The sequence below is a fragment of the Cryobacterium suzukii genome (assembly GCF_004403185.1).
Lineage (GTDB): Bacteria > Actinomycetota > Actinomycetes > Actinomycetales > Microbacteriaceae > Cryobacterium > Cryobacterium suzukii.
On the sequence record NZ_SOHJ01000011.1, the window covers coordinates 285210 to 400552 of the forward strand.

The 115343-nt window shown below is 63.8% G+C and carries 97 protein-coding genes and 1 pseudogene (2 of these 98 cut by a window edge); 46 read left to right on the top strand and 52 right to left on the bottom strand.

Features of this window, described 5'->3' with window-relative positions:
* On the top strand, nucleotides 1–436 hold the 3' portion of the coding sequence (locus E3T39_RS11110) for an ice-binding family protein (protein ID WP_134515261.1). It extends 338 nt beyond the left edge of the window; only the last 436 of its 774 coding nucleotides appear in the window; its start codon lies beyond the left edge, outside the window; it ends in the stop codon at nucleotides 434–436.
* A gap of 76 nt (nucleotides 437–512) precedes the next feature.
* Here the strand turns inward: E3T39_RS11110 and E3T39_RS11115 are convergent, their stop codons facing one another.
* On the bottom strand, nucleotides 513–803 hold the full coding sequence (locus E3T39_RS11115) for a hypothetical protein (protein ID WP_134515263.1): 291 nt from the start codon (nucleotides 801–803) through the stop codon (nucleotides 513–515).
* A 104-nt stretch (nucleotides 804–907) separates the two neighbouring features.
* On the opposite strand from E3T39_RS11115, the gene E3T39_RS11120 reads away from it, so the two are divergent.
* Together E3T39_RS11120 and E3T39_RS11125 are read left to right on the top strand one after the other, a co-directional pair.
* Nucleotides 908–1180 carry a glutaredoxin family protein gene (locus E3T39_RS11120; RefSeq protein WP_134515265.1) on the top strand — a complete coding sequence of 91 codons (273 nt, stop codon included), beginning with the start codon at nucleotides 908–910 and terminating at the stop codon, nucleotides 1178–1180.
* Nucleotides 1181–1236: 56 nt separating this feature from the next.
* The gene (locus E3T39_RS11125) at nucleotides 1237–1560 is read left to right on the top strand and encodes a hypothetical protein (RefSeq protein WP_134515266.1); all 324 of its coding nucleotides are present in this window, start codon (nucleotides 1237–1239) and stop codon (nucleotides 1558–1560) included.
* Between the two features lie 391 nt (nucleotides 1561–1951).
* Here E3T39_RS11125 and E3T39_RS11130 read toward each other — a convergent pair whose 3' ends face one another.
* The 3 genes from E3T39_RS11130 to E3T39_RS11140 form a co-directional block, all read right to left on the bottom strand.
* Nucleotides 1952–2971, bottom strand: coding sequence for an LLM class flavin-dependent oxidoreductase (locus E3T39_RS11130; protein WP_134515268.1), 1020 nt, complete (start codon nucleotides 2969–2971; stop codon nucleotides 1952–1954).
* A gap of 50 nt (nucleotides 2972–3021) precedes the next feature.
* The gene (locus E3T39_RS11135; RefSeq protein WP_134515270.1) at nucleotides 3022–7893 is read right to left on the bottom strand and encodes an NAD-glutamate dehydrogenase; all 4872 of its coding nucleotides are present in this window, start codon (nucleotides 7891–7893) and stop codon (nucleotides 3022–3024) included.
* A gap of 273 nt (nucleotides 7894–8166) precedes the next feature.
* Complete coding sequence (locus E3T39_RS11140; RefSeq protein WP_134515272.1) at nucleotides 8167–9066, bottom strand: aggregation-promoting factor C-terminal-like domain-containing protein; 900 nt, start codon at nucleotides 9064–9066, stop codon at nucleotides 8167–8169.
* 460 nt (nucleotides 9067–9526) lie between these two features.
* Here E3T39_RS11140 and E3T39_RS11145 point away from each other — a divergent pair, with 460 nt between their 5' ends.
* From E3T39_RS11145 to E3T39_RS11175, 7 genes are all read left to right on the top strand, one after another.
* Entirely contained in the window at nucleotides 9527–10417 is an 891-nt protein-coding gene (locus E3T39_RS11145; protein ID WP_255455926.1) for an amidohydrolase family protein, read from the top strand.
* Nucleotides 10414–11247, top strand: a complete 834-nt coding sequence (locus E3T39_RS11150; RefSeq protein WP_134515276.1) for an IclR family transcriptional regulator — start codon at nucleotides 10414–10416, stop codon at nucleotides 11245–11247. Before E3T39_RS11145 ends, E3T39_RS11150 begins: the two co-directional genes overlap by 4 nt.
* Before the next feature lie 83 nt (nucleotides 11248–11330).
* Entirely contained in the window at nucleotides 11331–12263 is a 933-nt protein-coding gene (locus E3T39_RS11155; protein ID WP_134515278.1) for a type 2 periplasmic-binding domain-containing protein, read from the top strand.
* A gap of 2 nt (nucleotides 12264–12265) precedes the next feature.
* Complete coding sequence (locus tag E3T39_RS11160) at nucleotides 12266–13228, top strand: amino acid ABC transporter permease (RefSeq protein ID WP_134515279.1); 963 nt, start codon at nucleotides 12266–12268, stop codon at nucleotides 13226–13228.
* The gene (locus E3T39_RS11165) at nucleotides 13225–13995 is read left to right on the top strand and encodes an amino acid ABC transporter ATP-binding protein (RefSeq protein ID WP_134515281.1); all 771 of its coding nucleotides are present in this window, start codon (nucleotides 13225–13227) and stop codon (nucleotides 13993–13995) included. The genes E3T39_RS11160 and E3T39_RS11165 overlap by 4 nt, the downstream gene beginning before the upstream one ends.
* Nucleotides 13996–14056: 61 nt before the next feature.
* Entirely contained in the window at nucleotides 14057–15268 is a 1212-nt protein-coding gene (locus E3T39_RS11170; RefSeq protein WP_134515283.1) for a M20 metallopeptidase family protein, read from the top strand.
* A 306-nt stretch (nucleotides 15269–15574) separates the two neighbouring features.
* On the top strand, nucleotides 15575–16120 hold the full coding sequence (locus E3T39_RS11175; protein WP_134515285.1) for an HAD domain-containing protein: 546 nt from the start codon (nucleotides 15575–15577) through the stop codon (nucleotides 16118–16120).
* A 184-nt stretch (nucleotides 16121–16304) separates the two neighbouring features.
* Here the strand turns inward: E3T39_RS11175 and E3T39_RS11180 are convergent, their stop codons facing one another.
* The 3 genes from E3T39_RS11180 to E3T39_RS11190 form a co-directional block, all read right to left on the bottom strand.
* On the bottom strand, nucleotides 16305–17843 hold the full coding sequence (locus E3T39_RS11180; protein WP_134515287.1) for an HNH endonuclease signature motif containing protein: 1539 nt from the start codon (nucleotides 17841–17843) through the stop codon (nucleotides 16305–16307).
* Nucleotides 17844–18083: 240 nt separating this feature from the next.
* Nucleotides 18084–19739 carry an ABC1 kinase family protein gene (locus E3T39_RS11185; protein ID WP_134515789.1) on the bottom strand — a complete coding sequence of 552 codons (1656 nt, stop codon included), beginning with the start codon at nucleotides 19737–19739 and terminating at the stop codon, nucleotides 18084–18086.
* Nucleotides 19740–19793: 54 nt separating this feature from the next.
* Nucleotides 19794–20336 (bottom strand): PadR family transcriptional regulator, encoded by a 543-nt coding sequence (locus E3T39_RS11190; RefSeq protein ID WP_134515289.1) that lies wholly within the window; start codon nucleotides 20334–20336, stop codon nucleotides 19794–19796.
* Nucleotides 20337–20505: 169 nt separating this feature from the next.
* Here E3T39_RS11190 and E3T39_RS11195 point away from each other — a divergent pair, with 169 nt between their 5' ends.
* The gene (locus tag E3T39_RS11195) at nucleotides 20506–20832 is read left to right on the top strand and encodes a cupin domain-containing protein (protein WP_134515291.1); all 327 of its coding nucleotides are present in this window, start codon (nucleotides 20506–20508) and stop codon (nucleotides 20830–20832) included.
* A 34-nt stretch (nucleotides 20833–20866) separates the two neighbouring features.
* Here E3T39_RS11195 and E3T39_RS11200 read toward each other — a convergent pair whose 3' ends face one another.
* Genes E3T39_RS11200 through E3T39_RS11220 form a run of 5 tightly spaced genes read right to left on the bottom strand, consistent with a single transcriptional unit; the run spans nucleotide 20867 to nucleotide 25814 of the window.
* Nucleotides 20867–21790: a beta/alpha barrel domain-containing protein gene (locus E3T39_RS11200; protein ID WP_134515293.1), complete on the bottom strand. Its 924-nt coding sequence runs from the start codon at nucleotides 21788–21790 to the stop codon at nucleotides 20867–20869.
* Entirely contained in the window at nucleotides 21790–23028 is a 1239-nt protein-coding gene (locus E3T39_RS11205; protein WP_134515295.1) for a CaiB/BaiF CoA transferase family protein, read from the bottom strand. The genes E3T39_RS11200 and E3T39_RS11205 overlap by 1 nt, the downstream gene beginning before the upstream one ends.
* Nucleotides 23029–23068: 40 nt before the next feature.
* Complete coding sequence (locus E3T39_RS11210) at nucleotides 23069–24109, bottom strand: ABC transporter substrate-binding protein (protein WP_134515297.1); 1041 nt, start codon at nucleotides 24107–24109, stop codon at nucleotides 23069–23071.
* A 30-nt stretch (nucleotides 24110–24139) separates the two neighbouring features.
* Nucleotides 24140–24994: an ABC transporter permease gene (locus E3T39_RS11215; protein WP_198416119.1), complete on the bottom strand. Its 855-nt coding sequence runs from the start codon at nucleotides 24992–24994 to the stop codon at nucleotides 24140–24142.
* Between the two features lies 1 nt (nucleotide 24995).
* Nucleotides 24996–25814, bottom strand: a complete 819-nt coding sequence (locus E3T39_RS11220; RefSeq protein ID WP_134515298.1) for an ABC transporter ATP-binding protein — start codon at nucleotides 25812–25814, stop codon at nucleotides 24996–24998.
* Between the two features lie 169 nt (nucleotides 25815–25983).
* On the opposite strand from E3T39_RS11220, the gene E3T39_RS11225 reads away from it, so the two are divergent.
* Both E3T39_RS11225 and E3T39_RS11230 read left to right on the top strand, forming a co-directional pair.
* The gene (locus E3T39_RS11225) at nucleotides 25984–26733 is read left to right on the top strand and encodes an IclR family transcriptional regulator (protein WP_134515300.1); all 750 of its coding nucleotides are present in this window, start codon (nucleotides 25984–25986) and stop codon (nucleotides 26731–26733) included.
* Nucleotides 26730–27104: a YccF domain-containing protein gene (locus E3T39_RS11230; RefSeq protein WP_134515302.1), complete on the top strand. Its 375-nt coding sequence runs from the start codon at nucleotides 26730–26732 to the stop codon at nucleotides 27102–27104. Before E3T39_RS11225 ends, E3T39_RS11230 begins: the two co-directional genes overlap by 4 nt.
* A gap of 26 nt (nucleotides 27105–27130) precedes the next feature.
* Here E3T39_RS11230 and E3T39_RS16285 read toward each other — a convergent pair whose 3' ends face one another.
* The 4 genes from E3T39_RS16285 to E3T39_RS11250 all read right to left on the bottom strand — a co-directional run bounded on the left by E3T39_RS16285 (nucleotide 27131) and on the right by E3T39_RS11250 (nucleotide 29262).
* On the bottom strand, nucleotides 27131–27571 hold the full coding sequence (locus E3T39_RS16285; protein WP_198416120.1) for a hypothetical protein: 441 nt from the start codon (nucleotides 27569–27571) through the stop codon (nucleotides 27131–27133).
* Nucleotides 27572–27653: 82 nt separating this feature from the next.
* Nucleotides 27654–28244: a dihydrofolate reductase family protein gene (locus E3T39_RS11240; protein ID WP_134515304.1), complete on the bottom strand. Its 591-nt coding sequence runs from the start codon at nucleotides 28242–28244 to the stop codon at nucleotides 27654–27656.
* An 88-nt stretch (nucleotides 28245–28332) separates the two neighbouring features.
* Nucleotides 28333–28743 (bottom strand): DUF2256 and DUF3253 domain-containing protein, encoded by a 411-nt coding sequence (locus E3T39_RS11245; RefSeq protein ID WP_134515306.1) that lies wholly within the window; start codon nucleotides 28741–28743, stop codon nucleotides 28333–28335.
* 75 nt (nucleotides 28744–28818) lie between these two features.
* Nucleotides 28819–29262, bottom strand: a complete 444-nt coding sequence (locus tag E3T39_RS11250) for a hypothetical protein (RefSeq protein ID WP_134515308.1) — start codon at nucleotides 29260–29262, stop codon at nucleotides 28819–28821.
* A gap of 92 nt (nucleotides 29263–29354) precedes the next feature.
* On the opposite strand from E3T39_RS11250, the gene E3T39_RS11255 reads away from it, so the two are divergent.
* Nucleotides 29355–29597 (top strand): hypothetical protein, encoded by a 243-nt coding sequence (locus E3T39_RS11255; RefSeq protein ID WP_134515310.1) that lies wholly within the window; start codon nucleotides 29355–29357, stop codon nucleotides 29595–29597.
* Here E3T39_RS11255 and E3T39_RS11260 read toward each other — a convergent pair.
* The 5 genes and pseudogenes from E3T39_RS11260 to E3T39_RS11275 form a co-directional block, all read right to left on the bottom strand.
* Complete coding sequence (locus tag E3T39_RS11260) at nucleotides 29594–29929, bottom strand: hypothetical protein (RefSeq protein ID WP_134515312.1); 336 nt, start codon at nucleotides 29927–29929, stop codon at nucleotides 29594–29596. The genes E3T39_RS11255 and E3T39_RS11260 overlap by 4 nt on opposite strands.
* Nucleotides 29930–30171: 242 nt before the next feature.
* Nucleotides 30172–30528, bottom strand: coding sequence for a BRCT domain-containing protein (locus E3T39_RS16465; protein ID WP_241979658.1), 357 nt, complete (start codon nucleotides 30526–30528; stop codon nucleotides 30172–30174).
* Nucleotides 30529–30639: 111 nt separating this feature from the next.
* Nucleotides 30640–31392 carry a 3'-5' exonuclease gene (locus E3T39_RS16470; protein ID WP_241979659.1) on the bottom strand — a complete coding sequence of 251 codons (753 nt, stop codon included), beginning with the start codon at nucleotides 31390–31392 and terminating at the stop codon, nucleotides 30640–30642.
* Between the two features lie 510 nt (nucleotides 31393–31902).
* Nucleotides 31903–32435: pseudogene (locus E3T39_RS11270) on the bottom strand (alcohol dehydrogenase catalytic domain-containing protein); the annotation flags it as partial.
* A gap of 46 nt (nucleotides 32436–32481) precedes the next feature.
* Nucleotides 32482–32742 (bottom strand): hypothetical protein, encoded by a 261-nt coding sequence (locus E3T39_RS11275; protein WP_134515314.1) that lies wholly within the window; start codon nucleotides 32740–32742, stop codon nucleotides 32482–32484.
* Nucleotides 32743–33580: 838 nt separating this feature from the next.
* Between E3T39_RS11275 and E3T39_RS11280 the strand changes: the two genes are divergently transcribed.
* Nucleotides 33581–38263 carry a sacsin N-terminal ATP-binding-like domain-containing protein gene (locus E3T39_RS11280; RefSeq protein ID WP_166784105.1) on the top strand — a complete coding sequence of 1561 codons (4683 nt, stop codon included), beginning with the start codon at nucleotides 33581–33583 and terminating at the stop codon, nucleotides 38261–38263.
* 813 nt (nucleotides 38264–39076) lie between these two features.
* On the opposite strand, the gene E3T39_RS11285 is transcribed toward E3T39_RS11280, so the two are convergent.
* Complete coding sequence (locus E3T39_RS11285; RefSeq protein WP_241979660.1) at nucleotides 39077–39529, bottom strand: very short patch repair endonuclease; 453 nt, start codon at nucleotides 39527–39529, stop codon at nucleotides 39077–39079.
* On the bottom strand, nucleotides 39526–39726 hold the full coding sequence (locus E3T39_RS11290; protein ID WP_134515318.1) for a hypothetical protein: 201 nt from the start codon (nucleotides 39724–39726) through the stop codon (nucleotides 39526–39528). The genes E3T39_RS11285 and E3T39_RS11290 overlap by 4 nt, the downstream gene beginning before the upstream one ends.
* Nucleotides 39727–39932: 206 nt before the next feature.
* Here E3T39_RS11290 and E3T39_RS11295 point away from each other — a divergent pair, with 206 nt between their 5' ends.
* The gene (locus tag E3T39_RS11295) at nucleotides 39933–40334 is read left to right on the top strand and encodes a hypothetical protein (protein ID WP_134515320.1); all 402 of its coding nucleotides are present in this window, start codon (nucleotides 39933–39935) and stop codon (nucleotides 40332–40334) included.
* 131 nt (nucleotides 40335–40465) lie between these two features.
* Here E3T39_RS11295 and E3T39_RS11300 read toward each other — a convergent pair whose 3' ends face one another.
* From E3T39_RS11300 to E3T39_RS11315, 4 genes are read right to left on the bottom strand one after another with little or no spacing between them, the layout of a single operon-like run.
* Nucleotides 40466–42691, bottom strand: a complete 2226-nt coding sequence (locus E3T39_RS11300) for a UvrD-helicase domain-containing protein (RefSeq protein ID WP_166784106.1) — start codon at nucleotides 42689–42691, stop codon at nucleotides 40466–40468.
* 16 nt (nucleotides 42692–42707) lie between these two features.
* A complete protein-coding gene (locus E3T39_RS11305) occupies nucleotides 42708–49103 on the bottom strand; it encodes a DEAD/DEAH box helicase (protein WP_134515324.1) in 6396 nt (2131 codons plus the stop codon).
* Nucleotides 49100–53782 carry an Eco57I restriction-modification methylase domain-containing protein gene (locus E3T39_RS11310; protein WP_134515326.1) on the bottom strand — a complete coding sequence of 1561 codons (4683 nt, stop codon included), beginning with the start codon at nucleotides 53780–53782 and terminating at the stop codon, nucleotides 49100–49102. The genes E3T39_RS11305 and E3T39_RS11310 overlap by 4 nt, the downstream gene beginning before the upstream one ends.
* Nucleotides 53783–53785: 3 nt before the next feature.
* The gene (locus tag E3T39_RS11315) at nucleotides 53786–56626 is read right to left on the bottom strand and encodes a helicase-related protein (protein WP_241979661.1); all 2841 of its coding nucleotides are present in this window, start codon (nucleotides 56624–56626) and stop codon (nucleotides 53786–53788) included.
* A gap of 362 nt (nucleotides 56627–56988) precedes the next feature.
* On the opposite strand from E3T39_RS11315, the gene E3T39_RS16240 reads away from it, so the two are divergent.
* From E3T39_RS16240 to E3T39_RS11335, 4 genes are all read left to right on the top strand, one after another.
* Complete coding sequence (locus tag E3T39_RS16240; RefSeq protein ID WP_174845119.1) at nucleotides 56989–57441, top strand: hypothetical protein; 453 nt, start codon at nucleotides 56989–56991, stop codon at nucleotides 57439–57441.
* Nucleotides 57441–60707 (top strand): helicase-related protein, encoded by a 3267-nt coding sequence (locus E3T39_RS11325; protein ID WP_134515328.1) that lies wholly within the window; start codon nucleotides 57441–57443, stop codon nucleotides 60705–60707. Before E3T39_RS16240 ends, E3T39_RS11325 begins: the two co-directional genes overlap by 1 nt.
* Nucleotides 60707–62494, top strand: a complete 1788-nt coding sequence (drmB, locus tag E3T39_RS11330; RefSeq protein WP_166784107.1) for a DUF1998 domain-containing protein — start codon at nucleotides 60707–60709, stop codon at nucleotides 62492–62494. Before E3T39_RS11325 ends, drmB begins: the two co-directional genes overlap by 1 nt.
* 200 nt (nucleotides 62495–62694) lie before the next feature.
* Entirely contained in the window at nucleotides 62695–63774 is a 1080-nt protein-coding gene (locus E3T39_RS11335) for a DNA cytosine methyltransferase (protein WP_134515332.1), read from the top strand.
* A 200-nt stretch (nucleotides 63775–63974) separates the two neighbouring features.
* On the opposite strand, the gene E3T39_RS11340 is transcribed toward E3T39_RS11335, so the two are convergent.
* The 3 genes from E3T39_RS11340 to E3T39_RS16720 all read right to left on the bottom strand — a co-directional run bounded on the left by E3T39_RS11340 (nucleotide 63975) and on the right by E3T39_RS16720 (nucleotide 66936).
* Nucleotides 63975–64700 (bottom strand): Hsp70 family protein, encoded by a 726-nt coding sequence (locus E3T39_RS11340; protein WP_134515333.1) that lies wholly within the window; start codon nucleotides 64698–64700, stop codon nucleotides 63975–63977.
* Nucleotides 64684–65415 (bottom strand): vWA domain-containing protein, encoded by a 732-nt coding sequence (locus E3T39_RS11345; protein WP_134515335.1) that lies wholly within the window; start codon nucleotides 65413–65415, stop codon nucleotides 64684–64686. Before E3T39_RS11345 ends, E3T39_RS11340 begins: the two co-directional genes overlap by 17 nt.
* A 567-nt stretch (nucleotides 65416–65982) precedes the next feature.
* A complete protein-coding gene (locus tag E3T39_RS16720; RefSeq protein WP_134515337.1) occupies nucleotides 65983–66936 on the bottom strand; it encodes a DarT ssDNA thymidine ADP-ribosyltransferase family protein in 954 nt (317 codons plus the stop codon).
* Between the two features lie 672 nt (nucleotides 66937–67608).
* Here E3T39_RS16720 and E3T39_RS11355 point away from each other — a divergent pair.
* Nucleotides 67609–68289 carry an N-formylglutamate amidohydrolase gene (locus E3T39_RS11355; RefSeq protein ID WP_134515339.1) on the top strand — a complete coding sequence of 227 codons (681 nt, stop codon included), beginning with the start codon at nucleotides 67609–67611 and terminating at the stop codon, nucleotides 68287–68289.
* A 48-nt stretch (nucleotides 68290–68337) separates the two neighbouring features.
* On the top strand, nucleotides 68338–68520 hold the full coding sequence (locus E3T39_RS11360; RefSeq protein WP_134515341.1) for a hypothetical protein: 183 nt from the start codon (nucleotides 68338–68340) through the stop codon (nucleotides 68518–68520).
* A gap of 6 nt (nucleotides 68521–68526) precedes the next feature.
* Here E3T39_RS11360 and E3T39_RS16600 read toward each other — a convergent pair whose 3' ends face one another.
* The 3 genes from E3T39_RS16600 to E3T39_RS11375 are packed head-to-tail and all read right to left on the bottom strand — an operon-like array spanning nucleotide 68527 to nucleotide 71725.
* Nucleotides 68527–69462, bottom strand: a complete 936-nt coding sequence (locus E3T39_RS16600) for a 5' nucleotidase, NT5C type (protein WP_198416121.1) — start codon at nucleotides 69460–69462, stop codon at nucleotides 68527–68529.
* 26 nt (nucleotides 69463–69488) lie between these two features.
* Entirely contained in the window at nucleotides 69489–70271 is a 783-nt protein-coding gene (locus E3T39_RS11370; RefSeq protein WP_134515343.1) for a TY-Chap2 family putative peptide chaperone, read from the bottom strand.
* A complete protein-coding gene (locus tag E3T39_RS11375) occupies nucleotides 70268–71725 on the bottom strand; it encodes an ADP-ribosylglycohydrolase family protein (protein WP_134515345.1) in 1458 nt (485 codons plus the stop codon). Before E3T39_RS11375 ends, E3T39_RS11370 begins: the two co-directional genes overlap by 4 nt.
* 91 nt (nucleotides 71726–71816) lie before the next feature.
* Between E3T39_RS11375 and E3T39_RS11380 the strand changes: the two genes are divergently transcribed.
* The 3 genes from E3T39_RS11380 (at nucleotide 71817) to E3T39_RS11390 (ending at nucleotide 75407) form a co-directional block, all read left to right on the top strand.
* Nucleotides 71817–72443, top strand: a complete 627-nt coding sequence (locus E3T39_RS11380) for an NUDIX hydrolase (RefSeq protein ID WP_134515347.1) — start codon at nucleotides 71817–71819, stop codon at nucleotides 72441–72443.
* A gap of 422 nt (nucleotides 72444–72865) precedes the next feature.
* Nucleotides 72866–74707 carry a DUF262 domain-containing protein gene (locus E3T39_RS11385; protein WP_134515349.1) on the top strand — a complete coding sequence of 614 codons (1842 nt, stop codon included), beginning with the start codon at nucleotides 72866–72868 and terminating at the stop codon, nucleotides 74705–74707.
* A 76-nt stretch (nucleotides 74708–74783) separates the two neighbouring features.
* Nucleotides 74784–75407, top strand: a complete 624-nt coding sequence (locus E3T39_RS11390; RefSeq protein ID WP_134515351.1) for a LysE family transporter — start codon at nucleotides 74784–74786, stop codon at nucleotides 75405–75407.
* Nucleotides 75408–75411: 4 nt separating this feature from the next.
* Here E3T39_RS11390 and E3T39_RS11395 read toward each other — a convergent pair whose 3' ends face one another.
* Entirely contained in the window at nucleotides 75412–76020 is a 609-nt protein-coding gene (locus E3T39_RS11395) for a TetR/AcrR family transcriptional regulator (RefSeq protein WP_134515353.1), read from the bottom strand.
* Nucleotides 76021–76145: 125 nt separating this feature from the next.
* Between E3T39_RS11395 and E3T39_RS11400 the strand changes: the two genes are divergently transcribed.
* A complete protein-coding gene (locus tag E3T39_RS11400; RefSeq protein ID WP_134515355.1) occupies nucleotides 76146–77885 on the top strand; it encodes a CocE/NonD family hydrolase in 1740 nt (579 codons plus the stop codon).
* Here the strand turns inward: E3T39_RS11400 and E3T39_RS16725 are convergent.
* A complete protein-coding gene (locus E3T39_RS16725; RefSeq protein ID WP_134515357.1) occupies nucleotides 77855–78289 on the bottom strand; it encodes a DUF2316 family protein in 435 nt (144 codons plus the stop codon). The two genes, E3T39_RS11400 and E3T39_RS16725, sit on opposite strands and share 31 nt — an antisense overlap.
* A gap of 109 nt (nucleotides 78290–78398) precedes the next feature.
* Nucleotides 78399–79607, bottom strand: coding sequence for a PucR family transcriptional regulator (locus E3T39_RS11410; protein WP_134515359.1), 1209 nt, complete (start codon nucleotides 79605–79607; stop codon nucleotides 78399–78401).
* Nucleotides 79608–79910: 303 nt separating this feature from the next.
* Between E3T39_RS11410 and cycA the strand changes: the two genes are divergently transcribed.
* The 3 genes from cycA (at nucleotide 79911) to E3T39_RS11425 (ending at nucleotide 82930) form a co-directional block, all read left to right on the top strand.
* Nucleotides 79911–81377, top strand: a complete 1467-nt coding sequence (gene cycA, locus E3T39_RS11415) for a D-serine/D-alanine/glycine transporter (RefSeq protein ID WP_134515361.1) — start codon at nucleotides 79911–79913, stop codon at nucleotides 81375–81377.
* Between the two features lie 71 nt (nucleotides 81378–81448).
* Entirely contained in the window at nucleotides 81449–81943 is a 495-nt protein-coding gene (locus tag E3T39_RS11420) for a DNA alkylation repair protein (protein WP_134515363.1), read from the top strand.
* A gap of 9 nt (nucleotides 81944–81952) precedes the next feature.
* A complete protein-coding gene (locus E3T39_RS11425; RefSeq protein ID WP_134515365.1) occupies nucleotides 81953–82930 on the top strand; it encodes an NAD(P)H-quinone oxidoreductase in 978 nt (325 codons plus the stop codon).
* Between the two features lie 84 nt (nucleotides 82931–83014).
* Here E3T39_RS11425 and E3T39_RS11430 read toward each other — a convergent pair whose 3' ends face one another.
* Nucleotides 83015–84805, bottom strand: coding sequence for an NAD(P)/FAD-dependent oxidoreductase (locus E3T39_RS11430; protein ID WP_134515367.1), 1791 nt, complete (start codon nucleotides 84803–84805; stop codon nucleotides 83015–83017).
* Between the two features lie 145 nt (nucleotides 84806–84950).
* Here E3T39_RS11430 and E3T39_RS11435 point away from each other — a divergent pair, with 145 nt between their 5' ends.
* Nucleotides 84951–86267 carry a sigma-54-dependent transcriptional regulator family protein gene (locus E3T39_RS11435; RefSeq protein ID WP_134515369.1) on the top strand — a complete coding sequence of 439 codons (1317 nt, stop codon included), beginning with the start codon at nucleotides 84951–84953 and terminating at the stop codon, nucleotides 86265–86267.
* 58 nt (nucleotides 86268–86325) lie between these two features.
* On the opposite strand, the gene E3T39_RS11440 is transcribed toward E3T39_RS11435, so the two are convergent.
* A complete protein-coding gene (locus E3T39_RS11440) occupies nucleotides 86326–87087 on the bottom strand; it encodes an IclR family transcriptional regulator (RefSeq protein ID WP_134515371.1) in 762 nt (253 codons plus the stop codon).
* A 192-nt stretch (nucleotides 87088–87279) separates the two neighbouring features.
* Between E3T39_RS11440 and E3T39_RS11445 the strand changes: the two genes are divergently transcribed.
* Genes E3T39_RS11445 through E3T39_RS16640 form a run of 5 tightly spaced genes read left to right on the top strand, consistent with a single transcriptional unit; the run spans nucleotide 87280 to nucleotide 93790 of the window.
* A complete protein-coding gene (locus E3T39_RS11445; protein ID WP_134515373.1) occupies nucleotides 87280–88068 on the top strand; it encodes a hydroxypyruvate isomerase family protein in 789 nt (262 codons plus the stop codon).
* 43 nt (nucleotides 88069–88111) lie between these two features.
* Nucleotides 88112–89011: a 2-hydroxy-3-oxopropionate reductase gene (locus tag E3T39_RS11450; protein ID WP_134515375.1), complete on the top strand. Its 900-nt coding sequence runs from the start codon at nucleotides 88112–88114 to the stop codon at nucleotides 89009–89011.
* Nucleotides 89012–89027: 16 nt separating this feature from the next.
* Nucleotides 89028–90806, top strand: a complete 1779-nt coding sequence (gene gcl / locus E3T39_RS11455) for a glyoxylate carboligase (RefSeq protein ID WP_134515377.1) — start codon at nucleotides 89028–89030, stop codon at nucleotides 90804–90806.
* 49 nt (nucleotides 90807–90855) lie between these two features.
* Nucleotides 90856–93030 carry an FAD-binding and (Fe-S)-binding domain-containing protein gene (locus E3T39_RS11460; RefSeq protein ID WP_338145275.1) on the top strand — a complete coding sequence of 725 codons (2175 nt, stop codon included), beginning with the start codon at nucleotides 90856–90858 and terminating at the stop codon, nucleotides 93028–93030.
* A complete protein-coding gene (locus tag E3T39_RS16640) occupies nucleotides 93023–93790 on the top strand; it encodes a (Fe-S)-binding protein (protein WP_338145276.1) in 768 nt (255 codons plus the stop codon). The genes E3T39_RS11460 and E3T39_RS16640 overlap by 8 nt, the downstream gene beginning before the upstream one ends.
* Nucleotides 93791–93794: 4 nt before the next feature.
* Here the strand turns inward: E3T39_RS16640 and E3T39_RS11465 are convergent, their stop codons facing one another.
* Nucleotides 93795–95504 carry an alkaline phosphatase D family protein gene (locus tag E3T39_RS11465; RefSeq protein WP_134515379.1) on the bottom strand — a complete coding sequence of 570 codons (1710 nt, stop codon included), beginning with the start codon at nucleotides 95502–95504 and terminating at the stop codon, nucleotides 93795–93797.
* Nucleotides 95505–95576: 72 nt separating this feature from the next.
* Here E3T39_RS11465 and E3T39_RS11470 point away from each other — a divergent pair, with 72 nt between their 5' ends.
* Both E3T39_RS11470 and E3T39_RS11475 read left to right on the top strand, forming a co-directional pair.
* Nucleotides 95577–96074, top strand: a complete 498-nt coding sequence (locus tag E3T39_RS11470) for a 2'-5' RNA ligase family protein (protein ID WP_134515381.1) — start codon at nucleotides 95577–95579, stop codon at nucleotides 96072–96074.
* A gap of 72 nt (nucleotides 96075–96146) precedes the next feature.
* The gene (locus tag E3T39_RS11475; RefSeq protein ID WP_166784110.1) at nucleotides 96147–96809 is read left to right on the top strand and encodes a DUF7002 family protein; all 663 of its coding nucleotides are present in this window, start codon (nucleotides 96147–96149) and stop codon (nucleotides 96807–96809) included.
* Nucleotides 96810–96818: 9 nt separating this feature from the next.
* Here E3T39_RS11475 and E3T39_RS11480 read toward each other — a convergent pair whose 3' ends face one another.
* Nucleotides 96819–97697: a nuclease-related domain-containing protein gene (locus tag E3T39_RS11480; RefSeq protein ID WP_241979689.1), complete on the bottom strand. Its 879-nt coding sequence runs from the start codon at nucleotides 97695–97697 to the stop codon at nucleotides 96819–96821.
* 263 nt (nucleotides 97698–97960) lie between these two features.
* Here E3T39_RS11480 and E3T39_RS11485 point away from each other — a divergent pair, with 263 nt between their 5' ends.
* Nucleotides 97961–98170: a hypothetical protein gene (locus tag E3T39_RS11485; protein ID WP_134515386.1), complete on the top strand. Its 210-nt coding sequence runs from the start codon at nucleotides 97961–97963 to the stop codon at nucleotides 98168–98170.
* 4 nt (nucleotides 98171–98174) lie between these two features.
* Here E3T39_RS11485 and E3T39_RS11490 read toward each other — a convergent pair whose 3' ends face one another.
* Together E3T39_RS11490 and E3T39_RS11495 are read right to left on the bottom strand one after the other, a co-directional pair.
* Entirely contained in the window at nucleotides 98175–98648 is a 474-nt protein-coding gene (locus E3T39_RS11490; protein ID WP_134515388.1) for a heme-degrading domain-containing protein, read from the bottom strand.
* Nucleotides 98649–98705: 57 nt separating this feature from the next.
* Complete coding sequence (locus E3T39_RS11495; RefSeq protein ID WP_134515390.1) at nucleotides 98706–99389, bottom strand: hypothetical protein; 684 nt, start codon at nucleotides 99387–99389, stop codon at nucleotides 98706–98708.
* A gap of 159 nt (nucleotides 99390–99548) precedes the next feature.
* On the opposite strand from E3T39_RS11495, the gene E3T39_RS11500 reads away from it, so the two are divergent.
* Nucleotides 99549–100499, top strand: coding sequence for a GmrSD restriction endonuclease domain-containing protein (locus E3T39_RS11500; protein ID WP_134515392.1), 951 nt, complete (start codon nucleotides 99549–99551; stop codon nucleotides 100497–100499).
* Nucleotides 100500–100559: 60 nt separating this feature from the next.
* On the opposite strand, the gene E3T39_RS11505 is transcribed toward E3T39_RS11500, so the two are convergent.
* Nucleotides 100560–101360, bottom strand: coding sequence for a nuclease-related domain-containing protein (locus E3T39_RS11505; RefSeq protein WP_134515394.1), 801 nt, complete (start codon nucleotides 101358–101360; stop codon nucleotides 100560–100562).
* 264 nt (nucleotides 101361–101624) lie between these two features.
* Between E3T39_RS11505 and E3T39_RS11510 the strand changes: the two genes are divergently transcribed.
* Together E3T39_RS11510 and E3T39_RS16570 are read left to right on the top strand one after the other, a co-directional pair.
* Nucleotides 101625–102503, top strand: coding sequence for a hypothetical protein (locus tag E3T39_RS11510; RefSeq protein WP_134515396.1), 879 nt, complete (start codon nucleotides 101625–101627; stop codon nucleotides 102501–102503).
* Between the two features lie 79 nt (nucleotides 102504–102582).
* Nucleotides 102583–102717 (top strand): hypothetical protein, encoded by a 135-nt coding sequence (locus tag E3T39_RS16570; protein WP_255455928.1) that lies wholly within the window; start codon nucleotides 102583–102585, stop codon nucleotides 102715–102717.
* A 60-nt stretch (nucleotides 102718–102777) separates the two neighbouring features.
* On the opposite strand, the gene rraA is transcribed toward E3T39_RS16570, so the two are convergent.
* From rraA to E3T39_RS11540, 6 genes are read right to left on the bottom strand one after another with little or no spacing between them, the layout of a single operon-like run.
* On the bottom strand, nucleotides 102778–103245 hold the full coding sequence (gene rraA, locus E3T39_RS11515) for a ribonuclease E activity regulator RraA (RefSeq protein ID WP_134515398.1): 468 nt from the start codon (nucleotides 103243–103245) through the stop codon (nucleotides 102778–102780).
* Between the two features lie 47 nt (nucleotides 103246–103292).
* Entirely contained in the window at nucleotides 103293–104096 is an 804-nt protein-coding gene (locus E3T39_RS11520; protein ID WP_277612823.1) for an amino acid ABC transporter ATP-binding protein, read from the bottom strand.
* Nucleotides 104093–105064 carry an amino acid ABC transporter permease gene (locus E3T39_RS11525; RefSeq protein ID WP_134515400.1) on the bottom strand — a complete coding sequence of 324 codons (972 nt, stop codon included), beginning with the start codon at nucleotides 105062–105064 and terminating at the stop codon, nucleotides 104093–104095. The genes E3T39_RS11520 and E3T39_RS11525 overlap by 4 nt, the downstream gene beginning before the upstream one ends.
* Nucleotides 105064–105993 carry an ABC transporter substrate-binding protein gene (locus tag E3T39_RS11530; RefSeq protein ID WP_134515402.1) on the bottom strand — a complete coding sequence of 310 codons (930 nt, stop codon included), beginning with the start codon at nucleotides 105991–105993 and terminating at the stop codon, nucleotides 105064–105066. The genes E3T39_RS11525 and E3T39_RS11530 overlap by 1 nt, the downstream gene beginning before the upstream one ends.
* Nucleotides 105994–106022: 29 nt before the next feature.
* Nucleotides 106023–107132 carry an o-succinylbenzoate synthase gene (gene menC / locus E3T39_RS11535; RefSeq protein ID WP_134515404.1) on the bottom strand — a complete coding sequence of 370 codons (1110 nt, stop codon included), beginning with the start codon at nucleotides 107130–107132 and terminating at the stop codon, nucleotides 106023–106025.
* Nucleotides 107129–108031, bottom strand: coding sequence for a hypothetical protein (locus E3T39_RS11540; protein WP_134515406.1), 903 nt, complete (start codon nucleotides 108029–108031; stop codon nucleotides 107129–107131). The genes menC and E3T39_RS11540 overlap by 4 nt, the downstream gene beginning before the upstream one ends.
* A 102-nt stretch (nucleotides 108032–108133) precedes the next feature.
* On the opposite strand from E3T39_RS11540, the gene E3T39_RS11545 reads away from it, so the two are divergent.
* The 4 genes from E3T39_RS11545 to E3T39_RS11560 all read left to right on the top strand — a co-directional run bounded on the left by E3T39_RS11545 (nucleotide 108134) and on the right by E3T39_RS11560 (nucleotide 112641).
* Complete coding sequence (locus E3T39_RS11545) at nucleotides 108134–109723, top strand: PucR family transcriptional regulator (protein ID WP_134515408.1); 1590 nt, start codon at nucleotides 108134–108136, stop codon at nucleotides 109721–109723.
* A gap of 131 nt (nucleotides 109724–109854) precedes the next feature.
* Nucleotides 109855–111588 carry an HNH endonuclease signature motif containing protein gene (locus E3T39_RS11550; RefSeq protein ID WP_134515410.1) on the top strand — a complete coding sequence of 578 codons (1734 nt, stop codon included), beginning with the start codon at nucleotides 109855–109857 and terminating at the stop codon, nucleotides 111586–111588.
* Nucleotides 111589–111639: 51 nt separating this feature from the next.
* A complete protein-coding gene (locus E3T39_RS11555; RefSeq protein ID WP_134515412.1) occupies nucleotides 111640–111909 on the top strand; it encodes an acylphosphatase in 270 nt (89 codons plus the stop codon).
* A 72-nt stretch (nucleotides 111910–111981) separates the two neighbouring features.
* The gene (locus tag E3T39_RS11560) at nucleotides 111982–112641 is read left to right on the top strand and encodes a Pr6Pr family membrane protein (RefSeq protein WP_134515414.1); all 660 of its coding nucleotides are present in this window, start codon (nucleotides 111982–111984) and stop codon (nucleotides 112639–112641) included.
* A gap of 3 nt (nucleotides 112642–112644) precedes the next feature.
* Here E3T39_RS11560 and E3T39_RS11565 read toward each other — a convergent pair whose 3' ends face one another.
* A complete protein-coding gene (locus tag E3T39_RS11565; RefSeq protein WP_338145279.1) occupies nucleotides 112645–113991 on the bottom strand; it encodes a flavin monoamine oxidase family protein in 1347 nt (448 codons plus the stop codon).
* Here E3T39_RS11565 and E3T39_RS16170 point away from each other — a divergent pair.
* Nucleotides 113948–114103: a hypothetical protein gene (locus tag E3T39_RS16170; protein WP_166784111.1), complete on the top strand. Its 156-nt coding sequence runs from the start codon at nucleotides 113948–113950 to the stop codon at nucleotides 114101–114103. The genes E3T39_RS11565 and E3T39_RS16170 overlap by 44 nt on opposite strands.
* 127 nt (nucleotides 114104–114230) lie before the next feature.
* Here the strand turns inward: E3T39_RS16170 and E3T39_RS11570 are convergent, their stop codons facing one another.
* A complete protein-coding gene (locus E3T39_RS11570) occupies nucleotides 114231–115034 on the bottom strand; it encodes an SDR family oxidoreductase (protein WP_134515418.1) in 804 nt (267 codons plus the stop codon).
* A 28-nt stretch (nucleotides 115035–115062) separates the two neighbouring features.
* Nucleotides 115063–115343: the final stretch of a DUF7059 domain-containing protein gene (locus E3T39_RS11575; RefSeq protein ID WP_134515420.1), read on the bottom strand. 1276 nt of this gene lie beyond the right edge of the window; the window shows 281 of its 1557 coding nt (coding positions 1277–1557); the start codon falls outside the window, past its right edge; the stop codon is at nucleotides 115063–115065.

A 115343-nucleotide genomic window follows, 5' to 3' on the forward strand; every position in this document is an offset into this window, starting at 1 on the left:
CGAGGCCGTCAGCGACCTCGAAATCGCCTACACCGATGCCGCCGGGCGCACCACTCCCGACTTCATCAACCTGGGCGCCGGCGAAATCGGTGGCCTGACCCTCACCCAGGGCCTCTACAAGTGGGGCACCGACGTGAACATCTCCACCGATGTCGTCCTCACCGGCACCGCGGATGACGTCTTCATCTTCCAGATCTCCAAGGACCTGGAACAGGCCTCCGCCCAGAACGTGATCCTGGCCGGCGACGTGCAGGCGAAGAACGTGTTCTGGCAGGTTGCCGGATCCGTCGCCATCGGCACGACCGCTCACTTCGAAGGCACCATCCTCAGCCAGACGATGATCGCCATGAAGACCGGAGCGACCATCAACGGCCGTCTTCTGGCCCAGACGGCCGTCACACTGCAGAGCAACACGGTCACCGCGCCCGTCGAGTAACTCCGCAAGAAAGCACACAGGCGCGGGTGACTTCTTGTCACCCGCGCCTGTGTGTGTTAACGCACGAACATCGAGTTCAGTGCACCGGTATCCAGGTTCCTTTGACTCGCTCGGTGACCAGCGACGCCCGCAGCTCGGCGACGACCCGCAGATCTGCCACAACGTGGGCGCCGATCTGCAGGGCCGACGCCGCGTCATCCGCTGTGAAACGCACGATGACTCGGGCCGCGCCGGCGACGATCGTGAGATCGGAGGCTTCGACCGTGGTCAATTCGGCCGCGGCCGCGGCTGCCCTTGGCACGACCGAGGCGGGCGCGGTTCCCGAGTGCAGGGATTCGATACTCATGGTGACGCGATAAGAAGGCATGGATTCAGGGTACGGGTACTGCCCTGCTGTACGAGTCCTCAACGTGAGCGACGAAAACGGATGCCCCACCGAGACACTCAGGTGCGCCGCTTAGGATCATAGTTATGACTGAAACGACTGCCGCTGCGCCGCGCATCACGATGTATGGAGCGGAGTGGTGCGGCGATTGCCGTCGTTCCAAGTCACTGCTCGACCGCCTCGAGGTGGACTATGACTACGTCGATCTGCTGCTGGTCGAGGACGGCGCCGACCGCGCCCGCGCGATCAGTGGGCGCACCAACATTCCCGTCATCGTGTTTCCCGACAACACGCACCTGGTCGAGCCGAGCGACGCCGAGGTACGCACCAGGCTCACCCAACTCGGCTGCATCGGCTGACCCAGCCTCCCCCGTGCTACTGTCAGAAATCGAAAGGCACTAACGGGGGTCGCATCATGCACGCAACAATCACGACGTCGACGCGGCGCATACCCGTTTCGCTCTGGATCAGCGCGGCACTGTTCGTCGTCTACTGCGTGCCAGGCGTGGCAGTGAGTTTGTCTGTGCGCGACAACGCGCTCAACGTTTTCGTGCTCCTCATGGCCTCTCCGCTCATGTTCGTCGGCATGGTCATCTCGGTGGTCGACATCGTGCGCACCCGCAATCGCGGAGACGCCAATCAGCCGTACGCGCGGCTGCAGTGGGTCGGCCTTGGGCTCATGGTCCTGGCGATGCCGCTCTGGATGGCAGTCGCCATCGTGATTGCCTCCCTGCCTTAGCCGCACCCGGCTCGCTTTCGAACAGAGAGTCACTGGCTTTATTTCGGAGAATTTTTCCACCCTTAACGCAGAACTATTGATGTTTGGTCACCGTTGCGCGTAGCGTCGAAGTGTTACCCCGGACCCTGGTAGCGGTTTCGCCCGCATCGAGTAAGGGGTTCTGATGTTTCACACGTTCCTACATCCGATAAACAGGCTTTCCGGCGAGGCATCGACCTCCGTTGGCATAGCTCTTCCACCGATGACTGCGACCATCACTCCGGTCCTCAGTGTCGACCAGCAATCATCGCCTCGTGTGCCCCCAGCGCACGGAACCCCGCGCAGCAGCTCGACCCCGCTCGAAGACTGGCTCGACAGTATCCCGGCGCGCGGCTGGGATGCTTGAGCGGTGCTACCGCCAGCCGAGGCCAGGCGCGATTTGCTGCACGATGGTCTCGAGCAGGTGTGCGTTGTAATCAACGCCAAGCTGGTTCGGGATGGTCACGAGTACCGTATCGGCGTCAAGCACGGCGGCATCGGTGTGCAGTTGCTGAACAATCTCTGCGGGCTCGCCGACATAGCTCTTGCCAAAGCGGGCAAGGCCGCCGTCGAGGTGTCCAACCTGGTCGTGGCTGCCGGCCGCCGCTTCGCGCCCAAAGTAGGCACGGTCGAGATCGTTGACGATCGGCAGGATGCTGCGGCTCACCGACACGCGCGGCGTGCCTTCATGCCCGGCGTCGGTAAAGGCCTGCCGGTAGATCGCAATTTGTTCGGCCTGTAGGTCGCCGAACGGCACGCCGGTGTCCTCGGTCAGCAGAGTCGAACTCATGAGGTTCATACCCTGCTCCCCCACCCACTTGGCCGTCTTGCGCGTTCCGGCGCCCCACCAGATGCGCTCGCTGAGCCCGGGCGACTGCGGCGCGATGGCCAGAAGTCCGCTGCGCCCGGTCATCTGCGGGTTGGCCTCGGCCAGGCCCACACCGCTGATCGCGGCCCGAAAGATGGCGGTGCGCGCCCGCGCATCGTCGGCGTCCGAGCTGCCCTCGGCCGGAACGTAGCCGAACGCCTCGTAACCGCGCAACGCGGTTTCGGGCGAACCCCGGCTGATGCCCAGCTGCAGGCGTCCGTTACTGATCAGGTCGGTGATCGCTGCTTCCTCGGCCATGTACAGCGGGTTCTCGTACCGCATGTCGATGACCCCGGTGCCGAGTTCGATCCGGCTGGTACGGGCGGCCATCGCTGCGAGCAGGGGAAATGGCGACGCGAACTGCGGGGCGAAGTGGTGCACCCGCACGTAGGCGCCGTCAATTCCGAGATCCTCGGCAGCCTGGGCCAGGTCGATCGTCTGCAGCAGGGCGTCACCGGCCGTGCGCGCCTGCGATCCTGGTACCGGTTGATAGTGGCCAAACGAGAGAAATCCGATGCGTTTCATACTCGGTGCAGCGTCAGCAACGCGTGAGCTATTCCCCCGTCTGCCGATGCTCAGCGGCGCACGATGGAACGCAGCAGGCGCACGGCGACCGAAAGCGACGCCATGTCGTCTTGCGCGAGCGAGTTGACCTCGTCGAACACACTGCGGGCCCGGCCGAGCTGTTCGGCGTTGAGTTCTTCCCAGGCGTGGAGGCGCTCGTCGGCAGCACCGGCATCCGTTTCGTCGAGCACGGACCTGGTCATGTCTGCGACGGTGGAGTAGAGGTCGTCGCGCAGGGCTGCGCGGGCCAGGGCCTGCCAGCGATCCTTGCGCGGCAGTTTGGTGATGCGCTCGAGCAGATTGTCGATGCCGAACCGGTTGTAGATCGTGTAATAGATTTCGGCAACCTGGGTGACCTGCACATTCGCCCTGGCCGCGATCTTGGCCACGTCGAGCAGCGCATACGCCTCAAACAATTCCGACCAGCGGCGACCGAGGTCGTCGGGCAGACCCCATTCTCTGGCCTTCTCTTCCTGCACTTCGAGGCGCTTCCGATCGGTGCCTTGCAGATAGTCGCCGAGGTGCGCGCGCACGAGCGCGATCTGCGGCTTGTACTTGGCAATCACCGCGCCGACGGGCATGTTGGTGCCGTGATTGACCTGCCAACGCACGGCACGGTCGAGCAGACGGCGAATGTCCAGATGGATCGCCGTCCACTTCTCGGTCGGGAACGACGACGGCAGTGCGTTGAGTTCGTCGACCATCGAATCGAGGTCGAAAATTTCGCGCAGAGCCACGAAAGCTCGCGCGATCGTCGCCGAGTTAGCCGAGGTCTCCTCCATCGCGCGAAAAGCGAAGGTGATGCCGCCGAGGTTGATCATGTCGTTCGCGACGACCGTCGCGATAATCTCCCGGCGAAGCGGATGCGTGTCCAGCTCGGCATCGAAACGTTCGGAGAGATGCGTCGGGAAGTAGCGGCGCAGGGTACTGCCGAACCACGGGTCATCGGCCAGATCGCTGTCGCGCAGCGCGGTGGCCAGCTCGATCTTGGCGTAGGCGGCGAGCACGCTCAACTCGGGGCTGGTCAGTCCCTGCCCGCGGTCCAGACGCTCCCGCAGAGTGACCGTCGTCGGCAGGGCCTCCAGCTCGCGCCGCAGATCTCCCGATTCTTCAAGCCAGTTCATGAGGCGCTCGTAGCTCGGGCTCCAGTTATTCACGAGTACGCGGTCGTTGAGCAGCAGAATATTCTGGTCGACGTTGTCCACCAACACCAGCCGGCCGACCTCGTCGGTCATCTCGGCGAGGAACCCGGCCCGCTCGGCCGGGTCGAGCTTGCCTGCCGCGACCATTCGGTCCACAAAGATCTTGATGTTCACTTCGTGGTCGGAGCAGTCCACCCCGGCCGAGTTGTCGATCGCGTCGGTGTTGAGAATGACCCCGGCGAGCGCGGCTTCGATGCGGCCGAGTTGAGTGAACCCGAGGTTGCCGCCCTCCCCGACGACCTTGACCCGCAGGTCCTTGCCGTCGACCCGAATGCTGTCGTTGGCTTTATCGCCCACCTGCGCGGCCGATTCGCTGCTCGCTTTGACATAGGTGCCGATGCCGCCGTTGTAGAGCAGGTCGGTGGGCGCCAGCAGGATCGCCCGCAGCACTTCAGGCGGGCTCAGCTGAGTGGTCCCCTCTGGCAGTCCGAGCACGACCTGCACCTCAGCCGAGATCGGAACGACCTTGGCCTGGCGCGGGAAGACGCCGCCACCGGCGCTGATCAGGTCGGTTGAATAGTCGGCCCAGGATGAGCGCGGCAGTTCGAACAACCGGGCACGTTCGACGAAGGAAAGCGCTGGGTCAGGGTTGGGGTCGAGAAAAATGTGCCGGTGGTCGAAGGCCGCGACGAGTTTGGTGTGCTTGGACAGCAGCATGCCGTTGCCGAACACGTCACCAGACATATCGCCGACGCCGACGACCGTGAAGTCTTCGGTTTGTGTGTCAACACCGAGTTCGCTGAAGTGGCGCTTGACCGACTCCCAGGCTCCCTTGGCGGTGATGCCCATCTCCTTGTGGTCGTAGCCGACCGATCCACCGGAGGCGAAAGCATCGCCGAGCCAGAAACCGTACTCGGCGGCCAGCCCATTGGCGATGTCGGAGAAGGATGCCGTGCCCTTGTCAGCGGCGACCACAAGATAGCTGTCGTCATCGTCATGCCGCACCACCCGGCGCGGTGCAACGACGTGCTCGCCATCGGCCTCGGCCACCAGATTGTCGGTCAGGTCGAGCAGTCCACGAATGAAGGTCTTGTAGCTGTCGATACCCTCGGCCATCCAGGCCGCACGGTCAAGACCGGGGTCGGGTAGCTTCTTGGCGAAGAATCCGCCCTTGGCGCCGGTGGGCACGATGACGGCATTCTTTACCGTCTGTGCCTTGACCAGGCCGAGCACCTCGGTACGAAAATCTTCACGGCGGTCTGACCAGCGCAGCCCACCGCGGGCTACCTTGCCGAAGCGCAGGTGCACACCCTCCACCCGTGGCGAGTACACCCAGATTTCGTACATGGGCTTGGGTGATGGCATCTGCGCGATCTGTGACGGGTCGAGCTTGATGCTGAGGTACGACTTGTACTGAAAGAAGTTCGTGCGCAGCGACGCTTCGATCAGAGTGATGAACGTGCGCAGCACACGGTCGGCGTCGAGGGTGGCAACCTGCTCCATCCCGACCCGCAGCTCTTCGCGTACGTCGGCGACGCGGAGCATCCGCTCGTCGTCGGTGAGGTCGGGGTCGAAACGGGCCTCAAACAGGGCAACGAGGCCGCTGGTGACGGCGGGGTTGGCGAGAAGAACGTTGGCGACGAAGCCGTAGGAGTTGGTGTTACCGATCTGCCGCAGGTACTTGGCGTAACTGCGCAGGATGACGACGCGGTGCCAGGGCATGCCGTCTTGCAGTACGAGGCGGTCGAGACTGTCGGATTCGATGGCTCCGCTGATGGCTGCGCCGAAAGAGTCGGCGAGCAACTTTCCGGTCGCGACCGGGTCAACTCCGGCCGGGTAGTGCAGGCCGAGGTCGTAGAGATAGAAGCGGCGCCCGTCAGCGGTCTGAATGTCGAACGGCACCTCATCGAGCACCTCGATGCCGAGGTTCTGCAGAAACGGCAGAATCTGGCTGAGGCTTTTCGGTTCGGTCATGTAGAGCTTGATGCGGGCGTCTTCGCCCGGGTCACCAGCCGTTCTGGGCAGGTAGACGTGCAGCCCGGGGCGGGTGCGCGCCTGCTCGGATGCCCCCACCTCCGCGGCACGGGCCTCGAATCGCCCAATGTCTTCCAGCGCGTCAGTAATTTCGTAGTCGACCCGGTAGCTGTCGGGAAAAGCGTCGGCCCACACGGCGGCCAACCGCTCCGCCTCTTCAACCGAGTGGGTCTCGCACAGTTCATCGCTGATTCCCTCGGACCAGGATCGGACGGCTCTGGCCAGGCGTTGCTCCAGCGCGGCGACATCGACGGAGTCCGCCGGGACATTTTTGGGCAAGCGGATGCGATAGAACAAGCGCGCGAGCGCGGATTCGGTCATACGCGCTTCAAAATCGAGCGACTCCGCGTTGAACGTCTCTTGTAGTTCTTTCTCGATGCGCAGTCGTACGCCGGTGTTATAGCGGTCACGCGGAAGGTAGACCAGCGCCGACATGAACCGGCCGTAAATGTCTGGTCGCAAAAACAGGCGGGTACGGCGACGCTCCTGCAGACGCTGGATAGCGAGCGACGCCGTGACGAGGGCGGGCACCTCGATCTGGAACAGCTCGTCACGAGGATAGGTTTCCATGATGCCGAGCAAGTCTTTTCCGCTGTGCGACTCGGGCGGAAAACCGACCTCGGTCATGACTGCCTTGACCTTCTCGCGCAGCACCGGAACGGCGGTGACCGAGCTGGTGTACGCGCTCGCGGCGAAGAGGCCGATGAAACGCTGCTCACCGTCGACCTGGCCGGCGGCATCGAAACTCTTGATTCCGATGTAGTCGAAGTAGGCCGGACGGTGCACGGTGGACCGAGAGTTGGCCTTGGTGATCACCAGGGCGGTGCGCTCGCGCGCCTTTTGACGGCCCGCATCTGTCAGGTGCTGAATCTGGTGACGGTCGTCGGCGGAACGCAGCAGGCCGAGGCCGCTGCCCTGGATAAGAGTGAGCACGTCCTCGCCATCAAGCGTTTCGAGGTTGTATTCGCGGTAACCGAGAAAAGTGAAATTGCCCTCGTCGAGCCACTGCAAAAGCTGCTGGGTCTGGTGAAGGTCTTTGATGTGCTCGGCACCAACGATTGTGTCGAGCGCTTTGGCGATCTGCATGGCCTTGGTGCGCATGAGCGGCCAGTCTTCGACCGCGGATCGCACGTCTTTGAGCACAGCGGTCAACCCGGCGATGAGGCTGGCCTGTTCGTCCTCGCTCGCGCTGTCGATCTCGATGGCGATCCAGGACTCGAGGTGTGAGGCATCATCACCGGTCGCGATGAGGTGGGCAATATTGGGCATGGCAGAGGTGTCACCGCTGGAGACGCCGGCGCTCGAAACGCCGACGCTGGCCGGGATGCGGTTGATACCTACGAGGTCGTTCGTGGACTTGCTGCGAGCGACGATGAGCAGGGGGTGCACGACCAGGTGGATGGCGGAATGCTGGCGCACCAGCTCGGCCGTGACCGAGTCAACGAGAAAAGGCATGTCGTCGGTGACGATATAGACGACACTGCGACCGGATTCGTTGTGAATCTCGACGGTCGCGGTCTTCGGCACCCGCTGCTGCGCGACCTGCCAATGGGCACGCGCCCGAGCTTCCAGAAGCTCAGGGGTATAGTTCGCCGCATCTTCGTCTGTTAGATGCTCGTAGTAGTCAACTATGAACGTTTCGAGCGTTGGGCCTGAGGGGAATAGACCTGCCGGGGACAGACCCGTTCGGGTGAAACCAGACGACATTGAAAAAACGCCTCCATCAAATTCATCGCCGTGCGGGTGCGGCTTGCTTACGCTCACAAGTGACACAAACGAACTACGTGTGCGGGCTCCTGCGACGGGCACGTCGGTGTGCCTCGCCGAACTCAATCATGGAGATCCCTTGCTCGCCCATCGTAGCGCCGGGCCCTGCACTCTCGCTGGTCGCCGCAGAACCTGCGGCCTGCCACCCGGAAATAGTCTGCTGCTCGTCGATTCGTTCGTGACCGGGTCATAAACCGCCACCACCCGCCGCTTTTAGTACCAGCCGACAGACTGCGAGTGCGACCAGGCTGCGCACGGCGTTCCGTAGGACGAGGCCTTGATGTAGCCGAGGCCCCAGCTGATCTGCGTGGTGGCGTTGGTGGCCCAGTCGTTGCCAGCCGACGCCATCTTGCTACCGGGGAGTGCCTGGGGAATTCCGGTCGCACCACTGCTGGAATTCACGGCCGCGTAGTTCCAGCGTGATTCCTTCTGCCACAACCGATCAAGGCAGCTGAACTGGTCCTCACCCCAGCCGTACTGCGAGGCGGCCATCGAACGAGCTGTGGCGCGCGCACCGTCGACGGAATTGCCGCCAGCGAGGGATTGCATGCGAGCGGCTTCGGCAGCTGCTTGCGCCGCGGCTATAGCCGCTGCTTCAGCGGCCGCAGCGGCAGCAGCCTCGGCGGCGACGCGGTCGACCTCAGCCGTGGCGGCCGCGACCGACGCGGTCTCCGCCTTAGCCTCGGCCGTGAGCGATTCCACCCGCTCGATCGGCAGGATCGCGTAGCTGGCAAGCGAACTGACTACCGAGGTGAGGGTGGCGGCATCCACCTTGCTTTGGCTGGCAGCAATGACGACGTGGGCCGCGCTCAGGGCAGCGGATGCGCTACCGCGCGTGATCGTCTCACCACGCTGCACGTAGACGTCGAGCTGATCGCTCTGCAGGCCCCTGCTGTCGGCGAGTACGGTCGTGGCAGCGATGCTGTCCTGCGTGGCGTCGGCCGATTGGGCGACGAATCCGCTGCTGGCGACCAGGCCGGCAATGACGAGTACGGTACCGGTCGCGGCGGCAATCTCGTGTCGGCTGGTTCGTGGTTTGCGAGGCTTACGGTGAATTTGAGTGCCGGGGAGGGCAACGTGGGCATGGGGCGTTTCCGTGGGTTTTGGGCGCATGTCCTTCATCTGGCGCGAATGATGGACGCTAGGTACGCCCGTTCGCTGGGTTTTTGGCCCGTGCACTTCGGGGTGGCGCGGGCGAAGCCGCCAGCATGCCCGGCCTTTTTGAAAAAAACCTCACGATTTTCTCCGAAACCCCTGATTTTCGGTCACGCGCGTTCTGTCGTGGCATACTTTGCGACTGCTGACCGGTCATTCACCGGCGCGACGGGGTGTTTAGCCTGATCATCGTCGTATCGGTCCGCAGGAGGACCGCTTAGAGCGCGGCCTTCAGGCCAAAAAATATCGAGCATGGTGGCAAGAATTCTCATCGCGTTCGTCCAGCGCTGCGGCAAATCCGGCATCAATGTGGAGCATCACCGGCCATTTCTGTTCATCATATAAATCCACTGTTTATGCAGCGATACAATTTGAGAAAATCCCCTGTCCCACGATCTTCCGCGACGAATCTGGCACGATGCGGCGGTCGGCGCTGGCGAGTGCGCGAAATCAGGCCCGCGCATCCGCCCTTCTTTCAACTCCCCGAAACGAGCCGAGTCATGACCAGATCTGGCCCGGTCTGCCCGAACCCTGGTGCGACGGCCCGGTGGCTGCTCGGGCCAAGGTCCGAGAGGTTATTCGCATGGGCGCCGACGTCATCAAGGTTGCGATGACGGGCAGCATGACGTTTGCCGCACGACGGCCGCACCGCCCGCTGTTCACCGAGGAGGAGCTCGCAGCCATCGTGGACGAGGCGCACGTCGAGGGGATCCCCGTGTGTGCACACGCCCACGGCGACCCTGGCGCGATCCTGGCCGTGCGGGCTGGCGTCGATACCATTGAGCACGGAACCTATCTCACCGAGGAGTGCGCGCGCGAAATGGCTGATCGCGGCACATGGTATGTTCCAACAATGTGCATCTCCAACTGGCACAGCACCCTGTCCCAGGCAAGCGTGCGCGCCCACACGGCCGACATGCCTGCGCGGCATCGAGAGAGCATTGCTCGGGCCGTAAGGCTCGGCGTGCGCATCGCTGCGGGCACAGATACCAACCCGTCCCACGGATTCGGGCGCACCGGGATGGAGCTGGAACTGCTGGTCGAGGCCGGCCTGACCGAAGCGATCGCGATCGCGGTCGCCACTGACCAATCCAGCCAATGCCTGGGCATGTCAGCCGATGTCGGTACCGTCGCGGCGGGCAAGTTCGCCGACCTGCTCATCGTGGACGGCGACCCGCAGCGGGACATCCGCTTGTTGCAGGATGCGAGCCGCCGCACGGCCGTGCTGAAAGGCGGCCAGTTCATGAGCGGGTCGCCTCTTTCTATAGCGGATGCGCGCAGTCGCCGATCGATCGCGGTCACCGCATGACGACCGACACCGCAGACACCGCAGACACCACGGAGACGTCGACGGCACCGCCCGTCGCAACGGGCCCGACCACCGACTACATGATCGGGCCGGTCGCCGCGGCCCTCGATATCATGCTCGAGTTCGAGAATGGACAAAGGGAACTGCGCGTTGCCGACATCGCCCGGCGAATTGGCGTGACCCGAAACAAGGCGTTCCGCCTGATCAAAACCCTCGAATCGCGCGGTTTTCTACAACGCATAGGCGACCACTACCGGGTGGGCAGTCGATTGCTCACCCTCGGCGAAGTGGCGGCCCAACCGATCGAGGCATTGCGGGCCGCCGCGCAGCCCGAGCTGGAGGCTCTGCAGGCGCAGACCAATGAAACGGTCTATCTGCTGGCTCCGTTGGGCATGGAGGCGATCTGCATCTCCCGCATTGAGAGCACCCATTCCCTGCGTATTTCGGTCAATGTCGGCCAGAAACGACCACTTATTGCGGGGGCTGGGCAGAAGATGCTGCTCTCCGGCCAGGACGAGCAACGCCTGACCCAGGTACTCAGGCATCGGGGGCCGGCGTTCACCGAACACACCATCACCGACGAAGGCGAGTTGCGCCGACAATTGGAGGAGATTCGCCATCGCGGTTACAGCCTCAGTCTCGGCGAGGTCGATGCCGGAGCCGGGGCCGTCGCCGCGCCTGTCTACGACTATTCTGGTGACATGATCGCGGCCCTGGTAATTGGGGGTGCCATGTCGCGGGTGTCGGGCAATGTCGAGGGTGCGTGGAGAGATTCGGTCGTCAGCGCCGCCCACCGCATTTCTGCAACGCTCGGCCACCACCAAAAGTAGCGGCGCTTCTACCGAGCCACTCCGCAGCGAAACAAAGGCGCGTTGAGTTCAGCCCAATCAACTACAGCAATGGAGCACCGTCAATGAAGCGTTTTCAGGTCGCGAAAACCCTCTGTTTGGCCCTCGCGGTCTCGCTCTTAGCCGGTTGTAGCGCAGCGGTCGAACCGGCGGAACCCGCAGTGTCCACTCTCATGGACCAAGCCATTCACGACGCTTTACCCCAAAACGTTCAGGACGCCGGCGAGCTCACTGTCGTCACGAGCGGTGCAAACCCACCGTGGTGGGTCACAACGCCCGGAAAAACCGGCGAGTACACCGGTGCCGGTGCCGAGCTGATGGAGGCCATCGCCGAGGTGATGGGCGTGGATGTCAAGGTCGCCACAGTGCCGGACATTTCCGGCGCGTTCGCCGCGATCAGCGCCGAACGTTACGCCTTCGGTTTCTTCCCATACGCCGACTCGGTCGGCGGACCGAAAGAGCGCCCAGGCGCCGAATTCGTTGACGTTCTGCAGGAGGTCGTTCCTTTTCTGGTCGAGAAAGGCAACCCCAAGAACGTCACCAACATGGACGAACTGTGTGACGTCACCGTGGCAGCACTCGCCAACGCTGCCACTTACAGAGTCGCCGAGGCTCAGGCAGTGAAGTGCCAGGAGCAGGGTAAGGACCTCACGGTGCTGAGCGTCGCGAGCGTTCCCGACGGCGTGCTGGCCTTGCGATCAGGGCGAACGGATGCCTTCTTCACCGGCGGTGCCTCGCTGTTCTACGCGGCCCGGGAATCCAATGGCGAGTTGGAAGTCGTCGGCGACGAGTTCTCCAACGGGTTCGCCGGTCAGTTCATGGGAGCTCTGCTTTCGAAAGATTCTGAGCTCTCCGACCCCCTGCTCGCGAGCTTTCAAGTGCTCTTCGACAATGGTGACTACAAGACGATCATGACCACGTACGGTCTCGATCGAGAGATTATCGAACAGCCCGGTATCAACCTGTACGCCGACTGGCTCGCTGCGAACCCGCAATAGTCATGGCAAACCTGCCGAGCAACCAGACCGAGATCGAATTGCCTCTCACGCAACGCCCCGTGGACGTCGCACGGGCCTTGGCTCCCCGGCGGCCCGCTACCTGGGTGCTCTCCATCGTCACCGTGCTCGTCGCCGCACAAATCGTGCACCTTTTGCTGACGAACGCCAACTTTGAATGGGACGTCGTCGGGCAATACCTCAACAGCGAAACCGTGCTCCAGGGCGTTGTCATGACTCTCTTTCTCACGGTGACGGCGATGACGATCGGTCTGATTCTCGGCGGCGTTCTGGCGGTATGCCGGCTGTCAGACAACACCCTGTTGCGCGCGCTCGCCTCCTCGTACATCTGGTTCTTTCGGGGTACACCACAGCTCGTGCAACTGATCTTTTGGTTCAACATCGGCCTGCTCGTTCCGGTCTTGAGCATAGGGATTCCGTTTGGTCCGACGTTTGCCTCCATCGAGTCCAACACCCTGGTGACGCCGCTGTTGGCGGCCATAGTCGGTCTTGGTCTGCACGATGCCGCCTATCAGGCCGAGATCTATCGCGCCGGGCTGATCTCGGTTGACGAGGGGCAGCTCGAGGCGGCACAAGCCCTGGGCATGAAGCCGGTTCGGGTTTTCTTTCGAATCCAGCTACCCCAGGCCATGCGGTTCATCGTTCCGCCCACTTTCAACTCCATCATCGCGCTGGTGAAGGGGACTTCGCTGGTGAGCGTTATCGGCGGAGCCGAGTTGTTGTTCTCGGTCAAGGAGATCTACAGCCAGACCTATCAAACCGTGCCACTGCTGATCGTCGCGAGTATCTGGTATCTGTTCATCACGACCGTGCTCAACGGCGTGCAGTTCTTCATTGAGCGTCACTATGGCCGCGGGTCCAGCCGCACTGGCAGCTCGTCTATTGTTGCCAGGTTTTTCGATCGGCGGGCCGCCGAGCGCACCCTGAATCGAGGTATGGAATCGTGACTCAGCCCATTCTGCGCATCAGCGGATTGCGCAAGCAATTCTCCGGCGTCGAGGTACTCAAGGGCATAGATCTCGAGGTGCACGTCGGCGAGACTGTCGCGATCCTCGGTTCGTCAGGGTCGGGCAAATCCACCCTGCTGCGCTGCGTGAACTGCCTCGAGGTTGCCAGCGGCGGTTCGATCTGGGTAGGCGACGAGCTGATGGGCTATCGGCAAGAGTCTGGAGATACCGTGCGCCGGCTCACCGAAAGCCAGATCGCCGTGCAGCGTCGCAACGTGGGAATGGTTTTCCAGAATTTCAACCTGTTTCCGCACTGGACCGTGCTGCAGAACATTGCCGATGGCCCCCGCTCCATTCTCAAACTGAGCAAGGCCGACGCGATCGAGCGCAGCATGGCCCTGCTGACCCGGGTTGGGTTGGCTGATCGGGCGACTGCCTACCCGCGCCAGCTCTCCGGCGGGCAGCAGCAGCGCGTCGCCATCGCCCGGGCCCTGGCCCTTGAACCCGGTCTGCTTTTGTTTGACGAACCGACGTCGGCCCTCGATCCGGAAAATGTCAGCGAGGTCACCGATGTGATGGCCGCGTTGGCGGCCGGCGGCGCCACCATGCTCGTGGTCACCCACGAGCTGGGCTTCGCTCGGGCAGCCGCCGATCGGGTTGTCTTCATGGACGGTGGCGTCATCCTTGAGCAGGGTTCGCCGGCCGAGGTGTTCGACCATTCGCAGCAGCCGCGCACCCGGGAGTTTCTGCGCAAGTCTCTGGTGTGATTCGACAACTTGCCCGCTGCGGCTCACACTGGAACCACCAGTCGCCTTCAAAGGAGAAACCGTGACCGTACTCTCAGATGCCCGTGAACTTGCCGGAGACATCACCGACCTGCGCCACCGACTGCACCAGGAACCCGAAATCGGGCTGCAGCTGCCTCGCACGCAGGAGAAGGTACTCGAGGCCCTCCAGGGCCTTCCGTTCGAGATCAGTCTTGGTACCGACACCACCTCGGTGACGGCGGTGCTGCGCGGAACCGGCGCCGGGGCATCCGCTTCACGGCCCGTGGTGTTGCTGCGCGGCGACATGGACGCGCTTCCACTTCAGGAACGTACCGGACTGGAGTTCAGCTCGCGCATTGACGGCGCCATGCACGCCTGCGGTCACGACCTGCACACGTCCATGCTCGTGGGCGCGGCAACCCTGCTCGCCCACCACCGTGACCAGCTCGCCGGAGACGTCGTGCTCATGTTTCAGCCGGGCGAAGAGGGCTACGACGGGGCGGGAGTGATGATTCGCGAGGGTGTGCTCGACGCTGCCGGTCGTCGCGCTGACGCTGCCTACGGTATTCACGTGATGTCGGCCGGCGCATCCAACGGGCAGTTCGCCAGCCGCACCGGAACCCTGATGTCGGCCAGCGATGGCCTCACGGTGACGGTGCACGGGGCCGGCGGGCACGGTTCTGCCCCGCACCAGGCGCAGGATCCAGTGACGGTGATTGCCGAGATGGTCACCGCCCTGCAGGTGATGGTCACCCGCCAGTTCGACATGTTCGACCCGGTGGTGCTCTCGGTCGGGGTTCTGCAGGCTGGCACGAAGCGCAATATCATCCCCGATTCCGCGCGAATGGAGGCGACTGTGCGGTCATACACGCCCGAGTCGCGGGCCAAGCTGGCACGCGTGGTGCCCCGGCTGCTCGAGGGAATCGCGGCAGCGCACGGCGTTGAAGTAACGGTGGATTACGTCACCGAATATCCGCCGACCGTCACAGACGAGGGCGAAACCGGTCGGGCCGAGCGCGTCGTCGGCGAACTCTTCGGCGAAAAGCGGTTTACACGCATGGTCAACCCCCTCGGCGGCTCCGAGGACTTCTCGCGAGTGTTGCAACAGGTACCGGGAACCTTTGTATTTCTCTCGGCCGCGCCGCGTCAAGCGGATGCCCCCGCCGCCTATAACCACTCCCCCGCGGCAACCTTTGACGACGGTGTCCTGGCCGACGGCACGGCCCTGTACACGCAGCTGGCGCTGTCGCGCATGGCCGAACTGGCAGGTTGAGGCCCGGACCAGCTTCGGTGTGCTCACTCCGTTGTCGGGTTCGCGCAAGTCGTCGGTGCGCGCACGAAAGCGGATGCTTGTCATGCACACATGCCACGAATAGGGCGCGCGACACGACACTAAAGTTCACCCAGTTCGCGGGGAGGCGCATCTCTCTCGTGCGTGCTTAGCTGGATTCAGAAGCTTTTTTGGGAGTCTGATAATTTACAATTTCACGCTGAGCAGCGATACCACTATGTCCAATATGGCAGATCGAGCACGCATCGTCGATGTGGGCAGCGCCACCCGTCATGATGGGCAGGCAGAATGACCGTTCCAAGACTCTACCTTTCCGTCAATGGGTGCCTGTGCCCCCGTTCCGAGCCAGACCCGGCTTGGGGCGACGTGGCCAAGGCATCGATCAACATCGAGTACGGCGACGGTCACGCTTCCACCCGTGACGTGCACTGGGCTCCCCGCCTGATTACGGCACTCGACTCTCTGCTGATGCAATACGGAGTAGAACTGGTCTGGCTAACCTCCTGGAACGAGTTCGATGCCACCCGGCAGTTGCTCGTACCCGAGCTGCACGGACTGGCCGGCGGGCGCATGCTCGACGTGACGACCCCGCCGAAACACCCCGGCCAAACCGATGGCGAGACGGGACTGTGGAAGTCCCAGCGCATCGAAGAGGATCAGAACGTGCCGGCACCGTTCATCTGGATAGACGATGCCGACGTGCAACTTCACGGGGAGAAGGTGCTCAACGCCACGCTGGAGACTCCGTCGCTGCTTATTCCGCCGCACTCCGCAGTAGGCATCACCGTCGACGACATTGCCCGGATGCGCATCTGGCTGGAGCAGCTGCCCTAATTTAGTTCGAGCACTCGCCTTGCCGCTCTTGCCGCGACTGAACACGGTGCGGCCACGTTCGACTAGCTGCGCAGGTTCGACTGGTTCGACTACTTGCGCCAAGTTCAACTAGGTGCGCCCAGTTCAACTAACTACGCCAAGTTCAACTAGGTGCGCCAAGTTCGACTAACTACGCCAGGTTCGACTAGGTGCGCCAGGGTGGTTCGGGGCTGGGGGTGTTGGCCCGGTGAGTCCGGGCGGGGCGCCAGGTTTGGGTGGGGTCCCATAGGACTGGCCCGCGTATTTGGGGTCTGCCGTTGATCATGCGGATGTTCCATCCGCTGGTGTCGATGGTGTGGTGGTGGAACCAGCACAACAGGGTGCCATTGGTGATGGTTGTCGGTCCGCCCTGGTGGTGGGGTTGTATGTGGTGGACTTCGCACCAGCGGGCGGGGATGATGCAGCCGGGGATGATGCAGCCTTCGTCGCGGGCACTGATGGCGGCTCGTTGCTTCGGGCTGAAGCAGCGCATTTTGTCGCCGAGGTAGAGGATGTCGCCGTTGGTGCCGACGATGATTTTTTGGGTGCCGCCAGCGCAGATGGCTTCTTTCACCCGGCGCAACGACACGGGCGCTTCGATGCCGTCGATCCAGCCGACGCCGCGGCCCTGGTCAAGGTCGGCGGCATTGACGTGAATCATCACCGTCGGCGCCGCGCCGCCCATCGTCGGGGTTTTCGGATCGCGGGCGGCAGCTTCGAAGACCGAGCGGAGGATGTCGGCGCGTTTTTCGCCGGCGGTGCGGCGGTCGCCGTCGTAGCGGGTGTCCCCGGTGAACGGGTCCGCGCTGAAACGCTCGGTGTCGGCGTCGGCCTCATCCAGGCCGTCCAGCCCCGTACCGCGGTCGAGGGATTCGGTGGGCACGAATATGGGGGTGCGGGACCTGGCGGACAGGTAGGTGTCGAAGAGGGTGTCCATGATGCCGCGCAGCTCGGGAGTGACGTCGGCGCGCAGCGGATAGAGGCCGTTGCGCAGCAGCCCGAACGTGAGCGTGCTTGTGGCCTCCGTCACGTCGTCGGTGGGGGCGGTGCCGTCGGGGTCGAGGCGGCCCTGCCATTCCAGGGCTTGCGCCCGCAGCAGGTCGGGCGCGAAGCGGATGCCCGCCCCGGGCAGTCCGGCTGTTTCCGGGGTAACGGCGCCGGTGGCGGTGGCGACGAGGGCACGTTCGACGTGGTCGAGGTCGTCCTGCAGGACTTTCCCGTGCAGCGCGGTGAGGGTGGTGGCGATGATCTCGGCCGATTCCACCCCGAGCTCCCCGCTGCTGAGGCCGGCGGCGATGACCGAGTATCGGGCTGGCACCGGCAGGCCCATCGGCGTGCGTTCCACGACGGTCTCGCCGAGTTTCAGACGGCGTTTGGCTTCACGGCCGGAGATACCGGCGAGCTGGGTGATGAATTCGACCCGGTTACGGCATCCGTTTCTGTAGGCGAGCGACCCGCTGCCCAGATCGGTCTCGGCACGAACGCCAATGTCGGTGGTGGCTCGTAGTCTTGCACCATCAACCCTGCGACCCAGCTCTTCCAACGCCGTCAGCACGGCGACGGCCTCAGCATCATCGAGGTGCCCAAACCGTGTTCCGTCTAAGACAGAGCCCAGCAAAGCACCAGCCTGATCAATGACCGCAACCCGGGAACCCTCGGGTTCCGGCATCGAGCCGGCTGCAGCGGGCGGGGCGGTGAGGGTCATGGCGTCGGTGCCTCCTTCACCCACAATTATAGCTCAAATCACCCTTAAAGGCGAGGCAAACTCAGTAAAATAGTGACGTGTGTTCAGAAGTTTCTTCTCATCTGCGAGAGCGGGTAAATGTCGCTACAACCACGCTGAAGCAGCCACTCACCCGCCCTTGGGGGCAGTTGCTACAGCCCGCCCGCAGCGAAACGCCGAGGGCGGTGCCCGCCTCCGCGGCGAAGGCCACCACGCCCTCGTTCAGAGCCCGCGGCGACCCGCAAACAGGGCGTGCAGCAAGGGGGCGACCGACGCGACCATGAGTACGGTGCCGAGCACCGCGTCATCCGCTCGCAGCAGCACGCCGGCGAAAAGCAGTGCGCCGAAGAGAACAGCCGAGACCGCCTGTCGCACGGTGCGTTCGAGGCGTGCAACTCGTTTCTCGAGGCCCGGGCTGCCGAACGCCACGCTGCCGTCTTCGATTCGGGTGATCAACCCGTCGAGCCGCTTCGGCAGGCGAAACGCGAGTCCGGCGGTCTCCACCGCCTGTTTGGCAAAGTCCTGCACCAGGTTGCCGCTTTCATCGCGGAGCAGCTGCGCAGCGTAGGGCTCGACCGAGTCCCAGAGGTTGAACGCGGGGTTGAGCGCGCTCGAGACTCCGGAGGTGAGGGACATGGCTCGAATGATGAGCAAAAAGTTCTCGGGGAGCTGAAATGGCAACGAGCGCACGACGTCGCCGAATTGCACGGCGAACTCGCGGAATTCGCGCGGGTCGACCTCGCGCAGTTCGGCAAATCCCATTCCGCCGAATCGGGCGAACAGCTGCGTCATTGCGCGCTCGAGTTCGGTCGTTTCGGCCGAGGGCAGAAGCACTCCCACGTCGTTCATGGCGTTGACCAGCCCGCGTCCGTCGCGCGAGGCTGCGGCGATCAGCATTTTGCGCAGCCCGGTGCGCGTGCTCGTGGGGACCTCACCCATCATGCCGAAGTCGATGAATGTCAGCTTCCAGCCACGCTCGCTGTCCGCGTGCGGGGTGACGAAGATGTTGCCGGGGTGCGGGTCAGCGTGGAAAAAGCCCATCGTGAACATCTGGTCGAACATGACTTCAGCGAAGACGGGCGCCACCTGGGTGGGGTCAATGCCGGCCTTGACCAGGGCGTCAACGTCGGTGATCTTTATGGCCGTCACGTCTTCGAGGGTGAGTACGCGGCGGGTGGTGCGTTCCCAGACGATACTGGGCACGCTCACCCGGTCGTCATCGGGAAAGGCCGCCGCGAAGCGTTCAGAGCTGGCTGCCTCGTGCAGGTAGTCGATTTCCTCAAGGCTGGTCTGGGCGAATTCCTCGACCAGCGCGGGCATGTCGACCCGGTTGTACACCAGCCGAATATGGCTGAGCCAGCCGCCCACCTTGCGCAGGGCGGCCAGGTCGACATCGATGATCTCGTCGATGCCCGGTCGCTGCACCTTGATGATGACTCCGTCGAGCCCCGTGTCAGCGGCATCGAGCGCGGTCAGTCGCGCCCGGTGCGCCTGACCGAGGGATGCCGCGGCCACCGGCGTCTCGTCGACCGACGTGAAGGCCCGTTCGAGCGGCATGCCCAGCTCTGCCTCGACGGCCGCGCGAATAGCCGCGAACGACACCGGGGCAACCTCGTCCTGCAGCCCCTCGAGTTCTTTGGTGATCTCGGGCGGTAACACGTCGAGGCGCGATGACATGAACTGCCCGACCTTGATCATCAGGCCGCCGAGGTCGGCCGCGAGCACGTGAAAATTCGTGGCGAAGCGTTGCATCCGCTTCGAGCGAGTGCGCTCGGCGATTTTCACCAGCCCGATGCGAGGCAGGAACAACTCGAACCACCACGTTATAGCGAGATACCAGCTGGCAAAACGCAGAATGCGGCGGTAGCGGGCGCGCATGTTTCCCGCGACCGAATTCGAATCGTAGCTACCTCGTCGAGCTGATGGCACCCGTCAGTCCTGGGCGAGGATCGAGTAAAGCTTGCGACGTGCGTCGTCGAGCACCGTGATGGCTTCTTTCACCTGCGCCGGCGAACCGGTGCGGCCGACCTGGGCTGCAGCCTGGGCAAGCTCGATGCCGGCTTTCGGCAGGGCCGTGTGGCTGTGGCTCGACGTCGACGCTGCGGCTTCCCACGGGGCGCTCGTGTCGGTGTCAGCGACAGCGGCGCGACCTTCGTCGGTCAGGGAGTAGATCTTGCGACCGTTGGACTCCTCGGCGCTGATGAGGCCCTCGTCGGCCAGCAACTGCAGCGTTGGGTAGACAGAGCCGGCGCTGGGCTTCCAGCTGCCACTGCTGCGCTCTTCGATTTCGTGAATGATCTGGTAGCCATGCATCGGCTGCTCGGCGAGCAGCGCGAGCACCGCCGTGCGCACCTCGCCGCGACCGGCGCGGGTGCCTGTCTGCTTTTCAAACCGCGAGCGAAACTGCTCCATCGCCTGCCAGATGCCGTCGATGTTGCCAGCGTTGAACCCGCCTGTTGGAAATGAATTGCCCATGATTGCCTCCTGTAGAAACTGCGAACGATATACAGCGATACTCAACGATATCCAGCGACGGGTTCGAGCGATACACCCAAGTCGGATGCTCAGGGTTAGCTCCCAGACGACTCCGATTTTAGCAATCCGACTCGACGAGAGTCGATGGTCACGGGTCTAGCGTTGAATCATGGAACATACAACGCTTCCCGTCACCCACATCGCGAACGTTCGAGCTGCGGCCACGGTTGAACCCGGACGGCTCGGTCACAGCACCGTTCTCGCCTCCCCCGGAGTGCGCGTGGTCGTGCTCACCTTCGAGGCCGGTTTCACGCTCAAGAAGCACTCAGTGGCCAAGATTCTGGTGATGCAGGCCCTCGATGGATGCCTGCGAGTCACCGCCGGCGGACAGGTCACCGACCTCGTGCCTGGCGCCCTTCTGAGGCTCGATGCCAGCGTGGAGCACGAGGTCGAAGCGCGCGAAGAATCACGACTGATGCTCACCCTGATCGGCTAGATGCCACGGATTTTCGAGCCAGGTCTTAGACGAACTACAGCACCCAGTCGAACGCCTTCGCGGGTGAGCGGGCGCCCTGGGCGGCTTTCGAACGATTCGGCTCGTCGAGCTCCATCAGCAACGCTTCCGAAACGCGCACGAGTGACCCGAACACGTCGGGTGTCAACCATGGCGGGCGTGTGGCGAAGAGGATGTCCTCGCTCGCGGTGTTGCCGCTGGCTCCCGGAGCGAAGGGGCATCCGCCCAGACCCCCGAGCGCTCCGTCCACCATGGTGGCCCCGGCGGAAATAGCCGCGAGCGTGTTCGCCACGCCCAGCCCCCACGTGTCGTGCCCGTGAAATACGATCTCACGGGCCGGTGTCTCGAGGCGCACACGCGTTATGAGGGACGACACCTGAGCCGGAACCGCCTGCCCGAGCGTGTCACAGATCACCACGTGCGAGGCCCCGACCGCGCGTTCGTCTTGCGCAATCTGCACGACCCGCGACGGGTCGACCTGTCCGTCGAACGGGCACGTGAACGAGGTCGCTATGCACAGCTGGATCTGCCCATCGACGTCACGGCTGATCTCCACGGCCGCCGGCATCGCGGAAAGGCTCGCCTCGGTCGTGCGGCCAATGTTGGCCTGGTTATGGGCATCCGTTGCGGAGAAGCAGTACTGAAAGTTACGGGCGCCCGCGGCGGCGGCACGCTCCACATGGCGCGGCGTGGCGACCCACACCCAGCACCGCGCAAGCTCAGCGGGCGTGAGCTCGGCGAGCACCTCGAGGGTGTTCGCCATCGATGGCACGAGATCGGGCCGGGCCATCGACCCGACCTCCAGCGACTCCACCCCAAGCGCGAGCAATGACCGAATGGTCGCCAGCTTGCGCTCGGTGGAGAGCATGCCGCCGGTCAGTTGCAGGCCATCGCGCAGGGTGACGTCCCGCAGCACCGCAGCAGGTTCGAAAGTAAACATCAGGCGAGCTGCAATTCGCTCATGATGTGGTCTATCTCGGCAGAGCTCTTGCCCAGAACCCCAGCCAGCACCTCCCGGGTGTGCTCCCCGAGGTCTGGCCCGAGGGTCTTGATATCGAGCGAACGTTCGCCGATCACCGGCACAATGCCAGGGAAACCCACGCCAGGCAAGACCTGTGACCCGTCGGAGACATCGAAGCGCTGGATCATGTTGCGCGCCTCGTACTGAGAGTCCGCGCAAATATCGGCGGCCGTATATATAGGACCAGACGGAACCCCCGCGTCCTCCAACACGGCCAAAGCCGCGGCCGCCGAAAGCCCCAACGTCCACGCCCCGATCGCGGTGTCGAGCTCATCCCGCCGCAGCCACCGCGCCGCGTTGTTCTGCAGCCCTGGGTCGCGCCCGAGGTCATCGCGGCCGATCACGTGCATGTAACGCTGGTAAATAGCATCCGCGTTGCCGGCGATCACGATACTCGCGCCGTCACCGCAGAGGTAGGCATTGGTAGGAGCGATGCCGTCCATCCGCCCGCCGACACGCTCCCGCGCCACGCCGTAGGCCGAGTAGTCGGGTATGAGCGATTCCATCATTGACAGCATCGATTCGTTGAGCGCCACGTCGATGACGCGTTCGTGCAACTCGAGCGCAGCATCCGTTCGGCCCTGACGCACCTCGCGCTGAAACAGTGCCATCACCGAGCCGAAGGCCGCGTAGAGTCCGGCGATCGAATCGCCGATCGACACGCCGACGCGCACGGGAGGGCGATCGGGGTCGCCCACGAGGTCGCGAAAGCCGCCCATCGCCTCGGCGACCGCGGCGAATCCAGGGCGCTGCGAGAGCGGCCCGGTCTGCCCAAACGCTGACACCCGGGTGAGAATGAGGTCGGGGTTCACCGCGTTCAACTCGGCGGGCCCGAGTCCCCACTTCTCCAGCGTGCCCGGCCGAAAGTTCTCGAGCACCACGTCGCAGTGCGCTACGAGTTCAAGCACGATGTCACGCCCCAGCTCGGTCTTGAGGTCGAGCACGATCGACTTCTTGTTGCGGTTGATCGTGCGAAACAGCATCGACGTGCTGCCGGCGTGCAGCCGCCAGTTGCGCAGCTCGTCTCCGGTTCCGGGGCGCTCCACCTTGATCACCTCGGCGCCGAAATCGGCCAGCATACGCCCGGCCGTTGGCGCGGCGATGAAGTTGCCGAGTTCGAGCACACGCACGCCGGCGAGCGGGGCCACGTTGGTCATATCAAGTCCTTTCCAGCGGATGCTGCGGTGCCAAGCGTGGCTATTTTCCGCCGACGAACTTGTTGGTGTAGGTAGCGGCGAGGTCGATCTCGGCGTCACCGACCTCCGGGTTGGCGATGCGCTGGGTGTCGAGCACGGCCTCGGCACCGGCCTCGCTGTTGCGTCCGTCTTCGGTGAGCTGCGGCTTGAGCTCTTCGATGAGCGCGGCGTAGCGTTCGAGGTTTCCGCCGCTGAAGGTCTCGGGCATCTCGGCAGCGATCTCGGTGCCAGTGTGCTCGGCAATGTACGCGAGCGTCTTGGTGAGCACGTTCGCGAGCTTCTGCGCGGTCTCGGGGTTCTTCTCGAGCCAGTCGCTCTGCGCGTAGAACGATGACGACGGCCACATGTCGGTGTCGTAGTGCTCCTCCACGCCCTCCGGCGAGCGCAGGTCGGCGAGGCTCACGGTCTCGGCACCGGTGCGTTCAGCGAGCACCGACACGTCGGGCTCGAGCATCACGCCGGCCACGACTCCACCCGATTCCATGGCGGCCACAGCGGATGCCCCGGCCCCCATCGCGACGACACTGACGCCATCGGGATTCAATCCAGCCTCCTCGAGCAGAAAGCGAAGCATGGTGTGGGTGGAGGAGCCCGGCGCGGTGACGCCAACGCTCTTGCCGATGAGGTCGTCGAGGGACTTGATCTCGGAGGTTGATCCCGGAGCCACGACGAGGGCGATGGCCGGCGACTTGCCCATCTGCACGAACGAGGTGATGCTCTGGTTCTTGGCCTGCATCTGAATGGTGTGCTCGTAGTAGCCGCTCACGACATCAACGCTGCCGCCGACCAGCGCGGTGAGAGCCTTTGATCCGCCCTGCAGGTCTTGCAGGTCTACGTCGAGCCCCTCCTCCTCGTAGTAGCCGAGCTGTTCGGCGAGGGTGGTGGGCAGGTAGGTGAGCAGGGTCTGACCGCCGATACCGATGGCGACCTTGGGGGTGGCTGCGGCATCCGCTCCCTCGCTTGCGGTACTGCTGCAGCCGGCGAACAGGGTGGCGGTGAGCAACGCTGCGGCGACCACGGTGAACTTTTTGGGCAGGGACACGGTGTTCTCTTTCTCTAGGAGGATCAGTAGTTACGCGCCGGGAACCGGGCGCCAGCGCAGCAGGTAGCGTTCGAGCCGGTTCACGCCGAGGTCGACGAAGAGCACCACGATCATGAGGATGAACATGCCCGCGAACACGCCCTCGGTGTCGAACACGCCTTGGGCCTGAGCAATGACGTAGCCCACGCCGGCGGCGGCGCCGAGGTATTCGCCCACGACCGCGCCCACAATGGCGAAGCCCACGCTGATGTGCAGGCTCGAGAAGATCCAGGTGAGCGCGCTCGGCAGCACGACGTGCTGAATGAGGTGGCGCTCGGTGGCTCCGAGCATGCGGGCGTTGTCAAGCAACACCTTGTCGACGCTTTTCACGCCCTGCAGCACATTGAAGAACACGATGAAGAACACCAGGGTGACGCCGAAAGCCACCTTCGACTCGATGCCGAGCCCGAACCACAAGAGAAAGATGGGCGCGAGCACCACCCGGGGCAGGGCATTGAACATCTGCACGAACGGTTCGAACAGCCGCTCGAGAAACCGCACCCTGGCCAGCAGAAAGCCGAGAATGAGGCCGAGCCCGGTACCAATGATGAAGGCGTAGAGGGCTTCTTGCAGGGTGATCCAGAGGTGCGGAAAGATGAAACCGGAGGCGATCCAGTCCCACACGGCCACGCCGATGGCGCTCGGCAGCGAGAAGAAGAACGTGTCGATCACGCCGGCCCGGCCGAGAATCTCCCAGGCACCGAGCACCAGCGCGGTGAGCAGCAGCTGATAGAAACGCATCAGCATCGCAGGCGTTTCGCTGCGGGGGCGGGCTCGGCTGCTGCGGGGCGGGCGCACAGCGGATGCGGCGGGCGCGGCATCCGCTCGAATCGTCGTCGTTGACATGTCAGGCTGCCTTTGCCGCATAGGTCTTGGCCACTTCGTCGCGCAGCTTGCCCCAAATTTCGCGGTGCAGTTCGACGAACTGCGGGTCGTCACGAATCTCGAGCAGGTTGCGCGGGCGTGGCAGGGTGATGTCGTAGCGGGCCACCACGTGGCTCGCGGGGCCGGCGCTGAGCAGCACGACCTCATCGCTGAGGGCAATGGCTTCGTCGAGGTCATGGGTGATGAAGATCACGGCCTTGCCCGACTCCTGCCAGATGTCGAGCAACTCGTTCTCCATGATCTGGCGGGTCTGTACGTCGAGAGCGGAAAAAGGTTCATCCATGAGCAGAATGTCGGGGTTCACGATCCAGGCCTGCGCGATGGAGGTACGCTTGCGCATTCCGCCACTGAGCTGGTGCGGGTAACGGTCTTCGAAATTCGACAGGCCCACCTTGGCAAGCCAGCGGCGCGCCTCGGCGGCCGCTTCCTTCTTGCCAACGCCGCGCATGATGAGGCCGAGCGACACATTGTCGAGCACGGTCTTCCACGGCAGCAGGGCGTCTTGCTGAAACATGTACGAGGCGCGGCGGTTGACGCCCACCACCGGGGCGCCGAAGCTGCGCGCCTCGCCCTCGCTCGGCGCCATGAGCCCAGCGGCCATGTTGAGCACCGTGGACTTGCCGCAGCCTGTCGGGCCCACGATCGACACAAACTTGCCCGGCATCACCGTGAGATCGATGCCCTTCACCGCGAAATACGAGCCGCCCTGGGGCGTCACAAACTCCTTGGTGCAGGCATCGAGCTGAACCGCCGGTACGTGCGCTGTTTCTGTTGACGTCATCGTCATGCATTCCTTACAGGCCGGGTGTCGAGATTCTCACTCACATTGCGAGTGAACCACTCGCGATGTGGTTACATGAACCCTAGTGGCGCTTTGCACCCGAACGCAATGAATAATGGCTCTGTGACAAACGGATGCTTCGCTCGCCCAGCGCAGACAAGGACACCTCGTGATTGAAACAGCTGGTAACCGCATTCTGGTGCTGGGCAAGATTCGCCAGATCATGGACTGCTTCACCGTGGAGGAGCCCACCCTGTCGCTGAGCGCGATTCGCCAGCGCGCCGGACTGCCCGAGAGCACCACGCAGCGCCTCGTACAGAACCTGGTGTCGGAGGGCTTTCTCGACCGCGACGGCAGCGGCTACCGCATCGGACTGGGCGTGGCGCGCTGGGCTATCAATGCCACGCAGGGCCTCGACGTGATCCAAGCCTCCCGCCCGATGCTGCAGACCCTGCGTGAACAGACCCAGGAGTCGTCGGTGCTCTATGTGCGCTGGCGGCAGTACCGAACCGTGGTGGCCACGGCCCGCTCGCCGCGCGCCATCTCCCGAGTGCTTGAGGTAGGCACCGTGATGCCGCTGCACCTGGGTTCGGCCGGCAAGGTGTTTCTGGCCTTCGATGAATTCGCCCGGCAGGAGCTACTGACCGTTGCGCCGGAGGAAGCCCTCCCTGCCGAGCTGCTGGATCAGATTCGCATCCAGGGCTGGGCGTCATCGTTCGAGGAGCGCGAACCCGAGGTCGCTTCGGTGAGCTCCCCCGTATTCGACCACCACGGCAATGTGGTGGCCGTGGTGGGCATCGTGGCCCCGTTCTCGAGGCTCAACGAGGCGACCGCGGTTCCGGGGTACACCGTGCCTGTCGTGGAGGCCGCGGCGCTGATCTCGGCGGCGTTGGGGTTTGAGAGAATAGGACAATCATGAAGACCCTTCTCAATATCATCTGGCTCGTACTCTCAGGCTTCTGGCTATTTCTCGGCTACATGGTGGCCGCGCTCATCATGTGCGTGCTCATCGTCACCATCCCCTGGGGAATCGCGGCCGCGCGCATCGGCGTCTACGCCCTCTGGCCGTTCGGCAAGACAGTGGTTGAGACGCCGAACGCCGGCGTCGCGTCGCTCCTCGGCAACGTCGTCTGGGTCATTCTGGCCGGCTGGTGGATCGCCCTTGAACATTTGATCTCGGGCATCGCTCTCTGCATCACCATTATTGGTATCCCATTCGGAATCGCCAACTTCAAGCTGATCCCGGTGGCCCTCATGCCGCTCGGCAAGCAGATCGTCGACACGCCCTAACGCGCACCGATGCATGCCGTCGGCGCTCAGGAGCTGAGTGCGTGCGCGCGTGCCGCCATCCGCTTTTGGCGTGCACGTCGAAAAAGTACGAGAAAGACCACGACCACCGCAGCACCGACACCGGCGACCATCCACATATATCCGGTACTCCCGACCGCCCCTAAGAGCAGCGCACCGGCCGTCAGCACGAAGGCCAAAAAGGCGAGGGTGAGGTAGCGGTCATCGGCCCTCGCAAACGGATTCCGTAGCTCGAGTGGCGGCTCGGTCACGGGCTCCCAGACCACGATGAGGAACGTGGCGACTGGCCCAAGAAACAGCGAGACCACGAACCAGTTCCAGCGAGAACGGTTCTTCTGTTCGGCCAGGCCCGCATTGACGAGGGCCAGCACAAACCAGCCGCCGCCGTTGAGCCACCAGCCGTTCTGCTGCGGTGCCTGATTGACGATCTCGCTCACGAAGTTGTGCATGCGTCATGCTCCCACAAATGGCACCCCGCGCGATGCGTCACGAACATTGAGCTGATGGGTCATGTCAGCCGCGAGGACTCGTTCAGTGCGCAACCCGGTACGTGACATGTGTGACTAGTTGCCGCTCCACCGAGCGGAGCTTCTCAAGCTTGAGATCATTTAGTCCCGCCAGCAGCGGCTCGCCGGCGACGAGCACCGCCGTCGCGATGTGCAGCCGTAGTTCGTCGATCAGCCCGGCTGACAAATATTGCCGCGCAGTAGCGGCCCCGCCCGCGATCGCCACCTCTTTCTCCCCCGCAGCAGCGCGAGCCTGATCCAGGGCCGTTTCAATGCCAGTGGTGACGAACGTGAAAGTCGTGCCGCCTTCCAGAACGAGCGGGGCTCGCGGGTAGTGCGTCAGCACGAACACCGGCGCGTGGTACGGCGGGTCGTCGCCCCACCAGCCTGTCCATTCGTCGTCCCACTCGCCACGGCCAGGACCGAACATGTTGCGCCCCATGATGTAGGCACCTGCGGTCGCGATGGCGGCGATCTCCGCGGCGTTCTCGTCGGGCCGCTCGAACCGCCAGCGGGCCAGTCGTTCACCGCCTTCGCCAAGCGGATGCTCCAGGCTCTGATTCACGCCGGCCGCGTAGCCGTCTTCCGAGACCATCATGTCGCAGGTCACTGTCATGTCGATCTCTCCTGTCTGGCGGTTTTCAGCTGATCCGTCGTCACCACGATTTGACACCCAGATCTGGCTCCCGGCAAGTGGTGACCACCTATCGCGGCGTTCGCAACCGAATCGCACCCTTGGCGGTCGATGGATCGACCACGACTCCGCCCTGCGTGATCTGCAATTCGCCGCGGGCGACCATGCGGCGTGCGGCTCGGCGGGCCGGCTCCATCAGGTCGCGCCATTCCTCGCCGCCGATGGCTCGCGCCGCGTCAGACGGGCAGATCGTGGAATCGTGCGCCCGGGTCTGGAGCAGTGTCACGATGGTCGCCTCGAGTTGCTGGTCTGTCGCGTTGACTCCGTGTGACCGGCACGCCGCCGAGCAATACTTCACCGATTCCCAGTTCTTGGCCCACTTTGCGCGCCACTCGATGCGACGCCCACACGAGGCGCACGTCTTATCCGCCCTGGCAGCTGCGGAGTCAGCATCGGCGGGGGTGCGTTGACGGTGGGCCATGCGTTCTATCCTGCCGCGAGACTTCAGATACTCCGAATAGAATCTGCTGGCGGTGCCCCGGGGATGGAAGAGAATTCAGACAGCCGCAGCGTGCGGCACCGGTTTGACGTCAGAGTAGCGGGAAAGCCCCTGCCAACCGGGTGAGAGCGGCCTCCCCCACGATCGGGATGCCGTAGTCGCGGGCCTTGCGCGCCTTGCCCGAGAGGGAGTCAGGGTCGGCCGCAACGAGAAGCGCGGTCGGCTTATGTCCCCGGTGAGTGCAACGAGGTCGCCGAGGTGCAGTTCGAAGTGCGCACTGGCCACCGAAACGATGGCCAGCTCCGGCTGGTCGAGCGCGGCGTCGAGGGCATCCGCTGAAATGTCGAGAAGGTTGGCGACGTCGATGAAGTCGGCCATCTCATCCGTTATGAGGACGCCGTCAGCCCAGGCGATGCGGGCCAGCGCGGCGAAATACTCGTTGTTCAGCAACTTGCAGCGGTGCCGGCTGAGACCGAACTCTTCGGCGAGCTGCACAAGCACCTGCGCTTCGTGCGCGGAAAGTCGCCGGTCGAGCAGGGCAAGGTAGTTTTGGTGTTCAGCCGGTCCGCTGATTTCGGGGCAGTCGTCCGCTAATGCGTGCCAGAAAAGCGGATGCTGTCTGCTCCGTCGCGAATTCCGGCCGCGCATACCACGGGCGCTCCGACAACGGCAGGGTCGGCAAACTGGGCGTCAATATGCGGCCGCAAAACCTCGTCGTCGAGCAGTTGGCGCAACCCGACGGTAGCCTTGTGGGCCGCCTATTCGGTGCTGAACCCGGCGGTGATCCACCCTTTGATCTGCTGGTGTTTCGCGTGTGCGACAGCGTCGCCGTTTAGCCAAGGCTCGCGCGGTGGGCCGCCGCATCGAACTCCGCGGTACGCTGCCGAAGTTGCAGCGCCAAAAGTGACGCTGCGAAGGCTCGTTCAAACGCGGCAGCGTCCTTCGAGCGGATGCCGTAGAGCAGACTCACCCACTCCCCCACCTCGATCCGGATCTGACTCCAGAACAAGCCGCGGGTGACGACAAGAATCTCGACGTCCTCAACCACGGTCACGATAGCGACGCCACCAAGGGTGACCGTGACTTTGTCGCCGTGAAGTGCAAGTTTCCAGTCCCCGGAGCGTGTGAGGGCCTTGCCCCAGGCTGATGGCTGCCAAGTCGGCGGCATGCTGGCTGTCCTCTCGCTTGCTCGGCGAGTTCGATCGGGTTGCAGGACCCACGGCTGAATGGCCGTGCATTTCAACAATCATCCTGAGTGCGCGAGACGGGCTTTAGCCCGCACTTCGCACTCTAGTCAATACGTAGCCCGCCCACGGCCCTCGGACAGGGCTGATTTAGGAGGTTCTGGCGAATCTAGAGCGACAGGGCAGAAACAAACGAAACGGCACCAATGGGTACCCTCGCTGCGGATCAGAGCAGCGGAAACACCCCCGCCAGCCGGGCGAGAGCCGCCTCCCCCACGATCGGGATGCCGTAGTCGCGGGCCTTGCGCGCCTTGCCCGAGAGGGAGTCAGGGTCCGCCGCAACGAGAAGCGTGACCTTCTTTGTCACCGCACTCTTCGGCGCGAAGCCTCGGGCCAGCAGCTCCGATTCCCAATCACTGCGCGGCCGGTTCATGTCGCCGGTCAGCACCACAAGGTCGCCAAGGTGCAGTTCGAAGCGCGTACTGGCCACCGCGACTATTGCCTCTTCCGGCTGGTCGAGCGCGGCGTCCAGGGCAGCCGCTGAGATGTCGAGGAGGTTGGCGACGTCGACGAGGTCGGCCATCTCATCCGTTGTGAGGATGCCGTCAGCCCAGGCGATGCGGGCGAGCGCGGCGAAATACTCCCCGTGCAGCAGCTCGCAGCGGTGCCGGCTGAGGCCGAGCTCTTCGGCGAGCTACACGAGCGCCTGTGCTTCGTGGGCGGAAAGTTGCCGGTCAAGCAGGCAGCGGTCGAGCAGGGCAAGGTAGTCCTGGTGTTCGGCCGGCCCTGAAATTTCGGGCAGTCGAACGCTGATGCGTGCCAGAAAAGCGGATGCCGTCTGCTCCGTCGCGAATTCCGACCGCGCGTACCACGGGCGCTCCGACAACGGCAGGGTCGGCCAGCGGTAGGCGGCCGCACGGTCGAGTACATCGGCCCACAGGGTAGGGTCGGCGGCGATGTAGTTGCTGAGCAGGCGGGCGGTGGCGTAGGTATCGACGGAGGCCCGGTGCGCTCCGGTGAGATCGATGTCATAGGCAGCGCAGCAGTCGGCGAGCGACCGACCGGTGCCGGGCAGAAAGTCGCGGGCCAGTTGCATGGTGCAGAGGCTGATCACCGGTTCGGTGACGGGGTAGCCGGCGCGGGCAAGTTCGGCGAGCAGGAAGCGCAGGTCGAAGGCAGCGTTGTGGGCCACGACGACGCGGCCATCGAGCAACGCCACGAGCTGTGGGGCAACCTCCACGAAGGTGGGCGCGTGCATAATATCGGCGGCACGCACGCGGTGAATGTCCTGGCGCCCGAGGTCACGCCCGGGGTTGATGAGCGTCTCCCACTGGCCTTCGATCTGCCCGTCGGCGCTGACATGCGCGACGGCCACTTCGATGACGCGGTCGTGGCCGCCCGCGAACAGTCCCGTGGTCTCGAAGTCGATTACGGCGAAACCGGGCATGGTGCTCCTGAGCTGAACGGGGTGGTCCTCTGACTGTACTGAGGGTGTAGACGTGGGCGCGGCCCACAGACGAGGGACGTCAGCGGTTGCGGCGGCGAAGCCGTTTAGCCCAGGCTCGCTCGATGGGCCGCCGCATCGAGCTCCGCGGTGAGCTGCCGAAGTTGCAGCGCCTTCAGTGACGCGGCGAAGGCTCGTTCAAACGCGGCGGCATCCTTCGAGCGGATGCCCTAGAGCCGACTCACCCACTCCCCGACGTGCAGCTCGATCCGGCTCCAGAGCAGGCCGAGGGTCACGGTGACGATCTCGACGTCCTCGACCGCGGTCACGATAGGGACGCCGCCCAGGTGACCGTGAGGGTGCCGCCGTCGAGGGCGAGTTTGCAGCCGCTGGAGCTGGTGAGGGCCTTGCCTCAGGCGGATGGCTGCCAAGTCGGCGGCATGCTGGCTGTCCTCTCACTGGCTCGACGCGTTCGATCCGGCTGCAGGACGCGGCTGAATGGCCGTGCATTCCCCACCGGGCCAGCTGGATCGCCGCGTGCCCGACCGCGCCGGCACCGCCGGCCACGAGCACGACCTTGCCAGCCAGGGCGCCCGGATGCAACCGGTCCGGCCCGTCTTCGGCCACCGTGAGTGCGCGGTACGCCGTGATCACCGGCACCCCAAGGCTCGCGCCTGATCGAAGCTCGCGTTCGCCAGCAGCGGAAAGACGCGCTCCGCGGGCAGCACGGCGTGCTCCTGGGCCGAGCCGCTGCTCGCACGCTGGTACGCGGTCAGCGCCAGCTACATCCGGTCGCCCACGCCGACGTGCTGCACGCCCTCGCCGACCGCCTCGACGATGCCGGCGCCGTCCTGGCCTGGTACGACGTCGTCGAAGGCGAGCGCCTCGCCCGGTGCCGCGCCGCGTCGGGACTTCCAGTCGGTGGGATTCACCCCGCTGACCACGATCCGCACCCGCACCTCGCCGGCTCCAGGTTCGGTCACCGGCCGATCGACGAGCTGAAGCACGGACGGGTCACCGGTCTGGCTGTACACAATGGACTTCATGTCAGGGGTAACACTGGCGGGGTGGAATGTTCCCCTGCAATCACCCCTACAGCAGCAACTCTGACCTCTCACCCTTCTCAGTGACCACCAGCTCCTCGTGTGCTCGGCTCGCAGCGACTTTGAGAAGTGACCGCGCACGAAGGTTGGCATCGACGAGGTCTTCCCCATGGAGGCCCTTGAGCACCCACGGGTTCGGTACAGCGCCCGCCGAGAGGTCGAAGAGTGCGACGCCAGAGAGTTCCATTTCCTTGACCGTGTGCATGGTGAGGACGACCGACTGTCCACCAGTCAGTCGTGCTGAGTTCAACAGGCGACTGCTACGCCTCGCTGGGCCAGCCCGTCTTGAATGGTTTCCGCCTTGTTGTTCGCGAAACGAGGAATAGGTTCCCGCCGAGCCGAACGATAGCCGTCAACCCGTCGGTATCATTCTCCGAATCAAGGTAGTCACCGACCTCAAAGACGTAACCGCAGGTTCTGCTCTGTCGTGCGGCAGTTCAGCTCCAGGCGACGCGACCATCCGGTTACTCAAATCCCGAAGCGGCAAAGCACCACGTGCTGACCGTAGATTAGCTGATGGGTGCCTTCTGCGATGAAAAGGCCATCCGGGCCCACGGCGACGACAGCCTTCATCAACTGCCAGTGCGACCTTTGAGGTCTTGCGCCTCGTCGATGAGCACCTGATCTCCGCGCATTCCAGCGCCCGCTGGGCTGCTCAACCATGCCGCCGCTTCAGATGACAATTCTGCCTAACTCAGTGTCCCGGTGATTCGTACGTTCTCACGGCTCTGCTCGCCTACACGCCACACAGCGGCGCGCTTCTTGCGATCGAGCGCAACGCCTCGGCCGTGAGCTCCGGGTCAATCCCTCGGTCGCGTGCAGTGAGGAAGCGATTTACTGTGCTCACCAACGGGTGTGCCCCGCATCGGGCTGCCACCGGAGGCTTTCCCCGAAGAGGGGATACGCCATGTCGCGCATCCGTGCGTGTCTGAGGAATATGCCAGGACAGCAGCGAAGAGGTGTCGAATGTCAGTGGCGCCCTGTAACGTCTGTCGGCTGGCCATAAGATCAGCTCACTAGGTATTTTACCTGCCAAGCAGTGACAAAGACGTTTCGAAGCCCAATGGGGTTTCTGTATGGGGGAACAGATGAGTTGGCCAAGCGGCGATATTGATTTGATCAAATACGTGGAAGAGCAGCAGGCAACGGCTCTGCGAACCTACGAGGTCAATCCCGACCTTCTCGAAGAGCATGTCGGGCAAGAAGATAGCTTCCGGGTCGGGGGATACGGACAGCGTCAGGTCAGTGAACTGCTGCAGAATGCTGTCGACGCGCTGACTATGTCTGGTGGACAGGGAACCGTGGAGTTCCGGATTGCCGATGGCGCGCTGTACTGCGCGAACGAAGGCGAATCCTTCGCTCGCGAGGGTCTGCGAGCCATTTGCTACGCGTTCCTGAGTTCCAAGCGTGGTGAAGACATCATCGGAAGATTCGGCTTGGGGTTCAAGTCGGTACTTGGAATTTCGGACCACCCCCAGATCTTCAGCCGATCAGTGAGCTTTGAGTTCAATGCCCCGGGCGCGGCCGAACTCTTCGCCGGGATTCCATCGGCGACCGGGAAACTTCCCCTATTGCGTGTCCCCTCGGTCATGGACGTGGCGACCGAAGTCGCCAACGACCCGAACCTAGCCGAGCTGATGACCTGGGCGTCAACGGTGGTGAAGCTACCTCTTGTCAGGGACGGTGCGCGCATCCGCGAAGAACTCACTGCGTTCAAGACCCAGTCACTCCTTTTCATGAAGTCGGTGAATGAAGTGAAGATCAGCCTTCAGCCAAAGGCCGGGGCTGCGCCCGTCATCCAAACTCACAAGCGCGAAGGTGACCTCGCGGAGGGCAAAGTACTCCTCAAATCCCCCGACGGAGCCGAAACCACGTGGCTCTTCGCCGAGCGAGAATACGAGCCGTCGGAGAAGGTCCTGCAGACGCTGACCGCAACGACAAGTCGCAAGAAGATGACAGTCTCCTATGCGGTCCCGCTCGGAGCAAGCACAGCTGCTCTTGGGCAGCTGTGGGCGTGGTTTCCTCTTCAAGACCAGACAACTGCACGCGGGATATTCAATGCTCCGTGGCAGGTGAATGATGATCGCACCACCCTGATCCCCACCAGTGCGCTAAACGGAGAAATGCTTGATGTCTGCGCGGAACTCTTTCTCGATGTTGTGGTCCGTGCCTCGACGCCGGAAGATCCCGCAGCGCACCTTGAGTTCTTTCCGGCGAGAGGACGCGAGATACGCAGCGCTGCGGACAGGGTGCTTTCTCTCCGCATCCCCGAATTGGCGCGGAGAAGGCCGATTATTCCGGACTCCAACGGCGTTCTGCAGGGTCGCGGATACTTCAAGGGGATTCCGGATCTCAAGCCCCTGCCTGTTCCGGTCGATCTGATGCAAGCTTGGCAAGACGTCGTGGGACGCGAAACGATGCCCCATGCGTCCTGTTTCTCCACAGCGCGCGACCGATACACCCGATTACGCGCAATCCTTCGTGAGGATGATGACGACCGATCTATCTACGAGTCGAGCGTTGTGACATGGCTTCAGGAACTCGCGCACATTCGAACGCCTCAGTCAGTGCTAACCGCGCTGAAGGCGTACGCAGCGCTCAAGGACAAGGGTTTCGGCGGTATCACCGGGAGCTCGATCGTACCCGTGGTCGGCGGCACGTGGGCAGCAGTGAGCGCCCATGAATCAGTGCTCATTGCTCGACCAGGACAGCCGATCCCCAGCGGAGTCGCGCTTGTGGACGACGGCTTCACAGCAGACCCCGAAATCGTCACGTTGCTGCACTCCCTCCAATTTCGCGATGTGTCCATGGATCAGACGTCGATCGCTATCGCGGCATTGGCGAGTGAATCCTGGAGAGGTGATGAATGGACGCGACTATGGAATGCTTTGCGCGCCTCGTCAGCAGCAGTCGCCGTGGAGTCTCTAACAAAGATTCGAAGTCGTGGGCTCGACGTTATGGTCCAGACACGTTCCGGCCTGTGGAGGGCGGCTGCGACCGTCATTGAAGACGATTCATTCGCCGATGGATTGAGGGATCGTCATGCAGAGGATCTTGTGCACGGCAGCCGAACTGATCTTCTTCGTGCGGCCGGCTGTTTCTCCAGCCCGCAGCCGGACTTCCCACAGTCCAAAGAACGGATTTTTCTGGAATACAGGAACGCAGCGGATGCGCTGCTACGCAAGCGCATCCGAGAGGCAGGCCACACCCACGGAGCGATAGGCATCCCTGATTTCGTGGGTACCGGCCCCCTAGACCTCTTCCTCGAGCTTGCCAACGATCCTGCGGCACGGATGGAATGGACCCGACGGGTCCTGCGCACAATGCCGAGCAAGATGACGGTGGTCTCGGTGCCTCTGACAAGTTCCAGGAACAACGCGGACGTCGAAATCGCATCACCCGACTGGTGGGCAGTCCTTCAGCATGGTCTGGTGCAGACTTCGCTCGGAGTAAGACGGACCGGTGAAGCGGTGTCATCTGCGCTACGCGATTTTTCGCTATATCTGCCGATTGTCGACGCAGAAATCAGCATGAGCCTCGACCCTCCCCGTTCTCTCGAAAGCTTGCCTGAGCACTTGCTTCGTGACTTCATGGGTAGGGACGGCTACCACGTCGAGGACGCCTCCAAGCTGACCCAACTCCTGGTAGCGGCCTCGGCACACGAAAGCCTTGCCACAACGGCCAATATCCCGGCGGTCCTTCACGGTGCTGTGGTGATTCGCCCGAGGACAGATGTCGTGGTGGCGTCGACTCCCGACGACATCGCTGTGCTAGAGGAACTCGGCATTGCCTATCTCGACGGCACCGTCAAGAATTCCGCACGATTGATCGAAAAGTGGGGACTGCGCCCCGGCGAAGAAGCGCTATCGCGGACGCTGGAGATCAGCGAACAGGGTACTGAAGGGCCGCTCACGGACCGATATCCGAGCCTCGCTGGGCGCCTCAGGGTATCGATCGGTCGCGTCCGTTTGCGATCGAGCGCGTCGATTCTGCGAAGGAGCTCCACTTCTACAGGCATGTTTGAAGAACGACTTATGAGCGCGCATGTAAGTGACACCATCGTTGTCGACGACACCCTTGAGGATGTCGAAATTCTTGGCGAGGTTTCCAAACAATTGGGGCTCGGCCTCACGCGGCAGGACATCTACGACATCCTGCGGGATGACGAAACCATGCGCCATAACGATCTTGTTCAGCGATCGCGGATTGCTGGTTCCGACCCGGAACGCCTCTTGATCTTGGCAGGTGTGAAGGTGCTGCAGGAAGCACTGCCGAAGCGTCTCCTGGACACCATTGAAAGCAAGAAGGGCCGTCAATCAGAACTGGAAGTTGCTCAGCTCTACTGGCAGGTTCGCGGTCTCGACAGTCTCTGGACAATTCGAGAGGAGCTTCGAGCGATCGGTCTGGTAGTGCCACGGGACTGGGCGGGCTCGGCACTGGCAGAGGCATTCGTCGTTGGCCTGGGATTCGCCACAGGGTACGCGGGGCAGAAGAACGTCCCACGCCCTTCGCTCCTTCAGGTGCAAGGCCTAGTAGATCTGAAGCCTCTTCATAAATTCCAGGAAATCCTTGCCGGTCGCATTCGGGACCTGGCGACTGCTCCCGCCAAGGGCGGTCAGGCGCAACGCGGGCTGTTGTTTCTCCCTACGGGGGCAGGAAAGACCCGTGTCACCGTTGAAGCGATCATCCGCATGCTCCGTGACGACGAGCTCTCGGGGCCGATCCTTTGGATTGCGCAGTCTGAGGAACTCTGCGAACAGGCCGTTCAAGCGTGGGCAGAGGTGTGGCGTGCCATTGGCGATGAACGCGTGATCGACATCTGTAGGTTCTGGGGTGGGCACGAACTGGACGAGTCGAACGAAGAATTGCAGATCGTTATCGCCACGGACGCACAGCTGAGCACGCGCATCGCCTCTCCCAACGCGCGAAGTTACAACTGGCTCGCGGAGGCCTCCCTCGTGGTCATTGATGAAGCCCACACAGCGATGAGTAAGACCTATACCGGCATCCTCCGTTGGCTGGGCCTGACCTCCGCACGAACGGACCGCCCCCTCCTCGGTCTCACGGCGACGCCCTATAGAGGGCGCAACGCGGAGAACAACAGACTCTTCGTCGATCGCTTCGGTGGCAACAAGCTGGAAGCCCTCGATCCCGACGACCCCATCGGTCAACTCCGCGAGGAAAAAGTGCTATCTGAGGTGGACCACTACGTCCTCGACGGAATGCGAGTCGCTGCCATGGGCAGTGATCTGGTGACTTTCGACCAGATGAAGGAAGTGACGAAGTCGATGCTCGACCGCATCGGGCAGGACCTCGATCGGATGCAGACTGTTGTCAATGACATCCTCGAGCAGGATCCTTCGTGGCCGATTCTGGTCTTCGCGGCGTCGGTCTCATCAGCTCATACTATTGCTGCGTTGTTACGCCTGGAAGGCAAGACAGCGGCGGCCGTAGACGGCACTATGCGTCCCCAGGAACGGCGTCGAATCATCGACCAGTTCAAGAGTGGTGAGATTCGGATCATCGTGAATTGCGACCTTCTAACTCAAGGATTCGATGCACCACAGGTGCGCGCGCTCTACATCGCGCGCCCGACGTTCAGCCCGAATCGGTATCACCAAATGATTGGTCGCGGGCTTCGGGGACCCAAGAATGGTGGCACCGAACGCTGTCTCATCGTGAATGTTGCGGACACGTTCGACGAGTTTGGCGAGGAGCTCGCCTTCACGGAGTTTGACTACCTTTGGGCACCGGAAAAAGTAGCAAGATGACGATCAGCAACGTAGAAGCCCAGCCGCGCGGCTAAGACAGCAGCGGGTCGGCCCCGCCGATGGCGCATGTGAGGTCCTAACACGGAGTCCCGCCTACGCGTATCTCGTGGGAACGCTGTACCCCGTTGGGGTGGGAATCGCGACGCCGAAACCGGAATTGGAGGAGCCGCTCTCCCCCACATCGAGTCCGCCGAGGTGCGGGAGGAGTTCGCGCCAGCCAAGATGGACCCGACGCAATCAGCGAACCTGAAGACGAAGACCGAGGGCTCAACCTGACGGGCGCCTTCGGTTGGGCCCCTCAGTCACTGAAGATGTCTTTTATTCACGACGGCACCGGAGTCGTGGCGTCCGTTAGGGCCGGGGCCTATTCGAAGCGCAGGGGATTGCCGGCGCAACAAGACGCCCCGGAAATACGCACTCTTCCGGCCCACGCAACGGGGGAATCTCTTGATCGTGCTTCATTCGACCGCAAGCCGGACGCGACTACGCCGGGCTTTTCGCGGGGACCTTAAGTCCCCCGACGCGTGGGGACTCGGATTCGACGATTTCATCCGCCAGCTGCGTCTCACCCATCTCGAGGAGGCTCTTCACATCGTCCGCCAGGTCGCTCTTCCCCGCATACTCGTCAAAGGTTGCCTTCGCGGATGGCGCGAGGCATCCGGTCCGCTGACGCCAATCGAGGTGAACGCGGCGGACCACCCGCGCGGCGGCCGGATGCTCCGCGCCGCGTCAACGTGCTCCCGTTCGTCGATCGCGTCAGGGAGTCGCAGCCCGCGCGGTGCAGCATGAACATGCCGTCATGCCATCGATGCACTACCGGTCAAGCCGGTGCCTCTCTAGCTCGCTTTCGACGGCCGCGGTAACCGCGCCCGGGTCTTCATGCTCCCAGAACCGCAGCACGGTCCAGCCCTCTGCCGTCAGCCTTTCTGCGGTGTTCCGGTCGCGGACCATGTTGCCCACCACCTTCAGGTTCCAATACCCCTGGTTGAGCGTCGGGCGCTGGTAGTGGACCGGGCAGCCGTGCCAAAAGCAGCCGTCGATGAACGCTGTGATATGCGCGCGGGTGAACACGATGCCGGCACTGCGACGCAGTCCGGGTACCGGGCGGTAGTTCACCCGGTACCCGGCGGCATGCAGCAGGGCGCGCACCGCGAGTTCGGGTGCCGTGTCACGATTCTTGTTGCTCTGCATCGAACGGCGCACGGCATCCGTCGACGCCCAGGAGGCGCTGGGTCGTTTTGGCCCATCAGACCGCGCGATATTCATCGATCGCCGCCCAGCGCTGTCGCCCTACTTCCGGCATCGGCCGGATCGCCCTCCGCAACACTGGTCACGAGGGCGGCCGCCTCAGAGTAGCCAGCTTGAAACATCCAGTGCACGACCGTTTCGCTCGCGTCGCAGGTCTTTGCGCTGGCGCCCTCGCCGGGTTGGTCACCGCGGGAGGGCAGCGAAGTGACAGGCATGAGAGCTCCACTCGTCAATGACTCCGGCAGACGGCGAGAATTCGATGGCACTGTAACGCCTCGCGGGTAGGGGCGACAAGGGGAGAAATCCGTTGACAGCACTGGACCATGTGACCACGCAGGTTCGAGCCCTCAGTCCTGAACGCTCTGACCGATCCCCACTTTCGGGACCGTGCCTTCAACGCAGCGCTGTGGGAAGCTCAGACATGCCCATCGTCACCTCAAGATTTCTCCGCGAACAGAACGTCTATACCCGAGCTGAACTGAGAGAAACGTTCTCCATAGCCGACGCGTCGCTCAACAACGGTATCTTCCAACCAAGGAACCATGATTCAGTGTGGCTTTTCGTGACGTTCCAGAAGACGGCGGACCGCGTACCGTACACAGACGTGCTCGATGGCGATATCTTGCGTTTCGCGGGCCAGACAAAAGGGCGTGCAGACTCCAAGATCATCGACCACGTCGCGGACGGCAACGAGTTGGTGCTGTTCTACCGAACCCGGAAGTACGAGTATCCAGGGGCCGGGTTCCGATACGACGGCCGATTCGAATACGTCGACCACGTGCCGGGTCCCCCCAACGCCTTCACCCTTCGCCGCGTGCGCTGATCAGACTAGCCGGCTCGCGCCGAGTGCGCTTGTCCCGAATGTCTCATGGAGCTGCGACGAGCGACTTCGACGCACTGCGCGAAACTCGCCCGGTATGTGCGCGATGATCGCGGCCGCCAGCACCGACGCCGCTAAGACGCCAGCAGCTCCGAAGGCGCGTTCTTCCACGTGACCACCAGCTCATCACGCGCCCGACTGGCCGCGACGTAGAGCAGCGACCGCTCGCGCAGCATGGCATCCTCGCGATCTTCAGGGCTGAGACCCTTCATCACCCATGGCGATGGGAACGAGCCCTCCGAGATATCGAACAGGAGCACCCGAGAGAACTCCATGCCCTTTGCGGTGTGCATCGTCAAAACGACCGCGTTCTTGCCCGTCTGTTTCGCCGAGGTGAGAACCGTCGACTGGATGCCGTAGTGGTCGAGCGCGTCGTGGACGTCCTTGGACGCATTGTTCGAAGCGGTCAGAACGGCGATGGTTTCGGGCCGGATACCCTCTTCAATCCACGAGCGGACCTGGTCTGCCATCGCTTTGAACTGCTCGGTCTCCGAATGCGAGACGATTGCCCGCGGCTCAGGGCCGAGCCGAGCCGACCGGTATCCGTCGACACCTTCCACTGCGTTCTCGGAGTCCACGAATGTCGCACCCCTCAACACGTCGAGCGCGTAACGAAGGTTCTGCTCCGTCGTCCGGTAGTTCAGAGTGAGGCGTCGTGAACGACCGACGACGGCGACGCCCAGCCTCGACAGCACGACGGGCTGGCCGTAGATCCGCTGGTGGATATCGTCAGCGATGAACATGTCGTTGGGGCCGACCTGCACAAGTGCGCGCAAGAACTGCCAGTGCGCCGGCGTCAGGTCTTGCGCCTCATCAATCAGCACGTGATCGGCGTAATGATTCGAGCCCGACTCCGCGGAGGCAGCCAGCCACGCTGCGGAGATCCCCGCGACCTCCGCATAGGTCAACGAATTGCGGATGCGGCCGTTCTTACGGAACTGCTCGACAACCGTCCAGACCTCAGCACGCTTGGCACGGTCGAGTGCCACGCCGCGACCCGGCCGGCGCACCGCGAAGTAGGCCTCCTTCGACGTGATGCGATTCGGCAGGACAATCTGAAGGTATTCGGCAGCGAGGAACGACTTGCTCCGTAGCTGCGGCGGCAGGTCGGGATCCACGTCATCGACGGCTTCGTGCCAGCCGACCTCGTTGCCGACGACGATGCCATGACTCTCTGCCGACGCCCCAAGCACGGTGACGGCGGCCTCCCCAAAGCCGCTGCCCGCGATCTGGCGAACGGCCGCGACGAGCGCATCGACGCCCTGCACGAAGACGCCTGCGCTGCCCAACGAACCAGAAGTCGGGATGTCGGGGTCCAGACGTTCCAGGTCTCGGCGAAGGTTCTCAGCCAGGGCTCTCGTGTATGTGGTCAGAACGATCCGGGAATTGGGGTTCTCTGCCGCCAAATTCTTGGCACGGTGGATGAGCACGACCGTCTTCCCTGTGCCGGCGCCGCCTGTAAGACGGAAGGGCCCCTTGTACGAGCGAGTGGCATACCGCCGCTGTTCGGGGTGCAGGAACACCCGCCACGCGCCGAAGTCGCCTCCGTCGATCACTCGCTGCAGCTCTTCGTCGCTGTCGATGAAGGTGAATTGCATCTGCGCGGCCGGATGCTTCAACGCGTCGACCAACCGCTGATCCAGTGCGCGCGCGTCTTCGGCTTCAACGTCGACTGGCTCGACGCGCTCCACGGGGATCTCGAGCGATTCCTTGATCTGACTGATCGAGAGACCCATCGCCATGCCATAGAGCACGGTGGACTGCCACTCCGTGTCGAGACGATCGGCGAAGGTGATGAGATCGTCTTCCGTCACCGCGGCGAAAGCCCGCGCCGCTGCGTCGGCAGTGAAACCGAACTCGACCGTGAGATCCGACACAAAATAGCTCTGTGTGGTGAGGTACGACACCAGGGCCTTGGCGGGCTGGGGGGCTTCCGCTTTGGGGGCGGCCTGCGCCGGATGCTCGGGAACAGCCGCGATGAGCTCGGGAATACCGTTCACCGGATTGATCTGCAGCTTCTTGGTACGCGCCCGCTCGATCGCCTCGTCATGCTCCCACGTCCCTGCGTAGACGTACGTCTTCTCGTCACCGATGGGCTCGAGCACGTACAAAACGGCACGCAGATGGATGTCTACGCGCCCCGTCCTCGCACGGGAATCGAGTGGTTTCTTCATCGGCTCAATGTGCAGCCCGGGAATTGTGTCGTCGTCAGTCAACTTCTTGAGGAACGCCATGATCTTGCCATTGACGGCCTTCTCGTGATCTTGGCCTTTGAGCTTGATCATGATGAGGTTGGGCATGTGAATCCTCTCTTGGTCACCGGCGCGTGAGCGCCGACGCAATCTGGTCCGTGTCGAGGGGGACGACGATCCATCCGGATCCCTCGAGGTCGCGAATGTCTCCATCGGTGAAGGCATCGCCCGCCGCGACCTTCACGGTCTTCCATGCGAAGGGCACCGGAATCCCATCAGCCGTCTCCAGACCGACCTCCGGCACTGGCATTGCCTCGAGTGCGGCGAGTTCACGAAGGAACACGCGCTCAGCCTCCGTGGCGATGTCGTGGAGCGCCACCCATTCTCCGACGAGCTCCGCGCCCATGATGAGGTCGACAGGACCGATATCAGCGGATGGAACTTGGCTCAGGGCGACGATCTCGGCCGAGTCCGCAAGCAGTCGGGTCCCGAGCAGGTTGGAAAGTCGAAGCCAGAACCTCCAGTCCTCGGCGAAGCCGGGCATCTGCAGCGTTGAATCCCGGTCGTCGAGGATGAGTGAGCATTCCGTTCGACCGGCTCCGAGATGCTTACTGGTGAGAACCGCGGCGCCATGGCGAAGCTGCCAAGAGGTGGGTGTGGCCCCAGCCTCGCTGGTGCCGAGCAGCGTCTCCGCCCCGAATCGGCTCACGCCGGCGCTTCCCACGTCGACGAGCTTGCTCGACGGCATGCGGGTGAGCATCGGCAACGCGTCGGCGATCGCTTCCCAGTGTGCGGGCGCCTTGTCGGGATTCTGCATCCACGCCATCAGCTGAGTGATCGGATTCGCAGTCACATGCGCGAGCGACGCCAGCGGCAGGTCGTACTGCTGGGCGAACGCACTCGCCTTGTTTACATCGAACCACGGCATCGCGGGTTCAGGTTCTCCATCGCGGGCACGGATGAGGTCACCCCAGACGACCGCCATCACGACGTAGCCCAGCTCCCGCGCCGCTGCGCGCTTCTTCGCGTCGTCCTTGATTCGGTTGTGCTGGACCGTCGCGTGGAACGCGAGCCCATCCGTGTAGATCGCAATCGGGTCGGCACCTCCACCGAGCTGCTCCAGAACGAAGTCGGGCATGGTCGGGCCGAGTTGCACCTGCGGCCGCAGCATCCAAATGCGGTTGTTGCCCGAGAAGGACACCTGCACCTTGTTGCCGCGGTCGGTGGGAATCTCCTTGACCGCGGCGCCGAGCTTCTTCGCTCGTTCCATGAACACCTGCCGGAAAAGCTGCTCGATCACGGATTCCTCGACGACCACACCGGGGTCATCTCGGGTGATCACCCACGGCGTGTGCGCGTCCTCGCTGAATCCCAAGATGCTCGCCAATGATCTTTCGGCGCTCGAACGCGCTACGTGAGAGGCGGCATTGCCTGGGGCGTACGGGAGTAGGCAGCGGTGGCAGGACGCCCGCCCTTCTGCCTTGCACGGGCAGTCACGCACGATCGCCCAGGCCATCGTGAGAAGTTCCTGCATCCGCTTCGGATCCGCCAGCTCGGCAAGGTAGCCAGTGCCACCCGGCACGGAATCGTGAATGAGCAGGGCCGGGACGTTCTCGGATCCGTCAGAGAGCACCGGTTCGACGGTCTCGACGATGCGCAGATGGTCAGGGTCACCGCCGATCACCTCACGCAGGCCGCGCAGGATGGCGGCCGACAAGCTGGGAACCGCCAGCGAATCGCCGATCGTCACGGCGGGCGGCAGTCGGAGCACGATTCCCTGCGTGGTCAACGTGCGACTCAACGCGAGAGTCGTGGCGTTCTCCGCCTTTGAGTCGCGCACCGGGCACCATGGCTTGTGCTCTCGACGCGAGTTGGCATTCGATTCGGTGTCGAGTTTGCCGCAGACCGCGCAGACCCGGAACAGCGGCGCTTGCTGCTCGTCACCGGATATGACGCGGGATTCTCCGAAGCCGGCCACCTTGCCCAGGTTGAGCCATCGGATCGTCAGATCACGCATGTAGGTGACGCCGAAGCTCTCGCCTTCGACGTACCAGGCATCGGTCACACCCGCTGGATCAATGTCGGCCGCGACTTGAATCGCAAAGCGTTCACGCTGGCGTTCGTCGCGCCGATCACTGATGGAGGACTCGTCACGGCGCACCTCCGCGGAGACCTTTTCGAGCTCCACCACACGCAGCTGCTGTGCAGTGTCGGCGATCCCGGCGCTGCCGCATCGGGGGCAGCTCTCGTAGGGGTTCTCCACCGTGCCGTGTTCGTAACCGAAGCCGCACGCAGGGCAGAACCACCAGGTGCGCACAGCTTCGCCATTGCTGCCAAGGTCGATGGAGTCGACGGTGATTTCAATGCCCTGCGCGTAGAAGACCGCTCCCGGCGCCAGCTCACTGATCGCGATTCCCGCCCCACGCTCGTAGCTGATTGCGCGGTCGCGGTATTCGAGGGTATCGGGGTCGATCCAGCTGAGCGCGACGTCCAACTGCACCGAGTCGTCGAGCAGCGAGTAGTTGGGCAGCAGGCCGAAGCGTTCCAGCGCCGCGACCCAATGCTCGGTGCGCAGCTCGGCGAGCTGTTTCGCAGCCATGGCATACGATGCTTTGGCCGAGCGCAGTTCGCGCTGTTCCTCGTCGCCTGCGGTGGGGTGCTTGGCGGCTTTGTCCAAGCCGTCGAGGGAGTCTGCGACACTCTCCTTGCGGATGCGGGCGAGATCGACTTGCTTGGACCACCGCGACACGGCGTCGCGCACAGCGCCGGCCACGGGGCTCGATCCTTCCTCGGTGCCCGGGGTGGCGAAGCGGCGCAGCGCCTCAGACGCCCAGTCGCTCAGCCCGTCGAAGGTGTCGAGGAAATCGCCGAGAAGTTCGGAGTGCGCCGCCTCGGCGTCGGCGATCAGCTCGCCGAGATAGGAGCCTTTTTCGGCAGTCTTGAGCACGTCTCGGGCTTGCTGCGGCGCATCCATGAGGGTGGCCGCGCGGCGGTCGACGAGGTAGGCGAAATACTGTCTCTGAAGTATCTCCTCGGCGTTGAGATATGTGGCAGGCGGTCTCACCGCGCCGTTGATCACCGACAACGGCTCACCGAGCTTCGGCAGCTGCTCTCCTCGCCCCGTCACGAACGCGAGGGCCAGCGCGTTCCCGGTGAGTCGACCCGCGCGTCCAACGCGTTGCAGGTACGAAGCAACTGAACGAGGGAGACCTGCGAGCATCACCGTCGACAGGTCGCCGATGTCGATGCCCATCTCCAGGGTTGGCGTGGCAACAAGCACGTTCGGTGCCTCGGGGTTCTCCCCCGCGCTCTTGAAGCCGTTCTCATACTCAAGCCGCACCGCGTCGTCGAGCAGGCTCGTGTGCTCCCGCGCAACGACGCGCCGCATGGTGCCGTCGTTGTAAAGTCGGCGGTAGTAGTTGTCGTCGCTGGCGCTCCGACGCAGTGCTCCCGGGCAGCGTGCCGACATGCACGGCCCGTCCGCCAACTGATCGATCACGGTGGTCGTTCCGGGCACGGGGTTCTGGCAGATGTCGCAGACCAGGAGGTGGAGCCCATTCTGGAGGTCGACGAGATCGACGGGCTGCACTGCAATCGCCGACGGGCTGAGTTTGTAAGCAATCGCGCCTCCGCCGCCAATCGCGGTCGAGGTGATCACGCCTTCGCGGTCGAGTTCGGCAAAGAGCGCCCGGCTCAGATGAGCACCAACGGATGCGGTCACACCCAGCGCATCGCGAGCCCAGACCGCGAACCAGCCCTGGGCAGACGAGGCCGGGTCGAGGTTGCTCTTCTGCCCGCCTGTTGCCGCGGGGGCGTGCCCCACACGGGGGAACCCGGGCGCATCGCGTCCGTTCGGGAATGCCGGCATGCCGACGCTCTTGGGGCGCCCTCCCCAGACGTACCAGCGCTTGCCGTCGTTTTCCACGTATTTCTGCAGCCATTCATGGTCAATGGCACCGCGGTCGCGCATGCGTTCCAGCACGCCGCGAACCCAGCGGATGACGGCGCCGGCCGCGAGCTCGGACGGAGCATCCTCGCCGGGTCTCTCAGCCTGGGAGTATCCCGCGAGCACGGCCCGGCCGATTGTCTCCAGCTTTGAGGGCGCCCCGGCCGCGACCTCGGCGGCCAGGCTTCCCGTCAGCTCGAGCGTGCGGCCCACCTTGGATTGCAGGCCGAATTCCAGGCTCAGGTCGAAGAGCAGGCGCGTGCGAACACGCTCTCGCACATTGGGGTCGACGGCGCGTGCTCTATCCGCTTCCCAGAAGTCGCGGAATTTCTCGTGTTCGACGATGTCCGGCGCGAGCAGGCTGTAGCGGCGCGCCTGGTCATCGCCCGCGTCTTGCAGAAGTCGTTCGACGAGATCCTGCAGGCTGGTCGCGTCGTCTCCGACGGAATGGCGGATGGCGTTGCGCATCGTGAACACGTGGGAGCGGCTCTGCACGAACGCGGCGCGGTGTGCCGCGTCTTGCACGCTGTCGGTGAAGACAAGAGCCTTCTTCTCTCCGGCACTCACATCTTTCGCGCCGAACAGTGATGTGACCGCGACCGACAGCATCGTGGCCACCGCGCTGCCGATGAAGCGGATGCCGTCGGTGCGCCCGCAGGACGGGCACGTGTCGTGCCTCGAGTCTGACTCGGCGTCAGGGCCGAAAAGCATCAGCACGGGAACAACTGAGCCGAGTCCTGTCGCGTCATCGGGGGTGCCGGGTGCCGTTTGGAGCACGGCGCGCTGCTCTATATCGAACCAGTGCAGGCCTTCGACCGCGGTCGAGTCGGCGAGGCGCGCCTCTTTGGGCGCGTGCATCAGTGCCCGAAATCCGCGCTCGCCGTGCAGGTGATTGCCGCGAATGTCGGTGCCGTCATGGTCGAGGGCAAGCCCGGTGGGAGCGAGTTGGATTCCCCAGCCGCTGCGCCCGCAATGGCGGCAATAGATCGCGGGGAACGTCGGCCCGGAGACTTCAGTGGCGTCGTCTGGCTGCACGGCGCCGTCATCGGCCCAGTGAAATCCTGCGATGGGGCCCGCCACCCGGTCGAGCCGGGTCAGCGACCGAACCCACAGGTGAAGGTCGATCGAGAGTGCACGACGGCCCGCGAGCATGCGCACGTGACTCAGTGCGGCGAGCACCGCGGCGAGGAAATTCCGGCGAGCCTCTGCGCGCTGCTCATACGTCTCATCGGCGACGAGACCGCCCGGCAACACAGCCTCGGCCAAGTCATCGAGCCGGATCGCATCGACGGCGTGAGCCGAGATCCCCCGCACCAACGGGTGCCCCTGGATCAGCGCGAGGAGGTCATCCGCGTCGAGTGATGTGGTGTCGAAGGAAGGATCGTTGCTTCGTTGCAGATCGAATTGTTCTCCCCCGAGCGGTCGATACAGGCTGCCCAACACCCAGCGAATGATGTCCTCGGGAGCGCAGGTGTGGAGCTTCTGCAACTGGTGGTTGACCGTCGCGATAAGCGCGTTGGAGACCGAGTTCGGCGCGGCTGCAAGCCGGGAGAGCTCGATATCCACGCCCGCGGACCACGCATCGAATGAGAGGCGTGTCTCGGTGACAACCGAGTCGTCGTCGAAGTCGTCGCCGAACACCGTGTGCGCGAACTGGATCATCGCACGCGGGTCGCCCTTGTCGCCGAGCGTCGCCGAGGTGGCCACCGGGGTCACGTTGCCGAGCGGGCGCTCGATGCCGGCAACAACCGCGCGGTGCTCGCCGTGGTCCGCCTCGCGGTAACGGCGTAGAGCCAGCCCTAGCCGGCGAATGAGCATCGACACATCGGTGCCCTGGGCGCCGTCATAGGTGTGGAACTCGTCGAGCACGAGATACTGCAGGCTTTCGGCGCTCTGCTTCCAGAGCGCCTGGTCCTCACTGCGCAGCAGCAACTGGTCGAGCATCTTGTAGTTGGTCAGCAGTATATCCGGGGCCTGCGAGCGGATCGCGTGCCGACTCGTGATGAGGCCGTCGGGCGTGACGCTAGAGCGTTCGGCTCCGGACTGGCCGGTGTAGAGTGCCGCACGGATGCCGCGCAGCTCGTCGTTCTGTGTGAGCAACTCGGTGATTCTGCGCGCCTGGTCGTTGGCGAGCGCGTTCATCGGGTACAGGATGAGAGCCTTGATTCCCGGCTGCCCCTCGCGCTTCGCCCGCAGCACGTGGTCGAGGATCGGATAGAGGAAGGCCTCGGTCTTTCCCGAACCGGTTCCCGTCGTCACTAGTGTTGGCAGCGGGCGCGGCTTGTTAGGCCCGAGGTTCGCACTGCTCAGGCGCTGGAACGCCGCGGCTTGGTGGCCATAGGGAGTCTGCCCCGAACGCCACTCGAGGCTGGCCTGCCAGCCGTCATCGGCGGGGCGGAACGGCAGCCGCACGCGCACATATGGGCCGCGGAAGATGCCGTCGACGGGGTCGCCGAGGAAGCGCGTGAGCTCCGACTCGGCCTCGGCATCGGCCAAAGCGAACGTGGTGGTGAGATAGTCGAGGATGCTCTCGCGGACCTGCTCCGCCTCGACGCTCGGCAGTATCTCTCTCACGATCGCTCCTTCAGAATCTTCTCGAAGTGTGCATATGCCTGGCGCATGTCTGCCTCCCGGTCGAGCGTGCGGAACGGCAGCTCATAGGTGTACTCAACGCCGGAGCCGGGATGGATTGCCTTGCGCTCATCATCGCCAATGGCATCGCCCTTTGACCGCCAGACTGAAAGCACCGAATTGGGCACGAGACGACCATTCGCGTCGTATAGATATAAGTTGCGGTCGTAGCCGTAGAGCACCGCGAACTGTGTGCGATAGACCGTGCACAGCTCGTCAGCGCTCAAGCTGAGCATGAGGGCAACGATTGCATCAATCTCAACGAGCGCTTGGCGTCGATCGGAAGCTCGTCGCAGTGGGGCCGAAGGCGTCCACCCTCCGTTTTCGACGGCGAATGAATTCCTGGCAGGGTACTCCAGCCCACCCGCCCATTGTTCCTTTTCCATCGAGTCACCCATGGCCGCGTCCCAGAGATCCCGATACTCCTCCGTCAAACAATTCAGTCGGAGGCTGCGCGTCAGAAGCGCCTCGCACAGGACACCTGATGCCAAAGGTAATCTTCCAATAGTGCTCGCCGAGACGCTGGACTTAGGAGCGACTCGGACCGAAAAGTCAGCCAGTATCGACGATAAGACGCCTGCAGTCAGCGCAAGGATACGGTCATCACCGACCGATCCAAAGGACGTGACGGTGTGAATATGTGCTGCTCCGGGCGGAATAATCGCAGGGATTAGTGTACGTTCGTTCCTGTTGGCCGCCATGTTGCGCCACGCGATGCGATAGTGGTCGCGGGCAGGCGTGCGACCTGCGCCCCAGTGCGTGTACGCGATGTCATATTCTGTGGTTGGTTTGGCCGGTTTGTAGGCTGTGACCGGGAGTGCATCAGGTGCCAGGGCCTCGAGGTCCACTGCCGACCAGTCTTTGTTGCTGGACATGGTCGCGTTCGGCGATTTGTAAAACGGATTCCCCACGAACAGGTGCGGGCCTTGAAGGATCGCACCCTTCCAAGCGTCGACTTTCCCCCAGGAAGTGTCAAAAAAACCCTTCCTTCGGTCAATGCTCTCGTCCCACCCGCGCGAGAACTCAAGCCCAAGCTGACCAATTCGAGGTGCCGCGGAGAGCTTTGCAAGCACTGCAGCGGTCGCCCGGTTGACTGCGTAAACCATGCGGGTTCGTTTGACAGGAACGTTCCCGTCTTCGAGAACAGCGTGCCATGTCTGAAGCACGTCATCAGTGACCGTGATGATACGCCCAGCGTGGGGGCTCACGTCCCACTTTCCTTCTTCATTCTTCAGACCGGGTTCAGCCCCGTCTCCGTTGTGTCGCAAAGAACCCACGACGGTTTCTGGGTGGTAGAGGGAACTCGCCATGAGGAATCGCACCGTCTGCGGGGTCCCGTAAATGTGCACCCCATATGCAACGTGGTTGTCGATTTCAAACAGAACTAGTTCATTCACGAACTGCCAGTGGCGCCGCAGTCGGCCGTACGTCGCTTCCCGCAGAATCCCGGCCTTCTCGTCCGTGAAGTGCGACTCGGGGTGGATGAGACCCACCGAGCCGCGTCGCGACGTGTTGCGCCAAGTCTGTTCCATGAAGCATCGGTAGAGATCCGGTTGGAGGCCGGCCAGGTGCGGGTACTGCGTCGAGTCCCCTAGGAACGCGGCAGTTACCGCAACGGCCACGGTGCCGTCCAGGAGCAGATCCGCCATGCCCTCCAGGGAGAGCGTTTCGGCACGCTTTGAAGCCACCTGCGCCTGTGTTGGTTTCACCGCTAGCTGCCACCACGGATCGCCCTCAGCGAGCAGCGCGTCGACGTCCGACCGTGGGCGCACCCACGGCGGGTTCCCGACTTGAAGGTCGAATCCACCAGTCGCGAAGCGCGGTGCGAAGTCGAGATTCCAATGGAAGAAACCCTGCTCACCGGCGATGCGCTCTGTCACGCGCAGCCAGGGATTGTCTGTGATCGCCTCCGCAATGTTCTGTGCACCGGCGAAGGACAGGTCAAGTTCCTCGGCTGTTCCGAGCTCGCTCCAGCCGCTCGGCAGGCCCAAGGTCTCCCCGCCTGCCATCTTGCCCTTCGTCTTCGCTTCGAAGTGGGAGCCGAGGAGCGCCTGTACCCCGTCGAGCCATTCGTCCAGCGTCGGCGGGGTGACGCCCTGCTTCAGAGTGTCTGTGAGCGGCCAGAACCAGAGGGCGTTCCACGCATCCATCACACGCCGCAGGCGCTGGTAGGCGCCGTCTGGATCCGCGAGCTTGTATTCGATCTCCTCGCGAGGCACGGGAGGAGGAGCATCCGGAGTGACGAGCGAATCCGCGCCCCAGAGCTCGATTTCCCGGCGCGCTTCCCGCTCGGCGATCTGCAGGCGGCGCAGGGCAAACTGCCACAGGGTCTCCACGCGGTACGACAGGTTCACAAGGCGGTCGAGTTGCTTTTTCGATGGCTTACCCACGATTGCACGCCGCCAGGCCTTCAACTCGGCAAGGGCTTCCGGCGCCAGTTCCTTGGCTTCCTTCGCGTCCACGGCAGAACCCCACCCGAACGCGGGCAAGAGAAAGTGGTGGATGGTTCCGGCGGTCCCTGGCGCCACGCGGCCGGCGTCGAGGTTGTCGGCCAGCTCAGCGACGGGGACATCGCGCGGCGCATCGTGAAGCCATCCTTTGCTGTTTACCTGGTCGCGGGAGTACACCGCCCGACGGGAGCCGATGAGGGAGTTCCCACGGCGCAGATGCAGACCAAACCACGGCGCGGTGAGCCCTTCCACCATCGTGTCGAGCCAGAGTGTGATCTCGGCGAGCTCGACAGCGGTGGCGTTGAGGTCGACACCGTAGACCTGGTGCAGGGCGATGGACGCCTTGATCTTCTGCAGTTCGCGCGGACGATCCTCGGGGTCGACCCTCTCCCCCAGCTCTTCCTCGCGCCGCTTGAGGTACTCCTCGGCGAGCTGGCGCACTGCCTCGATGGCGAACGCCCCTGAGCCGAGCGCTGGCTCACACACGGTGAGCTCCAGAATCTCGGCAGCAGTAGTGCGGCGACCGTCCTGGTCCAGAAGCTCATCCAGAGCCTGCGACACCACGAATCGGGTCAGCACTTCCGGAGTGTAAAAGGAAGCAGACTGCTGGCGCTCTCGGCCCGCGAGGCGGAAGACGAAGCTGCCCGGCTCATGCAACACCAGCCGCACTTCCTCGGTGAGGGGGTCTTTGTAGGTGACGAAGTCCTTCTTCTCGATGCCGTGCGAGCGCTCAACGGGCACCACCCACGACCCCTTTGAGGCATCGCCGTCCTTGGCGACCTCGTGGAGGTCGGTGCTGGCAAAGAAGCCGGTATACGACATGAGGCCCTCGTAGACGGCGCCGAGCTGGTTGATGCCCAGGTCGGAATAGCTGATGAAGCCGCGGTCGCGTCCCGTCTGTTGCTTGCTGAGCAGGAGGTGCTCCAAGACAACGCGCATTGCTTCATCGCCGAGCCCCACCTCATCGATGCGGGCGGTCGCGCTTGGCAGGAACAGATCGGCCGAGAGGCCGTTGAAGACCAGGCCCGATGAAAGACCGGGAGCGGCCTCTTCCTCGTCGCCGTCGGAGGCGGCATCGACACCGTGGCCCCGATCGACCAGCCGGAACAACACCGACAAGGAGTCGTGAAAATGCGTGCGATTCGCGGCATCCGCCGACAACTCCACGAGCACCAGCTCGCGCAGACGGTCGAGACTGTACCCGGTCTCGTAGTCAGGGTCACCGATGGGCAGCACCTTGAGCTCAGGCGAGGCCTCGGCGAAGAGCAGGAACAGGATGCGGTAGAGGTAACGGAGCGCCTGCTTCGCGAGCGGCTGGGCCTCCTCCGCGGGCAGGGGTTCGAGTCCCTTCATCGACCGGCGGCGCACGACCTCGTTCGCGATGATCTCGATGGAGTGGCGCACACCCTCACGCAGGTCTTTGGAAACGCCAACCGTGTGCTTGATCGAATCGTCGAAGACGGTGTCCCACCAGACGGCGCCTTCGGCATCCGGCATCAACGAATCGGCGGTGACGCAGACTAGGGCGCGGTCGAGCTCGCCGCCCTTCTTCTCATCATTGCGATCGATGACCAGCTGCATGTTGATGGCCAGGTAACGCCCCTCAGGCCAGCGCTGCCGTTCTGTCAGCAAGACCCAACGCCCCGCGAGTACGAGGGCATAGCGCGGCGCATCGTCCTGGGCGAACACCTGGGAGAGCAGCTTGGGCACAGAGGTGATGGGATGCTTGTCATCACCGTCGACCACTACGGGCTCCGCAAGCGAGTCCGTGCCCTTCTGCAGGAGGTCCTCGAACTCGTCTACCGGCTGGGCATCGATAATAACGACGGAGGCGCGCTGGTCGATGTCGCGCTGAGAGACGCGGGCGATGGCACCGACCTGCTCGAGCTCGTAGAGGCCCGAGCCGAAGCCGAGGTGCGACTTCAGCAGCTGTGCGACGCGAGCGGAGTTCTCCTCCTTGCCGCCACCGGATTCGAGTGCGGCGTAGGCCGCACCGAGCTCGCTGCGTGCTGCGAGGAACGTATCGCGGCTCGACGTGCCCGCTTCGCTGTCGGCGTCCCAGGCTTTGCGTCGTTGCACGACGTGCCCCTGGAACGACTGCTTCGCCGAATCCGTGTTGAAGAAGTGCTCACTGATCCACTCTTCACCGACGATGAAGGCATCCGATGCCATCGACTAGACCTCTTTCTGGGGAACAACAAGAAGCAACGGGCGCACGAGACGCTGGTTCGGCTTCATCGAGCGGGCGATGGCCCGCTCCTCCTCCACCGTCACCCGGCGAAGTTTGAGATCGGTACGTTGGATGAGCGCATCAGCCTCGTTCTCCCATTGCCGAACGCGCTGTGCCCAACGGTCGATCGCGGACTCGACTGCCTCGCCGGATGCCTGCATGACGCCGTTCACATGCGACACGGCATGCTGAACGGCGGGTGCGATGATGGCCTGGAAACGTTCAGGATCGGCGATGGGGCCGGGGTTCGAGAGCGCCTGGTTGAGCCCGAGTTCGGCGAGCGCCTCACGGGCACCCGCGTGCGGCTCGACGAGCACGAACGACGGGTCGTCGACGTCGGGCACCGCGGCAGTCACGAATGATGCGGCCACCACCTGTCCACGGTTGTTCGTCAGCGTGCCGATCAACAGAACGGTCGGGTAGTCAACGTCACCCCGCACGGCGAACACCTCGTTGCGGCCGAGCTTGGCGAGCGAGCGGTCACTGGCCCACTCGAGAATCGGGTGCAGCGGGCCGAGGTAGTGCGCCTCGGGCCACAGTGATGCGCTCGAGTTGTCGTCGATCGCCTTCTGCAGCAGCCTCTGGGCAACGGGCTCGGAGATGGCCAGCTTGAGGTGGTCCGTCACCCGCTGGTCACGGAGGTAGCTTTGCGGAAGCACGCTCAGGCGTTGGCTCAGGTCGCGCGGCGGGGTGAGCTCGACCAAACCGTGGTCGGGAAAGCGGCGCCAGTCCACTCCACCGCCGCCGTTCGTGCCCGGCGCGGCGCCAGGTGTCGTGAAGATCTCGTCGAGGGCGGCCGCCAGGAAGGTTTCGTGAGAGGCGAAGAGCCCCGACGACTCGCCACTCTGTACGACCACATCATCGACGATCGCCGCTTCGCCCGCGGGTTCCTCGGCAGCGGCCAGCAGCAGTGCAAGCCACGGGTCATCCGCATCGGCGGCGATTGAATCCATAGTGGGCACGATGTCATCAATATCGGTGCCCTTCACGAGCGCCTTGGCGATGGCGTCCTCCTCGGCAGCGACGTCGTACTTGCCCATGAGAGAGGCAACGTCACCGAGGGCGGCGTGCGCCTCCTGCTCCCGTTCCATCAGGCGGGTGAGCACGCGGATGTCGCCAGCGAATCGCTCGTTCTCGGGTTTGAGCAGGATTGTCGTGATCTGCGGATTGTGCCTTTGCCCGTAGCGGTCAACACGGCCGTTGCGCTGCTCGATGCGGATCAGGCTCCACGGGATGTCGAAGTGGATCAGCTCGTGACACTGCGAGTGCAGGTTCACGCCCTCTGACGCGACGTCTCCGGTGATGAGCAGTCGGATCGGCGATGACGACTGCTTGAACGACTCGACGATGCGCTGCTGGTCCTGGTCGTTGAGACCGCCGTGCAGCACCTCGATCTGATCGGCCCGAAGCTTGAGGTCTTTCTGAAGTTTTGCACGCAGCCATTTGAGCGTGGGGACGCGCTCGGAGAAGACGACCGCCCGCTCGCCGCTCTTCGGCGCGACGCCGATGTCTTTGAGGTACGAAACGAGGCGTTCGTACTTGGCGGAGCCGTTGCTTTCGGCTTCTTGGGCCAGGTTGCTGAGCCGCTCAAGGGCGTCCCGTTCGACGCGCTGAGACGGGGTGAGATTAGATCCAAGCCGGCGGATGCGCTCGTTCGCCGTCTCGCGCAGGGCGGCCGGTGAGGAGAGGAACGCCTTGGCGAGGGTCCAGGGGAACAAGCCCTTGTTGTCCCCGGAGTGAGGGCTCGACGCACTCGTGGGATACAGCCAGGTGTCGGCCAGTTCGTCGGCGATGGCGTTCTCTATCGCGTTCGCCTCCACCGCGAAGTGCTGCGGCTCCTTGCGCTCGGCCCAATCACTGCCGACCTCGCGGGCGACCTCCGGGCTGTGCCGGTGGCGGCGAATGACGAGGCGGGAGAGCTCGGACGCGATGATGTCGCCGTCCGGGGTCACTGCGGTCGGGTCAAGCAGGCGGATGAGCTCCGCGAACGATTCCTTCTTGCCGTTGTGCGGAGTTGCACTGGCAAGGACTAGAGCCTCCGTGTTGCGGGCCAGGAGGCGAGCGAGCTCGTTGTTCTTCGTCGCACCGGTGATGTTGTGCGACTCGTCGATGACGACGGCATCCCATTTGTGCTTGCGCAAGTGCGCCCGGTACTTGTCTTGCTTGAGCGTGTCAATCGAGACGATCGCCCGCTTGTAGAGGCTGAACGGATTGCGTGACGCGGGCAGTTTTTGGCGGACCCGCTGGATTCCGACGGAGTCGAGTCGCACGAACGGGATCGCGAAGCGCGTCCACATCTCGTATTGCATCTGCTCGAGCACGTGCTTGGGCGTGACGATAAGGATGCGGTCCCCTCGTCCGCGCCGGATGAGCTCGGCGAGGATCATGCCGATCTCGATCGTCTTGCCGAGTCCCACCGCATCTGCTATCAGCAGGCGTGGGCGCAGGTTCTCTGGATCGAGGGCCTGGCGCACGGCGCTCTGCTGATAGCTGAGCGGGTTCGTGAGCATCGACGTGCTGACGGTGAGGCCGGGCTCGTTGAGAGGAATCGGTGTCTTGCGGAGTGTGGCCTCGAGCCACAGCTTGGCTTGGCGGTATCCGGGCGAGGAGTCGGATTTGACCCTCGCCTGGGCAGGATCGAGTACGTCGATGTCATCGAGCGACTCGTAAAAGGATGCGGTGGTGTCGCGCACCAATTCCGAAAGGCCCTGAACTTGAATGAGCATGCCGTCAAGGGTCTGTTTGGCGGATGTCACCATCCACTCGGCATCGCGAACGATGACCACGGATCCTGGGGCGACGCTGAGCGGTGCTCTCTCAGTGCGGGCAGATGATTGCTGGCTCGACAACGCTTTCGCTTTCCTCTTGTGACCCACAATTTCGACGTGGGCGCATGTCGATCGTAACTGCGTTGCGTCCCTCAACTGTGATTGGAGGAGCGTGAGGCCCTGATGGGGGGTGCGGTCGGTGGGTGGTTCGATGGTTTTCTAGGTTATGAAGAGAACGGCACTTGTAGTTGTCGACAACGAGTGTCGGTGGTGCTGCGTAATGTTGCCCGGCTGATCACTTGACAGTTCGCGAAGTGATCCGACGGGCCTGCATTTCGGTCTTGATCTTCTACGCGGACCCACGGGAGTTGAAAAGATACATGAACTGGAACAACGGCAATCCTGCACTTCGGGCGGACGTCGAAGAACGACAATCAATTGCCCTGCGACCATACGAAGTCAACCCCGACCTGCTCGAGGAACATGTCGGGCAGGAAGACAGCTTCCTCTCCGGCGGCTACGGGACTCGACAGGTCAGCGGGTTGCTGCAGAATGCGGTGGACGCATTGACCTCGTCAAAATCTGCGGGCACCATCGAGTTCCGCGTGGCCGATGGCGCTCTGTGGTTTCGACGCTCCCAAGGTACAAGCCCTCTATGTCGCGCGCCCCACGTTCAGCCCAATTCGTACCACCAGATGGTCGGGCGCGGATTGCGCGGTCCGAAGAACGGAGGCAACGAGATTTGTCTCATCGTCAACGTGGCGGATACCTTCGAAGAATTCGGCGAGGAACTTGCCTTCACCGAGTTCAGCTACCTCTGGGAGGGTAAGTAATGTCTGGCGTCTCGAACGAAGAACCACTTGAATTCGACCTGGCAGGCCGCGAGAAGCTTGTCGATTACCTGACGTCAGCCTGGCTCGGCCCTCTTGGCGGCGAGACGGAGCTGCTTCAACGCAACCCGGTCTACACGTACCTCGTGGGCACGCTCTATCCGGTGGAAGTTGGCAACAGAGACACCCAGCCGGTCGTGCTCGACGAAGAAATCGACGCAGAGGCTTCTGGCGGCGACGAGCTCGTGGCCGAGTTCGGGGACGACGATGAGGCTGATGTCGTCGATGCCGAGGGCGAGGAGGACACGGGGCTCAACCTCGCGGGTGCGTTTGGATGGGCGCCACAGTCGATGGGGCTCTCTTTCATCCACGACGGCCGACTCCGGGCAACGGTGAGTGCCGGTGTATATGAGCAAGCCGCCACGCCGTCGGACCCCGTGCAACAACCCGGCGACGGACAGGTAGCCGATGCAGCCGTTGACGCGTCTGGCGAGGCATGGAAGCGCCGAACTGTCCAAGACGAATTGATCGAAGTACCGCGGACCGCGGTAGGCGCGCGATCTGTGCTCGAGGGGCGGGCCACACTCGCCTGGCGCACGAGAGCGATCGGCGGCCGAATGCTCACAACCCTCGCTGTGTCGAACAGTGCGAAGACCGAGGCCGGCAAGGCCAAGTCGGACCCGAGCAGCTGTCTCTTCCAGGTGCGGCTCGAAGCCGAAGTAGACGGCGGGAGCTTGCATCCGTACCCCGTTGGAAACCCCATCTCTACGTCCGCTGAAGATCTTGAGCTCGAACTTCGCTACCGCGACAAGGTGACTTTCGCTGTCGGCCACGGCGTTGCCGTCGACTGGGATTCGACGACGCCACCCACCCGGGCGTGGACCGAATGCATCCCGACCGAGGAAGTCCCGGCGATTCGCGCTAGGGAGAGCTCACTCGACGCCCTTGAACTCAAGTGGCTCGCGAATGAGAGCCTGCCGACCGCGGAGCTTGCCGCGGGCCTTCGGCAGTTCCTAGCTGGCTACGCCGACTGGATCGCTAACCAGGAAACCATGGCGACCAATCTTCCGGAACGGTTCTCCGACACAGGTGCGTCCATGATCGGTCGCGCACAGACGACTATGGAACGTGTCGAGCAAGGGATCAAGCTGCTTGAGGCTGAGGGCCCTGTACTGACGTCCTTCCGCCTCGCCAGCGCCGCAATGCGAACCCAGATGCTCCAGCAATCGCTAGTGCAGCGCAAGCCGGGCCAGATCGGCGTTCCGCTCGCCCAGGTATCCGGTGGAGCAGATGAGCCGCGTTGGCGTCCCTTCCAGCTCGGTTTCATCCTCATGTCGTTGGCTTCAACGACAGATTCGATGCACGATGACCGTGGCCTGGTCGACTTGATCTGGTTCCCCACGGGTGGCGGTAAGACTGAGGCGTATCTGGGCCTTGCCGCCATCGAAATGATTCGGCGACGGTTGGAGCGTGGAATCAACGGAGGCGGCACAGCGGTGCTGACGCGGTACACGATGCGCCTCCTCACCGCACAGCAATTCCAGCGAGCGGCCACGCTAATCTGCGCGTTGGAACTGCTTCGGACGAACGACGAGCGGCTGGCCGGTGCGCCAAAGTTCTCCATCGGGCTCTGGCTCGGTAACACGACGACTCCGTCGACGTTCAAACAAGCTGCAGACGCGATGAAGACGGTCTACAAGCAAAAGAAGCCCGAGAACGGCTTCCAACTCCGGTCCTGCTCCTGGTGCGGAACATCGATCATGCCCGTGCACCAGACGAACCACCAAGAGCGATACGGCGTGCGCGCGACGAACTTCAGCTTCGAGTTCTTTTGCCCTCACAAGGACTGCCCGTTTCATATGAAACTCCCCGTGCAGGTCGTCGACCAGGCCATTTTTGATGAGCCACCAACGATGCTCGTCGCAACGGTCGACAAGTTCGCTCGATTGGCCTGGATCGATCGGGGCGCGTCGCTGTTCGGACTAGCCCCGTCAGTCTTTGACCCGCCCTCGCTCGTTATCCAAGATGAGCTTCACCTGATCTCGGGACCGCTCGGGACAATCGTCGGAATCTACGAAGCCGCGATCCGCGGCCTGATGTCGTGGACAGGACGGCCCCCGAAAGTCGTCGCATCGACGGCCACGACACGGGCATCCGAAGAGCAGATCAAAGAACTGATGGCGTCGGAAGTGGCGATCTTCCCACCGAGCGGTCTCGATGCCGACGACAACTATTTCTCAGAGCCCGATCCCACCCGCCCGGGCCGCACTTATGTCGGCCTCATGCCGCAAGCACATACCCCCTCCTGGGCGATCGGACAGATCTCGGCAGAGATGCTGCAGGGCCCCGTCGAGACAGGTCTAACGGGCACCGACAGGGACGGCTACTGGACTCTCGTGGTCTATCACAACAGCCTGCGAGAGCTCGGTCGCACCGTGACCATCCTGCGCGACGACGTCAGCAGCAATCTGGAAAGACGAGCTGCTCGATCGAACGGCGCCCCTGTGCGGGAGTTAAGCGCCAAAGGGATCGACGAGATCAATGGCAATGTCTCGGCCGAAGACCTCCTTCGAATACTCGATGCGCTTGCCGTCGGCCCGGATGACTCCAGCGAGGCGCTTGACGCGATCGCGACGACGAACATCATGTCGGTCGGCATCGACGTGGGACGGCTCGGTCTCATGTTTGTGAATGGGCACCCGAAGTCGACGTCCGAATACATCCAAGCGACAAGCCGGGTCGGCCGAGGCAAGACACCCGGCCTGGTAGTCACGATGTTCCGCTCCGGAAAGCCCCGCGACCGGTCAGTGTTCGAATCATTCACTGCGTTTCACCGTTCCTATTACCGATTCGTGGAACCCGGGTCCGTCACCCCCTGGTCTCTTCAGGCCCGGCGCCGGGCACTACGCGCCGCCCTGGTCATACTGATGCGGCATGCAGGAGGGCTGACAGGCAATGATCATGCTTCGCGCTTCGTGTCTAACTCCGCCGCAGTGACGAAGGCAGTGAAAATACTTGCCGACCATGTGGCCGTCGCAGATCCACGCGAGGCCGCGGTCGTCGCTGCCGAGCTGAAGAATGCTGTCGACGATTGGGAGGAAAGGGTCGACTCAGTTGCCAGGGCGGGCTACGCACTGAAATTCCAATCGAAAACCCCCGAGGAGCGACTCTTGAAACAGTTCACTGACAGCGGTCCCGGATGGTCGATGATGAACTCGATGCGGTCGGTCGACCGGGTCGTGCGCGTGCGAGCGGATGGAGAGCGCTAATGGCCGGAAAACGGCAGATCCGCACGGTCCGTCTCTCTGAGACGGTTTCTCCTTTCGGACCAGGCGCGATTGTGGACATACTCGGCGAGTCGTTCATGGCTGTCACCGGAGACAAATGGCCACCAAGCAGTGTTCGCCAACCGATCTCGTGTGACCGTCTCGCCGCCAAACTGCGCGTGGATGAACTTTGGGCGGCGCCCAGCACGGGAAACCCCGAGGGGCCACGGACGCCCGGTCTCGAATTCGTCCGTTTCCCCGCATGGCTCTTCTGCCAAGAGTGCCGCCGAATGGTCAACTGGCGTCGAACGATGGAAAAAGGACAGTCACCGGCATGCCCCGACTGTGAAGGACGACTGGTACCGATGCGTTTCGTCGTGGCATGCACGGACGGTAGCCATGCCGCCGACGTGCCGTGGGTCGACTGGACCCACCGCGACGCCGACACCGCTTGCTCCGCAAAGGACCGGCTCCGATTCCAGCCATCCCGCGGCAGCCGCGAAGGCCTGAGCGCCCTCGAGGTGACTTGCGATGCGTGCAAGACACGGCGCAGCCTCGGAGAGCTGCGCAAGGATGTACTGAAGAAGGAAGGGTTCACCTGCCGAGGTGCGCAACCTTGGCAACACGAATGGGGCAATTGCGGCAGGCCGCTTGAAGTTCTGCAACGCGGTGCCACGAGCCTGCATTTCGGAGAGAGTGTGTCGGCTATCGACATCCCGGAAGTCGTTGGGAGCGCTGCTGAGCTTGAGGAGAGAGTAAAGAATCACCCCTACTTCACAGCGATCAAGCACAATCCTGCGAACAATCTCCTTGACGACATGATCGCTGAGCTCACAGCCCAATACGGCTACACGGCCGATAGCGTACGAGGTACTGTGGCGGCGCTGTCGGGCGGCGAGCCAAACGTTCTCAGTGCAAAGGGTGCACTCGTCAGCGAAGAATACGATGCTTTCATGGCCGCGAAGGCAGGCACCGCCCCAACTGAGAATTTCGTGACCCGAAATGTCGATCTCGGCGAAGACGGCGATTCTACCGTAGTGGCGGAGTTGCGTGCCCTCATCTCGGGGGTCGTGATCGTGGACAGGCTCCGCGAGGTGCGAGCGTCCTACGGCTTCCGCCGTTACCGGCCGGAGGCGGACTTGGTGCCCGCGGTTCCCAAGAGTGAATTTCAAAAAGGTTGGTTGCCCGCCGTCGAAGGTTACGGTGAGGGCGTTTTCATCCAGTTCGACGGCGCACACGTCGACGAGTGGGCGCAGCATCCGGAGATCATGCGTCGCATCGGAAAGATCACTGCTCACCGTGACGCATCGACGCTCGGAGAGAGGCTTCACACGGCGTCACCTCAGTATGTGCTGCTCCATTCATTCGCCCATGCGCTGATGAACGAGCTCGCATTCAGAAGCGGCTACACCGCCCCCTCTCTGAGGGAACGCATCTACTGCGAAGCCGAGGGGGCGTACGGCGCATTCATCTACACGACCTCTTCCGACGTCGAGGGGACGCTTGGTGGCCTTGCACGACAGGGTGAAGAGCCCTACCTCGCGTCGGTAATCGTGCGTGCGCTCGAGCAGGTTGCCTGGTGTGCAAACGACCCCGTGTGTTCTGAGTCTGATCCGCAAAGCATCGACGGCATGAACCTGTCGGCTTGTCACGCGTGCATGCTCGCACCGGAAACGTCTTGCGAAGGGTTCAACCTCCTGCTTGACCGAACCCTACTAGTTGGCTCGCCAGATCTTCCCGGGTACTTCGACAACGTGACCCGATTGGCGTTGGAATCTTCGATCCGATGAAGCGCAACCCGATGGCGAGCTGACTTTCCTACTCGTGGCCAAACCGTTCGGGCGATCGCGTTGAAAACGTCGAACGCCCGAACGGGCTCCCGCGACCGCATATTGATTTGCCTTCGACGAGGATCGCGACATGCCGACACCGCATCCCCTTATGGCGAGTGGGACGAGCCGTGACGCCCGCCCACGATACAATCAGGGTCATGACTTCCAGACCGATCCGCGTGCTAGATCTCTTCTCTGGCGCGGGCGGTTTCGCCCAAGGTTTCCACGAAGCCGACGACCGTTTTGTTACTGTTCAGGCTGTCGAAATGGATCTCGCAGCAGCGGCAACATACTCGTTGAACTTTCCGCACGCACCGGTCTTTGGCGGCCGCATCCAGGACTGGCTGGCCACAGAGAAGCTCCCGACCAACATCGACGTGATCATCGGTGGGCCTCCATGCCAAGGCTTTTCCACGCTGGGCAAACAGGACGTTGCCGACGAGCGCAACTTCCTCTGGGAGCAATACGCCGAGACGATCCGGAGAACTCGACCCAAGATATTCATCGTCGAAAATGTCGCCGCATTCGCGAAGTCCCCGCAGTTCCAACAGTTCAGCACCATGTTGGACGAGGACCCCGCGTTCTCCGAGTACTCGTTCGACCACCGCATCTTGAACTCCGCGGACTACGGCGCTCCACAGGCTCGCAAGCGGGCTGTGATGATCGGCCACAGATCCGACGTGGCGGCTCCGCACTGGCCTGAGCCAAGCCACGCAGAGTCGCCTCGCACTGTGGCACATGCTTTTTCCGGCATTCCCCATGAAGTCGTCAGCGCGGATACCATTGAGCCCAGATCGACCACGTTCGGAGGCGTGCAATTCAACGGGCCGTATTCCGGGCTTGAGCTCCACTTTGGACGTGACTATCGGGAACTGTCGTTGAAGCGCTTCGCTGCAATCCCGGAAGGGGGAAACCGGTTCGACTTGCCGGACGAGCTTCTTGCTCCGTGCTGGCGCTCACACCGGAGCGGTTCGGGAGACGTGATGGGGCGCATGCACTGGACGAAGCCTTCAGTCACAGTGCGCACAGAGTTTTTCAAGCCTGAAAAGGGCCGCTATCTCCACCCCGAGGCGGACCGTGCGATCACACACCATGAGGCGGCGCGGCTCCAGGGTTTTCCCGACGACTTTCAGTTCGTCGGTTCGCGAACAGCTATTGCGCGGCAGATCGGCAATGCGGTTCCGGTTCCGCTTGGGCGAGCCATCGCGGCCGAGGTACTCAAGACTCTCACTGAGTAAGTCTCATCTCTTATTAAAACTCATTTCCCGCAGCGATCGCTCCCACGAGGTGTGTACGTGCCTCTGAATCCATTTCACGCCTCCGTGGCGGGCGGCCGCCTAGTTCGTTGTCGGCGCGGATGGGGGTCATTCGGCTGGCGTATTAGTACCAGTTTTGCGGGGGTAACCGGATGCTCGGGTGCTGACGATCGCGGCCAGGCTCAGCTGAGGGGGGACGAGGAATTGATCGAGTCGGAGCTGGGTTGCCAAGTTTGGCCCTGCCTAACAGTCAGCGCCCACGAACTACTTTCAAAGAGCGCCGACACCTTGCGCAGTTCCTGCAGAGTCAATGTCGGTTTGGTCAGCTTGACGACACCGAAGTCTGGATGCTTGGTGTTGACTTCAATCGGAGACGGCAATGATGACGCAAGGTGCGGGTCGTTCTCGTCAAACTGACTGAGCGCTTGCAGATGGGCGATACGATTACTCAAACTCTCCTTAAGATGCTGAGCCGCCACCGCCAACGGAGGTAGAAGCTGATCTCGCTTTCTCCTGAAGTCGACGTCCAGGGCCTTTATACCGTTCTGCTCCATCAATTGCGGGAGCAGAATTTCGTGGGCGATTGCCAAGTCGATGTCGGATCCACCTGTACGGTGAAAGCGGGAAACGCCTTTGCACGAAAGTCCGACGCCTCCGGCGACGCTTCGTTTGAATTGGAGCAGAGCCACGTCGCGCGTCCCTCCGCCAAAGTCGACGACCATGACTCGACTCGTGCCGTCCTTACCCGGGAGCAGGTCTGGTCTTGCCCCCGTTGAGTGGACACCTAACAAGAGAGAATGTTCACTCAACGCGGGCAAGGCCAGAAGGAGCATTTCGGGCACGATAAGAAGTGGCGTTAGCGAAGAAAGAGGGTGACCGGCGCTTGGTGACCTAGCTCGTCTTGCCATCCATCTTACCCGTCGCCAGCTTCGGCGAGGTCAAAGTCGCGGCAGAGGTCGCAGGCGGAGTCGGAGCGGACTGGAAGCGCGGCTCGGGGTCCACTCTCATCGAGCTGACGCGCTCGTCGGCGTCGAACATGCGCTTCGTCTTGCCGCGCACGTCCTTGACGTAACGCCCCATCGATGCGCTCATGTTCGAGACCGCCTCGGCGCTCGGCATGAAGGTCATCGAGCTGCCGGCGTCGAAGCCGAGGCGTTCGCCAGAAAGCACGGCGTCTTGGTTGGCGCCCAGGAACATGAAGTCCCAGCTGTACTGCTCCTTTTGGTGCGTGACCAGGGCGCGAACGGCGTCGAGGCCGAACTCGCGGCTGGAGTTCTCCTCGCCATCTGTGACAACGACAACCTGCACGGTGTCGGGGCGGGCGTGCTCGGGCAGAGCAGCGAGCACGCGGCCGAAGCCGGTGACGGACTGGCCGATGGCGTCGAAGAGTGCCGTGCCGCCGCGCGGTTCGAGCGTGACCGTAACGTCCTTCGGGTCGGCCAGCGAGCACTGCGTTTCAATTTCGGTGTCGAAGGTGACGATGTCGACGGTAAGCAGCCCTGGCTCGGCCGCCTGCTCGGCGAGCATCGTGGTGAGACCGCCCACCATGTCGTCACGGATAACAGCCATCGATCCACTGCGATCAATAACCAGCAGCATTGCGGTGTAGTTCGGATCAGTCATGGTGCTCCCCATTCTGCAAACGTGCGCTCCCGGCGGGAACAAGATGAGTGTGGCAGGAGCCACCGACATTGCTGCTTGGCCTGGCTTCGTCGGCGTCGATAGGGCGACAATTCCCCGCTTTGGCCGGCATGAGCAGCGTCTCCGCCGAGGATGTCCCCTGTCGCCACTAGGCTTCGAATTGTCCGGGGAATCCATGTGGCAGGGGGCGGCATGACCGTTGATTCGACGTCTATTAGCGCGACTTTCGAACGACTCCGCCAACTGGTAGAAGTTGCCGAGACCGAGTCACCGTTCGCACCGGTCACGGTTCTTGTTCCCTCCCACGCCAGCGGCCTCGACGTTCGTCGATTTCTGACCCGGCGCATCAACGGCGGCAACGGACTCGTCGCCGTCACCTGCCTAAACCTCGCGGGCGGCGCTGGCTGCCCAGCTCGAGGCCACGCCGCGCAGCCACGGCACGGTCGGCATGCTTCTAGTCGGATGGAACCGGCGGACTGCGCTTGTCAAAAGGAAGCTCTTCCCTGTTCCGGCTGGTGTCCGTCAGAGCACGATGGCTGCGGCTGCACATCAGGGCCGGTCAAATCTAGACAAGACGACCTCGGGTGGGTCCGACAACGGCGCGAGCACTCCGAGAACGCACCTGCGGGTCGTCTCGTTTTGGACCTCAATCGATTGGATGCGTCTGAAAGGAAACCGGTCACGAACTAGAAGTTCCGCCTGTCGCAGTCTCTCTGCCTCCACAGAAAGTGCGGCTGCATGCCGTCCACGTTCAACGAACTCAAGGACCCTGCCGCCAAACCTGGTGTCTGAATGGGCGCCGTCACCTTGAGCGAGGATGAAAGTCGGTGCGTAATCAGCGGAGGCTTCGCGGCGCCACTCCTTGAGCTGGTGGATGCTGCTGACGAAGCGCACGAAATCGTTCACTACCAACAGGTTAGCTGTCCTTCCAAGACGAGGGTCCGGTCGCCGCCCAATGATGCTTCGCAGGATTCCCGACTCACGCGTGAGCGAAAAAGGCACAAAATCCGCGACGAATGAGCTGGGATCATTGACCTGTTTGGCTCGGCGCACGGTGCGCGTTGCCTCAGACGAAATGTCGACGAGGGGCCGTGCGTGCCATTCCAAGTTGGCGTCTGCAAACAGTTGCTTGTCTTGAACGATCGCCGGAAGGTTGCGTACGTGCGTTAGGTGATAGATGGGCAGGTCATCTACTCGCAGGCGCGTCGCCGCGGGAACTCTTGTTTCGACGAGGGATGGCGCGAGACCAAACCGCGGCACGTAGCACGTCCTGCACGGCTCGCGCTCCTGTCGTTGCGCCGCATAGAGTGCTAGCCATCGACCCATCCGGGACACAAAGCCATTCTCGACAGCCTTTCCTCGTCCCTCAAGAAGCGACCTGCACGAGCGATCCGCATGATACCGCTCCCCTCCACCCGTTACCCAAACCTTGTCGGGGGGTGTCATTGACCGAGGTTGAGGCAGCGGACTGCCAGACTGTGGCGCATCTCGAAACTCAACCATTAGCGCAACTTGCCTAATTCGGGTGATCCGCCTTTTAGTGCCCGACCCGCTTGCCAAGCGCTCTCCAAAGTGTCCCGGACGCGAGCCCTCTGCAACAACCGACGTTCCTCCTGCGCGTGCGGGTCGGGAGTAGGCGTGTTTGGCGGCTTACGTTCACCTTCGCGGGCCTCGGTAGTAACCGGAGCGTTGCGCCAAAGCGACCTGCCGTCCTCGGTGCAATCCCATTCCGCCATGCGATGCCTACAACTGCTATTCGCACGCTCCATGGGTTGACGCTAGCATCGGCGATCAATACTCGGCTTCCCCCCGAAGTGGACGCTCACCAGTACAAGCCCCGCAACCGAGCCGATACGGAAGTTCAGGAGAAATGACTTGCTACTCCGCATCAGACACCTCAAATCGCCGCGCTAGAACCACTTGGGAATCCCCGCCCTCGCCGCCGACGAGGCGTCGTTTAGCCGCGCTTTCGCTGCCGAAGCGACAACGCCGAATGATTGCTGTTCGGTGTCGGTGGCTCCTGAGAAGATGAACCACTTCCGATTCGGGAGCATCACCGCCCAGGAGGCCACGGATGACTGACACCAAGGTGAACCCGCTGTTCCGCTTGATCGACAACTCCGCCACGACACCGGTCATCCTGCACGCTCCTCATGGCGGCCGCACCATTCCGCTGTGCACCTGGGCTCCGACGTCATCACCCTTGCCGAGCTCGAGGCGGAGAAGGACGTGATGACCGACCACTTCACCGACGACCTCGTTGCCGGCATCAGCGGGGCCAGCGCCCTCATCAACGGTCTCTCGCGCTTCGCGGTCGACGTTGAGCGCTTCCCCGACGACACCGAGGAGATGAACGCCGTCGGAATGGGCGTGCTGTACACCCACGGCTCCAAACGGCAGGAAATCCGGCGGATGGCCGCCGAAGACGAGGTGCCGCTGATGGACTACTTCGCGGCCTACTCCGCCCGTTTCACCGAGCTCGTCGACGCGACGTTGGCCGTGCACGGGCGAGCCGCGATCTTCGACGTTCACTCCTACCCCGAGCAGATGTTGTCGTATGAGCTGCAAGGCGACGGCTACCGGGCGCCGCTCTGCGTGGGATCAGAGCCGTTCCACGCATCCGGCGAGCTCCTTGCCACGGTCGAGGAGTGCTTCCCTGACCTCGACGCGCACGTCAACGCGCCGTTCGCGGGCTCGTACGTGCCGCTCAAGCACTACCGGAGTGATGCCCGAGTGAGCTCGGTGATGCTCGAGATCCGCCGGGACGTCTACATGGACGAAGCCACCGTTGCGCGCAAGCCCGAGGGGTTCGCTTCGCTGCAGGAGTCCTTGCAGCGGCTGGTCGACAGGGTCTGACGGACCCCGAAACTCGCTATCGGTGGTCCCTGAGACGATGAGTTCACCATGCGGGGATCACGCTCCCACCGACAACTTCACCTCGTCGCGCAGGACATCGGGGCTGACCTGACGGATCCGCCGGCATTCTTGCGCCAGCTCGTCGACGACGTTAATCGAATCGTCGAGACGGGTGAGACCACCTGGCTGAAGTCGCTGGGCGTGACCGCGGGCTTCAGCAGTCGGCCCTGATCCCGGTTATCGTTTGTGAGCCCTCAGAATCTTTCCCAAGGTCGTGTCGAGCAGTCGCGCTGACTCCTGGTACTTCCGCTCGAGCCTCTTGCGTGTCTCTTTCGAAAGTTGAGCCGACCGATAGGGATCGGCGTTATGCGAGATGTCCGCCTTCTTCACGACAAGGGCAAGTGGGCTGGCCTTCACGCGCGCCATCGACTCCGCGAGCGAGGCGCCCTTCACCTTCGTGACAGCATCCACTGCCTCCACGATTTCCTCGGAGAAGCCCCGGCAGCGGAGGTCGTCCAGCGTCACCTCGGTGTCTTCCACGACGTCGTGCAGCACGGCCACGATCTTGGCGTCGGTGCCGCGCACGCGCTGCATCACCGCCAGGGGGTGGTAAATGTAGGGGGCGCCGAGCTTGTCGACCTGCCCGGCGTGCGCCGTTCGGGCCAGGGTGATGGCATCGTGCAGCTGCGAGGGCTTGGCATCAGACAACAGGTAGTCGGTGACGGATGCCCAACTTGGGAACGCGGCATCCGGCCCGAACTGCAGCCACTCGCCTTGAAAGCCGCCGGCGCCGTTGGCGGAGCGGTCGTCGATCAAATAGTCCCCGCGGTTGAGGTTCTTGTGATGCGAGAGGATCAGCCGCTTGTAGGCGGCTGTTTCGCTCTTGACGCCGAGGTGCTTCTGCACCCAGAGCACTTTGTCGTGCCAGGCGGACGCGTTGTGCCATGGCGCCGTGGAGAGGATGTAGGTGTCGAAGTGCTGGGCGAGTTCCTGGTACGCATCCAGCGCACCGGGGAGCGGACGCATCCGCGCGAAAATCCCGGGCGCATCGTCGTAGTGCCCCGCGTACTTCTTCTTGTCGCGCCGGCCCAACCGCTTGATGCCGCTCGGGAAATCGACGAGGGTGTTGTCGAGGTCGATGTACAGAATCTTCTTTGGGGCGGGGTCGGTCATGATGGTGCTCCTTGCTTCGGGTGTCATCAGGGCAGGCAGTGGCCGAGCACGCGGGCCGTGGTGAAGGCGAGCTTGCGACCGAGCTTGTCGTAGGTGGGCATCAGCTCCATCGGGCCCCATTCCGTGTGGATCACCCCGGCCGAGTCGAAGATGGCGATCGGCTCGAGATTGCGCAGCAGCGCCCAGAACGGCTGAAAGAAGTGGATGCCGCGGCCGGTCGCGGCTATCTGGACATCCGCTGCTTCTGCGTAGTCGTCGCGGGCCTTAAGAGCCGTGGGGAACGGCAGAAAGTAGGCGCAGTCGGGGTCGTCGTAGGGGTTCATCGGCGCCGGCACGGCATACCACTCGTGCCGGTCGTCGACCGCGGTGGCGAGCGCGCTGGCGACCACCCGGTAGGTGAGCGAGTGAGGGGTGGTGACCGGGGTGGCTTTGGGGACACCCAGGCCGGTCGCCACCTCGATGCGCTTAACGGTCTCGTGCGGGCTGACCGCCGCCATCATCTCGATCCAGCTGATGCTGTTGACGACGCCGTTCACCAAAAACTTGCAGCCGCCCACGAGATCCCACTGGATACTCATGCTGTCCTGCTCGTCGTGCACGATCACGAGGCGGCCGTCGCCGGGGACCTCATGGCCCGAAATGCGTAGGTGCGGGTGACGCCGCACGAGTTCGCTCGCGATCCACCAGATCTGCGCGGTGAGAAAGCGATCGGCGGGTGGGTTGTACTCCTCGTACCCGTCGCCCCCGCCTTCGCCGTTCTCGTTGGTCACGAAGTTGTTGCCGGAATCGTTCGACGCCTCGTTGCTCATAAGCTCGTCTCCTTGTTGGTCACGTCACGCTCTGCGGCCACGCGCTTGATGGCGGCCTGCAGGAACTGCTTCGGAGTCGTACGCGGCAGCACTTCCAAGACTTCCGTGAGTGCCCGGTCGATCGCTACCCCCTTATAAAGGGCCGCGTACAGAGCCGCGACCGACGGCGTGCGGCTTTGTGCCTGCGCGCAGTGCAGCAGCACCGTGTGTCCCTCCGCTCGCAGCGTGGCGATGGCCTTCACCGTGTCGACGAGCACAAAGTCGAGATTCGAATTCTCCGCGGGGTGGTCCTTGTCGATCAAGCGCACCTCTACGTGGTGACGGATGCGGGAGGGCACCTGCGCGGTGCCCACACGGCAAAGAGAAATCACGGCGTCGATCTCGGCGGGCAGCCTATCGAGGGCTCCGGCCGCGCCGAGCCAGACGCCATCGTCGTGTGGGTGTTGCACCAGGGTCGAAACATCACCCAGGTAGGCGTAGTCGTGGCGTTCGGTCTCGGTGTCTCCGGTAGCTCGCGCACCGAGCCGCACCAGGTCCGCGGCGGTCAGGCGGGGCCAGCCGCGCACGATCCGGCGCCACTCGGCGGGAACAGCGGATGCGCCCCAGCCCGCACCGAGAAGCCCGCCAGCAATGGCCGCCACGGTATCGGTGTCGCGGCCACCGCGCACCGAAGCTTCGAGGGCGAGACGCAGGTGCGTCGCATCCGTCGCCTTGGTGGTGCTGATGGCCGACCACGCGCCCTGGAACGCTTCGACCACCCAGCCGTTGTGCGCGAAGTCAGACGGTTGGCTGGTTTCGGCCACCGCGATACGGGTTTCCCAGAGGTCCCGCCGATCGGCGGGTAGGAACGGAAGGCCTACACGCACATCGAATTTACCCTCGAGCACCGCGTGCCGAATGGCGAGGCACCAGAGCACACAGGCGTCGCCGGCATCCGTTTCGTAGTGCGTGAGAGTGCTGATCGCGCGGGCCGCTTCGGCGAGCGCCACCGGGTCGTCGAGGTACGCGAGCGCGACCGGCGCCGTGCGCATGAGCGAGCCGTTGCCGCCGCTGCGCCCGTGGCGTACGTGGTGCTCCTTCGCGACCGCACGCACACCGGATGCCGTGGGCTCGGTTTTCGACAGCACCGCCCGCAGCTGGATCCCCACGTCTGGCGCCGTCTTCGCCCAGTCCACCCACTGGGCGACGATGCCATCGAGGACTGTCTCGTCGCGGAGGTCCAGACCTTCCGCGGCAGCCCGGGCGATGGGAACCGCCATGGAGGTGTCGTCGGTCCACTCCCCCGGCGCCCAGTTGAAACCGCCGCCGCCCTTCATGAACACCAGGGTGCTTTCGGCGAGGGGCGGACCGAATTCGTAGCCGGCTCCAAGCGCGTCGCCGCAGGCCATGCCGAGGAGAACGCCGGCGACGCGGTCACGTTGGGCGGTGTTGAGGCGTTGAGGTGTGTGGTTCATCTGGTCTCCCCTATTCTTTAGATCGATTTCGATCTATTTTCAACATAGCTCACATTCGCACGAAATAGCTCAAATCTGCGATAATTAGTCGGTGACCACGTATCGAGACACTTCCCACAAGCTTTTGACCGATTACCCGCGCCCGTCTGTGGCCGTGGATACGGCCGTGCTCACCGTAGGAGACGGAGTGCTTTGCGTGGCCCTCGTGCAGAAGGAGAAGAGCCGGCGGTTGCCGGGAACCTTCGTGCACGAGCGCGAAACTCTTGCCGACGCCGTACTCCGCTCCCTGCACGACAAGGCCCATATTATGGGTCTGCGCCCGCGCCAGTTGCAGGTGTTTGACGCCCCCAATCGGGATACGCGGGGCTGGGTCATCTCGGTGGCGCACTTAGTGGCGGCGCCGCAGGCATCCATCTCGCAGGCCGAACTGACACCGGTGTCAGAGGTTCGCGACCTCGACTACGACCACGACCTAATTCTCAAGCTGGCGGTAAGCACACTGCGGGCTTCGTACCGGGCCTCGGCCGACCCCGAGCATCTGCTCGGCCCGGAGTTCACGCTGCTCGAGTTGTTGCGGCTGCACTCGGCGATCGCGGGCGAACCGCTCGGCAAAGACACCTTCCGTCGGCACATGCTGGGCCAGCTGGTCGAGACGGACGCTTACCGACCCGGCCTGGTCGGTAAGCCGGCGAAGGTGTTTCGGCACGCGGCGGCCTGAACTCTTGACCAACGGCAGCCCACCCAGAGCGCCAGATACCGTTGCCGCGCGGTTAGGGCTCGTCCTGGCTGAGCCGCTTCGGGGTCGGTCTGGCTGGCGGAGGCGTACCTAGCACGGTATTACCGAATGGTAATGGGTGGTGCCTGATTACCTTTCGGCAGTTCAGTATCTAGCTCGTCCCCAGCAGTCGAGCATCCGCTTGGCTGGCCAGCTTGCTGTCGAGCCGGCCGTCCTCAATGCCCCGCGAGAATGTCCCGTGTTAATGCCCAATGTGGAAGCACCAGTTCGACGGTCGTCCCGCCACTTATTGCGGCACGCCAACTTTTCTACTGGCCCCCCGGACGTGGTAACTGTTTGAAGTACGGTTGGAGAAATGCGATTCTCGTACAACCAACCATTCGCGCCGCAAACCAAGGGGTACCGTGCAAGCCGAAACTCGCCAGCTTAAAAAGGTTCTGACCAGCGATTTGCGGTACGTCATTCCGACCTTCCAGCGGGATTACGAGTGGTCAAAGGAGGGGCAGTGGCAGCTGCTGTTCGAAGACCTCGACAGCGTGGCAGATCGTTTGGGACACGCCCGCTCCAAAGCGCTAGCAAATGGAGAAAACGTCGTCAAAGCTGAAGCCGAGGTTGCACCGCACTTTCTGGGCGCCATTGTTTGTGATCGCTTGCCTTCACCCACCGGAGGATTGGACGTTCGAGCTGTCATTGATGGCCAGCAGCGACTTACAACGCTGCAGTTACTAATCCGCGGACTCCTCGATGTCTTGATCGAACGTGACTCGTCCCGAATTCGCCAAGTCAGGCGCCTGCTCGAAAACCCTGCGGACGTTGTCGAACATCCAGACGAGATCCACAAGCTGTGGCCGCGTCGCCGCGACCGGCTGGTTTGGCCCATTGCAATGGGCGACGAAATTCCGACTGCAGGAAATCACTTATACCTGCAAGCGCGACGCTTTTTCGCTGATTCCATTCGCGAGGTTGCGACGGACAATCAAGGCCACGATCGTATTGATGATCTGGTCGATGCTCTCACGGACCTCTTCAAGTTGGTCGTCATCGACCTGGAAGAGAATGATGACGCACAGGTAATCTTCGAAGTGCTCAATGGACGACAGACCCCTTTGTCAGCGTCCGACCTTGTGAAGAATCTGTTGTTTCTGCGGGGGGAGTTGGCGAATGAGGCTGAACTCGAAGAACTGTATGACCGGTACTGGTCTGAGTTTGACGACCCGTGGTGGAAAAAGGAAGTCGGAACGGGCCACGCCGCCCGGGGGCGTCGCGACGTTCTCCTTTCGGTCTGGTTGACCGCTGTCTCTGGTGAAGAAGCGAGCGTGAGCCGACTCTATGGCGATGTGCGTAAGTATCTTCAGCCGCCAGAGCGAACCACAAAACTAATTTTGATCGAACTCCATGGGTACGGACAGGCCTACAAGGCTATCTACGGCGAGGTGGATCCCGGTTCGCCAACCCTCGCGCGCGTCTATGGTCGTCTTGAGCGGATGAAAATCCTCACGGCTGTCCCGCTACTTGCTTGGCTTCGACGAATTCCGAGCGATCGGCTCAGTCTTGCCGACCACGAAAGGTGCCTGCTTGCGGTCGAGTCCTGGGTGATCCGCCGCATGATTATCGGAGGAAATACCAGAGGGTATGGCACAGCATTCTTATCGGTACTCAAAAGTGCCCACGATGCGGCGTCGTGCTCCGGCGCTAATATTGCCGATGGGGTCATTGAGGCCCTTGCGGATTCGCCGAACTCACTCGGATGGCCATCTGACGACGACGTGCAGAAGTCCTTTAAAATCGACAAGTTTTATGGTCGTTTTACACAGGAACGCATCCGACTCGTGCTGGGCGCCATTGACGCTCAGATGCAATTAGATGACGCTATGACCGTGACCGCACTCTTTGACTACGACCAGTTGCAGATCGAGCACGTAATGCCTCAGGCTTGGCGGGCGCACTGGCCGCTTTCGGGCACAGTCTTACCGGATCCCGCGCATCAGCGCCTCGCCGAGAACTCCCGTGAAGCTGCGGTTCAGGGCATGGGCAATCTAACCCTGGTGACTTCGACCTTCAACCAGTCCGTTTCGAACGATTCATGGGTCGACAAGAAACCCGAATTTGCTGGTCAGCTTGCACTTCGCATTAACGCCCTGGTCGCCGCTTCACTCGAATGGGACGAGGCGTCCATTGATGCGCGAAGTACCGTCCTCGCAGAAGCAGCGTGTCGAGTTTGGGGTTCAGCCGAAGCACTCCGGTGACCAGCACTCGGGTGCTTCAACCGGGCGGTTCGACAATTGCCGCCTAGCCACAGCTGCGCCCGCGCTACGCTAGCGTGTGCAACTTTCCCTCTGGCTGGCCCTCGCGGGCGCCGGCGTGCTGATCAGCTTCACCCCGGGCGCTGGTGCGATCAACACCATGAACAACTCGCTGACCAGCGGGTTCCGTCGCTCGATCTGGGGAATTTTCGGCCAGCAGGCTGCGCTCATCGTGCACATCATCGTGGTGGCGCTCGGCGTTGGGGTGCTCGTCGCCGGTTCCCCCGTGCTCTTCAACGTCATTCGTTATGCCGGAGCCGCCTACCTGGTGTTTCTGGGCATCCGTTTGTTTGTGCAGAAGCCCGACTCGAAGCGCGACCCGACCGTGCCGCTGACCAGGGAGCCGGCCCGGTCGATGTTTCGCCGCGGCTTCTGGGTGAACCTGCTCAACCCCAAGGCGCTCGTGTTCTTTCTCGCGTTCATGCCGCAGTTCATTCGGCCGGAGCAGCCGCTGCTCCCCCAGTACCTGGTGCTCACCGTCACCGTGGTGCTGATCGATATCGTGGTGATGTGGTTCTTCTTCGCGGTGGCGGCGAAATCATTCCAACGCTTCACCAACACCGCCCGCGGGCAACTCATCCTCAACCGCACATTCGGCATGCTGTTCGTGACCATCGCCCTACTGCTGGCACTGGTGCACTGAGTCGCTAAAACGCCGGCTGCGGCACCAGTACCTGCTGAATCGCCGGGGCGATGATACCCACGAGCGTCTCTGTGTCAGCGGCGACGAGCAGTGGCACCCCGATGATGCGCCGGCTCGTGACGATACCGACGAGCATTGATGATGCCAGGCCGGCTCGAAGGGCCGCGTCAGGCGCGGTGCCTGCCTGGGCGCCGCTCATCAATCGGGATTGGATGAATTCGCGCAGGTGCTCACTGGCCTGCTCGTTGACGATCGCGCCGCGCAGCATCGCCATGAGGGGTTCGGATTGCTCGGGCGCGCCCTCCCACGCACTCAGATAGGCGCGCACCACGCGCTCACCGAGGTGCTCGTCTGGCCCCTCGAACGCCGTGTTGAAGAGATCGAGGGCCGTCGAGGGGATGGCCATGACGGCCGCGAACAGTTCGTCCTTCGAGCGAAAGAACTGCATGACCTGCGACGCGTCAACGTCGGCATCCGCTGCCACCCGGCGAATCGTGGTGGCGGTGAAGCCGTCGCGCGCGAACCGGGCGCGGGCAGCATCGAGCACGGCTTGTTGCGTACTGTTCGTGCCCGGTCGACGACCGCGACGCACCTTGGCCACTGATTGCTTCATACCCCTAATCTAACTTGTTGCAAGAATTATCTCAACGACTGTTGAGTTTAATGCGCTGCGCACGTACGCTCTCAGTCAGGCCGGCAGAAGCTCGCCTCCCCAGAGAGCGACAAAAGGAGTTCGCCATGAGCGATGACCAGAAGATGTTTGTACAGTCCCACCCACTGCCGCCTGCCCGAACCGGCGCGTTGACCGGTTTCGACCCGGGTACGCGAACCCTGGAGGCGGGCTTTCAGATCGCGCCACAATTCCAGGCTCTGCCGGTGGACATCGTTCTCGAAAAGGATGTTGCGGTGCAGCTGCGCGACGGCGTCACGATTCACGTCGACATTTTTCGCCCGGCAGGAACAGAGAAGGTGCCGGTAATCGTGGCCTGGAGCCCATACGGCAAGGGCCAGGGCACCTCGCTGAGCGTGATGGGAGTGTTCGGGCTGGTCGGCCTCTCCAATGGAATCGTCTCGGGTCTGGAGAAATTCGAAGGACCGGATCCGGCCTATTGGTGCGCGCAGGGCTACGCGATCTGCAATCCCGACATTCGCGGCGTGGTCGACTCGGAGGGTAACAGCGTGCTCTGGGATCGCCAGGAAGGTCGCGACTGCTACGACCTGATCGAGTGGCTGGCCGAGCAGGAGTGGTGCAGCGGCAAAGTCGGCATGAGCGGAACCTCGTATCTCGCCGTGGCGCAATGGTTCACCGCTGCCGAACAGCCCCCGCACCTGGCCGCAATCAACCCGTGGGAGGGCGTGAGCGACGTCTACCGCGACCTCGTACAGCGCGGCGGCATGCCAGACACCGGCTTTGCCGGCCTGCTGCAAAACGGCAGCTTCTTCGGCAAGAACCAGAAGGAGGACATCCTCGCGGAGGCAGAGCGCTACCCGCTCATGACCGACCTCTGGCAGAACAAGATTGCCGACTTCGACCGAATCACCGTGCCGGCCTACGTCGTGGCCAGCTACTCGAACACCCTGCACACCGCGGGAACTTTTCGCGCCTGGCGACGAATGGCCTCAGAGCAAAAGTGGATGCGCGTGCACAACGGCCAGGAATGGCCCGACTACTACGACGAGGCCAACCGAGAGGATCTGCGCCGCTTCTTCGATCACTTCTTGAAGAACGAGAACAACGGGTGGGAGCTCACGCCCCGCGTGCGCTACTCGGTTCTCGACCTCGAGGGCGGCGACCGGGTCAATGTCGCGGCCGACGCGTTCCCTCCCGCCGATGTCACGTCGACGAAGTTCTACCTCAACGGCCGCTCGCGAACATTGACCACCGAGGCGCCCAGCGACGAGCAGGCCGTGGCCTACGACGTTGCGTCCACCCCGAACGCGGTGTCATTCATCACCCGATTCGAGCAGGAAACCGTGCTGGTCGGCTATCCCAAGGCTCACCTCTGGATCGAAGCTCAAGGCTCCGATGACGTGGACCTGTTCGTGCTCGTGCAGAAGCTCGATGCCTACGGAACGCCGCTGCAGGCATTCACCGTGCCGAACCAGAGCGCGATGGCCCACGACCTCACCGATCACGGCGCGACGATTCTTCGGTACAAGGGTTCTGACGGGCGCTTGCGGGCATCCGCTCGCCACCTGGACGAGACGCTGACAACGGATGACGTGCCCGCGCACAGCTTCGACCGCATCGAGAAGCTCTCCCCCGGCGAGATCGTAGAACTACAGATTGATCTGCTGCCGATCGGCCTTGCGTTCCACCCCGGCGAACAGCTTCGCTTCGTGATCAGCGCTCGCAACCTGCTGGGAACGATGATGCCCGGGCTTCCAGAGTTCGTCGGCGCAAATGCCGGCACGCACATCATTCACACCGGCGGCGAGCACTCGTCCTACCTGCAATTGCCCGTGCAGACTGCCTGACCGATCAGACTGTCTGAGCGGCCGGACACCGGCACGCCGTCACCAAACGTGACGGCGTGCCGGTCTGGCGAGCACGCACCGGTTGCGCGTGGTCTTACCGCGCAGCCCTCTTGATGACGTCTTCGACGTCGGCCAGGGGGAACCACTTTTCTGCCGCGGCACGCATGTGCCAGAGAAGAATACGGTCGCGGGGTCAAGCCGTTAGACCGGATGACCCGGTTCAGGTAGTCGCGCAGAAGCCAAACGTCTTCCGGCGGAGCGCCGGTCACATCGAGGGCAGCCTGCACCTGGGCGCTGCTGAGGCCGAGAGCCGAGGCAGCATCCGCCACGGATTGCCCGGACAGCGCAAGATTCGAGCGCAGCTCCTCGCGGGTCGCGGCGCGTTGCTGGTCATTGAGCGACATGAAAATCCTTCCTCACCCGACACGAGGCATTGCCTGAGCCAGCAGTCTGTATTGCTTCTTCTTCCGATTCTGCCACCGCCGACCGAGGGTTGCAGGCGCACACGTTTCGCTACAGCCGGGGGCGACCGGCCCAGCGCTCGGCTTTGAGGGCGAGGTGCAGCTCGAGGCGAGCCTGCCCGCCGAGCGGATCCACCCCGATGAGTGAGCGGATGCGCCTGAGCCGGTTATAGATACTGGTGCGGTGCAGATGCAGCTGCTCGGCGACCTCGGCCACGGAACCGTTCTTGTCATAGAGCAGCTCGAGCACGGGCAACAGTTCCCCGTTATGGTCGAGGTCCCGCAGTTCCGAGAAGAGGGCCGACTCGGTCGGCACAACGTCTCGACCCTCGACGGCTAAAAATTGGTAGACCCCGGTAGCGCGAAACGATACGAGCGGTCCCAGCTGGGCGTCCACCCAGGCTGCCTGCACGGCGCTCCGCGCCTCGGCGTAGGCGCCGGGCAACCGTCGAAGGTCGGAAAAGGGCTCGCTCAGCCCGAGCAGAACGGGCGCGGGCGGCTGCCCGCCGCGGCGTGCGACCTCAAGGCCAAAGCGCCTGAGAACCTCGGAACCGTCGAAGCCGTCAATCACGTCGTGCAGCAACAACACCGCCTGCGTTTCGGTTCCAGCGGAGAACAGCACCGCGTCGATTCCGAGCGTGGTCTGAAGCGCGGACAGCCGGTGCAACAGAATACTCTCTGCAGGATTGCGCCGGGCGTTCGTGCCGCGGTCCACAAGCATGGCCAGCCGCCACGGTCCACGCCCATGCACACCGGGCCAGCCTCCAACCGATACGAGGGCATCGCGATCGCCCGAACAGGCGGCGAGAAACTGAGACTCGTTCGCGCGGCGGCCAGCGGAATCCGCGTTCGTGCGATCGAGCAGCAGCTCCGCGAGACTGTCCAGCTCACGGCGGATGCCCCGGAGCTCCTGCAGGATGGCATCGGGTTCGAGCTCGTCATCGAGCTGCAGCACCCAGAGATATCCCACTCGGAATCCACGGGCGAGCAGCGGCACGCATACCCGGCCCAACATTTCGAGCTCGGCATTGGCCGGAACCGGAACCGGTCGTACCGCCGTGGCGATGCCGTGGCTGAGCTGCCAGTCGCTGACATCGGGCGGAACCACCTTGCTCAGCACGAAATTCGTGCGCACCCGGTCCGCCGTCGCGTGGTGCGCACTGTAGGCGAGCAGTTTGCCCTCGAGGTCTGCCAGGGACAGGGCACGGTCGAGGTGCTCGGCGATGATGGCCACCGCCTGATCGATATCGGCCCCCCTCATAAGCTCAATCCTACGCAAGCCGTGTGCACGTCAGACGACAATCGACGCCCCATAACGCTACAAATGTCGAGCCAGAGAAAGCGGCCGTCGACTCCTCCTACCGGTATCGGCAGGGAAAAATCCCCGGAAGAGTGGCAATTCCGCGCTCCGGAAGCTAGCGAGGGGTCGGATGACGCGCCCCGCGGCATCCGGCATCTGCTTGCCAGGAACGCGATAGCGCCGCTAACCCGGGCATATCGTTTTTAGGCTGGCAGAGACCCCTACATCCCGCACAATCGCCCTGGACTACAAGGAAGTATCCCGATGTCGCAATTGAAACGCAGCCCCCAACCCGCCGTGAGCGCGCAGCCGCACCTGGCCCGGTCGCTGTCAAACCGACATATCCAGCTCATCGCCATTGGCGGCGCGATCGGAACAGGCCTGTTCATGGGCTCGGGGAAGACCATTTCACTCGCCGGGCCATCCGTGATCTTCGTGTACATGATCATCGGTTTCATGCTCTTCTTCGTGATGCGGGCCATGGGCGAACTGTTGCTGTCCAACCTTGACTACAAGTCGTTCAGCGACTTCGCCGGCGACTTGCTCGGGCCGTGGGCCGGATTCTTCACGAGCTGGACCTACTGGCTCTGCTGGATCGTCACCGCCATCGCAGAGCTGATCGCGATCGCGCTGTACACGAGCTTTTGGTGGCCAGAACTACCACTGTGGATTCCCGCGCTCGTGGCCGTGCTGATTCTGCTGGGCCTCAACCTCGCGAGCGTCAAGGCGTTCGGCGAAACCGAATTCTGGTTCGCGCTGATCAAGATCATCGCCATTGTCACGCTCATCGTCGTGGGTCTCGTGATGGTGTTCACGAAGTTTCAGTCCCCCGGCGGCACCCCGGCGAGCTTCAGCAACCTGTGGAACGACGGCGGACTGTTTCCCACCGGTCCGATGGGGTTCATCGCCGGTTTCCAGATCGCCGTGTTCGCGTTCGTCGGGCTGGAGCTTGTGGGCACAACGGCCGCCGAAGCGCAGCACCCGGAGAAAAACCTTCCCAAGGCCATCAACTCCATCCCCATTCGCATCATGCTGTTTTACGTGCTCGCGCTGATCATGATCATGACGGTAACTCCGTGGCGTGAGGTCACCGCCGACGCGAGCCCGTTCGTGGCGATGTTCGCCCTCGCGGGGCTCGGCGCGGCCGCGGCCGTGATCAACTTCGTCGTGCTCACGAGCGCGACGTCGTCGGCGAACTCGGGGCTGTATTCCACATCGAGAATGCTCTTTGGGCTGGCGGTCGAGGGCACGGCACCGGCACGCTTCGAACGCCTGACCCGGCACAAGGTGCCAGCCAGCGCGCTGCTGTTCTCGTGCAGCTTTCTGCTCGTATCGGCCGTGCTGCTGTATGCAAACCCCTCGATCATCGCCGTCTTCACCGTGGTGACCACCATGTCTGCGGTGCTCTTCATCTTCGTGTGGACCATCATCCTGGTCAGCTACATCGTGTACCGCAAGCGCCGCCCGGCGCTGCACGCGGCCTCAAAGTTTAAGATGCCCGGCGGCGTGTACATGTGTTACGTGGTGTTGTCGTTCTTCGGGTTTTTGATCTGGGCGCTCACCCAGAAGACCGACACCCTGCAGGCCTTGCTCGTGACGCCACTGTGGTTTGTCGGCCTTACTGCGGCGTGGTTTATCATCCGGCGCCGCCCGGAACTGGCCGCGCATCAAGAACTTCACCGGGCGAACGTGCAGGCAGACCGGGTTGCCGCGATCGCCTTTCGGCGCTGACGACCGAGATAAACGCCGGTAGCACCGCTCAAGCCACGCGAGGTCGCGGCTGACCGAGGCAGAATAGACGGATGAGCGATGCCGGCGACTTCGTGGACCGCACGCTGCAGTACGAAGCTACCTGGGAGCGCGCGGCTGAGGCGGGGGCCAGGTTTGGGAACGAGCTCGAGTTCTATGGCGCCTCGGTGGGCGCCGTGCGGGGAACCATCCGCGATCTCGCCCGCCGGTATAAGAACATGAGCCACGACGAGGTGACGACGCTGAGCTCCGAGCTCTGGAACGTGCCGGTGTTCGAGCGGCGCCTCGCCGCAATCGTGCTGCTGCAATCGAACGTGACCCTTCTCGACAACACCGACCTCACCCGTATCGAGGGGTTTCTGCGAGGAGCTGGACTGCCAGAGCTCGTCGATCCGCTCACCTTCGACGTGGTGCTGCCACTCGTACAGGCGCTGACCGGAGTGAATCGTGCTCGAGCGGATGCGACCCTCGAGCGTTGGGCACGAGATGGCGACTCGTCCCTGCGGCGCGCGGCCGACGGCGTGAGCGCGAGAATCGCTCGAGCGTAGGCTGCGGGTATGCGCGCAATTATCGTGAACTCCCCCGGTGGGCCGGATGCCCTCACCCTGACGACCCTGCCCGATCTGGAGGTCGGGGCCCACGACATTCGAGTGAAGGTCGCTGCGGCGGGCGTGAACCGAGCGGATATCCTGCAACGGCAGGGGCACTATCCCTCGCCCGCCGACGCACCCCACTGGCCGGGACTGGAGGTGTCTGGCGTGGTCACCGAGGTGGGCGACGACGTGACTCGGTTCGGCATCGGCGATCGCGTGTGCGCGCTCCTCGCTGGCGGCGGCTACGCCACCGAAGCCGTGGTGCACGAAGACCTGGCGCTGCTGGTGCCACTGTCAATGGACCTCATCGACGCCGCGGCCCTGCCGGAGGCCCTGGCCACCGTGTGGTCGAACGTGTTCATGGGCGCTGAGCTCCAGCCCGGAGAAACACTGCTCGTGCACGGCGGCGGAAGCGGAATCGGCACGACCGCTATTCAGCTCGCCCGTCTGGCCGATGCCCGAGTGGCCGTGACGGCCGGGTCAGCCGAGAAACTCGCCGTGTGTGAGGGCCTCGGGGCAGAAATTCTGATCAACTATCGCGAGCAGGACTTCGTCGCCGAAATCACCACCGCCACCGACGGGCGAGGCGCCGACGTGATCCTCGACATCATGGGTGGCTCCTATGCGGCGCGCAACATCGAGGCGGTCGCGGTGAACGGGCGCATTATGGTGCTCGCGAACCAGAGTGGTGAACCCGCCACGTTCGACCCGTTTCGCCTCATGCAAAAGCGCGCCCGATACTGGGGCACCACCTTGCGCGCCCGTTCGCACACCGAAAAGGTCGCCGTCATGCGTTCGCTGGAGTCGGCGGTCTGGCCGTGGATCGCCTCGGGCGAGTTTCGACCGGTGATCGACGAACGCTTCTCTTTTGAGAGGGCAGCGGATGCGCACCGCCGGCTGGAAGCATCCACTCACGTTGGCAAGATCGTGCTGGTGCCCTGAGACCTGGAACAGGCCGTCCGCGAGCACCAGCACGAACCACTGAGCACCGGGCTCTGAAGAGTGCCGGTGCAGCGCGTGAGCGACTCAGCGGGTGTAGTGGGACTCCTGCAGCTCGTACACGGGGGTGTCGAGCCCCTCCATGCGTGCCTTGATCTGCAGCGCGAGGTAGTTCGAGTAGTGCCGGCTCTGGTGCAGGTTGCCGCCGTGAATCCATAGTTGCGGCACGTTCGTGGGTTTCCACATATTGCGGAGCTCCCCCTCCCACGGCCCCGGGTCCTTCGGGGTGTCTGAGCCGTAGCCCCAGCAACGGCCGACCTGGTCGGCGACCTCCGGCGAGACCAGGTCGGCCAGCCATCCGTTCATGGAGCCGTACCCGGTGGCGTACACGATCAGGTCCGCGTCCAGCTCGGTGCCGTCGGCGAGCACCACGGAGGTGGGCGTGATGTGATCGAGCTGGCCCGATTTCACGGCGACCCGGCCGTCGATGAGCAACTGCGAGGCGCCCACGTCGATGTAATAACCCGACCCACGACGCAGGTACTTCAGGAACAAGCCCGAGCCATCCGTTCCAAAGTCCAAATCGAAACCGACGTCGCTGAGCTTCGAGTAGAAGTCGGCGTCACGCTCGGCCATCTGCTCGAAGACCGGAATCTGCGCGGACGGCAGAATGCGGTACGGCAGCGAAGCAAAGAGCAGGTCGGCCTTTTCGGTGGTCACACCGTTGGCCAGCGCCTGCTCGGAGTAGAGTCCGCCGAGCGCGAGGTCCATGAGCGAGTCGCTGCGGGAGATGTGTGTCGACGACCGCTGCACCATGGTGACGTCGGCGCCGTGCTCCCACAGGTCGGCGCAGATATCGTGCGCCGAGTTGTTTGATCCGATCACGACGGCCTTCCTGCCGGTGTAGTCGCCCCCGCCGGGGTGCTTCGAGGAATGGTGTTGTTCACCTTCGAAAGACCCGGCACCCGCAAAGACCGGCGTGTTCGGGTACCCAGAGACACCGAGCGCGAAGACCAACTGCTTGGGGCGCAGGGTGACCGGCGTGCCGTCGCGCACGACCTGCACCACCCACTCCTGGGCGACTTCGTCGAAAGTTGCCTTCGTGCATTCGGTGCTCGACCAGTAGTTGAGTTCCATGATGCTCGTGTAGTGCTCGAGCCAGTCGCCGATTTTATCTTTCGAGGCGAAGACCGGCCAGTCCTCGGGAAACTTCAGGTAGGGCAGGTGGTCGTACCACACCGGGTCGTGCAGGTGCAGCGACTTGTACCGGTTGCGCCACGAATCCCCGGCCCTGGCGTTCTTCTCGATCACGATCGTGGGAACGCCGAGCCGGCGCATGCGTGCAGCCAGGCCGATACCGCCTTGCCCGCCACCCACGATCACGCAGTACGGCTGTTCCTCGTAGCCGAGCCGCGCCTCCTGGGCGGTTTTTTTCTCGAGCCACGAAGTGCGGCCCTTGGCGATTTCGTGGGAGACGCCCTGCTCCCGGTTACGGCCCTTCTTTTCCTCAAAACCCTTGAGTTCCTGCATCGTGGTGAGCAGGGTGTAACACCGGCCATCCTGCAGGCGCAGGTGGGCATACCCGCGCGCCTGGGCGGTTTCGAAGGTCACCCACGCTTCGGCTGCGTCCGCGTTCCCGGTCGCGGGTTCGGCGAGCGCCCAGTTGTGCGGGCGCACCTCGTCGAGGGTGGCGGTAAGCATCCGTTTGATGTCGGCTTTACCTTCGAGGGTCTTAAGATTCCAGGTGAAAGACACGAAATCGCGCCAGTAACAGTCGTCGGCGAAGAACGCCAGGGCACCGTCGATATCTCGGTTCTGCAGGGCCGTGTCGAACCGGGCGAGCCAGTTGTCGACCACGGTGCTCGGTGAATCGGGCATGTCACTCCTTTGTGAGCCAGCGGATGGTCTGCCCGTTGTCGGACGCGACCTGTATGTTCAAGTACACGGCCGCAGGGGTTACACCGGCGTTACACCCGGTGTCTCTGATCGGCGTGATCGTCGGATCCAATGGAGGAGGCAGCGCATGCCCTACGGGCCGAGCACCCCGGTTCTTATGGCTGGCCTGCGATTTTCCTGCCCCGAAAAATATGAACGGATGCTCCGCGCGGCCCACGAACGCATTCACGCCGGTGTGCCGCCGTCCGCGATCACCGCCGCGGTGTGGGAATCCTGGCAACGTTCCCTGGCCGCGGGTATCGACCCCGACCGGCACCTGCCTCGGCATCTGCACCAGGTGGCCGACGTCGTGGCGCTGCGCCGCGGAAATCTGCTGGAGACCGTGATGCCGGCCCTCAGCGAGCTTCTCGCCGACGAGAGCGCGGACGGGCAGCACCTGCTCGTCCTCGCCGACGCTCGTGGCGAGGTGCTGTGGCGGGTCGGCAGTCGCTCGGCGTTGCGGCAGGCCGACGGGCTTGAGTTCGTGGAGGGTGCCGACTGGTCCGAGGCAGGCGTGGGCACCAACGCCATCAGCGAAGTGGTACTGAGCGGGCGCGCCGCGCAGATGTTTTCGGCCGAACACCTCGTGCGCACGCACCACGAGTGGGCGTGTACGGCCTCACCCATTCGGGACCCGGATAGTGGCGTGGTGATCGGGGTTTTGAACGTGTCCGGGCCACTCAACACGGTCACGGCCGACAGCATGCGGATGGTCAAGTGCGGGGTGCGGCTGGCCGAGGAGCTGTTGCGGGGTGCGCGACGAGAACCGCCGCGCCGGGCCGGGTCGGTGGCTGCTGGGCGCTCATTGGCGGTTTCATCTGGACTCTCGATCGAGCTGCTCGGTGAGAGCCCGTCGGTACTCGGTGCCGACGGCAATCGGATGCCGTTGTCCCTGCGCCGCGCGGAGATTCTGGCCCTGCTTGAGTCGCGGGATCGCGGCTGGAGTGCCGACGAACTCGCCTATGCCGTGCATGGGGAGACCGGTTCCGCCGCGGCCATCCGCATCGAGATGCACCGGATTCGTCGGGTGCTCGGCGACGCCCTGGAATCCACGCCGTATCGCCTCGCACCCAGCCTGCGCGGCTCGTCTGACTCGGCGCGGGTGTTGCGACTGGTGCGCGGCGGGCACGTGGCGGCTGCCCTCGCGGCGTACACCGCCCCGTTGCTGGCCAGGTCGACCGCCCGGGCGATCGAACCGCTGCGCGCCGAGCTCACGAGCGCGGTGGGGGCATCCGTTCGCGCCAGTGGAAACGCCGAGCTGCTGCGTCGCTGGTGCGCAACCGAGATGGGGAGCGATGACCGCGCCGCTGTGCCGATCCTCGGCCGGCTGGTCGGTTTCGCCGATGCCGCCTATCTGGCGTCGCTCGCCCGCCTCAGCCGCATCGACCTTGAGCTCGGCGGCTAGAGCTACGGGGATTGCTGCGTGCGAGACGAGCTGAGGCTCCGCCGGCGTCCAAAGCCTCCTAGGCCACCGGGTTCAGGTCCGAAGAAATGGAGTGCGCGGCGGCGCGCAGGACGGGAATGGCTCGCTCGGCAAACGCATCGTCGACCCGGGACACCGGCCCGGAGACGCTGATGGCGGTGGGCGTCGGCGCGTCGGGAACCGCCATCGCGAAGCAGCGCACACCGATCTCCTGCTCACCGTCGTCGATGGAGTAGCCGCGTTCCCGGATCCGAGCCAGATCGGCCAGCAAATCATCCACCGTGCCGATGCTCATGGTCGTGGGCCGCGGCATTCCTGTCCTGGCCATAATGGCGCGCACGGCGTCATCGCCCAGCTGCGCCAGAATCGCCTTGCCGACCCCCGTGGCGTGAGTATGCGCGCGTCGACCGACCTCCGTGAACATGCGCATGGAGTGTTTGGACGGAGCCTGGGCGATGTACAGCGCCATGTCGGCATCGAGAACGGCCATGTTCGCCGTCTCCCCGAGTTGATCAACCAGCGACCGAAGTTGCGCGCCGGCGAGGGCGCCGAGCTGCGTACTGGCTGCCGTTCCAAGACGAATGAGTCCAGGGCCCAGCGCGTATCGCCGGTTGGCGAGCTGACGGATGTATCCCTTGGCCATCAGTGTGCGCAGCAGTCGATGAATGGTCGGCAATGGCAGGTCGGTGGAGGCCGCGAGCTCGCTCAGCATCACCTCTCCGCCGGCAGCCGTGATCAGCTCCAGAAGTTCAAAAGCCCGTTCCACGGACTGCACACCGCTACCAGCCGCGCGTTCTGCCATCTCCAGGCCTCCAGACCGTGTGTGACAACAAATATCCGCAGTGCGGAAAATGTCGCCGGGTTCCCCAGAGTACACAGCGGTTGACGCGGGGCCCCACCGACCATAGTATTTTCGTAGAACAGAAACTAACTTCCACAATGCGAAATAACGTGGAATGAAGCCGCTCATTCATCGACTCGAGCAAGGACGCCCATGCCGTACACCGTAAATTGCTCCATCCTGCTGACCGAGCTGCCATTGCTCCAGCGCCCGGCCGCGGCCAAGGCCGCCGGATTCGACGCGGTCGAGTTCTGGTGGCCCTTTGCCGCCGCAGTTCCCACCGAAACGCAGATTGCCGACTTTGAGAACTCGATCACGGACGCCGATGTTCGACTGACCGGATTGAACTTTGCCGCCGGAGACATGCCGGCCGGGGACCGGGGCCTGGTCTCCTGGCCCGCACGTTCCAACGAGTTCCGCGACAACCTGGCGGTCGCGGCCTCCATCGGCGAGCGCCTCGGCTGCACGTCCTTCAACGCCCTCTACGGAAACCGCATCGACGGCGTCACCGCCGAGGAACAAGACGATCTCGCTATCGAAAACCTTTCCCTCGCCGCGCGATCCGTCGCCCCGATCGGTGGCACCGTGCTGCTGGAGCCAGTGAGCGGGGCACCGAGGTACCCCCTGCGAACGGCGGCCGATGTGCTGGCCGTTATCGACCGGGTGCGCGCCGAGACCGGCGACACGAACATCAAACTACTCGCCGACTTCTACCACCTCGCCGTCAACGGCGACGACGTCGAGGCCGTGATCGCCGAGCACGCACACGAATTCGGCCACATCCAGATTGCCGACGCACCCGGTCGCGGCGAACCGGGAACGGGCACGCTGCCGATTCACGAGTGGCTCGCGCACAGTCACGGGCTCGGCTACGACGGCGCCATCGGGCTCGAGTACAAGACGGCGGCAGCAAATCCGTTCGCCTGGCTCGAAGCTGTCTAACCGACCACGCACATCCGTCACCATTGAGAAAAGGACACCGAAAATGAGTAATGTTGCCGTCATCGGCCTGGGAATCATGGGCCTTCCCATGGCGATCAATCTCGTCAAGGCCGGCCACAACGTCATCGGTTTCAACCGCAGTCCGGCACGGATCGATCAGCTGGTTGCCGCGGGAGGCCGCGGCGCGGCCAACATTGCCGAAGCCGTGCGGGACGCCCACGTCGTGATCACGATGCTGCCAGACTCGCCCGATGTCGAGGACGTTGTCGGTGGCCCGGACGGCGTCTTCGCCAACACCCCGGCCGGCGCCTCCTGGGTTGACGCGAGCACCATCCGTCCCGACGTCACCGTTCGCCTCGCCACGGCCGCACGGGAGGCTGGGCTCAAGGCCGTCGACGCCCCCGTCTCCGGCGGCGAGGCCGGCGCGATCGAGGGCACCTTGTCGATCATGGTCGGCGGGGAGGCCGCCGACGTCGAGGCCGTTCGCGGCGTGCTCGACGCGGTGGGCAGCACCGTCGTACACGTCGGTCCGGCCGGGTCCGGCCAGACGGTCAAGGCCGCCAACCAGCTCATCGTCGCCGGCACCATCCAGCTCGTCGCCGAGGCGCTCGTGTTTCTGGAGGCGCACTCGGTGGATACCGAGGCCGCCATCAAGGTTCTGGCCGGCGGACTGGCCGGCAATCGCATCCTGGACCGCAAAGCCGCCTCCATGGTGGCGCGCCGCTTCGAACCGGGGTTCCGGGTCGACCTGCATCACAAGGATCTGGGCATTGTCACCGCCGCGGCCCGCGCCGCCGGCGTCTCCATTCCGCTGGGTGCGGTGGTGGCCCAGCTGATGGGCGCCCTGCGTGCCGAAGGCCACGGTTCGCTCGATCACTCGGCTTTGCTGTTGCTGGTCGAGCAGATGTCCGGCCGTTCGCACGCCGAAACACCAACTATTTAGCTCCAGGGAGAACCACATGTCTAAAATGCGTGCAGTCGACGTTGCCGTCGCGATCCTCGAGAAGGAGGGAGCTACCCAGACCTTCGGCGTGCCGGGCGCCGCCATCAATCCGTTCTACTCGGCCATGCGCGCTCACGGCGGCATCGACCACATCCTGGCCCGCCACGTAGAGGGCGCTTCACACATGGCCGAGGGATTCACCCGCACGAAAGCCGGCAACATCGGCGTGTGCATCGGCACCTCCGGACCGGCCGGCACCGACATGATGACCGGGCTCTACTCAGCGTGGGCCGACTCCACGGCCATCCTCTGCATCACCGGCCAGGCGCCGGTGAGCAAGCTGCACAAGGAAGACTTCCAGGGCGTCGACATCGCCTCGATCGCGGCCCCCGTCACCAAGATGGCCGTCACCGTGCTCGAGGCCGGGCAGGTTCCCGGCGTCTTCCAGAAGGCGTTCTATCTGATGCGCTCCGGCCGCCCTGGACCGGTGCTGATCGACTTGCCGATCGATGTGCAGCTCACCGAGATCGAGTTCGACATCGACACCTATGAGCCACTGGCGGTGGCCAGGCCCGCGGCATCGGTGGCCCAGCTGAAGAAAGCACTCTCCATGCTGCTACTGGCCAAGCGCCCGGTGATTATTGCCGGCGGCGGCGTGATCAACGCGGATGCCTCGGAGCAGCTGGTGCAGCTCGCCGAGGTGTTAAATATTCCGGTGATTCCCACGCTGATGGGCTGGGGCAGCATTCCCGACGACCACCGGCTCGCGGCCGGCATGGTGGGACTGATGACCTCGCACCGCTACGGCAACGCGACCATGCTCGAATCGGATTTCGTACTCGGCATCGGCAACCGCTGGGCCAACCGGCACACGGGCGGCCTCGACACGTACACGAAGGGCCGTACGTTCATTCATATTGACATCGAGCCCACCCAGATCGGGCGTATCTTCTCGCCCGACTTCGGCATCGTCTCCGATGCCGGTGCTGCGCTTGCCAGTCTGGTTGAGCTCGCCCGGGAATGCCAGGCCCACGGCGGACTGCCCGATTGGGAGAGCTGGGTCGAGAGCTGCGTGCACCGCAAGAACACGATGCAGCGCAAGACACACTTCGACAACGTGCCGATCAAGCCGCAGCGCGTGTATGAGGAGATGAATCGGGCCTTCGGCACCGAGACCCGATATGTGACCACGATCGGGCTCTCCCAGATTGCCGGGGCCCAGTTTCTGAACGTGTTCCACCCGCGGCACTGGATCAATTGCGGCCAGGCCGGTCCCCTCGGCTGGACGCTTCCCGCCGCCCTCGGCGTAGCGGTGGCCGATCCGACGAAAACGGTCGTCGGGCTCAGCGGCGACTACGACTTTCAGTTCATGATCGAAGAGCTCGCGGTGGGGGCCCAATTCCACATTCCGTACCTCCATGTCGTCGTGAACAACTCCTATCTCGGCCTGATCCGGCAGGCGCAGCGCCGGTTCGACATGGATTATCAGGTGTCGCTCGCGTTCGAGAACATCAACTCGCCCGAGCTCGAGGGCTACGGCGTCGACCACGTCAAGGTGGCCGAGGGCCTCGGCTGTAAGGCCATCCGGGTGCGCGAAGCCGACGATCTGCAGGCAGCGTTCGCGCAGGCACGGGAGTGGATGGTCGAGTTCCGAGTTCCCGTGGTCGTCGAGGTCATCCTCGAGCGGGTCACGAATATCTCGATGGCCGCCGCCGAGATCGACGCCGTCACCGAGTTCGAAGCCCTGGCCGAGACAGCGGCCGATGTGCCCACCTCGCTCTCCTTCAGTGTCTAACCCGCCTCAATGACCTAGTGCACGTGCAATCCACGAACGAGGGAGTCTTGTGAGTACAACAACCGTTAGCGCCGAGGCCGGCAGTACCGTGTTCGGTGCGCTCCGCGCGGCCGTGGCCGATCCAGCCCGGGTGAAGACCAGGGCCATCGACCTGTACGCCAACGCGCACGATGCCTCGCACTTTCTGCTTATCCCGCAGGCGGTCGTGGTGGCCACGGACGCTGCGGAGGTCGGCGCGCTCCTGTGCGCCGCTGCCGCGCAGGGCGTGCACCTCACGTTCCGGTCGGGAGGCACCAGCCTGAGCGGGCAGGCCATCACCGACGGGGTACTGGTCGATGTGCGTCGCAACTTCAAGAACATCGAGGTACTCGACGACGGCCTCCGGGTGCGGGTGCAGCCGGGCGCCACTGTGCGGGCCGTGAACACCCGGCTGGCCAAGTACGGCCGTAAGTTCGGGCCAGACCCGGCCAGCGAGTCCGCCGCCACCATCGGCGGCGTCGTGGCAAACAATTCCTCCGGAATGGCCTGTGGCACCGTCGATAACACCTACCAGACCCTCGAATCGGTCGTCGTGGTGCTGCCAAGCGGCACCGTCGTTGACACCGGGGCAGCGGATGCCGACGATCAGCTCCTCAAGCGGGAGCCGGTTTTGTACAACGGCCTGCTTGAACTCGCGCAGCGCACCCGGAGCAATGCGGCATCCGTCGCCACCATTCGGCAGCAGTTCTCGATGAAGAACACCATGGGTTACGGCGTGAACTCCCTTCTGGACTTCGACCGGCCGATCGACATGCTCGCGCATCTGATTGTGGGCAGCGAGGGCACGCTCGGCTTCGTGGCTGAGACGGTTTTTCGTACCGTGCCCAAACTGCCGCACGTGACGACGGCGCTGCTCGTGTTTCCCGGGCTCGAGGCCGCCACAGCCGCGCTGCCCGCCCTCGTGGCGACCGGCGCGGCCACCCTCGAACTCATGGACGCGCTCTCGCTCACTGTGGGGCAGCAGATGCCCGGCGCCCCGGCCATCGTGCTCGACCTCGTTGTTCAGGAGCACGCCGCCCTCCTCGTGGAGTATCACGCCGAGTCGCCCGAGAAACTGGCGCAGCTGCTGGAGACCGGCATGCAGACCGTCAACACGCTGGGTCTGACCCTGCCGGCCGATTTCACGACCGATGCGGGCATCCGCGGCCAGCTGTGGTACCTGCGCAAGGGAATCATCCCGGCGGTGGGCGGCACCCGGCCGCAGGGCACGAACGCACTGCTCGAAGACATCGTGGTTCCGGTGCCGGCGCTCGCCCGCACCTGCATGGAACTCATTTCGCTGTTCGCCAAGTACGAGTATGAGAACTGCATGATTTTCGGTCATGCCAAAGACGGCAACGTGCACTTCATGCTCACCGACGATTTCGGCAGCCCGACCGGGCTGGAACGGTTCAGCCGGTTCACCGAAGACCTCGTCGACCTCGTGCTCGGCGAGGGCGGTTCGCTCAAGGCCGAGCACGGCACCGGACGCGTAATGGCACCCTATGTGCAACGGCAATTCGGCGACGAGCTCTATGACGTGATGCGGCGCATCAAGGTATTGTTCGACCCGGCCGGCCTGCTCAACCCGGGCGTGCTCATCAACGATGACCCGAACGCGCACCTCAAAGACCTCAAGGCCATCCCTGCCGTGGCGAAAGAAGTCGACCGCTGCACCGAGTGCGGCTGGTGCGAACCGGTCTGCCCAAGCCGCAACGTGACGCTCACACCTCGGCAGCGCATCGTATCGCTACGTGCAATCGAACAGGCCCGGCTTGACGGCAATCTCGCCCTGATGGCCGAGCTGGAGAAGGACTACGAGTACGACGCCGTGCAGACCTGCGCCGCCGACGGCATGTGCCAGACAGCCTGCCCGGTGACGATCAACACCGGCGACCTCATGAAACGCCTGCGCCGGGACGACGCCAACCCGGTCGAGAAGGCAATCTGGAATGTTGCCGCGAAGAACTGGGGCACCGTGACCCGGGTTGCTGGCGTGGCTCTGAATGTGGTTCGCACGGTACCCGTCGGCGTCATCCTGGCGCCCAACAAGCTGGCCCGCACCGTGCTCGGCACAGACGCCGTGCCTCTCTATTCCCCCGAACTGCCCGGTGGCGGCGCCAGCCGCAAACGTGCGGCGGTGACGACTGCGCCTAGGGGGCGCCCGTCCATCACAGTCGAAGAAAGTGAAACCAGCCATGCGTAAGTCACCGTCTGAAACCACCCGTCAGCGGGCCCTGCCAGCGGATGCGCCGCAGGCCGTCTATTTTCCCGCTTGCGTCCAAACAATGTTCGGTCCGGCCACTGATGGAACTTGCGGCGTGCAGGTCGGCTTCGAGCAGTTGTGCGAACGCGCCGGCATCACCCTCCTCGTTCCGACCGGAATCGACGCGCTGTGCTGCGGCACACCGTGGTCGTCCAAGGGCATGGCCGACGGGCTCGCCACCATGAGCCACAAGACCCTCGCCGCCCTGCGCGCCGCCACCGGCGAGGGCGAACTGCCCATCATCTGTGATGCCTCCTCCTGCACCGAGGGCCTGCGCCACATCATCGATGGCGACACCAGCGCGCGGCCCTTGACCGTCATCGACGCGGTCGAGTTCGCAGCCACCCACATCCTGCCGATCCTGTCGGGGTATCAGAAAATCGAGTCTCTCGCGCTGCACCCCACCTGCTCCTCCACCCGGATGGGCATCAACCCGGCCCTTGACACCATCGCCGACGCCATCGCCGAACATGTGGAGATCCCCGAGAACTGGGGTTGCTGCGCGTTCGCCGGCGACCGAGGGATGCTCCATCCCGAACTCACCGCATCCGCCACCCGCGCTCAGGCCGCGGACGTCGTCGCCATGGGCGCCACCGCCCATGCCTCGTGCAACCGCACCTGCGAACTCGGAATGACGCGCGCCACCGGCAAACCGTATCGCCACGTCCTCGAGATTCTTGAGGAGGTGACGCGACCGTAATGATCTAAGGCTTTAATCCACCCCCGGGCTCAACTGGATGATGCCCTGACAACGGGTCGTGTGGCGGAAGGGTGACCGTGGCCACGTTCTTCACGAGCGGATGCAGCTGCTCGCCGCCGTGCACGACGCCCGTCTCCCACCAGAGCTTCAGCCCGTCGGGAGTATCTTCAAGGCTCGCCAGGCAGTTATCAAACCAGGGACCCTTGACCCCCTTCCAGCGAAACGGCGGAGAGGCCACCTTGGCCGAGCGGGCCAGCAGAGCGGTCAGCCGCGTGGCCATTCCGTAGGAGAGGACGGCGGAAAAGGACCGCAGCGCACGGGGTAGTGGGTTGCGGATCGGTGAACAGACGGCCTGCACGATGCGGCTGCCGCTCGATCGCTCGACCTCGGAGACGGTCGAATAGTGAACGTCGCCCGACAAGAACGTCACCGTCTGCGGCGCCGTCCCCCGCTGGCCGTCGGCTACCGCCGTGGCCATCCGTGCCAGTTGCAGAAAGCTGCGCTGGAACGCAGCCCAATGCTCGAGGTCGACCAGCTGCCGTAACCGTTCACCGACTCGCGCCGCAGCTTCTCCCCAGGCGCCTTCCGACACGGCCTCGTCCCAGGATTCCAGGTGGTGGAGTCCGGGCGGCAGCAGAAACGGGAGCGACGTGCCGATCAAGAGGTGCCGAAACCCGCCCTGCATCCGCTCGTCCAGCCAGGACGTCTCCTCGTCGTCCAGCAAGGCCCGCCGAGCGGGGTCGAGTTCGCGGGCCGCGCGGGAGTCAACCACGATCAGCCGCACGTCCGTGAAGTCGCGGCAGAAGCTCCACCGATAGCTGGTTGGCTCCTGATCACACCGCGTTGCAAACGCGTCAAGCACGGAGCTGATGTCGAGTTCAGAATCGCCGTCGTGGGAAGCGATCCTGCGCCAGATCTCATCGTCGGCTCGTTCGGCGGGTGACATGTTGCCGAGGTGTTGGTACACCCAGTAGGACGCCAACCCTGCCACGATCCTGCCCTGCCACCACGACGTTGCCTGCATCTTCCGCTTCCAACTCAGCGACGTGTTCCAGTCATCGCGAATGTCGTGGTCATCGAAAATCATCGCGGTCGGCACGGTCGACAGCAGCCAGCGGTTCGCTTCGTCGGACCAGGCCAGGCTGTACAGGTGCGCGTACTCCTCGAAGTCGGCCAGCTCCTGGCCGGGAGGCTTCGTGATGTCACGCCGCGCCTTGATGAACTTCTGCATCTCCTCCGTGGTCAGGTCGGCGTAGACCTGGTCACCGAGAAAGAGAATCAGGTCGGGGCGCGGCACGTCGTTATCCGGCGAGGCCAGGCGCAGCGCGTAGGCGCGCAGTGCGTCGACGCCATGCGTGCCGTTGCCGTCTTTGTCGTGGCTGACGCTGGTTCGGCAGGAGCCAAAGGACAGGCGAAGTGGATGCCCCCCTCCCAAAGTCGCGATGACGGCCGCCGGAAAGTCGGAGTCCTCTGCGGGCCAGACCCGCGTTCCATCGATGTCGACGGTGTACGGCAGGATCACGTTGGGTTGTAGGCCATCAACCTGTACAAGGGCGTAATGGTGTCCATGCACGGCAAAGGTGCGCGCCGCCCACGACCGACCAGCGATGCTCACCACAACTTGCGCGGCATCCCGCGTCTCGCACCAGATGCTCGCCGAGACATCGTCGACGTACCGCATCATCGGGCCGAGAATCAAGGGCGAACTCGTCATGAGTCAGTTGTACCGCTCCAAGCGCCGGTCGGCTATACCCTGGCGAAGTCCCGGCCCGTTTAGACTCGGCGCATGCCCCGCCTCGTTCTCGTTCTGCCGCTCACACCGCTCGAAACGGGGGACCGCTTCGCCGTCGAGGAGTGGCCGCTGCACATCACCGTGCTCGCCCCCTTTGACACGGATGCTGCGCCAGACGAGATCGCGCGCGTCACCGCCGCAGCGCTGGACGGGCACGCGGCTCTCACCGTAATTGCCGGGCCGGACGAGCTGTTCGGACGTCGCCACGACATTGCCGTGACGGTGATCGACGACAACGTTGCGTTGACGAGCCTGCACGACCGGCTGGTCGAGGCGCTGCGGCCGCTCGCCACCGATCCGCACGAGTGGGCGTTCGCCGGGCCGGAATTCCGGGCGCACGTCACGGTCAAGCGGCAGGCACGAGTGCAGGCGGGGGACGAGATCAACTTGACCCAGATCGCCCTCGTGGATATGGCGCCGAGAACGTCACGGAGCGGCCGCACGGTGCTCGCGACCCTCAACCTGCTCCGGCTGCCCGGCCGACTGCGGTGACTGCGCCAAATGCGCTGACGGTGGACTTTCGGCCTGGCTCGGGGCCGCTCCGGCGGCGAGTACGCTTAAATGGTGTTGTCTCGCGATCTGGTTCGTCTGTACCCCGAGCTCTACCATGTGGCCGCCGATGGAAGCTGGCCCGGTATCCAACGCCACGGGCTGCTCAGTCCGGCCGGGCTCGTGACCCGGTGGGGCGTCAAGCAGGGCGCGCCTCAGGCTGCCATTTTGGGCAAGCGGCGAGGCGAGTCGCGCGTGCTGGAACATGCCCAATTCGGCACCGCGGTCATCCGTCATCAGAAGGCCATTCATGAGCCGTCGCTCGAAGACGCCCTCGACGACATGACGCTGGCCGAATGGTACGCGGCGCTGAACGACCGCGTGTTCTTTCACCTGCAGCCACGGCTGCTGCGTGACCTGCTGAACGCCCGGTCATATCGCGACGATGCCCACACGGTGATCACCCTGAACACCAAGAGCCTGGTGGCCGCCCACGAAGACGAGATCGAGCTGAGCGCGATCAACTCGGGCTTCGCGCAGCGTCACAGCAAGGAGCCGCGCGGGCGTAGCACCTTCGAATCGATCGAGGACTTCAAGCACCCCACCCGTTCTCACGCGGTGACCAAGGGACAGGACATCGCCGAACTCGCCATCCAGCGCGGGGTGCGCGACCTGCGCGACCATGTCGTACGCGTCGAGCGGATGCGCGAGGGCACGGTTCTCGAGCGCCTCGCCTGACCCGCTGGCTCAGCGCACGGCGAGGTACTCGACGGCAGCGACGATGAGGGGCGATGTCAGGGCGGCCAGTAAGGTCGCGGCTGCCGCGGCAGCGAGCACCGTGAACGTCGTACGCCGGATCCGGGCGGCCGCGACCTGCTGCTCGAGCGCGGTGAACCGGGCGTGCAGGTGCACCGGCGCGAGCGGCGTGATAGCTGCGCGCCAGGTCGCCGGGGCGTCGATGAGCGCGGTGACCGCGGCCTGCTGCTCAGGGCTGAACGTTCGCGGGCGCGCCACGATCCACCGGCGCAATCGAGGTGAATCGATGACCGTGACGGCATTCGGTTTGCGGTTAAGCAGGATCTTGTGCGGATTGACCAGCACAATCAGGGGTTCAACCACGGCTGCTTCCGGCATTACCTTCGCCAGCAACGCGGTGATCTGGGCCGATTCAAACCGGGCATCCCTCAGATACGGCATGGCGTGGTTGCCGATCGGAATCGAGCGCGGCGACCCGTTCAGGTCGCGGTCCCAGTGAGTTTTCGCGTTGATCGAGAAGACTCCTCCCGGACCCACGACGAGGTGGTCGACCCAGAACGCCGTACTGCGAATGGGCAGAGAATGATAGACGGTGTAGTCATCGGGCAGGCGTGTGAGAATGTCGCCGACAATCATCTCGGCCTGCGCAGCGCGTAGCCAGCTCAGCTCATTCGCGTCGAGCGGCGCGGCGCCCAGGGCGCGTGCGAGCCGGGACTGTGGCGGCCGGTTTTCGTGCTGGCGCAGCAGTTCTTCGACGACGGATTGACCGGCGAACCGACCGGGGGCGATGGATAGCGGGGGCAGGCTGGGGACCACAGAAGCTACGGGCTCGCGATCACGAGCCTGCATTCCAGCACCAAAAATTGTCATAGCCACGTTCACTTGCCTTACCACGGGTTCGCGCCCCCGTATTATCCTGCCATCGACCCCTGTCGATTCCGTGTTAACAATCGGCCGTGTCGCAGCTTTAGTTTAGCCAATCGTAAGTAATGCTCATTCACGCTCCGAGGTGACGCACGCGGCTGGCGCGGTGCATCCGCTGCCAATCTAGGGCGGCGACCCTGCCGGGGCCTCCCCCACTAAGTAGGGCAACGTCGGCTAGCCTAAAGCCACACCACCGATTGGATTCACTCGTGAAACACCTGACTTTCAACGTTTGCGCGATCGCGGGACTCGCCTTCAGCGGCCTGGCCGTGCTTCTGCTGCTGGCCAATCTGCTCTCGGGCAACCAGTTCGTCGACGTGATCCTGCCGGCGGCCGTCGTCTCGCTCGTCGTCGGTGGCGCTTTCTCGGTGCGCGCCCGACTGCTTTCGGCCAAGGGTCACGGCCCGGCGAAGCGTTAACAGGTCACGCCGCCGCCAACTGCGCCCGCAGTGCCTCAACGACGAGGGCATGATCGTCGAGCTGCGGCAGCCCGGAGACGCCGACGACGCCCACCATCGATCCGCGTACGAACAACGGAAACGCTCCCCCGTGCGCCGCGAAACGCGTGGGGTCGAGTCGGGCATCAACGTCGAAGTCGACGCCGCGGCTACGACACTCCACGCCGACGGCGAGCGAGGAATGCCCGTAGCGGCGCACGACGGCGAACTTGCGCTCCAGCCACCCGTCATTATCAGCGGATGATCCCGCCAGACCGGCATGGAACACCCGCTGGTCACCCAGCACGATCGAGATCGCTACCGGCAACGACCGGGCGGCGGCGAGTGAACGCAGCCGCGTGCCGAGCGCCCAGGCATCATCGTGGATGAACGCGTCGAATTGCAGGGTACGTTCCTGTTCAAGCAGAGTCTGCAGCTGGGCGAGGTCGTCGGTGTGCATCGAAGGTCCAATCCGGGGCGTCGTTGCCGTGCCACCGCAATCGCCGGTGGCTAGCCCCTACGCTACCGGGCCGGGCAGGATTGTCGGGCGACTACCCCAGGTAAGCGGGTTGTCGATCACGGCGGCGAGTTCCATGCGTTCGATCGGGCGCAACACCTGCGGGCGCGCTACCAGCCAGTCGCCGAGCGCGGCCGCGCCGACTATCGGCACGAGCGTTGTTTTGCCAGACACCCTGCCCGAGCGGCCGGTGACCCACAGCAATCGAGCACCCAGAAGCACGAGCGCCGGCTGCACCGCGGTGCGCAGCGGCAACCGCCCGCGAATCAGCACGGTGAGCTGATTCGCGCCGGCCGCGGCGACCGCGAGATCCGGCGAGCGCTGCCCGGCGACGTGCACGCTCTGGCGATGCACCCAGGCGACCTGGCCGTCGCACAGCTGCGCGTGCAGGGCGAGAATCCCGCCAGGGCCGACCAGCAGGCGCATCGCGCTCGGCCCAGCACCGCCGAGTGGGGGCAACGTGAATGCGGCCCAGTGTTGCGGCAACGTCGCGAGCAGCGTGTCGACGGCGCATTCACTGCGCGCGCGGGCCAGCGCCAGGTCGGTCGGCGTAGCCGCAGTGCGGTGCGCACGGCCGAGTAGCCAGGCTGGTCCGGTTGATGGTCGAGGCGCTCCGCTGCGATTCGATTCGGGTAGTTCCGGGGGCGTCGTCAGACGCCGCCGCGTGGAGAGTAAATGAGTCATCGGGTTCCTCGCCGGGTTTTATATCTTGCCAGCGCCGACCCGGTCGCAAGACCCCCAGAATGGGGGACTTTTAAAGAAATACCTGCTGCCACGCTGCCAGGCGACCGGGCCGCACCACGTATATTCGAAGGGTCGTGCCGCACGGCCAGAAGGAGCACCATGACCGTTCGACGCTCGACCCGATCATTTCTGGTGATTGGGTTGATCGTGGGTGTGCTCGCGGCGATCGTGGTGGGAACGTCGGTGGCGCGGTCATCCGTTTCGTCGGATCTGGCCGAACCTTCGAGCAGCGCACCGCCGACAACGACCGTCGAACCCACGCCAGCGCCAGCGCCGACGGTAACAACCACGCCGACGATCGATACGGCGGCCCTCGCCGTGCTGGCGACCCTGCCGGTGAAGGGGCGCGCGCCCCAGACCGGCTACGACCGAGAGGGAAGCTTCGGATCGGCCTGGCAAGACGTTGACCAGAACGGATGCGACACCCGCAACGACATCCTCGCCCGCGACCTGACCGTGCTCGTGGTGGACCCTGCCTGTGAGGTGCAGAGTGGCACCCTGCTCGGTCCGTATACCGGCCTGATGATCGACTTCGTGCGCGGCCAGACGACGTCGTCGCTCGTGCAGATCGACCACGTCGTCGCTCTGTCGAACGCCTGGCAGACCGGAGCGCAACAGCTGCCGGAGGAGCAACGGGTGGCGCTGGCCAACGATCCACTGAACCTGCTCGCCGTCGACGGCGTCACCAATTCGCGCAAGGGGGATGGCGATTCGGCAACCTGGTTACCGCCGCTGAAAAGCTATCGGTGTGCCTATGTGGCCAGGCAGATTTCGGTGAAGGCGACGTACGCGCTGTGGGTGACGACGGCCGAGCACGATGCAATGACGCGCATCCTGTCGGACTGCCCCGACGAGCTCGCGACGGCCACCGACCCCGTCGTCGCGCCCGTCGTAGCGCCCGAGTCGGCGCCGGTCGCCGATACCCCGAGCGACGTTTATTTTGAGAACTGCACTGCCGCACGCGAGTCAGGTGCAGCCCCGGTTCACGCCGGCGAACCCGGCTACGGCGGCCACCTCGACCGCGACGGCGACGGAACCGGCTGCGAATAGGTCTTCGCACAAGCCGCTCGGCGCCGTGCACCCGCACAGTGCCGCGCGACTTCTGCTGGGCTACAGCGCGCTGACGATCTGCGGAATAAGAAGCAGTACGTGTAGGGCACCGAGTGTGCTGAGAACCATCCCGAGCGTCATCCAGCGCAGGCGAGTCCGCCTCGCACGGGTCACTTCTGCCTCCAGCTGGCCGAAGCGCTGCAGGATCTTGGCCGGTTCCAGTGCCGCGAGCGCCTGCCAGAGCGCGGGGTTCTCGACGAATCGGGTAATTTCCAACCGGTCGAAGGGGGCCAGCACGGGAGGGAGCCCCTGCAACCAGGCACACAGGTCGGCGGCCTCGACGACTTTTACCCGCGACGGCTGCGACTTCACGGTCACACTCTTGGTATCGACGAGTACGACGACACCCCGTACCGACGCCGCGCGCGGCATCCGCTTGGAAAGCAGAGTGGTCAGGGTGACCGCCTCGTATTCGGCCTCCCTTATATACGGAATCTTTCGGGCGCCGACGAGCACACTGCGTCCCGCGACCAGGACAGATTTGCGCGCCTGACGGTCGGAATGGAGAGCAAATACGCCGCCAGGTCCGATCACGAGGTGGTCGACGTCGGCGCCACTGTCGCCCACTGGCAGGGAGTGAAAGACGATCCATTCCCGAGGCAGCTCAGCCAGCGCGAGCCCCACAGCGATTTCCGCGCGGGCGGCGTCGAAACAGCGCACGCTATCGGCGCCGAGCGGCGACCGACCGACGAGGCGCTCGAGCAGCCCACGGGGGGTCACCAGGCGTTGCTCCAACAGGAGCACTTCTATGATCGACTGCGCCGGGCACCGCAGTCGCATTATGGGCGCATCGATTGTCACGGTTCTCCTGTTCGGGTGCTTGAATCTAGCCCCCTGCAGCCAGCCGGAGCAGCCCCCAATGGGGAGGTGGCGCGCAGGTCGGGTGCCTTATTTATCGTATTCAGAGGACGTTGTACACCCCAGTACGGGGAAAGCATCGGCCCGGATGGCGTATCGCCCCACGGATTGTGCCACGATGAAATGGCCCGGTTGTTGGACAGCAACCCCACGGCACGACCAGCAAGGCATGTTGCCGCTAGTCGTAAAAATGTCCGGGGGAAGTCCATGATCGACAATGATCTGTCGCGCGCTGTCACCAACACGCAGGCTGCAGCGACGGCCGCCGTGGTCGCATTCAATGCGAGCACGTCGCCGGAATTACCGGAGGGCCAGCAAACCCCGTTCACGACGAACGCCCGGGCGACCGCTGCCGCTTCGGCGACGTCTTACGCCACCCGGCAAGGAGTCAGCGAGCAGCGTCACATCAACTATCGGTTCTGGGTGCAGTCGCTCGATGGTCAGAAGTACTGCGATTGGGCCCCGCGAGCCTCCCTGCTGAGCCAAGCCATCGCCGCTCGCAATGAAGCCATCGTGGCCGCCTGGCGGTTCGATGCCAGTCAGGTCATCTCGTCGGCACATCGCGACGCCTTCTCCGCTAGTGAGCTGGGCACGACTGCGTTTCGATCACAGCGCTCGCGATCCATTCGTCGAGGCGGTATCGCTCTCATGCTGCTGTCTCCGGTGGTCTGGGTCTTCGCCTACTTCTTTGTACTGGTCACCGGCGGTGAAGTTAGCATGCAGGCGATCCTTCCCATCGCATGGCTGCTACTCGGCACCGGAGTGGTCTTCGCCGGAGTGCGCATGGCTCGCCCGCTGCCCATGAACGACTCAGACGCAACAGCGGCATCCGTCACGCGGGTAGCCCTGCTCGGGTTCGATCCGCTCACCGAGCCGGCCCGACTTCCGCGGACGTGGACAGAGGATCCCAAGGTGGGCGAGCGCCTCGACCAATTCATGCGCGACGCGTACACAAATTTTCCGACGCCGAGCGAGCTGCCCGCGCTGCGCATCCCGGACGTGCGTTCTGGCCGCACCGAGGCGTCGATCCAGGTGCGGGCCGTACTCGAACAGTTTGCCGCAACGGATGCGTTGAATCGCGTCTGAAGCGGGTCGCCAGTGTTTTGTGGATCTACCCGGGAATTGCCTGAACCGTGCACCGACTCATTAGATCGGCAGCGGTCGGGTGACCGACTTCGACCGGGACGACGACTGGGACCACCTCTACGAGGTTGAGGTCACGCTCGATGACGGCAGTGACCGCGACGTCGACCTCGACGCCAACTTCGTCGTCGTCAGCATCGACGACGTGCAGCAGTAAGGCCCATTTTTGTGTGAGGCGCTGCGCGAATTCGCTCAGCGCCTCACACGTTTAGCGTCGTTAGCGCTCGACCAGGATGCCGTCTTCGTCGCAGTAGACGGTGCGACCGGGAGTGAAAACGACGCCGGCGATCTCGACGACGGCATCCGCTGTGCCGGCCCCGGTCTTGGAACTCTTGCGCGGGTTGCTGCCGAGGGCTTTCACCCCGAGGTCGAGGGCTCCGATCGCGATGCGGTCACGAACGGCACCGTTGATGATCGCGCCGGACCAGCCGTTCGCTACGGCGAGGTCGGCGATCATGTCGCCCATGAGCGCCGAGTTCAGTGAGCCGCCGCCGTCGATGACAAGCACCGCGCCATCACCGGGCGTGGACAGGATCGACTTGAGCAGCGCATTGTCTTCGAAGCAGGTGACGGTGCGAATGGGGCCGCTGAACTGGGCTCGTCCGCCGATCGTCTGAAACTGCAGGGGTACGGATTGCAGCTCGTCGCCACGCTCGTCGTACAGATCGGCGGTCAACACGGTCATTGTTCCTCCAGAGTTTCGTTGTTTCCAGAGTAGGCCCCGGCCAGACCTCACATGACGCTGTCGAGAAAGGCCTTGGTGCGCGGGTTCTGCGGATTGTCGAGCACCGTCGCGGGCGGCCCGCTTTCCACGACGACCCCCGCGTCCATGAAGACGACCTCGTCGGCGGCGCCGCGCGCGAAACCGATCTCGTGGGTGACCACGACCATCGTCATGCCGTCGGCGGCCAGCGCCCGCATCACGTCGAGCACGTCTCCGACCAGTTCCGGGTCGAGCGCGCTGGTCGGTTCGTCGAACAAGAGCAGCTTGGGATCCATCGCGAGGGCACGAGCGATAGCGACGCGCTGCTGCTGCCCTCCGGACAATTGCGCCGGGTAGGACTGCGCCAGGTCGGCGAGACCTACTCGGTCGAGCAGCTCACGGCCGCGGGCCAGGGCCGCCGGCTTCGGCAGTCCGCGCACGCCAACCGGCGCCGCCGTGATGTTCTCCAGGGCGGTCATGTGCGGAAACAGGTTGAAGCGCTGGAACACCATCCCGATCCCCCGCCGCTGTTTAGCGACCTCGCGACGATTCATCTCAAAAATGCGGCCGTGCCGTGCGGCGTAGCCGATGAGTTCACCGTCGACCGAGATACGGCCACCGTCGATGCGTTCGAGGTGGTTGATGCAGCGCAGAAACGTGCTCTTGCCGGAGCCAGACGGCCCGAGCAGGCACATCACCTGTCCGGCTGAAACGTCGAGCGAGATGCCCTTGAGCACCTCGACGCCGCCAAAGCTTTTACGCACCTTGCGGGCGCTCAGCAGCGGTGCAGCGACGGATGCCGCCGCGATCGGTACGCGCGTGGTGTCGGTCACTGGGCATCCGCTCTCTCAATAGTGGAACGCGGCGCTGGACGCAGGACCGCCCAGGCCCGGGCCAGTGGGGTCGGTGGCAGGGCGCGGGCTTTGCCTCTCCCGTAGTGGCGTTCCAGGTAGTACTGCGGAATCGACAAGATCGAGGTGAGAAACAGGTACCAGCAACTGACGACGACGAGCAGTTCCACCTGGCGCAGGTTCTGCGACGAGATCTGGGTGGCGACCGTGTACAGCTCGAGCACCGCGATCACCGAGAGCAGCGAGGTGTTTTTGAGCATCGAGATGGTCTCGTTGCCCATCGGCGGAATGATCACCCGCATGGCTTGCGGAAGCACGACCTTGAACAGGGTGAAGGTGGGACTCATGCCGACGGAGTAGGCGGCCTCATATTGACCTTCGTCGACCGACAGCATTCCGGCTCGCACGATTTCGGCCGAATACGCGGCTTGGTTGAGGGTGAGGGCTAGGAGTCCGGCGGTAAATGCTGGAATGAGGGTGTTGGTGTCGATGGAGAACAGTGTGAAATCGGTGAATGGCACGCCGAGCGATATCTGGGAGTAGAGAAGCCCGAGATACCCCCACAACACGATCTGAATGAGCAGCGGCGTTCCGCGAAACACCCAGACGTAGACCCAGGCCAGCACGGTCATCACCGGGTTGCTGGAGAGTCGCATGATGGCCAGCAAAACCCCAAGCAGTGTCGATACCAGCATGGCAACGACCGTGAGCACGAGTGTGAGCAGCACGCCGCTGAGGATGCGCGGGTTGAAGATGAACTCACTGATGGTGGGGTGATGAACGTTGTCGTTGCCCCACAACGACACGCCGAGGCTGACCCCACCGGCCAGCAGGATGGCCGCAACGACCCAGCGCCACGGGTGACGCAAGGGTACTGCAACGATATCGTCGGAGTCGAGAACGGCCGGCTCCAACCGGCGCTCGCCTTGGCTCAGCGTTGCCTGCGCCATCAGGAACCGAGGTTGATGCCGGCCTGGTCGGCCGCGTAGTCGCCCATGTCGTACTTGTCGAGAATCTCCTGGTAGCTGCCGTCGTCCATGACGGACTGCAACGCGAGGAGCAGAGCGTTGGTCAGTTCCGAGTCCTTCTTGAGCACGCCGATGCCGGTATAGACCGGGTTGTAGCCGGCCGGGTTTGCGCTGTCGCGAATGACCTCGAACATCGTGCCATCCCCTGCGGTCTGCGCGGCATAGGCTGCCACGGCGGAATCAACCACATCGGCGACGGCTTTGCCCGATCGAACCGCAGTTTGTACATCCGTCTCCAGGGGCAGTTCGGCGATCTTCATCGGGGTTGAGCCGCTCTGTGTGCATTCCTCGTCGTAGCCGTGCAGAATCTCGGCCTGCACCGTGGCCTTTTGCACCGCCACGTTCTGGCCGCAGAGGTCGAGCACCGTCGTGATCTTTTCGGGATTTCCGGCCAGGACCAGAATGGAGAATCCGGCGTGAAAGTAGTCGACGAAGTCCAGCGTGGCCTGGCGTTCCACCGTGTCATTCATGCCCGACATGATCACGTCGTGCTTTCCGGACTGCAGCGACGGAATAATGCTGTCGAAGGCCTGCGTGCGCAGCTCCATCGTGACACCGAGTTTGGCTCCGATCGCTTGGGCGAGGTCGTAGTCGAAACCGGTGAGGTTCTGGTTTTCGTCGAACATCTCCATCGGCGGGAACGGAATGTCAGAGGCCACCTTGATCACCCCGGCGTCTTTGTATTTCGTCGGCAAGGCCGCAGCGGCCGCAGCGTCAATGTCAGCGGCGTTGGGCGTGTTGGCCGGTGCCGGGTCGCTGCTGGCTCCGCACCCCGAGAGGGAGAGCGTTGCGACAACGCCAATCGAGGCGAGAATCAGCCAGGGGGCCCTGCGGCGCTGCGTGTGATTCATGGTTCTCTCCAGACTGTTCGGCGTGCTGATTAGAAGCGGATGTTGGTGGTCGACGCGGTGACGTCTGCGAGCACGTCGGGAAGCACTTCGACACCGATGCCCGGGCCGGTGGGGACTCGAAGGTGCCCGTTCTCGAGCACAAACGGTGCGGTCAGGTCGCGTGAGTAGTACCGGTTGGAGGCCGAGGTATCCCCCGGCAGCACGAAGTTCGGCAGCCCGGCGAGGGCCACGTTGGCCGCACGTCCGATGCCTGTTTCGAGCATGCCCCCGCACCAGACTGGCACGCCGTGGGCGGCAGCGACGTCGTGGATGCGTCGGGCTTCGAGGTAACCGCCGACCCGGGCCGGCTTCACGTTGATGATGCTGCAGGCTCCGAGGGTGATCGCCGTCGCGGCGTCGCGGGCAGACTCGATCGACTCGTCGAGGCAGATCGGCGTTGTGATGAGCTTGGCCAGGTTGGCGTGCCCGAGCAGGTCGTCTTCCTTCATCGGCTGCTCCATCAACAGCAGGTCGAAGGGGTCGAGCCGGGCGAGATGGCGGGCATCGGCGAGGGTGTAGGCGGTGTTCGCGTCGACCTGAAGCAGAATGTCTGGGCCGAATCGTTCGCGGACTGCCCGTACCGGGGCGAGGTCCCAGCCGGGTTCGATTTTTAGTTTGATGCGCAGGTAGCCCTCGGCAAGGTAGCCGGCGACGGCGTCGAGCAGCTCGGGGATGGAATCCATGATGCCCACCGACACCCCGGCCGGAACCGTGTCGTTGACTGCGCCCAGGTAGCCGCCGAAGGACACCCCGGTTTCCTTGAGTTGGGCGTCGAGAATTGCCGTTTCAAGCACGGCCTTGCTCATCATGTGGCCCTTGACCGGTTCGAGCGCTGTGGCCACTCGTTCGGCGCTGAGCTGGTCGCCGAGGGCCTGCAACCGGGGAGCCAGATGGTCCCGAATGACGAGGTCGGCGGCATCGAGAAACTCAGAGCTGTACAGCGGGTCTGGTTCCGAGGCGCATTCGGCCCAGCCTTCGGCATTGGCCGTGGTCACGCGCACCAGCGTTGTCTCGCGTTCGGTCGAGGTACCGAAAGACGTACGAAATGGGGTCACCAGCGGCAGGTGCACTCGGCGGAGCTCGATGTTTTCAATCTTCATTCGTGGTGTCCCTTGTGTTCTGAGTGCTGTAGTCGATACCAGCCGGTGCGGGTCATCGCTGTCGCCGTATGCCCCGCGGAGAATGCGTTTTGGAAGATGGCGCGGGTGCCGGTGCGCCAGGCCGCTGCCAGCGCCGGATCCTGAGCGCGCAGGGCGACGATGTCGGTCGGGACGCGGCACCAGAGGTCCTGGCCGATCTCAACCAGGGCGGGCTGGCCGTCCGGGCCGGTGCCGCGCACGGCATCCGCTGTGAGTTCTGGAAGCTCGACTATCTGCGGGGTTCCCTCGCTGCACGCGACCGTCTCGGGCGATTCGAGCGGCCAGAGCGCGACGAGACGGTCGCTCTCATCGAGGGCGTTGATCTCGTCATCCATGACGCCATAAAAGTTCTCGACGTATTCGCTCGCGTGGGCGCCGAGTTTGGTGAGATTGAAACGGGCATTGCGACTGACCAGGGGGTCGAACGTCCAGGTCATCGTGGTGAGCCCTCGAGCGAGCGCCCAGGCTCGCTGGTGCTGTTTCAGTGCGAACCCGACGCCGGAGTCGCCGAGTCCCGGCAGGACCCCCGCGATGAGCGAGTACATGGAGGGCGCATCCGGAGAGACAATGGCCGCAGCCGCGCCGCAGAGCAGGCCATCCCGGTTGTAGGCGGCGGTGACGTTGCATCCGGCATGGCTGATGCTGCGGAGCAGGTCGGCCGGAATCGGTGCGCCCTGCTTCGAGGTGCCCCAGACTTGAATGAGTAAGTCGGCGATGTCGCCGTGGCGCTGCATCGAGGTCTCATCCACGATCCGCACTCCAGCCAGGTTTGCTGCCCGCGATGCGGCGGACCGGGCTTGGCCGGCCAGGGGGCTGGGGGCGCGGCTTCCGGCGCTAAAAGTGGGGGCGTTGACCAACATGGGTCAAGTGTTGCCAGTTGGCGGGTCCACGGCATTAGCGTGCAGCATGAATGATTTAGTGAATGTTTGTTGTGTGGCACAAGCAGCCGCTAGGTTGTGCCTATGCACGATGGTCTAAAACGGGAGCCCGATGGAATCGCCATCACCGAGTTACTCGGCATTCTGAACGGCTCCGGGCTGCGAAGCGCTTCGGCGATGACCTCCCTGCGGCTGCCGTTGACGAGCCCGACCCTGTTCGATCGATGGATGCCGCCGACCGGGCCACGCAGCGGCATCCTGCTGGCCATCGGGGTGCATCCGGGCGAGCCCGAGTGCGTGGAGATTCTGCGTGAAGCGGCCGGGCTCGGGTTTGGCTCACTGGTCGTGAAGGCACTCGGGCACGACGTGCAGTCGCTCGCGGCCATGGCCGACGACCTCGGCGTTGCTCTGCTGGTCGCAGACGACGAGATTGAGTGGCGGCAGCTGGAAGCGCTCATCAACGCTGCCCTGAGCACGGCGTCCGAGGCTGGCGGCTCACCGTCGACTCTCGTGGTGGGCGATCTTTTCGCTCTCGCGAATGCGATTGCCGCGTCGATCGGTGGCGCGACCTCGATCGAGAATCTGCAACAGAATATTTTGGCGTATTCAACCCTGCCAGATCAGCCCATCGATGAGGACCGGCGCGAGGGCATCCTCGGTCGCCAGGTGCCCGACCTGCCCGAGAATGCCGAACAATATGCCGCCCTGTTTCGGGCTCCCGGTGCACTGCGCATTGCCGGTGTTCCACCGGCGCTCGATCGCCTCGCGGTCGCGGTACGCGCCGGCACGCAGGCCCTTGGATCGATCTGGGTAGTCGAGGCGTCCGGTGCGCTCGATGCGGATGCTGCCCGCGCCCTCGAGCGGGCCGCCGACATTGCCGCTCTGCACCTGTTGCGCGCACGAAGCGCGGCCGACCTCGCCAGGCAACAGCGCTCGGAACTGGTGCGCCGACTGCTGGAGGGCGGAGAGGATTCCCGTCTGGTGGTGCGCCAACTGGGCCTTGATCGCGCCGGGCCGTTCACCGTGCTCGCGATTTCGCCCCGAACAGAGGGGGACGAGCTGCGTCTGGACCGACTGGTGGACCTCGTGGCCATGGCCTGCCAGGCGCACCAACCGGGGGCCGAGTGCGTACTCATCGGCAACACGGTCTACGCCGTATTCAGCGGCGTGGGCAGCGAGACGATACGGGTCGAGGCGGCGGCCCTACGGTTGGCCAACCGGGCGGAGGCCAGTTTGCGGGTGCCGGTGCTCGCATCCGTCGGCACGCAGGTCGCCAGCGTCGGCGAGATCAATCGGTCACGCCGCGATGCCGACCTGGTATTGCTGATCATGGCGAACGATGCGGCGCAGGGGCCGGTAACCAGCGCGCGCGATGTGCGTAGCCGGCTCAGCCTGCTTGAACTCGGACAGATTCTTCGGGATACCCCGCGACTGTTTTCGCACCCGGCGCAGGCGGTGCTTGACCTTGATGCCCGTTCAGGCACCGCCTATGCCGCGACCCTGCGTACCTATCTCGATTGCGGGCGAGACTCGGCCAGAACGGCCGCCCTGCTGTCGGTGCACCAGAACACACTGCGCTACCGACTGCGGCGGGTGCACGAGCTGTTCGGCATCGACCTCGACAACGCTGACGACACCCTGACGCTGTGGCTGAGCCTGCGCGTGGTCGACTGACTGTACGGAGGTGGGTTGCCCCAATTCCGGTCGTTTGATCGTCTCCAGTCATCGAATATAAATACGCGCAAAATTCTAAGAGAACGTGAGAAACCCTCGATTTGAGCCTGGGGTTTTGGTACACTTATTCTATGAGCCAGAGCGGTGACACTCCCCAGCAGCAGGGTGTGAGTGATCGTTTTCTGGCGATGCTGCCCGATAGCGAGTTCGAGCGCTGGGCGTTCTCCGATGAAGACCGAGCCTGGATTAATGCCTTTCGGGAGGAATGCCGCGCGGCCGGGGAGGCTGAGGAAGCAGCTGCGCGGACTTCCCCGTTTACTGACGGCCCGACCATCCCCGCCGACCTCGACCTCACCGAAGTGTTCGGCGCGGTGCCGCCCGAGCATCTGTTCGACGAGGACCTCCGCGAAGAGTTTCTCTATGCCGACTACCTCGCGGCCAATTTCCTCCCGGCTGACGCGGCTGCGGCTGACGCGGCTGCGGCTGACGCGGCTGCTGGCTTGAGTCCGTTCCAGCGTCGGCAGGCGCTGTTCGTTGACCGCGTGATCTTCCTCGAGAAGATCATTGCCTGGGCCCAGGCGAGTAAAGCCGAGATCCTCACCGAGGCGTGGGATTACACCACCAACACGGCCGAAACCGGCCGGCCGCAGGCCGGGCCGCAGCACGAGCACGACTGGGACGCCACCTTCGCTGCCCAGCAGGGGCTGATCGCAGAAATCGGCTGTGCGCTGCGCATCCCCGCCGGCACCGCCTCCGGCCTCCTCCACGAGAGCCGCGTGCTCGTCGAATCCCGTCCGCGCACCCTCGATGCGCTCCGCACCGGGGCCATTTCCTTGCGCCATGTCCGGCGGGTGCTTGACCAGCTCGACTCCGTACCCCAGCCCGCCCGTGCGGAGCTGGAGGCGGTGCTGCTGCCGCACGCTCGCAAGCTCACCGCGGCGCAGTTCGACGGCAAGGCCCGCAAACTGCGCGAACGCTTCCACCCCGACAGCATCACCGTCCGCCGCACCAAGTGCCTCGCTGACCGCAGGGTGATGTTCTTCCCCGATCAGGACGGCATGGCCACGCTCTGGCTGCGCGCCGCGTCGGACGACCTGTTGGCCGTCTATAACCGCGTCACCGAGACCGCCCTCAGCCTGCAGGGCCCCGATGAACCCCGCACTCTCAGTCAATTACGAGCGGATGTCGCCATCGACCTCCTCGCCAGTGGCGTCACCAGCACCGGCCTCGGCGCCGGAATCAGCGCGACCGTGAACGTCACCGTGCCGGTGCTGACCCTGATGGGAAAAAGCGATGAACCCGGCGAACTGGAAGGGTACGGGCCGATCGACCCGGAGACCGCCCGCCGCCTGGCCGGCACCGCGACCAGTTTCCTGCGCATCCTCACCCACCCACACACCGGCATCGTCCTCGACGTCAGCGCCACCCCGTTCCGGGTGCCGGCGGCGCTGAAGAAATACCTGCAACTCCGTGATGGAACCTGCCGGTTCCCGGGCTGCAACCGCTCCGCCCGACATTCCGACCTCGACCACACCCGCGACAAACAATTCGGCGGGCCCACCGCCGCGACCAACCTGCACTTTCTCTGCCCCGCGAACCACAATCTGAAGCACTACAGCGACTGGAACGTTATCGCCGATCCCGACGGCACCCTCAACTGGACCAGCCCCGCCGGCAAGCACTACGCCACCGACCCCGCCACCCGCATCAGCCCCCACCTACAACAAACCGAAACGCCGCCAGAACCACCACCCGGGCAGGCATTTCCCGCATCGACGCCGTCCGCTGAACCAATCAGCGACCCGTGGACCACCCCCTGGACCATCATCGGGAACGGCGACGACCCCGCCCCGCAACCGTTCTAACTCGCTACTCTTTGAGGACTCGCGCTGCGGCACCCGGCGCACAATGGTGGAGTGATTCGTAAGCGAGTAATCGCCCGAGGCGAGGTGCAGGGCGTCGGATTTCGGTACCACGCCCGAGCCCAGGCCCAGCAGCTTGGGCTCGGCGGTTATGCTCGCAACCGGCCGGACGGGTCGGTGGAACTCGAAATCGAGGGGCGGGAGGCATCCGTCTTGGGTATGCTGCACTGGCTGCGAACCGGGCCGCGCTACGCCGTCGTGACCGCGCTCGAGGTGAGCGACATTGCCGCGACCGGCGAAAGTGACTTTCAGATCACCGACTGAGGTCAGGGGCCGCCCGGCGCTGGCGTAGCGTTGCATCATGACCGCGCGCGACAGCCCCTCCTGGGGACGGGAATGAAGACGCGCACAGCGTTCGCTGTGGCGCGTCTCGGCCTGGCGGCGGTCGGATTATTCGCCCTGATCGGGTATTTCTATTACACCCTCGGGGTGGCGTCGTTTGCGATGGCGAATTTCTTCAGCTACTTCACCGTACAGAGCGCCATCGCCTCCGTCGCGGTGATCCTGACGGCAGCCATCGTGGCGCTGCGGCGGCCGATCGACCCGGCCTGGCTCGACATGTTGCGTGCCATGGTGACGACCTACATTCTGGTGTCCGGCGTGGTCTACGGCATCATCGTCTGGCAATCCTCGAGCGCCAACTACTCGATCGAGGTGCCATGGTCGAGCCAGCTGCTGCACTTCGTAATTCCGGCCTGCGCCCTGATTGACTGGATGATAGACCCGTTCAAGGCACGCCTGCCGTGGAAATACCTGGGCTGGGCCATCGTTTTTCCGGTGCTCTGGCTGGTCTTCACGCTCATCCGCGGACCGATCGTCGGCTGGTACCCGTACTTTTTTCTCGACGCCCGGCAGGTCAGCGGCCCCGGAGAGACGGTGTCCTATTGCCTGATCATCGTTGCAATAATTACCGGCATCGCGGCGCTGCTCACCTGGATCACCCGGCTGAAGCGGATGCCCAGGCACCTGCTGCCGCCCTGGGGCTCCGCGCTCTGAACCCTAGCCGGCGTCGGGAACCGCGAGGAACGGCTCGAGCGAGGCCAGTGCCGCGGATAGGAATTCGTCGTCATCGAGCTCGGACAGCCGGGTCGCGTTTTCGGCAGCGATCATGCCCATGAGAATGGGTTCTCCGGTGAGCGGCATCATATTGACCCAGACCGGAAAATCGGCGTCTTCGCCGACGATGGTCCAGAGCCTTGCCGCGGTGTCCCAGAACGGCTCGTCGAACCGCAACCAGACCTTATCGACCACCCCCATGCCGAGGGCGGCAATGGCCCCGCGATGCGAGAACGGCAGCGCCGGCGAAAATTCCATCGCCGCATTCTTGAGCACACCGAGTGGCACCGTGACGATGACGCGATCCGCCGAGAGCGACTCTCCGGTGCCGAGGCGCAGACTCACACCCCGGTCGTCGTGGGCCACACGGTTGACGACGCTCGAGAGCAACAGTTCGAGACCTTCCGCGTCCGCGGTGAGCAGGGTCGAAAAGCCGCCAACCACGATCTGATCATCGTCGGCGCTCGCGATGTCGGTGGCGTACCAGGCTGACTGCTGGCTCGGAGTCGCCCCGGTTTCGACCTTGAGCTTGGTGGCGATTTCATACTCGAGCCAATCGGCATCCGAGAGGCCTTCGGCGTTCGGGGTCTTCGACAGGCTTGCTTCGCCCGAATCAACCAGGGCGCGTTCGATCGAAACGTCTTGCTGCTGATCGGCCGCCCAATCGAGCGCTCCGGCGATAGCCTGGGCTCCCAGCGGCGATACCTCGACGACCGCACCGGCCCGGGTGCGTACCTCCGGGATACGCACGAACGGCAGTAGGGCGACCCCGAGCGCGGTCAGCTCGTCGTCCAAAAAGTTGTCGGAGGTGCGATGCACGAATGAGGGACCTCGTTCGATCGGAAATGGCCAGTCGCCACTGACGGTGTCGATACGACCGCCGATGCGGTCGCGCGCCTCGATCACGACGACACTGAACCCCGCATCGACGAGCTGGCGAGCGGCCGAGATACCGGCGATGCCAGCGCCGACAACGGTGATGCGTTCGCCGGAAGCCGCGACATCCTGCACCTGGCTGGCCGCGAGTAGGCCCGACGTGCGGGCACCCTGCACGGTTCCCGGTTCGTCGGCTGCGGTCGCTTCACCGGCAAAAAACACCCGGGCGTCGACGGCCTGACCGAGGGCAGCGCGATGCTCCGGAGTGGCACCGACGGCGGCATAGCTGAAGGATCCGCGGGACAAGGGGTCGGCCAGCCAGTTAGTGCGGGACACCGCCAGTGGCTGAGGAACCAGTGAAGGAGTGAGGGTGGATGGTAGAACGGATGGCGTCGGCACCGGCGGCGGCGTCACGCACGCTGCGAGCGCCAAGACGGAAAAACCCGACGCCGTGCCGAGCAGAAAAGTGCGCCGCTTCACGATTGGCCCCGCCCAGAACGGTCATTCAGTCGGGCGCCAGTCATGAGACCAAACTACCGCAGACCGTGTTGTGGGTTGACATTTTCTTCCCAAGGTAGCTGGTTAGTTCATCGATAGAGGTGGAAGACGGCATTCTCTACAACAGGCGCCGTGCCACCCCGAAGAACTAGGAGTCAGGCCGGGCGACGTTCCTCAGCCACGGAATTTCCGCCGTCGACGACGATCACCTGCCCGGTCACGTAGGCGGCTCCGGGCGAGGCGAGAAAGGCGATGACGGATGCGACCTCTCCTGGCGTACCGCTGCGACCAGCCGGTACGAGCGCACCTTCCAGGGCCTCGCTCGTGAGCTGGGAGCCCGTCGCGATCCAGCCGGGGGCGACGGCGTTAGAGGTGATGCCGGCTCCAGCCTCGTCGACGGCCAGTGCCCGGGTCAGCCCGACCAGGCCGGCCTTGGCCGCAGCGTATGCGACATCACCTCGGCTCGCCATGATCGTTCCGCTCACGCTCGACACTGTCACGATGCGGCCCCAGCCGGCCGCGCGCATGAAGCCGATCACGGCGCGCGTGGCGTGAAAGGCCGTGGACAGGTTGATGGCAAGACCCCGATCCCATTCGGCGGGGCTGGTGAGAATGTCGCCGTGACCCATCTCGGCGTCGCCAACGGCGACCATGCCCGCGTTGTTCACGAGGATCGTCGGCTCGTACCCGCCCGCGGCGAGGGCCGACTCCAGCCCCGCGGCGCCCGCGGCCGAGTCGAGGGTGCAGACGATTCCGACGGCGTCGAGGCCGTCGGCGGCGAGTTCCCTCGCGCGGTCGAATACCCGCGCCGTCGTTCCGGTGAGAATCACCCGGGCGCCGAGTTCACCGAGCATCCGTGCTGCTGCCAAGCCGATGCCGGTGGCGCTGCCCGCCCCGGTGACGAGCGCGGTGCGCCCGCCGAGGTGGAAGGCGGCCGGCAGCGGGCGTGCAGAAGTCATGCCGTCAGGTTAGCGCCCACGCCAGTGACTAGACCGGATCGGGCAACGACAGGAAGCCGTCGACGAACAGCTCGCGCACCTTCGGCAGGAGTTCGGCGGCGAGCGCCTCCTCGTCGGCCTCGAGCAGTTGGGCGAGAGCGCCGATGATGGCGCCGACGGCGAGGTCGCCGTCGCAGGCGCCGACCAGCCCGGCCAGGGCCGTATCGAGCGGCACCGAACGGCCGAATCCGCTGCCCTGATGCAGGGTCATGAGCGTCGGATCCTGCTGACCGGGCCAGTAGTGGCGTTCCTCGGTGACGTCGGAGGCCA

What these genes read in the sequence shown, in the direction of transcription:
- E3T39_RS11115 (WP_134515263.1), bottom strand. Translation starts at nt 803, where the DNA reads ATGCCTTCTTATCGCGTCACCATGAGTATCGAATCCCTGCACTCGGGA.
- E3T39_RS11120 (WP_134515265.1), top strand. Translation starts at nt 908, where the DNA reads ATGACTGAAACGACTGCCGCTGCGCCGCGCATCACGATGTATGGAGCG.
- E3T39_RS11125 (WP_134515266.1), top strand. Translation starts at nt 1,237, where the DNA reads ATGCACGCAACAATCACGACGTCGACGCGGCGCATACCCGTTTCGCTC.
- E3T39_RS11130 (WP_134515268.1), bottom strand. Translation starts at nt 2,971, where the DNA reads ATGAAACGCATCGGATTTCTCTCGTTTGGCCACTATCAACCGGTACCA.
- E3T39_RS11135 (WP_134515270.1), bottom strand. Translation starts at nt 7,893, where the DNA reads ATGTCGTCTGGTTTCACCCGAACGGGTCTGTCCCCGGCAGGTCTATTC.
- E3T39_RS11140 (WP_134515272.1), bottom strand. Translation starts at nt 9,066, where the DNA reads ATGCGCCCAAAACCCACGGAAACGCCCCATGCCCACGTTGCCCTCCCC.
- E3T39_RS11145 (WP_255455926.1), top strand. Translation starts at nt 9,527, where the DNA reads ATGCGGCGGTCGGCGCTGGCGAGTGCGCGAAATCAGGCCCGCGCATCC.
- E3T39_RS11150 (WP_134515276.1), top strand. Translation starts at nt 10,414, where the DNA reads ATGACGACCGACACCGCAGACACCGCAGACACCACGGAGACGTCGACG.
- E3T39_RS11155 (WP_134515278.1), top strand. Translation starts at nt 11,331, where the DNA reads ATGAAGCGTTTTCAGGTCGCGAAAACCCTCTGTTTGGCCCTCGCGGTC.
- E3T39_RS11160 (WP_134515279.1), top strand. Translation starts at nt 12,266, where the DNA reads ATGGCAAACCTGCCGAGCAACCAGACCGAGATCGAATTGCCTCTCACG.
- E3T39_RS11175 (WP_134515285.1), top strand. Translation starts at nt 15,575, where the DNA reads ATGACCGTTCCAAGACTCTACCTTTCCGTCAATGGGTGCCTGTGCCCC.
- E3T39_RS11180 (WP_134515287.1), bottom strand. Translation starts at nt 17,843, where the DNA reads ATGACCCTCACCGCCCCGCCCGCTGCAGCCGGCTCGATGCCGGAACCC.
- E3T39_RS11185 (WP_134515789.1), bottom strand. Translation starts at nt 19,739, where the DNA reads ATGCGCGCCCGCTACCGCCGCATTCTGCGTTTTGCCAGCTGGTATCTC.
- E3T39_RS11190 (WP_134515289.1), bottom strand. Translation starts at nt 20,336, where the DNA reads ATGGGCAATTCATTTCCAACAGGCGGGTTCAACGCTGGCAACATCGAC.
- E3T39_RS11195 (WP_134515291.1), top strand. Translation starts at nt 20,506, where the DNA reads ATGGAACATACAACGCTTCCCGTCACCCACATCGCGAACGTTCGAGCT.
- E3T39_RS11200 (WP_134515293.1), bottom strand. Translation starts at nt 21,790, where the DNA reads ATGTTTACTTTCGAACCTGCTGCGGTGCTGCGGGACGTCACCCTGCGC.
- E3T39_RS11205 (WP_134515295.1), bottom strand. Translation starts at nt 23,028, where the DNA reads ATGACCAACGTGGCCCCGCTCGCCGGCGTGCGTGTGCTCGAACTCGGC.
- E3T39_RS11215 (WP_198416119.1), bottom strand. Translation starts at nt 24,994, where the DNA reads ATGTCAACGACGACGATTCGAGCGGATGCCGCGCCCGCCGCATCCGCT.
- E3T39_RS11220 (WP_134515298.1), bottom strand. Translation starts at nt 25,814, where the DNA reads ATGACGTCAACAGAAACAGCGCACGTACCGGCGGTTCAGCTCGATGCC.
- E3T39_RS11230 (WP_134515302.1), top strand. Translation starts at nt 26,730, where the DNA reads ATGAAGACCCTTCTCAATATCATCTGGCTCGTACTCTCAGGCTTCTGG.
- E3T39_RS16285 (WP_198416120.1), bottom strand. Translation starts at nt 27,571, where the DNA reads ATGCACAACTTCGTGAGCGAGATCGTCAATCAGGCACCGCAGCAGAAC.
- E3T39_RS11240 (WP_134515304.1), bottom strand. Translation starts at nt 28,244, where the DNA reads ATGACAGTGACCTGCGACATGATGGTCTCGGAAGACGGCTACGCGGCC.
- E3T39_RS11245 (WP_134515306.1), bottom strand. Translation starts at nt 28,743, where the DNA reads ATGGCCCACCGTCAACGCACCCCCGCCGATGCTGACTCCGCAGCTGCC.
- E3T39_RS11255 (WP_134515310.1), top strand. Translation starts at nt 29,355, where the DNA reads ATGCGTGCCAGAAAAGCGGATGCTGTCTGCTCCGTCGCGAATTCCGGC.
- E3T39_RS11260 (WP_134515312.1), bottom strand. Translation starts at nt 29,929, where the DNA reads ATGCCGCCGACTTGGCAGCCATCAGCCTGGGGCAAGGCCCTCACACGC.
- E3T39_RS16465 (WP_241979658.1), bottom strand. Translation starts at nt 30,528, where the DNA reads ATGGCCGACCTCGTCGACGTCGCCAACCTCCTCGACATCTCAGCGGCT.
- E3T39_RS16470 (WP_241979659.1), bottom strand. Translation starts at nt 31,392, where the DNA reads ATGCCCGGTTTCGCCGTAATCGACTTCGAGACCACGGGACTGTTCGCG.
- E3T39_RS11280 (WP_166784105.1), top strand. Translation starts at nt 33,581, where the DNA reads ATGAGTTGGCCAAGCGGCGATATTGATTTGATCAAATACGTGGAAGAG.
- E3T39_RS11285 (WP_241979660.1), bottom strand. Translation starts at nt 39,529, where the DNA reads ATGAATATCGCGCGGTCTGATGGGCCAAAACGACCCAGCGCCTCCTGG.
- E3T39_RS11290 (WP_134515318.1), bottom strand. Translation starts at nt 39,726, where the DNA reads ATGCCTGTCACTTCGCTGCCCTCCCGCGGTGACCAACCCGGCGAGGGC.
- E3T39_RS11295 (WP_134515320.1), top strand. Translation starts at nt 39,933, where the DNA reads ATGCCCATCGTCACCTCAAGATTTCTCCGCGAACAGAACGTCTATACC.
- E3T39_RS11300 (WP_166784106.1), bottom strand. Translation starts at nt 42,691, where the DNA reads ATGCCCAACCTCATCATGATCAAGCTCAAAGGCCAAGATCACGAGAAG.
- E3T39_RS11310 (WP_134515326.1), bottom strand. Translation starts at nt 53,782, where the DNA reads ATGGCATCGGATGCCTTCATCGTCGGTGAAGAGTGGATCAGTGAGCAC.
- E3T39_RS16240 (WP_174845119.1), top strand. Translation starts at nt 56,989, where the DNA reads ATGAACTGGAACAACGGCAATCCTGCACTTCGGGCGGACGTCGAAGAA.
- E3T39_RS11325 (WP_134515328.1), top strand. Translation starts at nt 57,441, where the DNA reads ATGTCTGGCGTCTCGAACGAAGAACCACTTGAATTCGACCTGGCAGGC.
- drmB (WP_166784107.1), top strand. Translation starts at nt 60,707, where the DNA reads ATGGCCGGAAAACGGCAGATCCGCACGGTCCGTCTCTCTGAGACGGTT.
- E3T39_RS11335 (WP_134515332.1), top strand. Translation starts at nt 62,695, where the DNA reads ATGACTTCCAGACCGATCCGCGTGCTAGATCTCTTCTCTGGCGCGGGC.
- E3T39_RS11340 (WP_134515333.1), bottom strand. Translation starts at nt 64,700, where the DNA reads ATGGCAAGACGAGCTAGGTCACCAAGCGCCGGTCACCCTCTTTCTTCG.
- E3T39_RS11345 (WP_134515335.1), bottom strand. Translation starts at nt 65,415, where the DNA reads ATGACTGATCCGAACTACACCGCAATGCTGCTGGTTATTGATCGCAGT.
- E3T39_RS16720 (WP_134515337.1), bottom strand. Translation starts at nt 66,936, where the DNA reads ATGGTTGAGTTTCGAGATGCGCCACAGTCTGGCAGTCCGCTGCCTCAA.
- E3T39_RS11360 (WP_134515341.1), top strand. Translation starts at nt 68,338, where the DNA reads ATGCGGGGATCACGCTCCCACCGACAACTTCACCTCGTCGCGCAGGAC.
- E3T39_RS16600 (WP_198416121.1), bottom strand. Translation starts at nt 69,462, where the DNA reads ATGACCGACCCCGCCCCAAAGAAGATTCTGTACATCGACCTCGACAAC.
- E3T39_RS11370 (WP_134515343.1), bottom strand. Translation starts at nt 70,271, where the DNA reads ATGAGCAACGAGGCGTCGAACGATTCCGGCAACAACTTCGTGACCAAC.
- E3T39_RS11375 (WP_134515345.1), bottom strand. Translation starts at nt 71,725, where the DNA reads ATGAACCACACACCTCAACGCCTCAACACCGCCCAACGTGACCGCGTC.
- E3T39_RS11395 (WP_134515353.1), bottom strand. Translation starts at nt 76,020, where the DNA reads ATGAAGCAATCAGTGGCCAAGGTGCGTCGCGGTCGTCGACCGGGCACG.
- E3T39_RS11400 (WP_134515355.1), top strand. Translation starts at nt 76,146, where the DNA reads ATGAGCGATGACCAGAAGATGTTTGTACAGTCCCACCCACTGCCGCCT.
- E3T39_RS16725 (WP_134515357.1), bottom strand. Translation starts at nt 78,289, where the DNA reads ATGTCGCTCAATGACCAGCAACGCGCCGCGACCCGCGAGGAGCTGCGC.
- E3T39_RS11410 (WP_134515359.1), bottom strand. Translation starts at nt 79,607, where the DNA reads ATGAGGGGGGCCGATATCGATCAGGCGGTGGCCATCATCGCCGAGCAC.
- cycA (WP_134515361.1), top strand. Translation starts at nt 79,911, where the DNA reads ATGTCGCAATTGAAACGCAGCCCCCAACCCGCCGTGAGCGCGCAGCCG.
- E3T39_RS11420 (WP_134515363.1), top strand. Translation starts at nt 81,449, where the DNA reads ATGAGCGATGCCGGCGACTTCGTGGACCGCACGCTGCAGTACGAAGCT.
- E3T39_RS11425 (WP_134515365.1), top strand. Translation starts at nt 81,953, where the DNA reads ATGCGCGCAATTATCGTGAACTCCCCCGGTGGGCCGGATGCCCTCACC.
- E3T39_RS11430 (WP_134515367.1), bottom strand. Translation starts at nt 84,805, where the DNA reads ATGCCCGATTCACCGAGCACCGTGGTCGACAACTGGCTCGCCCGGTTC.
- E3T39_RS11435 (WP_134515369.1), top strand. Translation starts at nt 84,951, where the DNA reads ATGCCCTACGGGCCGAGCACCCCGGTTCTTATGGCTGGCCTGCGATTT.
- E3T39_RS11440 (WP_134515371.1), bottom strand. Translation starts at nt 87,087, where the DNA reads ATGGCAGAACGCGCGGCTGGTAGCGGTGTGCAGTCCGTGGAACGGGCT.
- E3T39_RS11445 (WP_134515373.1), top strand. Translation starts at nt 87,280, where the DNA reads ATGCCGTACACCGTAAATTGCTCCATCCTGCTGACCGAGCTGCCATTG.
- E3T39_RS11450 (WP_134515375.1), top strand. Translation starts at nt 88,112, where the DNA reads ATGAGTAATGTTGCCGTCATCGGCCTGGGAATCATGGGCCTTCCCATG.
- gcl (WP_134515377.1), top strand. Translation starts at nt 89,028, where the DNA reads ATGTCTAAAATGCGTGCAGTCGACGTTGCCGTCGCGATCCTCGAGAAG.
- E3T39_RS16640 (WP_338145276.1), top strand. Translation starts at nt 93,023, where the DNA reads ATGCGTAAGTCACCGTCTGAAACCACCCGTCAGCGGGCCCTGCCAGCG.
- E3T39_RS11465 (WP_134515379.1), bottom strand. Translation starts at nt 95,504, where the DNA reads ATGACGAGTTCGCCCTTGATTCTCGGCCCGATGATGCGGTACGTCGAC.
- E3T39_RS11470 (WP_134515381.1), top strand. Translation starts at nt 95,577, where the DNA reads ATGCCCCGCCTCGTTCTCGTTCTGCCGCTCACACCGCTCGAAACGGGG.
- E3T39_RS11480 (WP_241979689.1), bottom strand. Translation starts at nt 97,697, where the DNA reads ATGACAATTTTTGGTGCTGGAATGCAGGCTCGTGATCGCGAGCCCGTA.
- E3T39_RS11490 (WP_134515388.1), bottom strand. Translation starts at nt 98,648, where the DNA reads ATGCACACCGACGACCTCGCCCAGCTGCAGACTCTGCTTGAACAGGAA.
- E3T39_RS11495 (WP_134515390.1), bottom strand. Translation starts at nt 99,389, where the DNA reads ATGACTCATTTACTCTCCACGCGGCGGCGTCTGACGACGCCCCCGGAA.
- E3T39_RS11500 (WP_134515392.1), top strand. Translation starts at nt 99,549, where the DNA reads ATGACCGTTCGACGCTCGACCCGATCATTTCTGGTGATTGGGTTGATC.
- E3T39_RS11510 (WP_134515396.1), top strand. Translation starts at nt 101,625, where the DNA reads ATGATCGACAATGATCTGTCGCGCGCTGTCACCAACACGCAGGCTGCA.
- rraA (WP_134515398.1), bottom strand. Translation starts at nt 103,245, where the DNA reads ATGACCGTGTTGACCGCCGATCTGTACGACGAGCGTGGCGACGAGCTG.
- E3T39_RS11525 (WP_134515400.1), bottom strand. Translation starts at nt 105,064, where the DNA reads ATGGCGCAGGCAACGCTGAGCCAAGGCGAGCGCCGGTTGGAGCCGGCC.
- E3T39_RS11530 (WP_134515402.1), bottom strand. Translation starts at nt 105,993, where the DNA reads ATGAATCACACGCAGCGCCGCAGGGCCCCCTGGCTGATTCTCGCCTCG.
- menC (WP_134515404.1), bottom strand. Translation starts at nt 107,132, where the DNA reads ATGAAGATTGAAAACATCGAGCTCCGCCGAGTGCACCTGCCGCTGGTG.
- E3T39_RS11540 (WP_134515406.1), bottom strand. Translation starts at nt 108,031, where the DNA reads ATGTTGGTCAACGCCCCCACTTTTAGCGCCGGAAGCCGCGCCCCCAGC.
- E3T39_RS11545 (WP_134515408.1), top strand. Translation starts at nt 108,134, where the DNA reads ATGCACGATGGTCTAAAACGGGAGCCCGATGGAATCGCCATCACCGAG.
- E3T39_RS11550 (WP_134515410.1), top strand. Translation starts at nt 109,855, where the DNA reads ATGAGCCAGAGCGGTGACACTCCCCAGCAGCAGGGTGTGAGTGATCGT.
- E3T39_RS11560 (WP_134515414.1), top strand. Translation starts at nt 111,982, where the DNA reads ATGAAGACGCGCACAGCGTTCGCTGTGGCGCGTCTCGGCCTGGCGGCG.
- E3T39_RS11570 (WP_134515418.1), bottom strand. Translation starts at nt 115,034, where the DNA reads ATGACTTCTGCACGCCCGCTGCCGGCCGCCTTCCACCTCGGCGGGCGC.